Raw genomic sequence first — 115,343 nt, 5'->3', positions numbered from 1 at the left:
CGGGCACCGGGGAAACATCGGCGACGGCGCGCAGCACATCGAGGTACGGCAGGGCGGGCTTGACCATGACGAAGTCGGCGCCCTCATCGATATCAAGCTCGACCTCGAGGAGGGACTCGCGGAGGTTGGCGGGGTCTTGCTGGTACGTCCGGCGATCGCCCTCCAGGGAGGAACCGACCGCCTCGCGGAAGGGACCGTAGAAGGCGGAGGCGTACTTGGCCGAATACGCCATGATGGACACATCCTGGTGACCGGCATCATCCAGCGCCTCCCGGATGGCCAGGACCTGGCCGTCCATCATCCCCGACGGGGAGACGATGTGTGCCCCGGCGTCGGCCTGGGCCACCGCCATCTGTTGGTACCGGGTCAGCGTCGCATCATTATCGACGACCGTCCGTCCCCACCGGTCCTGCCCCACCACGCCGCAGTGCCCGTGGTCAGTGAATTCATCGAGGCAGGTGTCGGCCATGATGAGCAAGTCATCACCGAACTCCGCGCGCAGTTCGTGCAGGGCGCGGTTGAGGATGCCCTTCGGGTTCCAGGCCTGCGAACCATCCGCGTCTTTGTCGGCGTCGAGCGGGACTCCGAAGAGGTCCACGCAGCGCACCCCGACATCGAGCGCCTCATGGGCGGCAGCCTTCAAGGAATCAAAGGTGTGCTGTTGGACCCCCGGCATCGACGAGATCTCCCGCGGGGTGCCGAGCCCATCGGCGATGAACATCGGCAAGATGAGGTCGGCGGGGCGCAGGGTCGTCTCGGCGACGAACTCCCGCATCGCCGGATTGAGCCGTAAGCGACGCGGCCGACGGGCGGGAGTGGGGACGGGCAGTGAGGAAGAATGCTGGTCAGTCACAGCTAGGGCTTGACCTTTCCGGAAGGCGAGTACTTAGACCGCCATCATAGTGCCCGCCGCAAATCAGTCCTGCTCTACGGCCACCGGCTTGCGACGCGCCCGGCGCTTCTTCTTCGGCGGCGGCAGCTGGCCGGCGGCACGGAGGTTGGCCACGTGGTGGGCCAGGGCGTCGACCAGATCGGGGACCTCGGCGGTAGCGGGAACAACGTCAACGCGCAGACCCATCTCCTTGGCAGTGGCCTCCGTCATGGGACCGATGCAGGCGATGATGGTGCGCTGGTGCGGCTTTCCTGCAATACCCACGAGGTTTTTCACCGTGGAGGAAGAGGTGAAGCAGACGGCGTCGAAGCCACCGGACTTGATCATCTCGCGGATCTCCGCCGACGGCGGGGCGGCGCGGACGGTCCGGTAGGCGACGACATCGTCGACCTCCCAACCGGCCTCCACGAGGCCGTCGACAAGCACATCGGTGGCGATGTCAGCGCGCGGCAGCAACACCCGACCCACCGGGTCCAGCTCCTCAACATAGTCGGGGAACACCTCGACCAGCCCGGCGGCGTTCTGCTTCGTCGACGGCGGCAGCAGCTCCGGCGTCATCCCCAGCTCACGGATCGCCTCCGCGGTCTTCGAACCGACGGCGGCGAGATGCACACCAGCGAAGGAACGGGCATCGAGCCCGAACTCGTTGATCTTCTCCCACACCGCAGCGACCGCGTTGACCGAAGTGAACACGACCCACTGGTAGCGGCCCTCAACGATGCCCTTGATCGCCCGCTCCATCTGGGCGGGGTTGCGCGGCGGCTCGACCGAGATCGTGGGCACCGACTGCGGGATCGCGCCGTAGGAGGACAGCCGCGCGCTCATCGACGCCGCCTGCTCCTTCGTGCGCGGCACGAGGACACGCCAGCCGTACAGCGGGCGGTTCTCCCACCAGGAATACTTGGTGCGATCATCCACCCCCTTGCCCAACGTGACCACCAGCTGTCCGCCCAGCTCCACATCCAGGCGGCCCAAGGTAGCCAGCGTGGCATCATGGGTGCGCTGCAGGCGGGTCGTGCCGTTGACCGTGACGGACACTGGAGTGTCCGGGCTCATGCCCCGGGAAATGAACTCCGACGCAATCGTGGTCAGGTTCTCATCAGCGGCCTGCAGCACCAAAGGCTGCGGTGCGCTGGCCAGCTGATCCCAATCAACATTGTTTTCGGTGACATCGGTTTCCGTGTACGTCGACCCCAGCGCGATACCCGCGAAGGACGGCACCGTCGACGGCAAGGACATCCCCGGCACGACCTGAAACTCCAGGCCCAGACCAGCGACCGCGGCGATCTCCGCCATCGTCTGATCCCGGGTCAACGGGTTGCCCGTGACCAGGCGGATCACATCGCCCTTGTCCTCGGCGAGGGCATCCCGCAACTGCGCGGCCACCTCATCGGGGGTAGAGCCGACGGGCTCACGAATATCAGCAGCCGTGGGCTCAGCCGGGCGCGCCGGACGACGACGCGCACCGGCCTCCTTAGCTTCCGCGCAGATGCGCTCGTATTCCTTCTCCGCGGCATCCAGCTTCTCTTGGGGTACTGGCAGTCCGGCAGCCACGACTTCACGCACGCCTGGGAGGACGGCTGCATCTGTCACGGCGATGATCGCCGAAGAGAGCACCTCGCGGGCACGGATGGTGAGTAGATCGGGGTTGCCAGGGCCAGCGCCAACGAAGACGACCTTTCCCGGCTGGGAGGTCTGGGGAGCCATGCTCATACGGATCTTTTCTACAGTCGATGGTTACAATCACAACAGGTCAAGACACAAATGCGCGCCCTTCGCTGCAACCGCCGTTCCCATAAAGGGGGCCATATCGCATGCGGGGCGTCCACCGTGTGGTATCTACACCTTAAATTAACGAGGCCGGATTACGAAAACACCCGACCCCGCCCTCAGCGTGATGTTCAGAGGAATCGGCCAAGTTCGCGGGCATACTCCGGCGCCCGGGCGGTGGAGATGATGATGCGGCCAATGGTGCCCGACTCTAAATCAATGACCACGCCGGGGCCAGTTCCGTGGCACACCGACAGCACGCTGGCGCGGGTGCCGTAGCGGGTGACAAAGGTACCGGTGTCGGTGAGTCCCCTCAGGCGCGTGCCGGGGGAGCGTTTGTCCCGTTCCTGCGCGGCGGCGAAAGCCAGGGCATCGTCGACAACGCGCACCCCGGAGATGGCACGGGCGGGGACGGTGAGGTGGGAGCGGTGGGCGGCGATCTTTTCCCACCAATTGAGGGTGACGGTGACCTGACGCTCGTCGATCTTCAGTTCGGCCATAATCCGGTTGAGTTTACCTCGCCATGATCTCGGCGGCGCCTTCCTCGATGAGCAGGCGGGCGATCCGCTCCCCCAACTCCACGGGGTCAGTGCCCGTGGCACTGTGCTTGAGCTGGGCTGATCCGTCGAGGGCGAACACCCCGGCGGTCAACGTGATGGTGTCACCATCGAGGGTGGAATGTGCCGCGACAGGGGCGGTGCAACCGGCCTCCAGCCGGTTGAGGACGATGCGCTCGGCGATGGCGCAGGTGTACGCGGCGGCGTCGATAAGCGAATCGATGGCGCGGCGAGCCTCGGCGTCATCTGCACGGCACTCGATGGCCAGCGCCCCCTGGGCGGGGGCGGGCAGGATGACCTCGGGGGAAAAGACCTCGGTGGCGCGGAAGCCCTGCTCGACGCGGGACAGCCCGGCGTACGCGAGGACGACGGCATCGAGCTCGCCGGAAGTGACCTTGCCCATGCGGGTGTCGATGTTGCCTCGCAGGGGCAATATCTCCAGGTCAGGGCGGTGCGCGCGGAGCTGGGAGATGCGGCGCGGCGCGGAGGTGCCCACCTTCGCACCCTCCGGGAGGGTGGCGAGGGTGAGGCCATCGCGGGCGATGAGGGCCTCGCGGGCGTCGGCACGCACCGGAACGATGAGGTGGAATCGCTCATCCGGGGCCGTCGGCAAATCTTTGAAAGAATGCACCGCAATGTCGCACTCACCGGCCACCAGGGACTCGCGCAACGCCTGGGTGAACACGCCGACGCCAATGCGCTCGACCGGCGCCATGTTGACGTCACCCGCGGTGGTGACAATGTGAAGCTCGGCGTCAAAGCCGTTGGCGGCCAACGCATCGCGCACATGGCCGGACTGGGTCGTGGCCAATGTCGAGCCGCGCGTACCGATCTTCAAGGTCATTTCTGTTCCTTCTCGTTGATTCCAACCTTGCCTTCCGGCAGGTCAGCGACATCAATCGCCACCGACGGCCCCTCGGAGGCCAAACCAAACAGCTCCTGCAACGCCGACTCATAGGACACGACACCGGACTCGGCGGCCAACTTCTTCACCCGCACCGTCGGCTGGTGCAACAGCTTATCGACGACGCGACGCACCGTCCGCGTCACCTCCTCAAACTCCGGCACATCAATCGCCGGGGTCCGCGCCCGCAGGCGCTCCAACTCCGTGTCCACCAACTCCGAAGCGTGCTTGCGCAATGCGGCCACCGCCGGAACCACATCCCGAACCCGCTGCTCAGAGCTATAGGCATGCAGCTCCTCAGCGACTATCCCCAGCGCCTCCTGGTGCCCCGTCGCATGATCGCCGCGCCCCGACATCGTCTTATGCAACCGCTCGATGTTGACCAGGTGCACACCCTGCAGCTCCGCAGTGGCATCGTCGATATCACGCGGCATCGACAGATCAATGAGCGTGAGATTATCCACCCGATCGCGCGGAATATCCGCCGGGGTGATGGTGAAATCATCCGCCCCCGTAGCCGAGACGGCCAGGTCAACGCGGGAGAGCACGGCGGCACGGTCAGCGAAATCCACGACATCCGCCGGGACCCCCGCCTCCCGCGAATGCTCCGCGAGACGCTCCGCCCGCGAACGCGTCCGGTTAGCGATGATCAGCTTATCGACGCCCAGCTTCCCCAAGTGCGTAGCAGCCAACGAGGCCATCGCCCCAGCACCCAACACCAAAGCGGTGCGGCCCGCCAACTGCTCCGTCCCGAGATGCTCCAACGCCTCATCAACAGCAACGGAGACCATCGAGGCCCCCGCATCATCAATATCAGTCTCCGAATGCACCCGCTTACCGGTGTGCAACGCCGACTGCGCCAGCGAATGCAACGCCGGACCAACCGTGCCCTTCTCACTGGCCTCCTGATACGCCGTGCGCACCTGGCCAATAATCTGCTGCTCCCCCACCACCATGGAATCCAGGCCAGAGGCCACCACCATCATGTGCTCCGCGGCGGCATCGGCGTAGCGAACATAGAGGTATCCCCGCAGCGTATCGATATCCACATCCGAGATCTCATGCAGCACCTCCACCACATCTTGCACCCCGGAGTGGAAGGAATTGGTGACCGAATAAATCTCCAGCCGGTTACACGTGGAGACAATCATCGCCTCACTGAGCGCATCACAATTGACCAGCTTGGTGGTGGTATCTTCCCGTACCGTCTCGTCCATGCTCAGTCGCTCGAGCAACGCCACCGGCGCCGATCGGTGCGACATTCCCACGACGAGCACACTCACGTTTACCTTCACCGCTTTCGACCTGGATCACAATTTCATGCCCCGGGGCGTGGCTAGCGCGCGCACCTCGGGGCGGATCAAACAAAAGGATACCCCCGAGTGAAGAAAAGTCCGTATCCACCCCCGAGCTAGTGGGCCAACGCCGCAGCCAACTCCTCATCATCGACTTCCCAACAGGCAAATTCCTCCTCATCGATGACCACCACCGGCACCCGATCCCCAAACTCCACCGCCAGCTCACCATCATGGTCAACGTTGCGCACCACCAACCGCGCCCCCGCCGCCGCCACGATCGGCGCAATCTGCCGCTCCACCCGCGCGCACGAACCACACGCAGTCCGCACCATCAGCTCCACTACCTGCGCCACAGCCTGACTCCTTTTCTTGCCCAGCTTCTTGCCCAGCTTCTTGCCCAGCGCCACCGATGCAACGCGCCTACGATAGACACGATACAGAGCAGGCAACGCACCCAAAGGAAGGCACGAACACCGCCGTGACCCCGCCTAACAGCGAACCAGTATTCCCCGGTTCCCCGCGAGAATTCCTCGCCAGCTGGAGTGCCACCCGCGGCAACCTCCGCCGCTTCCTCGAAGAACGAGCCCTCCCACCCCTGGGCGAGGAACACCAGCGCGCCGCCGGCGAAGCCTCCGCTGCCGCCGCCGTGCAAGAAACCTTCGGCATCGAGCTCGACGCATTCTCCTCCGGCGTGGATTCCGTCTCGGGATCCATCGAAGCCGCTGGCGGTTTCCACATCAGCGTGCCCGACCCCGACATCCCCCAAGACATCGGCGCGGCCGCCTTTTTCGACGTCGACAACACCCTCATCCAGGGTTCCTCGCTCGTCGTCTTCGCCCTCGGCCTGGCACGCAAACGCTACTTCCGCCTCCGGGAAGTCCTGCCCATCGCGTGGAAGCAGATCAAGTTCCGCGTCACCGGCTCCGAAAATGCCAACGACGTCGCCGTGGGGCGCAACCAGGCCCTGGAATTTATCAAGGGCAAAAGCGTGGCCGAACTGGTCGAACTGTGCGAAGAGATCGTGGACAGCACCATGATCGACAAAGCGTGGCCCGGCACCCGGGACCTCGCGCAGATGCACCTCGCGGCCGGCCACCAGGTCTGGCTCGTCTCCGCCACCCCCGTTCAACTGGCGCAGATCCTGGCCAAACGCTTCGGATTCACCGGCGCGCTGGGCACCGTTGCAGAGGTCGTGGACGGGAAATTCACCGGCCGACTCGTCGGCGATATCCTCCACGGCCCCGGCAAAATGCACGCCGTCGCGGCCCTGGCCGCCATCGAACAACTCGACCTCGCGCGGTGCACGGCGTACTCCGACTCCATCAATGACGTCCCCATGCTGTCCATGGTGGGCACCGCCGTGGCGATCAATCCGGATTCCAAACTGCGCAAGGAAGCCGTCAAGCGCGGCTGGCAGGTGCGCGACTACCGTAACCTCCGCCGCGCCGTGCGCACTTTCGGCCTGCCCGCCCTGGCCACCGCCGCCTTCAGCCTGAGCAGCTGGCGGGTATTCCACGGGCGCAGGGCACCCAAGGACGCATAAGCGAAACCGCCTCCTGCTCTCCCCTGGTTCGGGGAAGCGGAAGGCGGTTTGCTGCGAGGCTTACTTGCCCAATTTACGACGCTGCACGCGGGTACGGCGCAGCATCTTGCGGTGCTTCTTCTTGGACATGCGCTTGCGGCGCTTCTTGATGACAGAACCCATGGGGTTTCCTCAATTCGGATTGATGTACGTACATGACCTACCGACTTTTCCACGGACCCCCTACGGGGATCGCAGCGACCGAGGTGCACGCTCAGCGCAAATAGATCGTCGGCACGAATGCGGTCCATCATACCGACAGGGTCTAGTTGGGCCAAAAACCTGGTGCCCCATGGGCGGTGTACCCGCTCCAAAACCCTCGTTCGCTAACAACTTCGCCGGATTTAGGTGTCGCGAGGACACGAAGTTGTTAGGCAAAGCGGGTTTCGCCAACCGAATCACCAACGGCACCCCACCCTCCGAGGAGAATCGGGTGCCGCTGACGATGGTGCGGGGATCTAGGTCTAACCAGCCTCGTAGTACGAGGAGTCCAGGTAGTCCTTGACCGCTTGCTCGTGCACGCGGAAGGAACGCCCGACGCGAACGGCGGGCAATTCACCGGAGTGAACGAGACGGTAGACAGTCATCTTCGATACGCGCATGATCTCCGCGACCTCGGCGACAGTCTGGAACGATCCCTTGTCTGCATTAGCCATATTTATCTAACCCTTCAAGCAGGTGGCGCGCTGCAGGCTTCCCCTCCCGCAGTTCGGTCACGCACGTGCTTGAACAAGCTTAGCGTGAATTGTGTGACTGTTGCGACTTAAGTGCCAGAAATTTCTTCGCCATCCCCCTACTGGGGATCATTCTTCGGGGCTCCCAGCTCAGCGGAGCGTTCGGCACACGCCTCGGTGGCGCGGAAGAATGCCCCGCGGATTCCAGATTCCTCCAGCTCACGAAGGGCAGCGACGGTGGTGCCCGCCGGGGAGGAGACGTTGGCTCGCAGGGTGGCGGGATCAACGCCGGATTCTGCCAGCATGATTCCCGCCCCGGCGGCGGTGGTGGTGACGAGCTTTTCGGCGACGTCCCTGGTGAGGCCGAGGGATACCCCGGCGTCGATAAGCGCTTCCGCAACGAGGAAGAAGTAGGCGGGCGAGGAGCCCGCTACCGCCGTGACAGCGTCCATGTCGGATTCCGCCACGGGGACGACCTCGCCGACGGTGCCCAGCAGGCGGGTGACCTCGGCCAGCTGCTCGTCGGTGACGAAGCGGCCGGGGGCGACGGCGTTCATGCCACGGCCGACGAGCATGGGGGTGTTGGGCATAACGCGGACGATGGGGGTACCGGCGACGGCGGCATCTTCCATGGCGGCAATCGGGATGCCCGCGGCCATGGAGACGAGGACGGTGGTGTCATCGTTGTCTTCGAGCGAGTCGGAGATTTCTCCGATGAGTGCGGTGATGCCTTTGGGTTTGACGCAGAGGAAGACGACGGAGGCGCCTTCGACTGCTTGGCGGTTGTCGGTGAGATCGCGCACTCCGTACGTGTCGCGGAGTTCCGCGCCTCGCTGCGGACGTCGATTGGTCACCGTGATGGACTGCGGGTCGGCCCCGGCATTGATGAGGCCGGAGATCAGGGCCTCGCCGATTTTGCCGCCGCCTAGGACTGCGAGATTGCTCATGGCTTCCACCCTGCCACAACCGAGCTCCAGGTCCCCATGCTGGACCGGAGTGAGCGACCGGAAACCACTAAGGGAAACCAGGGTTTGGAACTTAATTGTTTCTCAGCTCTATATTCGTTAACGGTTAGTTTGGCCCATCATCGCCCGTCATCGCATACAGGAACCTTCCAGAAACCCGGCTCTTCTTTGCGAAATCTGCCACCCTCCCTCCCAGAGCATTCCAGCCTTTTTACAACTTGAGTTTCCATACTCAATCTCATCGATCACTACAAAAGCGCGTGAACTCTCTTTGAAAGGAAACCCTATTCCATGTCTTCCCCCGCGATGATGATCCTCGTCGATCTGGCTGCCATCTTGATTCTTGTCTTTGCTATTTACTTTCCCCGCCACCGCCGCAGTGACTTGGCGGTCGCGTTCTTAGGCGTCAATATTGGCGTCCTGGCGGTCTCCCAAATCTTGGCCACGTCCTCGGTGGGCGCGGGCCTGGGCCTCGGACTGTTCGGTGTGCTGTCGATCATCCGGCTGCGCTCCTCCGAGATCAGCCAGCGTGAGGTCGCTTATTATTTCGCTTCCCTCGCCATTGGTTTGATCTCCGGTTTGGCCACGGTGTCCATGCTGAGCACGACGATGATCGGGTTGATCATCGCCGTCATCGCCCTCGCGGATACCTCCCTGGTGTCCAAGCGTGGCGTGCAGCGGCAACAGATCCAGCTCGATCGGGCCATTGCGCATGAGCCAGAGCTCCGCGCTGAGGTGGAAAACCTCATCGGCCAGCAGGTATTGACGTTGAGTGTGCTCAAGCTGGACCTGGTCAACGACCTCACCCTCGTCGAGGTTGGTCTGCAGCCCCGCCCGGCCGGGCACACTGAGCCAGCTCCGGCGCCGGTGGAAAACCCGCTGCGGGAGGCCATCGATGCCTAGTTTCTACGCCGACCTCGCACCCATCTCCCTTGATGAGTTGGTGGCGGAGGCCGAGATGCTCACCCGGGTTGATCGCAAATACGTCCTCCATCGGCGCGATCTCGACACCGCCCTCGGCGGTCTCGATCCTCACACGAGGGTATTGCGTATCGACGCCCGCGTCCCCCAGCCCTATCGCTCCACCTACTTCGACACCCCGGACCTGCGCAGCTTCTACGTGGCCGCCCACCCGCGGCGTCGCAAGTTCAAGATCCGCACCCGCACCTATCTCGCCTCCCGAACTTCTTTTCTCGAGGTCAAGGCAGTGGGTGCCCGCGGGATCACCGTCAAGGAGCGCATTCCCTACGACTATGACGACGCGATGCACGCCCGTCTCAGCGAGGGAACGTCCAACTGGCTCGAAGAGCGCTTGCGGGCTGCCGGCCAGCCGCCCGGCACCGGAGCCCAGCTCGCGCCGGTGATGTGGGGCAGCTACCACCGCACCACCTTGCTCATGGCGGATGGGTCGGGTCGCGCGACCGTGGATACGGACCTGGATTGGGCGTCCCACGACAGCTACCTCGAACGCCCCGACATGGTCGTCGTTGAAACCAAGTCGGGTTCCCGCCCCTCCGAGGTCGATCGATTGCTGTGGGCCTCCGGGCACCGTCCCGCGAAGATATCCAAGTTCGGCACGGGAATGTCCGCACTTCATCATCACCTTCCCCGGAATCGGTGGAACCGCGTTCTTAACGAGTTCTTTTCCTAAATACTTCTAGAAAGCAGAATCTTCCATGAACACCGTCAAACCCGTCCTCACCGCTGCCGTCTTAGGCCTGAGCCTCTCGCTCGCCGCCTGCTCCACCGGCACGGGAGGAAGCAGCACCACCGGCGCAACCGCCACCAGCGCGGCGACGGCCGCCAGTTCCTTCAGCACCGTCAATCCCCCGACGGCGACGCAGGCCCTGTCCGAGAACCACGACGCCTCCACCTACGACGAGTGGAACGCTGATGACGCCCAGGACGTCACGGGTAGTGATGTCCGCATCACCGCCGGTGGCGTGTACCAGCTCACCGGCGCCTATGACTCAGTGACTATTGATGCCCCCGATGCCCAGGTCGTCCTCCTTCTCAACGACACCACGATCGCTCAGGGCATCACCGCGAGCCAGGCCGATGATGTGGCCATCGACTCCACCGGGACGAACACCGTCAACGGCTCCATTGATATCGCCGCCGACCTCACGCTGTCTGGCCCCGGCACCCTCAACGTCACTGCCAGCGAGGAGGGTGCAGACGGCATTACCGCCAAGGATGACCTCGTCGTCCTCTCCGGTACCTACGTGGTCAACGCCAGCGATGATGGCATCCAGGGCAACGATGCGCTGGTGATCAAGGGTGGCACCCTCGCCGTCGAATCGGGTGGTGATGGCCTCAAGTCCGACAAGGACGACGATGCCACCAAGGGCTACGTCGAGATCCAGGGCGGCAGCCTCACGGTGACGTCTCAGGGTGACGCCATCGACGCCTCCACTGACCTCATTGTCAGCGGCGGTGACCTCACGCTGACGGCGGGTGGCGGGGCGTCGGCAGGCAAGACCGACACCTCCGCCAAGGGGTTGAAGGCGGGCACCTATGTCATCGTCGAAGGTGGCACCACCACCATCGATACCGGCGATGACGCTGTCCATTCGAAGGGTGCCGTGCGCCTGAGCGGCGGCGAGATCACAGCGAAGACTGGCGACGATGGCGTCCACGCCGAGGTCGCCGCCGTCCTCGACGGCAGCAACCTCACCATCACCGAGTCCAACGAGGGCATCGAAGGCGGGCTGGTCACCATTTCCGCCGGCGCCATCAATGTCACGTCTGACGACGATGGCATCAACGGGTCCGGCTCCACCACCGCGGAGGCGGGGCTTGCCGCCACCTCGGAGGAGTCCACGTCCACCACCCAGAACAATCGGCAGCCCATGGGTAGCACCGGGGAACAGGTGACCATCACGGGCGGTGACCTCACCGTCAATGCCGGTGGCGATGGTCTCGATTCCAACGGCGACCTCCACATCAGCGGCGGCACGACCACCGTGTGGGGCCCCACGGACGATGGAAACGGCTCGCTGGATACGGACGGCGAATTCACCCTCACGGGTGGCGAGCTCATCGCAGTCGGCTCCAACGGCATGCCCGTCAACCCCACCTCCACCGACGGACAGGGCTGGATCGCTGCCACCGCGAGCGGCCAGGCCGGAGATCTCATCACCGTCAAGGACTCCTCCGGCGCCACCATCGCCTCCTTCACCGCGGTGAAGGACTTCGGATTGGTCCAATACTCCAGCGCCGCGATCACCAATGGTGAGCAGTACACCGTCACCGTCAACAGCACAGACACGGCTGTCACCGCTGGTCAAGGCGTAACAGGTGGAGGTCCCGGCGGCATGGGCGGCGGCATGATGCGCAATGGCGGTCAGCGCCCGGCGATGCCCGGCACCCCACCGGCCACCTCGTAGAACGCAAAAAACTGCTCCCCCAGGTCACTGGAGGAGCAGTTTTTGCGTGGAACTTACAACATGACGACGAGCAGCGGGCCGAAGGTCATCACGAGACCCACCACGGCCGCCAGGAACATCGACAGCCCATCGTTCGACGTCCGCAGGGCCTTGACCACGCCCACCATGACGCCGGTCACGACGACGGCCAGGGCGGCAACGATCGGGCGGCTGAGGTTCTCCCACAGCAGCTCAAAGCCCTTGAACACGACGACGCCGAGCACGACACCAATGATCGTCATGAGGATGATTCCGGTCAGGGAGGTCTTCTCCTCGACCTCGGCTTCCTCTACGATCTCCAGCTCGGCCTCAGGTTCCGGGGCCTCAAGCGCCGGAATCTCGCCGGTGGCGGCCTCTTCTTCTTCCTGCTTATCGACGTCCGCGTCCTCATCGTCCGCATCAATCTTCTGGAAGATGACAGTCTGATCGGTCGCCGGGGTCGGAACCTGCGGTTCCTCCACCACGACCTCTTCGGTGACGACAACATCCGGCTCAGGTGTTGGCTCAGCCTCTGGCGGATCGATCGGCACGGACGAGTGCTTGGACTCGGCCGGCTTCTCCTTGACCGCGGGGATAGAACCGGTCAGTTCAGCGACCGAAATGCCACCATCTTCGAGGCTCCGGCGCCGACGACGACGTGGTACATCGGTCGTGGGACCCTCATTGGCCGCGCGCGCAAGCAGCTCGGCGACGGTCAGTTGTTTGTCGCTCATGGTCACATCCTATCCTGGTCAGCCGAAGATCCCAGGTCTTCCTGGGTGAGTCCCTTATCTATTCGACGTAAGATAACGCCTTCCCGCAGAGCCCACGGACAGATCTCAATCTTCTCCAGCCCGAGGGCACGCATGCTGGCCTCCGCGACCAGCGCACCCGCGACAATCTGGTGCGATCGGTCCGAGCTGATGCCTTCCAACTCGGCGCGATCAGCGGCGGTCATGCGGGAAATGAAGGCGATGAGCTGGCGTAAACCAGGTGCCGTGAGAGTGCGCTTGACGTAAGGTCCCTCCGCACTGGGGGCCGCACCCGTGAGGCGGGCCAACGTGCGGAAGGTCTTGGAAGTACCCACCGCGACGCCGGCAGTGCCGTAGACGCGAATCTGCCGGGCGGGATCAACCAGCTCGGCATCAATGTAATCGCGCAGGAGGTTGATCCTCTTGCGCTCCGGCGGATCCGTATCAAACCACTGGTGAGTCAATCGCCCCGCACCCAAGTCCAGGGAAATGGCCACATCAGGGGTCTCATCAGAGCCGGTGGACAGCTCGAGAGAACCGCCGCCGATGTCGAGGTTGGTGATGCGACCGGCCGACCACCCGTACCAGCGGCGCACCGCCAGGAAGGTTAAACGCGCCTCGTCCTCGCCGGATAAAACCTCCAGCCGGACGCCGGTTTCCTTCTCCACGTGGTCGAGCACCTCGTCGGAGTTGGACGCGGAACGCACCGCCGACGTCGCAAAAGGCATGATCTCTTTGCACCCGAGGGTGCTCGCCAGATCCGCCGCCTCACCGACCGCTTTGGTCAGTTTGCGTAGGCCTTTGTCATCGATGGCCCCATCGCTGTCGATGAGCTCCACGAGCCGTAGCGTCGTCTTCCAGTCACTCATGGGGGTAGGGTGACCGCCATTGCGGGCATCCACTGCCACGAGGTGGACAGTGTTGCTGCCCACATCCAATACACCTAGTCGCACAACTATCAGGGTAGACGGTATAGCGTGTTCAAGTGTGAACCGCCTGCGCCCGACCCAGGTTTTTCTGGGATTTCCTGAAGCCTCTCCCGCCGGCCGCCAAATCTTAAGCGGCCGCGAAGTGGCGCCCGATTTCCCTCGCGAATGGTTTGAGTTTTACAACCCCGACGACCCCCACCACATCTTTCAGATCGATCTGACGTGGCTGGAGTCTCGCTGGGCATGCCAGTTCGGCACCGAGCTCTGCCCCGGGATCGATGCCTCCCAACCGGATGTGGGCTGCTGCGTCCACGGCGCCTACCTCGCCGATGAAACGGACCGGGACCAGCTGTACAACGCTGTCGCGGAGATGCCGGCTCACTATTGGCAGAATCGTCCCGCCGGGGTGGATACCTTCCTCGCTGAGGCTGACCCCGTGCAGCTGGAGCCGTGGTTGGTGTGGGATGAGCTCGATGATGACAACGGTGAGCCCGAACCGGCCCTCAAAACCAAGGTGGTAGACGGGGCATGCTTGTTTGCCAACCGTCAAGGGTGGCCGACTGGCGCTGGATGCGCCATCCACCAGTGGGCGATGGCGGAGGGGCGTGACCTGACCGTCGAAAAGCCAGAAGTCTGTTGGCAGGTTCCCCTGCACCGGGATGAAGCCTACGAGGATCGCACCGACGGCGTCGAGGTGTTGCGCACCGTCATCGGTGAATACCACCGTCGGACGTGGGGAAGCGGCGGCGAGGACTTCGATTGGTACTGCACCGAGGACGCCTCATGCCACACCAGCCCGGTGCCGATGTGGCAGTCCTACGAGCAAGAGTTGGTGGCTCTCATGGGCCGACCGTCTTATGACCTGTTGGCACAGCATTGCCAACGCCGCGCCGATGCCGGGTTCGCCTCCGCCCCTCATCCCAGTAGTGAGGCGTGATGAGGCACTCTCATGCCACGATGCTGAAAGTTTCGTGGCGATCAGCTGTCACCTACCGGGGGCGCATGGTGCTGACCTTCATCTCCGTGGTGCTGGGCACGGCCTTCATCTCAGGATCACTCCTGCTCACCAACGCTATGGAGCGTTCCTTTGATGCGATTGTCGACGCCGGTGTCGACGGGGTGGACATCGGACTAGTCGGCAGTTCCACCTCTCCGGACGGCGTGCCCTTCCACGTCATCTCTGAGATCGAGTCCTGGCCCGAGGTGCGAGCCGTGAACGTCGTGGGCGATGGGCCCGGCCCACCCGGAGGCATCCGCGCCGCGGGCAATTCCGGAATCATCGTCATTCCACCCAACGGCACCCCCTTGCAGGCGGGTTCCTCGGGTGCCCACCCCGCGGCCGTCTACCCCACAGAAGAGGTCGTCGGCCCCAGCCCCCAACTCATCGCCGGTCAGCTACCCCGCACGGACAACGAGGTCCTGCTCAATTCCTCCGCCGCCGAACGCGCACACATCCGCGTCGGAGATCGCCTCCAAGTGATCACTCCCACCGACCACCTGCACGTCAGAGTATCCGGGGTGTTCGAATCCTCCCGCGACACCGCCGGATGGATCAGCGTCATGTTCCAAGCTGACCGCTACCTGCAGCTGTTCACCGAATTCGATCACGCATCACAGATGGTCATTGCGACCCAGCCGGGCGTTGATCCCATGGTCGTGCGCAACCGTATCGGGCTGACCTGGCGAGACCTCACTCCCCTACTGCCGGAACAAATCGTGGAAAACATCAGCGGCCCCGTCCTGCAGCAGATGGAGTTCGTCCGCTACGTACTTGTCATCTTCGGCGCCGTGGCTCTGCTCGTCGGAGCGTTCAACATCACCAACACCTTCGCGATGGTGGTCGGTCAGCGCACGCGCGAGTTCGCCCTCCTGCGTTCCATCGGCGTATCCACCGCCCAAGTGGCCTTCTCCGTTCTCACCGAGGCCTTCCTCGTCGGGCTCATCGGATCATTGGTGGGGATCGCGGCAGCCTTCGCCATCGTTGCCGGCATCTTGGCCGCCTTCAATTATGTCGGCGGGGAGCTCGCCTCGATTGACTTCATTTGGACGAACGAGGCGATCGCGCTGCCCCTCGCCTTCGGCGTCATCATCACGATGGCCTCGGCGCTGGCCCCCGCACGCCGGGCCGGGATGCTGCCTCCCGTCCAGGCCTTCGACCTTTCCGACGCCCGCCGTTCCCCAGCACCGCGCCTTCGCCTCATCCTCGCCGGGGTCCTCATGGCCCTCGGCTGCGTGGTGGTGGCAGCCTCCGCCATGGTCAATTCCATCAACGGAGTTGCCACGGAGGTGGAACAACGACTGGTCCTCACCGGCATCGGTATCGTCTTGGTGTTCCTCGCCCTGGCGCTCATGGGCCCCACCCTCGTGGTAGCCGCCGGCCAAACTCTCGGACGCGCGTTGACCGCGCCCTTGGGGGCCATCGGCACCTTGGCGCGACGCAATGCCGTGCGCAATCCTCGACGCTCCGCGTCCTCAGCTCTGGCGCTGGCACTAGGAGTCGGGCTCGTCGCCTGCGTGGGCACCATCGGCGCGACGACGCGAGCAAGCGTATTCGGAATGCTCGAATCCAATGTCACGGTGCCAGTGGTCCTCGACAGCCTCGGCGGAAACAACTTCTCCACCCAGGCGGGCAGTTCGAGCCTGGGGCTACCGGAGCAAACCATGTCGAGGGTGATGGCCACCCGCGGAGTCGCTCAAGCCGCCACCCTCATGTCCGCCCCACTGCGCGCCGACACCTGGGACAACCTCACCACCACCATCGTCGACGATGACTTCTCCCAGTACATTCAACTCGGCGTTGTCGAGGGCTCGATGGACCCCGATCTCAAGGGCGTGGCCATCTCCGCGGAATATGCTTCCCAATCCAAAAAGGGGGTCGGAAACTACATCAAACTGAATTCCTACCAAGGGGACACGTCCACCCAGATTTACGTTCCGATCACCGCCGTCTACACCGACTACTCCACCTTGGGCCATATCGCGGTCAGCCTGCCGGCCGCACTGAGGGTGATGGATAACCTGCCATCCGTCGTTCACCGTCAGGCGATCTTCGTCGCCAGTGACAAATCCGTATCTGATTCCCAGTTGCTAAACAACCTGATGGCCTCCACCTCGTCCCTGTTGGTGGTCCAGGTCAAGTCCAAAGACGAGTACGGCAACACGCTGGGAACCCAAATCAACCAGCTCCTGCTGATCATCTACGCGCTGCTAGCGCTGGCGGTGGTCATCGCCACCCTAGGAATCATCAACACGCTGCTGCTATCGGTGGCAGAACGCACCCGCGAGCTCGGCATGCTGCGGGCGGTGGGTCTGCAGCGTCACCAGCTGAGGCAGATCATTCAGATCGAATCCCTCATCATCTCGATCCACGGTGCTGCCGTGGGCATCGTCCTCGGCACCGCAGCCGGATGGTCAGCGGTCCGAGTTCTGGGCACCAAGGGAATGGCGAATCCCGAAATCCCGTGGGTGCAGATCATGATCATGGTGGCGGCGTCGGTGATGGTCGGCGTCATCGCCGCCCTCATCCCCGCCATCAAAGCCTCCCGCACACCACCGCTGGAAGCAATCGAACGCTAGGCCTCGAACTTGTACCCCAGGCCACGGACAGTGACCAGGTGCTGGGGGCGGGAGGGCTCCTCTTCGATCTTGGAGCGCAGGCGTTTGACATGGACGTCGAGCGTCTTGGTGTCACCGACGTAATCGGCCCCCCAGATCCGATCGATGAGCTGCCCACGGGTGAGCACCCGGCCCGCGTTGCGCAGCAGGTATTCGAGCAGGTCGAACTCCTTGAGCGGCATGGGGACCGGCTCGCCAGCGACGGTAACGGTGTGGCGTTGAACATCCATGCGGACGCGCCCGCCTTCGAGGATCCGCTCCTCGAGCTCGTCGAAGCCGCCATTGTCTGTGTCCGTACCGCGGCGCAGCACGGCGCGGATCCGGGCGATGAGCTCGCGGGAAGAATAAGGCTTGGTCACGTAGTCGTCGGCGCCGAGTTCCAGCCCGACAACCTTGTCGATCTCGGAGTCCCGCGCCGTGACCATGATGACCGGCACAGACGACGACGTGCGCAGCTGCTTGCATACGTCGGTTCCTGACATGCCGGGAAGCATAAGGTCGAGGAGAACGATGTCGATGTCGTTTTTGTCGAACTCCACCAAAGCCGTCGGACCATCACCAGCGGTGATGACGTCGAATCCCTCCTTGCGCAGGAGAAAAGCCAAGGGATCGGCGAGCGATTCCTCATCTTCGACAATGAGAATGGTCGTCGTCATGTTGCTTTGTCCTTTCGACGTGTGGCCACCCGCGACACCGCCTGGCGAAGCGGGCCGTTGGCCGCCGGATTCTCTTCTTCCCCGACTTCGGCCGGCACGTCCGGGGAAGCATCAGGGTGGTAGATCGGCAGTTCGAGGGTGAAGGTGGAGCCGGTACCGGGCCGGGACCATAGTTTGATGTTACCGCTGTGGTTAGCGACGACGTGCTTGACGATGGCCAAACCCAGCCCCGTCCCCCCGGTGGAACGTGAACGCGCCTTATCCACCCGGAAGAAACGTTCAAACACGCGCTTTTGATCTTCCGGGGACATGCCGATTCCTCGGTCGGTGACCCGGATGAGCACGACATCATCGCTGGTGACCTTTTGAGACACGGACACCGGAACCGAATGCGGTGAGTAGTTAATAGCGTTAGAAATGAGATTAGACACGGCGGTGACCAGCAGGGACTTGTCGCCGAGCACAAGGACGCCGGAGTCTGCGCCCTTAGTCAACGTGATGTCCGCGGTATCCGCGGCGACCTGGTTGCGGGCGAAGGCCTCCGCGACGACATCGTCGATGAGGACCGGCTCCATCTCCGGCAGGGCCTCGGCCCCCTGCAGCTTGGACAGGGAAATCAGCTCATTGATCATGTCCGCCATGCGGTGGGCCTCGCGGTGCAAGCGGGTACCGAAATACTCCACCTGCTCTTGGTCGTCGACGGCCTCCATGAGGGCCTCGGCCAGCAAAGCCATGCCTCCGACGGGGGTTTTCAGCTCGTGGGAGACGTTCGCGACGAAGTCGCGGCGGGCGGATTCCATCCGCACGTTTTCGCTCTCGTCGCTGCCGTAGACGATAACGAAGCGATCGTCGACAAGCGTGAGGGGCTTGATGAGCGCCCGGACGGAGGATACCCGGTTGCCGGTGCGCCGCTTCGGCACGGAAATGTCGAGGTTGCGGGGCTCCTTGTCGGAGTAAACCTCCTCCGCGACCCGCCACACGGTGGCGTTGACGGTGCGATCATGGACGAGATTCATCTCGTGCGCGCGGGCATTGGAAAGGATAACCTCTCCCCCGCGGTCGAGGACCGCCAGACCCGTCGGCGAACCCTGAATAGCCAGGTGAAGAACCTGACTGACGGTGGTGACCTGATTGTCCTCGAGCGTCGCCGAAGAACGATAGCGCTGCAGGCGCTTGCGACCCCAGATCAAGACCGGAAGGGCGACGCCGGTGACGGCGACGCCCAACAGGAATGCGAGAACAGCGGACACGCGCTAGTGGCTACTTACCACCCTGTGCCGCAACTGCTGCAGCACCGGCCGCAGCGGCCTCGGGATCAAGGTAGGTACCACCGGGGTTGAGGACCGTGCCATCGGCGGAGAGTTCGTAGACCAGCGGAATACCGGTGGGGATATTCAGCGCCGCGATGTCCTCGTCGGAGATGTTGTCCAGGTGCTTGACCAGCGCGCGCAGCGAGTTGCCGTGGGCGGCGATGAGGACGGTCTCGCCCGCCTTCACCCGCGGGAGGATCTCCTCGGTGTAGTACGGGATGAAACGATCGACGACGTCCTTGAGGCACTCGGTGCGCGGCACGGCCGGCAGGTCTGCGTAGCGCACGTCCTGGGACTGCGAGTACTCAGAGTCATCGGCCAGCTCCGGCGGCGGAGTGTCGTAGGAACGGCGCCAGGACATGAACTGCTCCTCGCCGTACTTGTCCTTGGTCTCGGCCTTGTTCAGGCCCTGCAGGGCGCCATAATGGCGCTCGTTGAGACGCCAGTCGCGGACGACGGGAATCCAGTGGCGATCAGCGTGATCGAGGGCGATGTTCGCCGTGCGGATCGCACGACGCAACAGCGAGGTGTACAGCACGTCCGGCAGCAGGCCCGCTTCCTTGAGGAGCTCGCCGCCGCGCTTGGCTTCATCCTCTCCCTTGGTGGTCAGGTCGACATCGACCCAGCCGGTGAATTGGTTGGACTCGTTCCACTGGCTCTGGCCGTGGCGTAGGAGAATCAGCTTTCCGTTACTCATGTCCCCTAATATGCCACTTTTGGGGCCGTAGCGCTGGTGGAAGAGATACAGCGCACGAGTTTTCTCGGGGAGTTACGCTCCGGCGTGGCCGGCAGCCGCGACGTTGAGTGGCGTAAGAGTTTTGGGGCCGTTGCGTTGGCTGCCAGAAGAGATCCAGGCCAGATGGGTCACGCTGCGGGAATGTGGTGACGGGGATTGATGGCTATTTATGATCCACATCACTCCACAATCCCGCAGACATGATACGTTCGAATTGCCGTCGATTGTTAGTCACAACTAAGCAAACTAACCAGGGGTGCATTATGAGCTTCCGAAGCCGGGTGGCCACGCTGGCAGTGGCCACAGCTATAGCAGTGGTGGTTCCTGTCGGGACCCCCACTCACGCCCGAAGTGCCGATTTCTCCAGCTCAGGCCCAGCCAAGCAGGCAACGCAGGAAGACCCGCCGGAGTTTCTCGACGACGACCGCGGGATTGCCCAGAGCGAGGAACTGATCGCCCCGACCACCGATGAAGACCCTCATGAGGCCACTGACCCTGAAGTCGTAGGAGGCGAGTTGGCCGAACCTGTGTACGTCGTGCGGCTCCGCCCAGCTACCCCTGGAGAGTCTTGGGGTGTTCACTCTCACTCTGGCGACATCCTTCAGGATCCGTACGCATGCATTTACAGCCGGTTCAGAACGTGTGACTATTTCAGGTTCATTACTGATTACTGTCAGACAACCCGGCTGCCGGCGTGTGAACGTGTCGCCGGCACCCAGACCGCACTGATTCGCTATGAATACGGGATGAACAGTACAAACAGCCGGAAATTGGCACAAAGTTACGCCCTTCCCCTAAAGGAGACAGGCACTCCACCACCGGCAACGGAGTCCTACACCTATACGCCTTACGCAAACAGTTATTCACAGTTAGGCCAGGACAGTACAACCAGCGTCTCCCTCGAAAACGCGGTTAACGAGCACGCGCCTTTGGGGCAAAATTTCCTGGTGGTGCCCCGGGCTGCGGTGGGGCTGCAGGTACCAGTGTGTCTTTGAGGGTCCGGTCCAGCCCGGGAGGGGAGCCGCAGCTAATTGGAGGCGTTGCCAACCTCCGGTGCAGTAGGGCATGGACTAACGCAAGACTAAACTGTGTGAATCCGAAGATTGCTCCGACCTTGACATATTCACGTGCCGAGTATCCGTTCATTGCACACAACATCAGTTCCGCGCTGGCGTCCGGAGCACCCAGCATGCTCACGCGGGTCACTGGTGGTGAGATCACAGCGAACCGGGATGCGGTGTGTCGAGGTGCGGCGCGTAGGCAGTTGGAGGCAGAGCAGCCGAAGCCCGCCGACATGGATCGGCCCTCGTGCGATGAGTATCCGTTCGCTTCCTCTATAGAAGGCGGCGCAGGCGCCCACACCATGTGGGTTCCGCAAAAGGAGAATGACCAACAAGGGCTAAAGATGAGTGCTTTTTATCGCAACAATCAGGTCCAGTCCGGTGATAACTATGTCGTGGAGGTGATTCCCTGATGGCATCAGTAACAAGTGGGCCCATTCAGTTGGTCGATGGAATGGGTTTTGACATCATGAACTATCCAACGAACTGGGACACGTTGGAGTATGACGGCCCGGAGTGGGGGCCTGATTCGCTGTACGAAAAGGATGGGGAGGGTTTCCCAATTATTGCACCTAGGTCTCTCCCTCTTCTGGAGGCGGGCGTCAGCATCGTCAGGGTTGTCCTCCCGACCACTGATGAAGCGGCAGGTCTGACGTTGTCGATCCTGGATGCACCGCCACCAACACTGCAGCCACAGGAGCATCTGAACTGGGCTGAGGTGTCGGTGGAGTATCTCGAGGGCACCGGTGCTGAGGTGACAGTGGACATGAGGTACTTCGACATCACGTACGAGCCGAAAGTCAGGAACTGGCGGCTGCCAACTGGTGTGTGGCGGGTCCGAGGGTCGGTTGTCTTTGACGAGACACAGCTTCGAGATGGGATTGCCGGTACCCATCCGGAGTCGGTCTGGGTGACGGATTTTCCGACGTCGGGCCGTTCGTGGCAGTCGTTGCCATGTCAGCTCCATCTGGAGTTTTGGCGTGAAGATGAGTTGCGCCCGCCGGAGTTTCTTGAGTACGTGGTCAAATGACAAGGAGATGGAACATGCGTGCAAGGGAGGGTCTGAACCCCGTGTCAACTTTCCAGGGTTCAGGACCGGCAACCATGAGTGGTTTTTATCGCAACAATCAGATCCAGTCCGGTGATAACTATGTCGTGGAGGTGATTCCCTGATGGCATCAGTAACAAGTGGGCCCATTCAGTTGGTAGATGCAATGAGGTTTGACATCATGAACTATCCCACGAACTGGGACACACTGGAGTATGACGGACCAGAGTGGGGGCCTGATTCGCTGTATGAAACAGACGCTAACGGTGCGCCAATTCTCCCCCCTCGCTCCATCCCCCTCCTGGAGGCGGGCGTCAGCATCATCAGGGTTGCCACTCCGACCACTGATGAAGCGGCAGGTTTGACGTTGTCAATCCTGGATGCACCGCCACCACCACTGCAGCCACAGGAGCATCTGAACTGGGCTGAGGTGTCGGTGGAGTATCTCGAGGGCACCGGGGCTGAGGTGACAGTGGAGATGGGGTACTTCGACATCACGTACGAGCCGAAAATCAGGGACTGGCGGCTGCCAACTGGTGTGTGGCGGGTCCGAGGCTCGGTTGTCTTTGACAAAACACAGCTTCGGGATGGGATTGTCGGTACCCATCCAGAGTCGGTCGGGGTGACGGAATTTCCGACGTCGGGCCGTTCGTGGCAGTCGTTGCCATGTCAGCTCCACCTAGAGTTTTGGCGTGAAGATGAGCTGAGGCCGCCGGAGTTTCTTGAGTACGTAATCAAATGACAAGGAGATGTGAACATGCACGCAAGGATGATCTGTACACATTCCGGTCTATGACAAGGAAACGATGCAGGTCGTGGACTCTTTCACGCTACGGGGATGACACGGGCGACTGCTCCCCGACTGCGCTACTGAGCTGAGGCGTGTCGTGGCTGGCAGTCGGAGATCTCCACGGTGACGGCTTCTGCATAGACGGCCGCCAACTGAGACGCCGTGGATGCCCACGAAAAATTCGCGGCGTGGGCGACGGCTTCCTCGGCCATCCGCATCCGGGTGTCATCATCGTCGAGGAGCGCCGCGAGGGCATCGGCCCACTCTTCTGTCCCGTGGCCGTCGACAAGCACTCCGGTCTCGCCCTCCGCGACGGCGATGGGCAGGCCGCCGACGCGGGCGGCGACCACCGGGGTGCCGCAGGCCTGTGCCTCCATGGCGACGAGGCCGAAGGACTCGTTGTAGCTGGGGACCGCGACGATGTCCGCCGCTTGGTAGATGGTCACCAGCTCTGAGGGCGGGCGCGGTTCGAGGAAGCGGATGCGGCGAGCGACCCCGAGGTCGCGCGCCAGGTCAGCGTAGATCTCGGTGCTTGCCGACGCCCCCGAGGCACCACCACAGATGATGACGCGCAGGTTGCGTTCGGGGTTGCGGTTCATCAACTCCGCGGCCGCCCGGATGAGCACCTGGGGGCCTTTGAACTGCTGCAAACGCCCAACGAAGGCGATGACCTGTGCGTGGAGGGGGATGCCCAGTTGGCGGCGGGACAGCTCAGTGTTGCGTTCGGTTCCCGGGGTGAAAAGATCCGTGTCAGTCCCGGGCGGGACAACAACGACTCGCTCGCGGTTGGCGTCATAGTGGCCGACGAGGTCATTGGTCTCCTCGTGGGTATTCACCACCAGGAAGTCAGCGTTATCCACCAGCTGCTGCTCACAGATGCGGCGGGCCTCCGACTCCGGGGAATCATCCTCGCTCCGGTGGGCATTTTTCACGGCGGCCAGGGTGTGTGAGGTGTGCACGAACGGAACCTCCCACAGATCGGCAAGAAGCCAGCCGACCTGGCCCGATAACCAGTAGTGGGAATGGATGAGGTCGTAGTCGACGGGGTGACACTTCTTGAATTGGACGATGCCGCCCGCGAACGCCGCCAGCTGGGTGGGCAGGGCCTCTTTTGCTAGGCCGTCATAAGGGCCCGCGACGACGTTGATGACGCGAAGGCCCGGCGCGACCTCGACGATTTCCCCCTGGCTCGGGCGGGTCGCTCGGGTGAAGATGTCCACCTCAACGCCCTGGCGCGAAAGCTGGAGGGCCGTGTTGAGGACGTAGACGTTCATGCCCCCGGCGTCGCCCACTCCGGGCTGCTGCAGCGGGGAGGTGTGCATGGAGATCATGGCAACTCGCATGGTTTTCATAGTAGAGGCCGAACCGGGTGGGCAGGGTACTCGTTATACTGGTTTTCACCTCATAACCAATTGAAGGGAACTTTTCTATGTCGGCATACGAGGACAAGGCTTGGCTTAAGTACTACGACGAGTGGACACCCCACTCGCTGGAGTACGACGACACCACCCTGCTGGATGTCTACGACAACAATCTCGCGCTCAACGCAGACAAGTCAGCCACCTGGTTCTTCGGCCGCAGCCAGACATACGGGGAGCTTGACCGCCAGGTCCGCCGCGCTGCCGCTGGCCTGCGCGCCTTCGGTGTTCGCCCCGGCGACCGGGTGGCCATCATCCTGCCGAACTGCCCGCAGCACATCGCCGCTTTCTATGCGGTGCTCAAGCTGGGCGCGACCGTCGTGGAGCACAATCCGCTCTACACCTCTCACGAGTTGCAGGCGCCGTTCGCTGACCACGGCGCTCGCGTTGCTATCGCTTGGGACAAGGCCGCTCCGACGCTGGAGAAGCTGCGTGGCACCACCGCTTTGGAAACCATCATCTCCGTCAACATGGTGGAGGCGATGCCCAAGTTCAAGCAGTTGGCGCTCAGCCTTCCGCTGAAGAGGATCCGCGAGTCGCGGGACGCGCTGACCGCGCCCGCACCGAACACGGTGCCGTGGGAAGCCCTCATCGGTTCGGCCATTGGCGGCGACGGGGAGGACATTGTCTCCGATCCGAGCGTGACCAAGGATACGACCGCCCTCATTCTCTACACCTCTGGAACCACGGGCACCCCGAAGGGCGCTCAGCTGTCCCACGGCAACCTCTTTGCCAACTGTCTCCAGGGCAAGAACTGGGTGCCGGGCCTCGGCGAGCAGGATGAGCGCATGCTCGCAGCCCTGCCGATGTTCCACGCCTACGGCCTCACCATGGTGGGCACCCTCGCGTTCTACGTCGGCGGCGAAATGGTGCTGCTGCCGGCCCCGAAGATCCCGCTGATCATGGACGTGATGAAAAAGCACACCCCGACCTGGGTGCCGGGTGTGCCGACGCTCTACGAGAAAATCGTCGAGGCCGCCGAAGCCGAGGACATCAGCATCACCGGCGTCCGCAACTCCTTCTGTGGTGCCGCGACCCTGCCGGTATCCACGGTGGAGAAGTGGGAGCGCCTCACCGGCGGCCTGCTCGTTGAGGGCTACGGCCTCACGGAGACCTCCCCGATCATCGTCGGTAACCCGATGAATAAGAACCGCCGTCCGGGCTACGTGGGTATCCCCTTCCCGGACACGGAGATCCGGGTGGCCAACCCCGACAATCTCGATGAGACTCAGCCTGATGGCACCGAGGGCGAAATCCTGGTCAAGGGCCCGCAGGTGTTCTCCGGCTACCTCAACCAGCCCGAAGCCACGGAAGCCAGCTTCCACGACGGGTGGTACCGCACCGGTGATGTGGGAGTGATGGAGGAAGACGGCTTCATCCGCCTCGTGGCCCGCATCAAGGAAGTCATCATCACCGGCGGCTTCAACGTCTATCCCATCGAGGTCGAAGAGGCTATGCGCGAGCACCCCGACATCGTCGACCTGGCTGTCGTTGGGCGCCCCCGCCCCGATGGCTCCGAGGATGTCGTTGCGTGTGTCACCCTCAGCGAGGGTGCCGCCTTGGACCCGGAGGGCCTCAAGGACTTCGCCCGCGAGCGTCTCACCCGCTACAAGGTTCCGCGCACCTTCTATCACTTCGAAGATCTCGCCCGCGATCAGCTGGGCAAGATTCGCCGCCGCGAGGTGCAGCAGGATTTGCTGAAGCTGCTCGACCGCTAACTCGCGCTACCCACCCCAACCCCACTGCCTGCACTATTCGGCAGTGGGGTTGTCGCGTTGCGCGAAGACCTCCCGGGCGACGAAGGTGGCGTTGAGGGCGCGGGGAAAGCCGGCGTAGACCGCTGAGTGAAGGAGCGCCTCGATGATCTCTTCGCGGCTGATACCGACATTGAGGGCAGCCCCAATGTGGACTCGCAGCTGGGGTTCGCATCCACCGAGGGCACTTAACGCACCCAGGGTGACGAGTTGGCGGCTGCGGGGATCGAGGCCCGGGCGGTCGTAGATGTCCCCGAAGGCGAATGCTGCGATGTGGTGGCCGAGGGCAGGACTAATGTCGGCTAGTGAATCGATGACGGCGTCGCCCTGGTGGCCGTCGATGCGGGAGAGCACGTCGAGGCCCTTCCGGCGGCGGACCAGGTTGTCGGCGGAGTCGATGTCGTGCTGCGATGTGCTCATGGTTGGGGGCCTTCCTCATAGGTGGCGAGTTTGTATTCCGTGGCGGCCAGGGCGAGCTGGAGCTGGGCAATGTGTGAACGAAGGGTGTCTCGGTGGTGGTGCAACAGCTCGACGCGGTCGGGGATGGTGTCCGCGCCGGCATCGACCAGCTCGACGTAGCGCGTGAGATCCCGGATGCTCATGCCCGAGGTGCGCATCCGGGTGAGAAACACAAGGCGCCGGACGGTGGTGGCGTCGAAGCGGCGGTGCCCGGCGCGATCCCGCGGGATGGCAACGAGGCCCACTCGTTCGTAGTAGCGCAGCGTGTGGGCGCTGACGCCGAGATGATCGGCGGTCTCCGCAATGCTCCAGTCCGCCGACCCATCGGGGCGCGTTAGCTCCTTAAGTGCCTCGACGTTGACGCCTCCCGGCGGGTCGATGGCCAGCCGGAGGGCATTGTCCAGGGCCTGCTTGCTACTCATGGCCCCCACGGTAGGGGTGTGAGCGCACTCGAAGGCAAGCAGAAGGAACGACCTCACCCCCACGGTCCAGTGGCAGGAATCACACTCCGTAGATCCCGCAGGTTAGGCCTCCAAATCTAACTACCCTTCCGCCCCGGATGTAGACCAGGAACCAACGCGGGCGTAGGTTACTAACTCGTAAGTTACGGATAGGTAACTAATCCCCACGAGAGGTCCACCTACATGTCTTTGACACCCCTGCTGTCCCTGCGCCACCCCGCGGTCTTGTTCGCGGGCCAGGGTTCCAACTGGCAACTCGCCCTCAGCCACGCGCACTACGAAGGGCGCCTCACCAGCCTCCTGCTCAGTGCCCGCGCCCTGACCGGACCCGTTGCCCGGCAGATCGCCTCCACCGTGCCCGGCGCCTTCGCCCGGCTCGAAGAACTGGCACAGCACCTGGCAACCTCGGACACCCCGCCCGAGCCGAGTGAACTCGACGCCTACCCCGCGGTATCCATCCCGGGCATCGTGCTGGGCCAGATCATCGCCCTGGACCAGCTCAAAGAACTGGGGCTCGACCTCGATCAGGTGGAGCTCGTGGGCCATTCGCAGGGCAGCCTCGGTGTTGCCGCCGCCCGCCACCCCGAGCACGCGCTGGCCTTCGCCCTGTTGCTGGGCACGGCCGCCAGCCAGGAGGTGGGCTCCAGTGACCATCGCCCGCGCATGCTGAGTGTGCGGGGGGTAGACCGCGCGATCGTCGATAAGCATGCAGCCGGCGCCGAGCTGGCCGTGACCAATGGCCCACGCCACTTCGTCCTCACCGGGACGCCCGAGCAGCTGGCTGCGGCCCGGCGCGACATTAGCGCCGCCGTCGATGAGGCCAATGCCAGCCTTCAAGCCCGGGAGCGCGGCGGCGACGAGATCACCGCCCGCTTCGATGAGCTGCCCGTGGCCGGGTTCTTCCACCACTCCTCGATGCAGGCCGCCGCTGACCGCGCCGCCGCCTGGGCCAAGGAATGCGGACTCGACCTGGGCGACGTCACGCCGCAGGAGCTCGCCGACGCCATCCTCGTCGAGCCCCACGACTGGCCGGCCGAGATCACAGCCCTCCGCGCCAAGGGTGTCACTGAGGTCTTGAGCCTCGACCGATCCCTGTCCACCATCACCGCCAAGCTGCTAGCCGGCTCCGGCATCGCCATCGTGCCCGCCACGTCCCCGGCCGAGCGCGACCTCCTGGGCACCCCCGGTGCGACGCTGCCCACTGCGGCCAACTACGCCGACTTCGCTCCCCGCCTCATCACCTTGCCCACCGGCGAGACCGTCACGCAGACGCGCTTTTCCACCCTCACCGGCTTGTCCCCGATCATGCTCGGCGGCATGACCCCCACCACCGTCGACCCAAGCATCGTCGCCGCGGCCGCCAACGCCGGCTTCTGGGCCGAAATGGGCGGCGGCGGCCAGTACTCGGAGGAGGTGTTCACCCGCAACAAGGATGGGCTGGTTGAGCAGCTCGAGCCGGGCCGTTCCGCGCAGTTCAACTCCATGTTCTTCGACCGCTACATGTGGAACCTGCAATTCGGCGTCACCCGCATCGTGTCCAAGGCCCGCGCCGCCGGTGCGGCCATCAACGGCGTCACCGTCTCCGCCGGTATCCCGGAGGTGGAGGAGGCCACCGAACTCATCGCACAGCTCCACGACGATGGCTTCCCCTACGTCTCCTTCAAGCCGGGCACGTCGAAGCAGATTCGCGATGCCCTGGCCATCGCCGATGCGAACCCCGACACCGACATCATCATCCAGGTCGAAGACGGCCACTCCGGCGGCCACCACTCCTGGGTCGACCTCGGCGACATGCTCGTGGACACCTACGCGGAGGTCCGCCAGCGCCCCAACGCCTACCTCGCCGTCGGCGGCGGTATCCACTCCCCCGAGCGCGCCACCGAATACCTCACCGGTTCCTGGGCGCACCGCTACGGCTTGCCGTCCATGCCGGTGGACGCGGTCATCCTCGGCACGGTTGCCATGGCCACCAAGGAAGCGACGACAACCCCGCAGGTCAAACAGCTCCTGGTCAACACTCCCGGCATCAGCCCGGAGGAAAACAAGGGGTGGGTCGGCCGCCTCCAATGCGCCGGTGGCGTCACCTCCGGGCAGTCGCATCTGCTCGCCGACATGCACGAGGTGGATAATGATTTCGCCGCTGCCTCGCGCCTCATCACCTCCCTCGACATCGAGGAGTACGCCGAGCACCGCGACGAGCTCATCGCGGCGTTGAACAAGACCTCTAAGCCGTACTTCGGCGACGTGGATACGATGACGTACGCCCAGTGGCTCCAGCGCTTCGTCGACCTGGCCTTCCCGTGGAAGGACCCGACGTGGCCGGATCGTTTCCTCGATCTGCTGCACCGCGTCGAGGCCCGCCTGCACCCAGTCGATCACGGCCAGATCCCCACGTTGTTCGACAGCGTTGACGATTGCGAGGACGCCCAGGCGTGCGTGGACCAGCTGGTGGACGCATACCCGCAGGCAGTGGACCTGGTTGTCACCCCGCGTGACGCCGCCTGGTTCGTCGGCCTCAACCGCAAGCACCACAAGCCCATGCCGTGGGTCACCGCCATTGATGGCGATCTGAAAACCTGGTTCGGCCTCGATTCCCTGTGGCAGGCCCAGGATGAGCGCTACCCGGCGCAGGCCGTCCGCGTCATCCCCGGCCCCGTCTCCGTCGCCGGTATCAACCGCGTCGACGAGCCCGTCGCTGAGCTGTTGGCCCGCTTCGAGGCGGACTGCACCACGTCGCTAATCGACGCCGCCGTCACCCCCACCGCCCGCTTCTCCCGCTTGGCGGAAGCAGCGGACGCCGCGGAGTTCCTCCGCGCCGCCCCCACCATCCAGTGGCACGGCCACCTCATCGACAACCCCGCCCACGTGCTGCCCGACGCCGCCACCGAGCTCGTCGACACCGATGAGGGCTGGGTCATCCGTGTCCATTCCGATTCTTATTGGGATGAGTTGCCCGCCGAGCAGCGCCCCTTCTACGTCGAGCACGTCGACATCCCCATCGACCTGCCTTCGTCCACTTCCACCGGCGCGAGCCCCATCGTCTCCGATGAACGCCTCCCCAAGGCTGTGTTTGACCTGCTCGCCGGCGTGGCCGGCATCGGCTCCACCTCGGAGACCGGCGATGAGATCACCGAACTCCCCGTCGCCGATGCCGATGGCACCATTCATTACTCCTTCACCCTGCCCGCCAGCCTGCTGCCCGCGCACTCCGCGGTCAGTGGCGCCGCGCTGGGCTCCGTCGCGGCGGGCACCCCGGACGCGCTCGTCGGCCCCTGCTGGCCGGCCATCTACGCCGCCCTGGGAACCGGCCGCCTGTCCGATGGCTACCCCGTCATCGAAGGCCTGCTCAACGCCGTCCACCTCGATCACGTCATTGACCTGCGCGTCCCGCTGGAGGAGCTAGCCAACGGCCGCCGCATCGACGTCGAATCCCGCTGCGCCTCCATCGCGGAATCGGTCTCCGGGCGCATCGTCACCGTGGAACTCACCCTCTACTCCGAGGGCGAGATCGTGGCCACCCAGATGCAGCGATTCGCCATCCGCGGCCGCGCCAACGGCACCGTTATGCCCGTGCCGGCGCCCGAGTGGGGTGGCGGGAAATCCGCCACTAAGGTCGAGGCCACCGCCCGCTCCTTCGTCGACCGCGCCATCGTCCACGCCCCATCGGACATGACCCCCTTCGCGCTGGTCTCGGGCGACTACAACCCGATCCACACCTCTACCAACGCCGCCGGGCTCGTCGGCCTGGAGGCCCCACTGGTTCACGGCATGTGGCTCTCGGCCACCGCCCAGCACCTCGCGGGCCGCCACGGCCGCGTCGTCGGCTGGACCTACTCCATGTTCGGCATGGTCCAACTCAACGACGCCGTGGAAATCACCGTCGAGCGCGTCGGCCGCAAGGGCATCCACCGCGCCCTCGAGGTCACCTGCCGGATCGACGGCGAGGTGGTCTCCCGCGGCCAGGCCCTCCTGGCCCAGCCCCGCACCGCCTACGTCTATCCCGGCCAGGGCATCCAAGCCGCCGGCATGGGTCGTGGTGACCGTGACTCCTCCCCCGCCGCCCGCGAGGTCTGGCGTCGCGCCGATCAGCACACCCGCGCCACCCTGGGCTTCTCCATCCGCCACATCGTCGATGACAATCCCACGGCACTGAACGTGCGTGGGACGACCTTCCGCCACCCGAAGGGCGTGCTCAACCTCACGCAATTCACTCAGGTCGCCCTCGCCGTCGTCGCTTACGCGCAGACCGAGCGCCTGCGGGAGAACAACGCCATCGGCTCCGATTCGATGTACGCCGGCCACTCGCTCGGCGAGTACACCGCCCTGGCTTCCCTGGCCAACATCTTCGCCCTGGAAGACGTCATCGATATCGTCTACTCGCGTGGCTCCGCCATGCACGGCCTCGTCCCCCGCGACGAGGCGGGTCGGTCCAACTACGGCATGGGCGCGCTGCGTCCCAACATGATCGGCGTCGCCGCCGAGGACGTGGAGGATTACCTCGCCGGGGTCGCCCCGGAGACCGGCGAATACCTCGAGATCGTCAACTACAACATCGCTGGCCAGCAATACTCCATCGCCGGCACCATCAAGGGCCTGGCGGCGCTGTCCGAGCACGCCAACTCGATCACTCCCCGCGCCTATGTCACGGTGCCGGGCATCGATGTTCCCTTCCACTCGCGGGTCCTGCGCCCGGGCGTCCCGGCGTTTGCCGCCAAGCTCGACGAGTTGCTGCCCACCACCGTCGATCTGGACGCGCTCATCGGCCGCTACGTGCCCAACCTCGTCGCCCGGCCCTTCGAGCTGACGCAATCCTTCGTCGACTCCATTCTCGAAGTCGTCCCCTCCGAGCGCCTGCAGGGCATCGACGTGGCCACTGCGGATGAGCAGCAGCTCGCCCGCGACCTGCTCATCGAGCTGCTCAGCTGGCAGTTCGCCTCCCCGGTGCGCTGGATCGAGACCCAGGCCCTGCTCATCAGCGAGGTCGAGCAGATCATCGAGGTCGGCCTCGCCGCCTCCCCCACGTTGAGCAACCTGGCCTCCCGCACGATGGACATCCTGGGCACTCATCGCCCGGTGTTCAACGTGGAACGCGACCAAGATGCCGTCATGCTCAATGACGTGCAGCAGCCCCCGGCGGTGGAAGAAGTCGCCGAGGAAACTGTGGAGGCTGCGGCATCTGCCCCAGTGGAGAGCGCACCTGAGCGGGCACCAGCCCCGGCCCCTGTGGCCAGCGGCGGCAGCGGCCAGGACGCCCCCAACCTGCCATTCAGCGCGGGCGAGGCCATCATGGTCCTCTTCGCCTTCCAGAACAAGATCCGCCCGGATCAGATCAACGGCACCGACACCGTCGAGGAGCTGACCAACGGCGTGTCCTCGCGCCGCAACCAGCTGCTCATGGACATGTCCGCCGAGCTGGGCGTGCCCGCCATTGATGGTGCGGCCGACGCCGATGTGACCACCCTGCGCGATCGGGTGCGCACCGCGGCCCCCGGCTACGCCCCCTTCGGTTCGGTCCTGGGCGAGGCCGTCACGGCCCGCCTGCGCCAGCTCACCGGTGCTTCCGGCTACAAGCCTGCCCACGTCGCCGAGCGCGTCACCGGCACCTGGGGTCTGCCCGCCGGGTGGGTCGGCCACGTCGAGGCGGAAATCCTCCTCGGCTCCCGCGAGGGCGACTCCGTTCGCGGCGGCTCCCTCTCCACCATCCCCACCTCCGCGTCGTCGAAGGCCGAGGTTGATGCGCTTATCGACGCCGCCGTTGCGGCCGTCGCCGCCGCCCACGGCGTCTCCGTGTCCCTGACCTCCGGTGGCTCCGGTGGAGGCGCTGGCTCCGTCGTCGACTCCGCGGCGCTCAACGCTTACGCCGACTCGGTGACCGGCCCCGACGGCATCCTCGTCGCATTGGCCCGCACGACGCTCACCCAGCTGGGCATCGTCGATGAGGTCGCCGAGGTGGCCGTCTCTGACACCACCCTCCTCGACACCGTCGAAGCCGAACTCGGCGCCGGCTGGCTCAAGACCGTCACCCCCACCTTCGACGCCACCCGCGCCGTGCTTTTCGACGACCGCTGGGCATCCGCCCGCGAGGACCTCGCCCGGGTCGCCCTGGGCGAAGTAACCCTCACCCCCGCCGACTTCGCGGGCACCGGTGAGGTCATCGCGGAGCAGGCCACCTGGTGGGCCGCCAACGGCGGCACCGACCCGGCGCTGCTGCAAGAGATTGCTACCGCGGCCGTCGATAAGCCGCAACAGCGCTACCTCGGCGAAGTTGCCCTGGTCACCGGCGCGGCGCCGGGGTCCATCGCCGCCGCCCTCGTCGAGGGCCTGCTGGCCGGTGGTGCGACCGTCATCATGACGGCCTCGAACGTCAGCCAAGCGCGCAAGGAATTCGCCCGCCAGCTCTTCGCAGGCCACGCCTCCGTGGATGCGGCACTGTGGTTGGTGCCCGCCAACCTGTCCAGCTACCGCGACGTTGATGCGCTCATCGAGTGGATCGGCAGCGAGCAGCGCGAATCAGTGGGCAACGAAGTGAAGATCCTCAAGCCGGCGCTCACGCCGACCCTGGCGTTCCCCTTCGCCGCCCCGAGCGTTTCCGGTTCCTTGGCCGACGCGGGCGCGGCCGCCGAGAACCAAACCCGCCTGCTGCTGTGGAGCCTGGAGCGCACCATCGCCGGGCTCTCCCAGCTGGCGCAGAACGATCCGGCGTTCCCGGATACCCGCTGCCACGTCGTCCTCCCCGGTTCCCCCAACCGCGGCATGTTCGGCGGCGACGGAGCCTACGGCGAGGTCAAGGCTGCCCTCGACGCCATCCTGGCCAAGTGGTCCGCCGAGGCTGGCTGGCCGGAGGGTGTCACCCTCGCCCAGGCGAAGATTGGCTGGGTCTCTGGCACCTCGCTCATGGGTGGCAATGACGTCCTCGTCCCCGCCGCCGAGAAGGCCGGTATCCACGTGTGGTCCCCGGAGGAGATCTCCTCCGAGCTGCTTCACCTCGCTTCCCCCGAGGTGAAAGCGCAGGCCGCGCAGGCCCCCGTCGAGGCGGACCTCACCGGCGGGCTCGGTTCCTCCGCCGTCTCCATGTCCGCGCTGGCGGACGCCGCCCGTGCCGATGCCGAAGCCGCAGTTCTAGGCACCGATGCCGCTGAAGACACCACCATCAACGCCCTGCCCAACGCCGCGCATCCCACCCAACCCGGCGATGTCACTGTTGGCGAGGTGACCCGCGATCTCGAAGACATGATCGTCATGGTCGGCCTCGGCGAGGTTTCCTCCTGGGGCTCGGGCCGCACCCGCGCCCAGGCCGAATACGGCATCCAGCGTGACGGCAGCGTCGATCTCACCGCCGCCGGAGTCCTGGAGTTGGCCTGGATGACCGGCCTCATTTCCTGGGCCGAGGATCCCCGCCCGGGCTGGTACGACGCCTCCGGCGCCGAGGTCCCCGAGGACGAGGTCTACGAACGCTTCCGCGACGAGGTTATCGCCCGCTCCGGCATCCGCCGCTTGAGCGACAAGTACTTCCTCACCGACGGCGGTTCCATCGACGTCACCGAGGTCTTCCTGGACAAGGACATCACCTTCACCGTCCCCTCCGAGGCCGAAGCCCGCGACATCGAAAGCGCCGATCCCGACAAGACGCGCGTCGCGCTTATCGACGGCGAGTGGACCATCACCCGCGTCAAGGGTGCCACCGCACGTGTCCCCCGCAAGGCCACCCTCACCCGCTCCGTCGCTGGCCAGATGCCAGAAGGCTTCGACCCGGCACGCTGGGGCATCCCCGCCTCCATGATCGAGGGCCTCGACCGCATCGCAGTGTGGAACCTCGTCACCGCTGTCGACGCGTTCATCTCCGCCGGGTTCACCCCCGCCGAGCTGCTGCGCGCCGTCCACCCCGGTGATGTTGCTTCGACCCAGGGCACCGGCATCGGCGGCATGGAATCCCTCCACAAGGTGTTCGTGTCCCGGTTCCTCGGGCAAGAGCGCCCCTCCGACATCCTGCAGGAGGCACTGCCCAACGTCGTGGCCGCGCACGTCATGCAGTCGCTGGTGGGTGGCTACGGCTCGATGATCCACCCGGTCGCCGCCTGCGCCACCGCAGCCGTTTCCATTGAGGAAGGCGTGGACAAGATCGCGCTTGGCAAGGCCGACTTCGTGGTCGCCGGCGGTATTGACGATGTCCAGGTCGAATCGCTCACCGGCTTCGGCGACATGAACGCCACCGCCGAGACCGCCGCCATGACGGCGAAGGGGATCAGCGACCGCTTCATCTCCCGCGCCAACGACCGCCGACGCGGCGGCTTCCTCGAGGCCGAGGGCGGTGGCACCGTGCTGCTGGCCCGCGCCTCCGTCGCCGCGGAACTGGGCCTGCCGGTCCTCGCCGTGGTGGCGCACGCCGCCTCCTATGGCGATGGCGCCCACACGTCGATCCCGGCGCCGGGCCTGGGAGCCTTGGGCGCCGCGCGTGGCCGGGAGAACTCCCGCCTGGCTCGCTCGCTTCGCTCCTTGGGTCTCACCCCCGACGACGTGCGCGTGGTGTCCAAGCACGACACCTCCACCAACGCCAACGATCCGAACGAATCGGAGCTGCATTCCCGCCTGTGGGAGGCCGTGGGCCGCACGGACGGCAACCCGCTGTTCGTCGTCTCGCAGAAATCCCTCACCGGTCACGCGAAGGCCGGAGCGGCACTGTTCCAAATGGGTGGCCTGGTGGACATCCTGCGCACCGGTACCCTACCGGCCAATGCAGCGTTGGACTGCGTCGATCCGCTCATCGCCCCGAAGGCCCGCCCGCTGGTGTGGTTGCGCTCGCCACTGGCCCTGGGTGAGGGTGCCGTCAAGGCTGGCGTGCTCACCTCACTCGGCTTCGGCCATGTCGGTGCCGTCGTGGTGCTCGCTCACCCGGCCGTCTTCGAGGCCGCCCTGGCCCGCTCCGGGGGCGATGTCACTGCGTGGCGGGAGCGGGCCACCAACCGCCTGCGCTCCGGCGCGCAGCACTTCGAGGCTGGCATGATCGGCCGCGCGGAGCTGTTTACTCAGGTCGAGGGACGACGTCTCCCGGCCGTGGGCGACCACGAGGCCGAGATCGCCCTGCTCCTCAATGAGGATGCTCGTCTGGGTGAGGACGGGGTGTACCCGAAGGCTTAGCAGCCCGCCCTCGCCATGGCCTCGCGGATCACCGAGGCAGACGCCGCCAGTCGCGTCTGTTCCTCAGCGGTGATCCGCGGGGCCAGACGTGTGTGCACGCCACCGGCACCGATGACACACGGCAGGGACAGGGCGACATCGGTAAGCCCGTACTGGCCCGTGAGGGGCAGGCTGACGGGGTAGACACTGCGTTCGTCGAGAAGCACCGTGCGGGCCAGGAGGACCGCCGACTGGGCAACACCCGCATTCGTCCAGCCCTTGGCGTTGAAGACCTCATAGGCGGCGGAGACGACAGCACTGGCCAGCTCTTCCAGCTCATAGGGTTCGCCCAGGCCAAGCTCCTCCAGGGGCATGCCCGAGACATTGATCTGGCTGAGCGCCGGGACCGCCGAGAGACCGTGTTCACCGAGCATGACCCCGGTGACGGAGCTGGGATCGATGCCGTGCCGGTCGCCGATGAGCCGACGCATGCGAGCCGAATCAAGCATCGTGCCGGTGCCAAAGACCCGGCCATCCGGGAAGCCGAATTCCGTCGCCGCGATGTAGGCGAGGGTATCCACCGGATTGGTGATGATGATGACCACCGGCTCCGTGGTTACCGCCGCGATATCCCCCATGACCTGGCGGATGACCTGAGAATTGTGCTCAGTGAGCAAGGTGCGATCGGGCGGGCCGTCCGGGCTATCGGGATCCGGGATGATGGAGGGCCCGGCGGCAATGATGATGACATCCGCGCCCGCACAATCGGCATAGCTGCCGGCATGAATGTGGGTGTTGGTGCGACTGGGCAGCGCCGTCGCGTGGTGCTGGTCCAACGCCTCACCGTGCGCTACGCCCTCATCGAGATCGATGACGGCGATGTCACGGAAGAGTCCAGAGGCGGCGGCGTCGGCCACAACGTAGCTGCCCACGTGCCCGGCGCCGATGACAACAAGTGAATTCCCCATGCGGGCCAGTCTATGGCGAGTCGATGGAGACCCCAACCCACACCGGCTCGGGCACCAACGCAACACCAAAGGTCTCCTGGACGCCATCACGGACCTGGCGAGCCAGCGCCACCAGGTCCGCCGTCGTGGCCGAACCACGGTTGGTCAGCGCGAGGGTGTGCTTGGTGGACAGCCGCACCGGCGCCCCCTCGCCGGGGAAGCCCTTGGCAAAGCCCGCGCGATCGATGAGCCACGCCGCCGACAGCTTCACCTTGGTCGTTCTGGGCCCCGCCGGGAAGCGCGGCATACGCTCGGCATCTTCATCCCCGCGCAGCTGACGCACTCGTGCTTGCACCTCATCGGCCAGGGCGACGGGAACGATGGGGTTGGTAAAGAAAGATCCCGCCGACCACGTGTCATGGTCCGCCGGGTCGATGACCATGCCCTTCCCACGCCGGAGCTGAAGCACCGCCGCGCGGACATCAGCGACCGGGCGGCGTTCGCCGGCCTCCGTGACACCCAGGCGACGCGCGAGCTCCCCATAACGCAGCGGACCCGACAGCCCATCGGTGGACAGCTGCAGCTCAATGGCCAAGACGATCGCCCGGTTGCTGAACTTGAGATTGGAATAGCGGTAGTCCAACTCCAACGAGGAGGCGGGCACCCACGCCATCTCCCCCGTGGAGCGTTCGAGGAGGAGGACCTGCACCAGGACATCAGAAATCTCCGCCCCATAGGCGCCAACGTTTTGCACCGGGGTCGCACCCGCAGACCCGGGGATTCCCGAGAGGCATTCGATACCACCGAAGCCCGCCTCCACGGAGGCCACGACGACGTCATCCCACACCGCCCCCGCCCCGGCGCGCAGCACGCCCTCAGTGGTGAGGGAAATCTCCCGGTTCTCCACCACCACGGCCACCAGATCCAGATCGCCATCGGCGACGACCAGGTTGGACCCTCCGCCGACGATGAGGAAATCAATCCCGCGGGCGTCGAGAAGCATGACGACCTCCGCGACAGCGGAGTCGGTGCCACATCGCACCGTCAACCGCGGACGGCCACCCAAGTGAAGGGAGGTCAGGTCGGCGAAGGTCGCGTCCTCGTCGATGGCGACGCTGTCAATTGCCTGGAGATGCTCGTACAGGTCCGGGGTGCTTGATGGGTCAGTCACGTGTTTAACGGTAGTCTGTTATCCATGGCATCCCGCAGTGAGAACACCGTAACCATCAATCAGCCGGCCGAAAAGGTCCACGCCGCGCTGACCAACGCCGATTACTGGGCTTACATCGCCGAGAACCTCTCCCCCGAGCCGGGCGAGGTCAACGAGTTCACCACCACCGAGGGTGGCGCCGTGGCAACCCTGTTTGAGGTCCTGCCGCTGGATATCCTCCCCGAGGCCGTCCGCGCCATGATTTCGCAGGCGCTCAAGGTCAAGCGAGTCGTCACCGTCGGCCCACTCACCGATGGTGCCGCGCACATCACCTACGTCGCTGACGTCAAGGGCACCCCGGTGGATTTCAAGGGCGACATCAACCTGACCGGCGATGATTCGACCACCACCCTCGCCTACGCCAACGAGGTTTCCGTCAACATCCCGTTCATGGGCCCCGCCATCGAGCCGAAGGTGGGCGAAGCCCTGGGCGAGCTCTTCACCAACGAAGGTGAGCTCACCAACACCTGGATCGCCGAGAACGCTTAACGCGCCTCGCTTGCATCAGCCATGGCCGATCATGCCCACAACCTCCGTGCGGAGTCCGGGTCTGGTCGGCCTTTTGGTGTTATTACCCGCGGCACCACCGGATTCAACCGGCTGCGGCGCTCTGATCGCTGGTTGATCCACCACCCACAGGTGCGAGCCTTGCTCCAGGGGGAAGATAGACCTTTGGCGGTGGATGTCGGGTACGGGGCCTCCCACGCCACCACCGTCGAGTGGGCAAGCCGACTGCGCACGGTCAACCCCGGCGTGGAGGTGGTCGGCCTCGAGATCGACCCGGCTCGGGTCCTGCCCCCGCGCGACGGGGTCCGATTCGAGCTCGGCGGCTTCGAGCTCGCCGGATACCAGCCCCACCTCGTTCGGGCGTTCAACGTGCTACGCCAATACGACGTCGACCAAGTTGAGGTGGCGTGGGCCAGCGTTCAAGAGCGCCTCGCCCCCGGTGGACTCTTCCTCGAAGGCACCTGCGACGAACTGGGGCGACGGGCAACGTGGATCCTCCTCGATGCGAGCGGCCCGCAGAGCCTCACCCTGGCCTGGGATCCCGATGACGTGGAGCTGCCCTCGGATGTGGCGGAACGCCTGCCCAAGGCGCTTATCCACCGCAACGTCCCCGGAGAGAAGATCCATGCCCTGCTCGCCGCCGCCGATAGCGCGTGGGTGCGCAGCGCCGGCTGGGAGCCCTATGGCCCGCGGGTGCGGTGGCGCCAGGCCCGCGATCTCCTCATCCAGGAGGGCTGGCCGCTGCAGCCCATTCGCCGGAATATCCGTGACAATCTGCTCACAGTCCCCTGGGAGCTGGTTGCTCCCGACTCCTAGGTGAGGAACACTAGTGGGCATGCCTCGTTCCTCTGGTTCTTCGCTCGTATGGAAATTCCTCGTCGGAATCCTCGTCGCCATCCTCGTTGTGCTGCTGGTGGCGGAGTTCGGTCTGCGCTGGTTCATCGGTAATCAGCTCCGGGATGGTTTCCGGGAGGACGCCCAGGCCAACGGCGTCGCCGTGACCGAGGATCCCTCGATCTCCTTCGGCGCCACCCCGCTGGTCTTCTCCGTCCTGACCGGCAACGTGAAGTCCGTGGACATTGATACCCCCTCCACCCTGGAGATCCTTCACCAGGACGCACTGCCTGAGATCAAGGGCCAGCCCGCCGCCCACCTGTCCCTGACGGATCTGTCCATCTCCGACCCGAACAACCCGGTCGCGGCGAGCCTGCGTGCCGTCTCGGAGGTGCCGGATGATTACCTGCTGGCCACCGTGCAGATCTCCATGGCCGAGCAGATGGATTCCGGTGATACCAACGTGGGCGCCCAGCTCATGCAGCAGCTGATCAAGGTCACCGACATCACGTCCAACCCGAGCGAAAACACTATCGACGTCGAGTTCACCGACGGGGCTGCCCAGCTCCGGCTCCGCCCAGTCCCCCAGGACGGCGCCCTCTCCTTCGAGGCCATGGGGGCGACCCTATTCGGCTTCGATTTGCCCGAGCAGGTGACCACGATGATCACCGATTCCCTCAAGCAGAGCCTGTCCGAAGCCACCTCCGAGGGCATGCGCCTCGACAACGTTGAGGTGCTCGACAACGCCGTTCGCCTCACCCTCACGGGCAACAATGTCCGGCTCAGCGAGGTCTCCAGCGGGACCATCTCAGGCCTCTAGGACGACCCCGAGGTCAGCGATCGCGACTCGGTCGGCGCCGCGTTCCAGCGCGCCGAGCACCTCGTCGAGGTTGTGCAGGCCCGCCACCGTCAGCCGGACCCCCGGCTGACCACCAAGCGGTGGGTTCTCGGTCCCCTCATCGGGCCACCAGCCACTTTGCGTAACCACTCGATCGGCCCCCGCCACAGCGGCAGCCTGCACGATTGAGTGGATTGCCTGCTCATCCCGCAGGCCCGTTTCAACGACGATGCCCAACTGCACCGGCGGGGGAACCGCCTCACGCACAGCAACGAACTCAGCCAACAAGGTATTGAGATCGCTCACCCCAATATCGGGGCTCACCCACACCTCCGTCGCTCCTTGGGCGACGGCGAGGCGAGCTTCTGCGGCTTTGACCAAACTATGGTGACGGCCGGTGGGAAAGCCCACGACGGCCGCAACCGTGAGGTCGCCGACATCCCCCACTGCCGACAGATGGGACGGGGCGACCACCACCCCGGCGAGCCCGCTCTCGCGGGCGGCGACGACGCCGCGCCGGACGGCGGCGGTGTCCATCGCGACGTCGACAAGCAGAAGAAAGGCGTGGCCGCGAAGCCACGCCACATCATCTTGCCTCACAGCTCTACCAGCCGCCAGCGCCACTGATGAGGCGCCGCATGTGCGGCAGGACGTCAAACCAGAACACGCCAATGGCGACGATTCCGACCCACGACAAGAACGGCACTCCAGTGGCCACCACGAGGGCGGAGGCGATGAGGATACCGACCCAGATCAACTTCGATTGACGGTCCGCCGCGGCGTACGCGTCATCGCGCGTCGTACCGGCAAAGATGGCGCCGACCAAGCCAGATAGCGCGATAGCGAGGAAGAGCACTCGCTCGACGATGTTGTAGCCGAGGATCAGAGTTTGAGAAATGTCCATGAGAAGGGGTTAAACATCCTTGTGATCGGTAGGGGTGTCAATGACCTCGCCGTCAATCATAGGCGGTGCCTTCTCCTCGGCTGACTCCGCTGGCTCGGCCGGTGCTTCTGGTGCTGCCGTCTTCGCCCGACCAATGAGGTCATCCAAGCGCGAACGCAAATCATCGAGGATCGACTCCTCATCAGCGCTGGCATCGCGGCGGGAACGAGCCTGAGCCACCGCGTCATCGAAGCTCTCCTTCACCGACGCCACGGCGGTACCAAAGGCAGCCTTGGCATCCGTCACAGCAGCAGAATCCTTCGTCTCCTCCGCGACCCGACGGGTGGACGCAGCCACATCGCGCAGGATCTCCTCGGCGCGGCCGGCGAAGGTGGCGGTCACCTTCTTGTAATCCTCCGTGCTCGACGCCGCCGACAGACCCTCCCGGGCCTCCTGGGACGCTGCCTTGAAACGACCAACCGAGCTTTCGGCGTCATCCACCGGGCTGTGCTCCGCGTGGGCCCCAGCGTCCAGATCAGCATTCTCGCGGTCCTGCTTAAAATGATCGGCGAAATCGGTCACCACGTCGCCGAGGCGCGAACCCGCCGTGACCCACGCCTGGAAAGGCTCGCGCAGGTTATCGAGCAGCGAATTATTCTTGTCGTCCGGGGTAGTCATATCGGTGCGGCCTCCTGAAGTGGCGCTGATTTTCTCGGTTTAAGCTCCGAAGAGCAGGTGATTCACAGTGTAAATAAGAAGTCCGGCGAGTGCACCGACGATCGTGCCGTTGAGGCGAATGAACTGCAGATCCTTGCCAACCATGAGCTCAATCTTGTCGCTCGCTTCCTCGGCATCCCAGCGCTGGATGGTCTCCGAAATGATGGCGGTGACTTCCCCCGCGTAGTTATCGGCGAGGAATGCCGCTCCCCCGGTGATGCGGCGATCGAGGCTGGCGCGCAGGGCGGGGTCCGTCCGAATGTTCGTCCCCCACGTCAAAGACAGCTCCTCCACCTTCGTGCGCAGGAGGGAATGCTCATCCTCCGCCGCCTCAATAAGAGAAGCGCTTGTCGACGCCCAGATGGTCGCCGCCGCGTCCCGCAGCGGCGTCGAGCCCAACAGATCCTGCTTCATGCCTTCCACCCGCGCGATCATCGCCGGGTCGTGCTGCAGATCATCGGCCAAATCGCCGAGGAAGCGGCGGATGGACTGCCGGGCCTCATGCTCAGGATCGTTGGCCACCGCGGTGGTAAAGGCGACGATCTCCTTGTACACCCGCGCGCCGACGAGGTCTTTGGCAAACTTCGGCGCCCAGGTGGGCATCCGCTCATCGATGAGCGTGACCACGGTGTCCTCCATCCCGAGCACCTTCTTATGCGCCCACGACACCACCTCCTGGACCACCGGCTCCGTCCGCCCATCCTCGACCAAATCGGCCAGCAAACGCCCTGCCGGCGGTCCCCATTCCGGATCGGTGAGCCGATCGATGAGCTGCGACTGGATGAGCGCCTCCGCATCCTTCGGATCCATCGCCCGCAACGCGTTAGCAGTGAGCTTGCCTGCCTCCCGCGAGACTTTCCGGGCGTTGTCTTCCTCAGAGAGCCACTCGCCGATCCGCTCCGGGATATTCGCCGAACGAACCTTCTCCGTGATGAGCTCCGCATTGAGGAAGTTCTCCCCCACAAACTCCGAAAGAGTATCGCCCAGCTGGTCCTTCTTGCGCTTGATAATCGCCGTGTGCGGGATCGGGATACCCAGCGGGTAACGGAACAAGGCCGTCACGGCGAACCAGTCCGCCAAGCCGCCGATCATCCCGGCCTCAGCGGCAGCCCGGACGTAGCCCACCCACACCGGTGCGCCCTCAGGCCGGCTCTGCCACCAGCTGCACGCGAGGAAAATAATGGCAGCAACGACCAGCAGGCCGGTAACAAAAATCTTGTGATTACGCAGCGTCCGGCGGCGCTCCGCCTCAACCTCAGGGCTGGGTCCCGGCACCTGGCCAGAGAGGACCTGCGTAGCGGGGCTGGTGGTGTGTGTAGCCATGGTTTCCATTATGAATCCCCCAGCCCGCTGGCCGTCCGGCGGGCCCACTCGAACGGCCGGACACGATCATTGGTCATCACAGCAGCTCGATCGCGTAGGGCACGAGGCTGAGCGAACTGATGAGGACTATAAGGCTGACGAGGATAATGATGAGATTTCTACGCACGCCGCCAGCCTACGTGTGAGTTGCGCGGAATCGAGCGAACCCGCCTCACTGCACGATCATGGTGCAGGGGCGGGTTCGGGGTCGAGAGACGTCAGCGACGAATGCTAAGTACTGCTAGTTACTGCTAGTTGCGGCGACCAGTGGTGCTGCGGTACTCGCGGTAGTAGCGACGACCACGGTGGATCAAGAAAGCGCCACCAACTACGCACGCTGCGGCGACGGCCACGCCAATCCACAGGTACATGGTGAGGTTGTAATCCGCCACGGCCACGCCTTCCGGCCAGAGGTAGGTTGCGGCAACCCAGATGATGATGCCGAAACCAGCCAGGGACGTGAGCAGCAGGCCCATTCCCAGCCAGGTGGAGGTGCGCTCCAACGAGGAGTGCGCCGCGCCCAGAGATACTGGGTCGTAGCCCTCGATGTAGGAATCCTGGATCTTGGGAGAGTAGTTGGGGAAACTCTCGGAAGCCTGGTCAGCAACTGCGAAGTTGTTTGATGACATTGCTTTACTCGCTTTCGTCTCTCGAAACTCGTTTTCCAACGAGCTTAGTCGTCCTTGCCGCGGAGAGCGGCACGAGCGCGCTCCTTGGTGATGGCAGCAACAGCGGTCAGGGGGACACCAGCCGGGCAGACATCTGCACACTCACCGTAGAGGGAGCAGTGTCCGAAGTTGGTCTCCAGCTCGTCGACCATCTTGCGGGCGCGGCGGCCACGCTCTTCCTTGCCCAGGGGCATGAGGGAGAGGTGGACCAGCTTGGCACCGGTGAACAAGTGCGCAGCACCATTCGGGCAGGCAGCGACGCACGCGCCACAACCAATGCAGGCAGCATGGTCGAGGGCGAACTCGGCGGTCTGATGGTTCTGGTGCAGGGTGTCTGCATCCGGTGCGGTACCGGCGTTGATGGAGACGTAGCCACCCTTTTCCATCACGCGATCCAGGGCGGAACGGTCAACGACCATGTCCTTGATCACCGGGAAGGCGGCGGAACGCATCGGCTCCAGCTTGATCACATCGCCGTCGTGGAACTCAGTGAGGCGCTGCTGGCAAGCAGGGGTGTTCTGCATCGGGCCATGGGGACGGCCATTGACGGTGAGACCACAGGTGCCACAGATGCCTTCGCGGCAGTCCGAGGCGAACATGTAGGGGTCTTTGTTCTCATCGATCAGTCGGTTGTTGACATGGTCGAGCAGTTCCAGGATCGACATCTGAGCCACTGCATCCGGGACCTCGACGGTCTCGAAGGCACCCTCGTGAGTCGGTCCGGCCTGACGCCAGATCTCAAGTGTCAGCTTCATTACTTGTAGTTCCTTGTCTGCAGCGGGATCGATTCGAAGTAGAGGGGGTCAGCGTGGCGAATGAACTTGCCCTCACCGGCCGGCTCCCATGCAGAGACGAAGCACCAGTTTGCGTCGTCGCGCTCTGCCTCGCCGTCCTCAGAAAGGTGATCATCACGGAAGTGAGCACCACAGGACTCATCGCGGTCGAGGGCATCGACGCACATGAGCTCGCCGAGGTCGATGTAGTCAGCAACGCGGGCTGCGTACTCGAGAGCCTGGTTCATGTAGTCCTGCCCGCCCGGCACCTGGACGTTAGCCCAGAAGTCAGCGCGCAGCTCACGGATCCGGACGATGGCATCCTGCAGGTCCGGAACGTTACGGGACACACCACAAGCGAAGTACAGGATCTCGCCGAGAATGCGGTGGTAGTGATCCGGGCCGTGGGGGTCCTCGCCCTTGATGTTCATGAGGCGATCGATGCGAGCCTGTGCACGATCAACGGCCTCAGCGGCCTCCGGGGAGTCCGCCGGCAGAACATCCTGGCCGAGGTAATTGGCCAAGTAGTTCGGGATGGTGAACGGCAGGGTGAACCAGCCGTCAACGGACGCAGACAGCAGCGAGTTGGCTCCCAGGCGGTTAGCGCCGTGGTAGGTCCAGGAGGCCTCACCGGCACAGAACAGGCCGGGGATGGAGGTCATCTCGTTGAAGTCGGTCCACAGACCACCCATGGTGAAGTGGCAGGTCGGGGCGATACGCATCGGGCTGGAGTAGGGGTCCTCGCCGATGGCCTCTTCGTACATCTTGAAGAGGTTGGAGTAACGCTCACGGATGGTGTCCTGGCCGAGGCGCTCCATGGCGTCACGGAAGTCCAGGTACGCCGAGTTGTGCAGCGGGCCCACGCCGAGACCGGCGTTGATCTGCTGGGAAATGGCGCGGGAAGCCACGTCGCGGGGGACGAGGTTACCGAATGCCGGGTAGCGGCGCTCCAGGAAGTAGTCGCGCTCCTCTTCCGGAATGGTGTTCGGGTCGCGGTCGTCCTTGGGCTCCTTGGGGGACCAAATACGGCCGTCGTTGCGCAGCGACTCGGACATGAGGATGGTCTTCGACTGCCAGGTCGCGTTGACCGGAAGACCGGTCGGGTGGAACTGGATGAAGGCCGGGGAGGCGAAGTAGGCGCCGAGCTCGTAGGCGCGCATGAGGGCGCCCGCGTTCGAGTTCTTGGCCAGCGTGGACATGTGGTAGACGTTGCCGTAACCACCGGTGGCCAGGATGACGGCGTGGCCGGTGAAGGGGGTGATCTCACCGGTAATGAGGTTACGGGTGACAATGCCCTCGCAGCGCTTCTCGCCATCACGCTCGGTGACGATGAGGTCGACCACGTCAGCGTGGGTGAAGATCTCCACGTTGCCGAGGCCAATCTGGCGGGTCAGAGCGGAGGCGGTGGACAGCTGCAGCTGCTGGCCCGTTTGTCCACGGGTGTAGTAGGTGCGGGAGACCTGGACACCACCGAAGGAACGGGTGGCCAGGGTGCCGCCGTACTCGCGAGCGAAGGGAGCGCCGATGGCGTTCATGTGGTCGATGACGCGGACGGACTCGACGGCCAGGCGCCAACAATCGGACTCGCGGCAACGGTAGTCGCCGCCCTTGACGGTGTCCTTGACGTGGCGGTACGCGCCGTCGTTGTCGACCTTCTTGCCGCGGGCGGAGTTGACGCCACCCTGGGCGGCGATGGAGTGCGCACGACGCGGGGCGTCGTGGTAGGTGAAGACCTTGACGTTGTAGCCCAGTTCGCCGAGGGCAGCTGCTGCTGCGCCACCGGAGAGGCCGGTACCGACGACGAGGACTTCAAACTTGCGGCGGTTGAGCGGAGAGACCAGGTTCATGTGGTCCTTCTGCCAATCCCACATGTCCTTGGTGGGCACGCCGACGGGTTCTGCGTTGTCGAGGACGCGACCGGGGACAACACCGTCAACAACGGAGGTCGGGTGCTGGAACTCGGGGCGAGGAGCAGTCTCGATATGGTTCATGTTTTAGATTCCCTTCCGGACTTAACCGAGCCAGCCAAGTGCAATGGACAACGGCATCGAGATGTTGCCGATCATGACAATCGCCGGAACCAGGTAGGCAATGACGAGCATGATCTGACGTGTGCGCTTGCCTGTGATGCCCAGGTCAGACACGGCGAGGTAGATGCCGTGGGACAGGTGCAGGAACAGGACAACCATGGCGAGGATGTAGAAGAGCGCGACGGGCCAGCGGCTAAAGCTGGCGATGAGGTTCGCGTAGATCTCGCCGTGGGCGAAGGTATCCGGGGCGGCGGGTGCCACACCCATGGTCAGGTCCAAGACGTGGAAGATCACGAAGAGGAGCAAGACGATGCCGGTGACCAGCATGGTGCGGGTGGAGAAGGAGTTGATGCCACCCATGAGGTTGGTGCGGGCGAACTTGCCGCGAGAGGTGCGAGAACGGCCGTGCAAAGCAAACGCGCCATGAACGTGCAGAACCAACGAGACGAGCAGCACGATGCGGAAGATCCACAGGATCGTCTCTTGCGGGAAGATCGGGGCGCCCATGGTACGGAGGAAATGTCCGTACTCATCGATGGCGGGAACGCCGCCGTGATCGGGCATGTAGATCTTCAAGTTACCGACCATGTGAACAAGGACGTAGAGTCCGAAGATCAGGCCAGTGATGGCCATTACGAGCTTGATGGCCCAGCTCGGGTAGGACGGCCGCTCGCGCAGCGGCTTCTCTGTAATCTTGCCGTGGACGATTGCGTCCCGGTCTGCGTTTTTAACAGTCATGGCACCTCCAGTGTCGCTCATACTTTACGGCTTCACCCCCGGTGGGAACCACTTTTGGGCATTCGGATTCGCGCTCGACGCCCGTTCGACGCGCCGCAAGTGCAAACATTTAGGCAAGGGTGCCCTTAGTGCAGAAAAGTGAATATTGCCCCTGCCACCACGCTTACAGGCACAATGTGCGGAAAAGGCAACTTTCGGCCCTGCCTGTGAAGTTGATCACGCACCACACCCCGTGCACATCCCCCTACCCCGTAAGGTGTCAAACTTTCGGCGAGGTACCACAGGCGCCCAGGTGAACACCCCCACCAACGCAAGCTTTGCGGACTGCGGAATGTTTTCCACACAAAGTTTGCAGATTAGCCATTTAGTGAAGCACATCACGCTACTATGACCTCCATGGGAAAGACCTACGTGGGATCGCGGCTCCGCCAGCTGCGACGTGAACGGGACCTCAGCCAGGCCTCACTGGCGTCGACTCTCGGCCTATCTGCCAGCTATGTCAACCAGATCGAGCATGATGTTCGACCTCTGACCGTCCCCGTGCTCTTGCGCATCACGGAGGCCTTCGGCGTTGACGCAACGTTTTTCTCCCGCGACGACGATTCCCGGCTGCTCGCCGAGATCCAGGACGTCGTCCTGGACAAGGAGCTGTGCCCCAATCCCGTCGAGCTTCAAGAGTTATCAGAGTTGGTCTATAACCACCCGGCCATCGCCCGCACGATGGTTGATATGCACCGCCGTTACCGCAACGTCCGCGATAAATTGTCCATCGCCACAGACACGCGCCGAAACGTTCCGCTGGTGGATAGCAGTCCGAATGCGCAGGCCCTGTCGATGCCCCACGACGAGGTGCGTGACTTTTTCTATGCCCGCCAGAATTACTTGGACGCCCTAGATACGTCCGCCGAGGGCATTGCCGCCAGCCTGGGGGTGGAGCGCTTTGATATTCGCGGCACCGAGGAAGCCATCGCCGAGCGGCTGCGCGACAAGCATGGCATCGAGATCACGACGTCCGGCGAGTTAGGCGGCATGCTCCACCGCCTCAACCGGGACACCGGGCACCTTGAGCTGGCTAGCCGTCTCAACACCGGCCAGCGTGCCTTCCGCCTCGGCATGGAGCTGGCCTATCTGGAAACCAGCGATGAGATCGAATCCCTCGTCGCCGAAGAGCGTTTCACCTCGGAGGCGTCGACCAACCTCGCCCGCAGGGGTGTGGCCAGTTACGTCGCCGCCGCCATCTTGCTGCCGTATCAAACCATCCACAACGAAGCCGAACGCTCGGGCTATGACGTGGACTACCTGTGCCAGGTGTTCGGAGTGGGGTACGAGACCGTCGCCAGTCGTCTCTCTACGTTGCAGCGACCGAACCTGCGCGGCATCCCCTTCACGTTCGTGCGCGTCGATCGGGCCGGCAACATGTCCAAGCGCCAGTCAGCCACCGGCTTTCACCTGGCCAATTCCGGCGGCACGTGCCCGCTGTGGAACATCTACGAAACGTTTACCAACCCGGGCAGCATTCTGCGGCAATTAGCGCAGATGCCCGATGGCCGAAACTATCTTTGGATTGCCCGCACCGTTCGCCATCACCGCGGGCGCTTCGGCGATACCGGCAAGCTCTTCGCCATCGGCCTGGGCTGCGAAGCCCGTCACGCGGATCGGACGGTCTATGCCGAGGGGCTCGAGCTCGACGATCTCTCCGGTGCCACCCCCATCGGCGCTGGTTGCCGCGTGTGCCCCCGTGGGAATTGTGCTCAGCGCGCGTTCCCGCCGATCCATGAAGAGATCACTATCGACGCCCACCGGTCCTCCGTCGCGCCCTACAACTAGCCGCAGCGCAACAAAAACAAAAAAGGTGGGACCCCGTTGGGGTCCCACCTTTTTGGCTGTGGCGTGAAGGCTACAGGTTGATCATGTGCCCCTGGATGCCTTCGACGGCTTCCTTCATGGCTTCCGACAGGGTCGGGTGGGTGTGCACGTTGCGGCCGACTTCCTCAGCGGTGAGGTCGAAGCGCTGCGCCAGGGTGAGCTCCGGCAGCAACTCGGACACTCCGGCGCCAACCATGTGGGCACCAAGGAGCTCGCCGAACTCGGCATCAGCGACAACCTTGACAAATCCGGCGGTCTCGGCGAGGCCCTGGGCCTTGCCGTTGGCGGAGAACGGGAAGGTAGCCACCTTGATCTCGCGGTCAGCGAACTTCTCGCGAGCCTGTGCCTCGGTGTACCCGAAGGAAGCAACCTGCGGGTTACAGAAGGTGGCACGCGGCATCATCATGTAATCGCCGAGTTCCATGGTCTCCGCGCCAGCGATGACCTCGGCGGCGACGACTCCCTGAGCTTCAGCGACGTGAGCCAACTGCAGCTTCGCGGTGACGTCACCGATGGCGTAAATGTTCTTGACGTTGGTGCGCATCTCATCATCGATGGCAATGGCGCCACGCTCAGTGAGTTCGACGCCGGTGTTCTCCAGCCCGAAGCCCTCGACGCGCGGGGCGAAACCGATGGAGACGAGCACGCGGTCGACGGCGAGGGTGTCGGACTTGGAGCCGTCCTTGGACTCAACATCCACCTCAACGACGTCGCCGTTGTCACGCACGGCGGTGGTCTTGTAGCCGGTCAACAGCTTGACGCCAAGCTTCTTGTACTGCTTAGCAATCTCCTTGGACACGTCAGCGTCCTCGTTCGGCAGGACGCGGTCCATGAACTCAACGATGGTGATGTCCACGCCGTAGTTGGCGAGAACGTACGCGAATTCCATGCCGATAGCACCGGCGCCGACGATAACCATGGAGTCCGGCAGGTTCTCATCGAGGATCTGCTCCTCATAAGAGACAACGTTGCCGCCGATTTCTACCCCCGGAAGGGAGCGGACGACGGAGCCGGTGGCGATGATGCAGTCATCGAACGTGAGGGTCTTGCCGGCATCTTTGCCGTCGCTGATCTCGATGGTGTTGGCGTCAACGAAGGATCCCAGACCGTCGATCTCGTCGATCTTGTTCTTCTTCATCAGGTAGTGGACACCCTTGACGATGCCCGCGGACACCTGGCGGGAGCGCTTGTGCGCCACGCCGAAGTCGAATGACACCTCACCGGTCATGCCAAAGGTCTTGGCCTCATGGTTAAAGATGTGGGCTACCTCGGCATTCTTGAGCAATGCCTTGGAGGGGATGCAGCCAACGTTTAGGCAGACACCTCCCCAATACTGCTTTTCTACAACAGCAACCTTTTTCCCGAGCTGAGAGGCGCGGATGGCGGCAACGTAGCCACCGGGGCCCGCACCGAGGACAACAACGTCATAATGTTCAGTCACGAAACCTAGGATACGTGCTCGCCATCTTTGTGTCACCGCTTGCCTGGGGAATGTCGTGAGGGGTGAGACGGGGCGATAACGACAGGCCGACAACACGGGCACAGAAAAGTGCCTCGTCCCTTATCCCACGTGGGGGAAGGGACGAGGCACTCGGCCGACCGGCGGCGTCTAGATCAGGCCGAGGGTGAGCGCTGCGTTGGAGGATGCGGAAGAGCCCATGTGCGCGGCCTGGCCAAGCACGGTGTTGATGGCCACGATGATCTGCTCGATGATGGCGTTGAAGTTCATGAAGTCTTCTTTCTCTACGGTTTTTGTCTACGGTGTCGTTGGTTTATCCAGAAACGTCCACCCCTCCGAAAAGGGGATCCATTGAGATTCAACGAACCAACCCGGGAATTCGTTACGGGACGAGACTGGAAATATTATGACACATAAATCCCTTGTGCACCACCAGTAACTTGGGTAACTTTAATGGAGACCGCCTTCTCAACCGCCGAGGCACGGGCCGCTCGATCACCCCCACTATTCGGCGACATCTTTATCTATCCGTTAACATCACCGGCAGTCACTACGATGAAACACAATGAGTGCACCACCCTCCCCTGTGGAGTTCGCGCCCAGTCAGCCTCCCTCGCCTTTACCCGGCGAGCAGCGGGGATCGAATACGAACTAGGAAATGAACCGTATGAAGCTTCTTAGCCGGATCGCCGCCCCGCTCGCGGCCCTGTCCATCGCCGCCACTGCGTTCACCGCACCCGTTGCCCTCGCCTCCGAGGTCACCCCGGCCCAGATTGCCGGCGACGCCCAGTTGAGCACCATCAAGGAAATGTCTCAGGCTGAGATGGATGCCAGCGATCGCAAGTGGATCCAGCGCACGAAGGACAACCCCCGCATCCAGAAGCTCAACGTGTTCTCCCCGTCGATGGGCCGTGACATCCCCGTGGCGGTCATCACCGCTAAGGACGGCTCCCAGGGCGCTCCGACCATCTACCTGCTCAACGGCGCTGGCGGCGCTGAGCAGAACATGGACTGGATCACCTCCGGCAAGGCTGCGGAGTTCTATGAGGACAAGAACGTCAACGTTGTCATCCCCATGCAGGGCGCGTTCACGTACTACCTCGACTGGCATGACCCCAACGCTGGCACCAAGTACGTGTCCGGTCCGCAGAAGTGGGAAACCTTCCTCACCAAGGAGCTGCCGGGCCCGATCGAGTCCCGTCTCGGTTCTAACAACAAGCGCGGCATCGGCGGATTCTCCATGTCCGCTACCTCTTCGCTGCTGCTCCCGCAGAAGGTCCCCGGCTTCTACGATGTCGCTGGCTCTTTCTCCGGTTGCGCGGCTACCTCTACCTTCTTGCCGTACCAGTACGGCAAGGTCACGGTGAACCGCGGTGGCGTCGAGCCGGAGACCGTCTGGGGCCCGATGGGTGGCGCCTACAACCGCGAGAACGATGCCCTGGTCAACGCTGAGAAGCTGCGCGGCACCGAGCTCTACATCTCCAATGCATCCGGTTTCGCAGGCGAGAAGGACCTGCCGGGCTACTACATCGAGCAGGGCGCTGACCCGGCCATCGCTTCCGCGGGTTCCTTGACCCTCATTGCTGAAGGTGGCGTCATCGAGGCCGCTACCAACCAGTGCACCCACGACCTCAAGGCCAAGCTGGATCGCGCTGGCATTCCGGCGGACTACAACCTGCGCGCTACCGGCACCCACTCCTGGAACTACTGGATCGAGGACATGGAGCAGTCCTGGCCCACTTACGCTCGCGCATTGGGCGTCTAAGTACACACATCACGCTTAAGCAGGCGCTGACCACCCCGCACGGTGGTCAGCGCCTTCTGTGTTTTTTCGTTTTTTCCACGACTTAAGCTCCAGTTACGATGAGTACTCTCCCCTCGCTTTTCTTCCAGTGGGCAGCCGAATAACCACCAAGAAATGAACTGCTATGACACTTCTTAGCCGGATCGCCGCTCCCCTCGCGGCCTTGTCCATCGCCGCCACCGCGTTCACCGCACCCGTTGCCCTCGCCGCCGAGGTCACCCCGGCTCAGATCGCCGGTGATGCTCACTTGGCGCGCATCGCGGAGACCGCTCCGCCCGTTGCCGAAACTGATCCGAATTGGCGGGCCAAGGTTTAACAGATTTCCGCCGAGAACCCAAGGGTGAAGGAGGTTCAGGCCTACTCGCCGTCGATGGATCGGGACATCCCAATGGTGGTGATCAAGGCTGCGGTGCACAACGCTCCGACCCTGTACCTCCTCAATGGTGCCGGCGGCGGCGAGCAGTCCAACACGGACTGGATCACCCAGACGTCTGTCGTCGATTTTTACTTGGACAAGGGCATCAACGTTGTCATCCCGATGGCGGGCGCGTTTTCGTACTACACGGATTGGGTGGATCAGGACCTCAATACTCGCTACCTCAAGGGCCCACAGAAGTGGGAGACGTTCCTGACCAAGGAGCTCCCGGGACCGCTCGAGTCTTACTTGGGCGCCAATGACAAGCGGGCGATCGCCGGAATGTCCATGTCGGCCACCACTTCGCTGCTGTTCGCTCAGCACAACCAAGGCTTCTACGACGCGGTCGGTTCCTTCTCCGGTTGTGCTGCCACCTCAACTCCGATCCCGTGGGCATACCTGCAGGTGACGGTTAACCGCGGCGGGGCCACGCCGGAGCAGATGTGGGGCCCGATGGGCGGGGAGTACAACCGCTACAACGATGCGTTGGTCAACGCCGATAAGCTGCGCGGCACCGAGCTGTACGTCTCTAACGGCTCCGGGTTTGCTGGCGCCAGGGACATGCCGGGCTACTACATCGAGAAGGGCGCGGACCCGCTGGTCGCGTCGATCGGCGCTACTCGCCTGCAGGTGGAAGGCGGGGCGATCGAGGCCGCGACCAACCAGTGCACCCATGATCTCAAGGCGAAGCTGGACCGCGCTGGCATTCCCGCTCACTTCCAGTTCAATAACGTCGGCACCCACTCGTGGAGTTACTGGGAAGCTGACCTGGAGAACTCCTGGCCCACCTTCGCGCGAGGCTTGGGAGTCTAGTGGCGTCTAATATCGGACGGTAATGGATACCTACCTTGAGGACATTGATTCCCCCGAGGCCCTGACCTGGGCGAGGGACTGGTCGGCGGTGACGGAGGCGGGCGTCGATAAGCAGCCTGAACGCCGCGCCTTGCAGCAACGCATCAAGGCGGCGCTGGACGTCGACGAACGCATTCCTTATGTCGTGCGGCGCGGGCCGCATCTTTATAACTTCTGGCGCGACGCCGCGCATCAGCGCGGAGTGTGGCGGCGCACGACGTTGGACTCCTTCCTCACGGTTTCCCCGGAATGGGAGGTGCTTATCGACGTCGACGCGCTCGCGCGCGCAGAAGGTGAAAGCTGGGTGTGGAAAGGTGCGCACGTGCGCACCCCGGACTACGACCGTGCCCTCGTGCGGCTCTCGCGCGGCGGGGCGGATGCCTCGGAGGTACGCGAATTCGACCTGCTCACCGGGGAGTTTGTCACCGACACGCCCTTCTACCTGCCCGAAGCCAAGTCCGATCTCAGCTGGATCGACCGGAACACGCTGCTCGTGGGCACGGACACGGGCGAAGGCTCGCTGACCGCTTCGGGCTACCCCGCGCAGGTGCGGGTGTGGCACCGCGGCGAAGACATCGCCGATGCCCCCGTCTACACCTCCGGCCGCGTCGAGGACGTGGCGGTGGGCGCATGGGCGGACACGACCCCCGGGTTTGAACGCATCATCGTCTCCCGCGCACTGGACTTCTATCGCTCGCGCCAATGCGTGGCGCAGGGGCTCGACCCCAGTTCGCCACTGCAGGTGCTGGAAATTCCGGAGGACTGTGAGGCGATCATCCGCCAGCAGTGGCTTTTCCTCTCCCCGCGCACGACCTTCGCGGGCATCCCCGCCGGTGGCCTCGGCGTCATCGCGTTGGATGAGTTCCTCGACGGAAAGCGCACCATCACGGTCGTTTTTGAACCGACGGAGCATATCTCCCTTCAGGGCACCTCTTTTACCGCCAACTACCTGATCCTCTCCTTGCTCGACGATGTGACCACGAGGGTGGAGGTGCGTCCGCTGAGCGATCCGCTGGCGGCCGGCTGGCCCATCGCCCTCCCCGATCTGGTCACCGCCTCAGTGGTAGCCACCAGCCCGCATGACGGCGACGAGGTGTGGCTCACCACCTCGTCCTTCACCGAACCCGATACCCTGTACCGGCTTGACCTTGCAGAGGGCGCCACCCCGGAAGCCGTTCGCCACCTGCCGGCACTGTTCGATGCCACCGGGTTGGAGACCCGCCAGCATTGGGTGACCTCCGCCGATGGCACCCGTCTTCCCTACTTCATCACCGGAGACTTCTCCGTCGGACCTCGCCCCACCCTCGTCGGCGGCTACGGCGGCTTCGAGGTGTCCCTCACCCCGGGATACTCGGCTGTGCGCGGCATCGCGTGGTTGGAGCAGGGTTTCTTCTTCGTCCAGCCCAATCTGCGCGGCGGTGGGGAGTTCGGGCCGAACTGGCACACCCAGGTGGTAAAAACCAACCGGCATAAGGTGTGGGAAGACCACCACGCGGTTCTACGCGATTTGGTGGAACGGGGCTACGCCACGCCCGAGCTCATCGGGATTCGGGGTGGTTCCAATGGTGGCCTGCTCACCGCCGGGGCGCTCGTGCAGTATCCGCAGGCGCTCGGTGCTGCCGTCATCCAGGTGCCACTGACGGACATGGTGCGTTATCACACCTGGTCAGCGGGTGCTTCCTGGATGGCCGAGTACGGCGATCCGGACATCCCGGAGGAACGGGCCGCCATCGACAGCTGGTCTCCACTGCACAATGTCTCCGACACACCGCCCTACCCGCCGGCCCTGGTCACCACGTCAACCCGGGACGATCGAGTGCATCCCGCTCACGCCCGGCTCTTCGCCCAGGCGCTGAAGGAAGCCGGGCAGCCGGTGGACTACTTCGAAAACACCGAGGGCGGGCACGCCGGAGCCTCGGACAACGAGCAGGTTGCTCGCGTCGAATCGCTCATTTACACGTGGCTTATCCAGCGGCTTGTCCCGCGCTTGAGCGACGCTGACGCACCCGAGGGGTAGCATCGTTGGACGATGATCTTGCATAGGCTGCGCACCACTCCGATCCCCGGTACCCGCGACGATTACACAGGGGTCGACTTCAACCTCGGCTACCACGTCCGGGCCTATCACCTGGAGCTGAACTACCGGGTGGGGCCGAATAACCTCAGCGGCGTGGCCACGTTGCGGTTGGACAATTGGAAGCCGCTGCCGTCGATGACGCTGGACCTCGCCCCCAGCATGCGGGTGAGCAAAGTGACGGCCCAGGGCAGTGCGGGCCGGACGGTGCAGGTGCAGCGCTTCCGTCAGGCGGGCGGGAAGCTCCGCCTCACCTTCCGCGATGAGATCCCGGTGGATTCCGAGTTTTCCCTCACCATCCGCTACGCCGGCACGCCCCGCCCGATCCGCACGGCGTGGGGTGGGCTCGGCTGGGAGGAACTCACCAACGGTGCCCTCGTGGCCTCACAGCCTTGTGGCGCCCCCAGCTGGTTCCCCTGCGATGACACCCCGGACGAGAAGGCTCGCTACGAGTTGTCGATGACCACGGATAGCCCTTACGCGGTCGTGGCCAATGGAACCCTCACGGGCAAGCAGACCTCGGGTTCTCGCACGACCTGGACGTACCGCATCGACGAGCCGATGGCTACCTACCTGGCCACCGTGCAGATCGGCGAGTACGTTTCGCTGGCGCTGCGGGAGGACCCGACGCGCCCGGCAGTGACGGCGTGGGTACCTGCGCCGTTGCGCGCGCAGGCCGCGGAGGAGCTCCGCGATCAGTCCGCCATGCTCGACCTGTACACGGACCTGTTTGGCCCCTATCCTTTCGACGCGTACACGGTCGTGGTCTGCGAGGACGATCTGGAAATCCCCGTCGAGGCCCAGGGGCTGTCCATCTTCGGCGCCAACCACATCGCCGGGGATCACGCGTGGGAGCGTCTCATCGCGCACGAGCTATCGCACCAATGGTTTGGCAATTCCTTGGGGTTGGCGCAATGGAATGACATCTGGCTCAACGAGGGTTTTGCCTGCTACGCGGAGTGGTTGTGGTTCGAGCATTCCGCCGGCCGCCCGGCCGCCGATTCCGCCCGGGAGCACTACGACATAATCAAGGCCCTGCCTCAGGACATTCTGCTTTCCAATCCCGGTACCCGGGACATGTTCGACGATCGGGTGTACAAGCGCGGGGCCCTCACGGTCCACGCGTTGCGGGTCTTGCTTGGCGACGTCCCCTTCTTCCGCATGCTCCGCCGCTACGTCGCGGCGGGCCGCCACTCCGTCGTGGAGCCTATCGACCTCAAGCGGGAAGTACTGGCCGAGGCACGGGAACTGGGGATCGCGGACTCGGCCGTGGAAGAGCTCTGGGCCTCCTGGCTCAACCAGCGAGAATTGCCCGAGTTCCCCGGATGAGGGCACTGAGCCTGGCAACAGTCTTCGCGGCGCTGTCCGGATTCATCGTCATCTACGTCGCCTCCTGGGCACTGGGGGATACTGAACAGTTAGCCGCCTTCCAGGCTTTTTGGGGGTTGTTTTTCGCCGCCACCGGCTTCCTCGACGGGCTCATGCAGGAAACCACCCGGGCGGTCGCCGGGGCGCGAAGTTCGACCCGGCGCGGCAATGGGCGCCCCTGGACGTTGGGCCTCATCATCGGCTCGGCGACCCTCGTGGTGGCCCTCATCGTCGGTGCCCTATGGATGCCCACGCTCATGCGCGGGAACGTGGATACGCCCATGGCTACTGCCTTCCTCGCCTTCGGTTTGTTTACCTACGCCTTCCAATCGGTGCTCTCCGGAGTGCTGTCAGGTCTCAACCTGTGGAAGCAGTACGCCGGCCTGGTCGCGCTCGATTCTGGCGTGCGCCTGCTGCTCGCCTTGGCGGCGTGGCAAGCGGGGTGGGGCATCGAGGCCTTCGTGCTCATCACCGTCATCGGTGCGTTGAGCTGGCTCATCGTTCTCGGCCTGTCGCCGACGGTGCGGGCGAAGCTCGCCAGCCCCGTCGACGTGGACACCTCCCTGCTGGCCCGTCGCGTGGGCTCCGCCATGCTCGCCTCCGGGGCCTCGGCGGCATTGATCACGGGCTTCCCCGTGTTCGTCCAATCCACCTCGGCCCCCGACGCCGGGACCGTGGCCACGGTGGCCGGCATCATCAACGCCGTGACGTTTACCCGCGCCCCCATTCTCGTGCCGTTGCAGCGATTCCAATCCGCGCTCATCGTCCGGTTTGTTGAGCAGCGTGATCGTCTCTTCAGCGCGCTGGTCACGCCGATCCTCGGGGTGCTAGCCCTGGGTCTGGTTGGCGCGGGACTGGCGTGGCTCATCGGCCCGTGGATCTTGGATAATTTCTTCCCCGCAGGGCTGTGGGTACCGGGTCCGATTCTGGCCACGTTGACGCTGGCGTCGGCGTTTACTGGCTCGCTCATCGTCACCGGCACGGCGACGCTCGCGCAGGAAAAACACCGCGCCTACGTCGCCGGATGGGTGACCTCCTCGGTGGTGTCCTTCGGCATCCTCTGGCTCGCCCCGCTCTCACTTGAGGCCGGGGTGTGCACGGCCCTCATCCTCGGCCCGGTGGCCGGTGGGCTCGTCCACCTCACGGCACTGCGGGGTGGGGGTTCCCGGATCACACCTACCCCATCAACACCTCCTGCCGCCTCGTAGTGGCAACGTATAGTGGTCAACCATGAGGACACTGCTGGTCACCGGGGGCGCCGGGTTTATCGGATCGAATTTCGTGCGCATGACGGCGCAGCGCTACCCCGCTGATCACATCATTGTTCTGGATAAGCTGACCTACGCCGGCAACCGTGCCAGCCTGGCTGGCCTCGACCCCACCCGGGTGGAGTTTGTAGTCGGTGATATTTCAGATGCCCCGCTCGTCGATTCCCTCGTCGAGCGCAGCGACATCGTGGTCCACTTCGCCGCCGAATCGCACAACGACAATTCGCTGCGGGATCCGCGCCCCTTTGTTGATACCAACCTCGTGGGCACGTTTACGATCCTGGAGGCGGTGCGCCGACACGGCACGCGCCTGCACCACATCTCCACCGACGAGGTCTTCGGCGATCTGGCACTCGATGACCCGCAGCGTTTCACCGAGTCCACCCCCTACAACCCGTCGAGCCCCTATTCGGCGACCAAGGCTGGCTCTGATCACTTGGTGCGCGCGTGGATCCGTTCCTTCGGCCTCAACGCCACCATCTCCAATTGCTCCAATAATTACGGCCCCTACCAGCACATTGAGAAGTTCATTCCCCGCCAGATCACCAATATCCTCTCCGGCCGCACGCCTAAGCTCTACGGCACGGGCGAGCAGGTGCGGGACTGGATTCACGTTGATGACCATAATGCCGCCGTCCACCTCATCCTCGAGCGCGGCCGGAGGGGCGAGACGTACAACATCGGCGCCGACAATGACCATGTGAACAACAAGCAGGTCATTTCGTTGATCTGTGAACTCATGGACGCGCCGGGCTTCGAGCACGTGGCTGACCGGCCTGGCCATGACCAGCGCTACGCCATGGATTCCACCAAGCTGCGCCGCGAGCTCGGGTGGGCGCCGCGCTACACCGACACGGACACCGGCATGCGGGAAGGCCTGCTCCACACCATCAGCTGGTACCGCGATCATGAAGAGTGGTGGCGGCCCGCGAAGGAGCAGATCGAAGCCGGTTACGCGGAGAGGGGACAGTAGATGCGGGTTCATCACACGCCCATCGAGGGGCTGCTCATCATCGACCTCGACGTCCGAGGCGATAACCGCGGCTGGTTCAAGGAGAACTGGCAGCGGGAGAAGATGCTCGCCGCCGGGCTGCCTGATTTCCGGCCGGTCCAGAGCAACGTCTCTTTCAACGCCAAGCGTGGCGTCACCCGCGGTCTGCACGCCGAGCCCTGGGACAAGCTGGTCTCGGTGGCCACGGGCCGCGTCCACGGCGCTTGGTGCGATCTGCGCGAAGGGTCACCGACGTATGGCCAGACCCACGAGGTCGAGATCAACCCCGCGACGGGTGTGTTCGTGCCCCGCGGCGTGGCCAACGGCTTCCAGGCTCTCGAGGATGCCACGACCTACATTTACCTGGTCAACGACCATTGGTCACCGCAGGGCAACTACGCCAACGTCAACCTCAACCTCATCAAGTGGCCCCTGGAGCCGACGGAGATCTCCGGTAAGGACCGAAGCCACCCTTCGCTTATCGACGCCTCCCCCCTCCCGCCCCGCCGCGTCCTCGTCACCGGGGCCGACGGGCAGGTCGGCCGCGCCCTGCGGCGCGTCCTCCCCAACGCGCAGTTCTGCACGCGGGAAGAACTCGACATCACCAATCCCCCGGAGCGGCCGTGGCGGCAGTACTCCGCGATCATTAACGCCGCCGCCTACACCGACGTGGACCGGGCCGAAACCGACCGAGCCCGCGCCTGGCAGGTCAACGCCGAAGGCCCCATGAAGCTGGCGCGCATCGCCGCCGACAACAACCTCACCCTCGTGCACCTGTCCTCCGATTACGTCTTCGACGGAGAAACCACCCGGCCCTACCTCGAAACCGATCCGCTCAGCCCGCTCGGGGTCTACGGGCAGTCCAAGGCCGCCGGTGACCTCGCCGTAGCCACCTGCCCGCGCCACTACATCGTCCGCACCGGCTGGGTCGTCGGCGAAGGCACCAACTTCGTGGACACCATGGCGCAGCTCGCCGCTAAGGGCGTCGAACCCCACGTGGTCAACGACCAACGCGGGCGCCCCACCTTCACCGACGATCTCGCCCACGGCATCGCCCACCTCCTGGCCACCACACCTGCGTACGGGACCTATAACCTCAGCAACTCCGGCGACGAGATCGCCTGGGACGAGCTCGCTCGCGAGACTTTCGCCCTCCTCGGCCACGACCCGGGTGCCGTGCACCCGGTGAGCACGACCCAGTACTTTGAGGGACGACCGCATGCCCCGCGGCCGTCGATAAGCACTCTCGATCTGACGAAGATCGAAGCAACGGGATTTGCTCCCCGCCCGTGGCGCGACGGCCTGGCACGATATCTGTCATGAAGGGCATCATCTTGGCCGGCGGATCCGGGACGCGGCTCGCACCGATCACCCAGGGCATCAGCAAACAGCTCATGCCGATCTATGACAAGCCCATGATCTACTACCCGCTGTCCACCCTCATGCAGGCGGGCATCCGGGAAATCCTCGTCATCACCACACCCGACGACCAACCCAGCTTCCAACGGCTGCTTGGCGACGGCTCCCAATGGGGCATCATGCTCGACTACGCCGTCCAACCCGCCCCCGAAGGCCTGGCACAAGCCTTCCTCATCGGCGCCGACTTCATCGGCAACGACGACGTCGCCCTCGTCCTCGGCGACAACATCTTCGAGGGCTACCAATTCACCAGCAGTCTCCCACAATGCCGCAACCCCCACGGCGGCATCGTCTTCGCCTACGAAGTCTCCGACCCAGAACGCTACGGCGTCGTCGAATTCGACACCGCCGGGCACGCCCTCTCCATCGAAGAAAAACCAGCCGACCCGAAATCCAACTACGCCGTCGTCGGCCTCTACTTCTACGACAACCGCGTCATCGACATCGCCCGCCACATCCAACCCAGCGAACGCGGCGAACTAGAAATCACCGCCGTCAACGACGCCTACCTCAACCTCGGCGAACTCCACGTCCAACGCCTCCAACGAGGCGACGTCTGGCTCGACACCGGCACCGTCGACTCCATGAGCGAAGCCTCCTCATACATCGAAGTCATCCAAAAACGCACCGGCACCATCATCGGCTCCCCCGAAGTCGCCGCCTACCGCGAAGGCTTCATCAACGCCACCGCCCTCGAAGCCCTGGCCCAACCATTGCTGAAGTCGGGATACGGGGAGTACCTGCTCAATGTCGCGCACGACGGCTAGGATCTGACAGCATGCCCGAAGTCTCCGTACTCCTTTCCGTCTACCGCGGCAGCAGCCCGGTGGAGTTGGCAGCCGCGCTAGACAGCCTGTGGGCCCAGACGCGCCCCGCCGACGAAGTAGTCATGGTCGAGGACGGACCACTGACAGCTGACCTCAACGAGGTTCTTGATTCCCACGGCGCCGCCCACCCTGAGCTGCGGCGCGTCCGCTTGTCCACCAACAGCGGGCTGGGCAAAGCCCTCCAGGCCGGCCTCAACACCCTCACCAGCACCTACGTGGCACGTCTCGATACCGATGACATCGCCGCACCCGAACGCCTGGACGTTCAATTGGCCTGGTTGTCGGAGCATCCCGATGTCGCCGTCCTGGGAACAGCAATGCGTGAGTTCGACGACGACGCCTGGCACTCCACGGGTGACCTCGCGGCTGCCGCCACCAAGACCCGCGCACTTCCCGAAACCCACGACGCCATCGCCCGCTATGCCCTCCTCAACTCCCCGGTCAACCACCCCTCCGTGATGATGAAGGTGGCCGACGTAAAGTCCGCTGGCGGCTACCGCGACGTCCACCACATGGAGGACTACGACCTCTGGGCCCGGCTACTCGCCTCCGGCGCTCGCTTCCACAATCTCACCGAACCGCTCACCTACTTCCGCACCTCCGCCGCCCAATTTGAGCGCCGCACCGGCAAAGGAATGTTCGCCGCCGAGAAGCAGATGCAGGACAATCTGGTCCGCTACGGCCTGATCTCCCGGCCGCGCGCAGTGCTCAACTTGATCGTCCGCACGGCCTACCGACTCCTACCAACGGCGCTGCTCACGAGGGTATATTCCCGTCTCTTCCACCGCTAGATTTCCCAACTCGCCAGATCCTTGCCCCGGCGGTCGGGAAATCTGCGGTAGAGTCTCGGAATTGTGGAGCAATTTCAAGACACCTGGCTAATCATCCCGTGCTACAACGAGGGCACCGTGATTCAGGATGTCATCGAGAACGCGCGGAAGACGTTTCCCAACATCGTCGCCGTGAACGACGGCTCCCCCGATGATTCCGCCGAAAAGATCAAGGCGGGCGGCGCTCACCTGGTCAATCACCCGGTGAACCTAGGCCAAGGCGCCGCCATTCAGACCGGCATCGAGTATGCGCGCAAGCAACCGGGGGCGAAGTACTTTGTCACCTTCGACGCCGACGGCCAACACCAGGTCAAGGACGTGGTCCGCATGGTGGAGCGCCTTCGCACCGAACCGCTGGACATCGTCGTGGGCACCCGCTTCGGTCGCCCTCGCGCGGCGGACGATCAGGTGCCGTTGATCAAGCGCCTCGTGCTCAAGACCGTGGTCATGCTCTCCCCGACCACTCGTCGCCTCGGGCTGTCGGATGCGCACAACGGCCTGCGCGCCTTCAACAAGAAGGTCGCTGATGAGATGAACATCCGGATGAACGGCATGTCTCATGCGTCCGAAATCGTCTCGATGATCTCCGATAAACACTGGCGCGTGGCCGAGGAGCCCGTCGATATTCTCTACACCGAATACTCGATGAGCAAGGGCCAATCCCTCATCAACGGCGTGAACATTTTGGCCGACGGCATGCTTTCCAGGAGGCTTTAAGTGTTCTCGACTTTCATTCAAGTCCTGCTTCTGTGTGCCACCGTGGCACTGGGATTCTATTTCCTCACCAACCGCCGCAAAGCCCGCGCCAAGGCCGGCGTGAAGATCGGCTTCATCTTCTTCATCGTCGCCGCCGTGTGGGCCGTCCTGCGACCGGATGATCTCACCGTGATCGCCAATTGGATCGGCGTGGATCGCGGCACTGACCTGCTGCTATACGTCCTGGTCATCGCGTTTATGTTCACCACGTTGTCCACGTGGATCCGCTTCCGCGAGCAGGAACTACGCTACGCGCGCCTCGCCCGCGCGGTGGCACTGCAAAACTCGGTGCCCCCAGTCGCGCAGGACGAAGCCTCAGCCACCTCTTAGTGGGTACGGAAGTACTCCACTGTCTGAGCGACACCATCCGCAATCGGGGTGAGGGGCTCCCAACCCAACACCTCCTGGGCACGCGCAAAGGACAGTGCTGAACGCGGCACATCGCCGAGGCGAGCCGGAGCGAACTCCGGGTTGTCTTCCGCCCCCGCCGCCTGCGCCACGAGCGAATGCAGCTCACGGTCAGAGGTTTCCACCGAGGTGCCGATATTGAAGCGCATCCCCGAGCCCTTCTCCCCCGACGCGAGGTAGAAGGCCCGCACGACATCGCCAACGAAGACGTAATCGCGGGTGTTGTTGCCGCCGCCGAACACGCGGGTCGGCTCACCAGCGAGGAGCCGCTGCGAGAAGATCGCCACCACGCCGGCCTCACCGTGGGGATCCTGCCGCGGACCATAAACGTTGGCGGGCGCGATGTGCGAGCAATCAAGGTCATAAAGGTGACGGAACGTATTGAGGTAGATTTCCCCAGCCACCTTGCTCGCCGCGTACGGGGAATGCGGATCCACCGGCACCGACTCATCGACCGGGAACTGATCCGGCGTGCCGTAAATCGAACCGCCCGAAGAGGTGTGGACCACCTTGCGCACCCCGTGACGGCGCGCGGCTTCAGCCAGCCGAATCGTGGCGAGGATATTCGTCTGCGCATCATGCAGCGGATCCGCAACGGACTCCCGCACATCGATCTGGGCCGCGAGGTGGAAAATCACCTCGGGCTGATGCTTCTCGACGACCGCGTCAAAGTCCACATCCAGCAAATCAGCTTCCAGGAAGGTGAGATGCCCGGTCGCTTGCGCTTCCTCCAGGTTGGCGAGCTTGCCGTGGGAGAGATTATCGATGACCACCACGTCGTGGCCCTCCCGAATGAGCAGATCAACCAGGTGGGATCCGATGAAGCCGGCGCCGCCGGTGACAAGAGTGTTCATATCCTCACCCTAACAGCGCGTCCGATCCGGGGACGTGGTTCCGGTCGCGATCAGGGCGTCGCGATCACGGTGCGGGGTGCCAAAATTCTCTAGAATGCGAAATGCGATTTCCCGCGACCTGCGGAAACGCTAGATACTACTATTCATTCTAGAGAATTTTGGCACCCCAACCCACGCATCTCGTGTTTAGTGGCCCCGGCGGATCCACTCTTCGAGGTGCGGGGCCTCCGCGCCGACGGTGGTGTGGTCGCCGTGGCCGGTGCGCACGATCGTCTCGGGCGGTAGGTCAAGCACGGAGCGCTGCAGTGACTCGATGATGGTGTCAAAGGAGGAGTAGCTGCGACCCGTTGCCCCTGGCCCGCCCTGGAAGAGGGTGTCTCCGGAGAAGAGTTCGCCGGCCTCGGGGAGGTAGAGGCAGCACGATCCTGGGGAATGGCCTGGGGTGTTGAGCACCTGGATGTCGGTGCCCGCAATGTGGAAGACCTGGCCGTCGTGCATGGTTTCCGGTTCGAGGGTGGGGTGGGTGTCCTGCCACAGCATGAGATCGCCGGGGTGGAGGAGGATGGGGGCGTCGAGAAGCTCGGAGAGCTCGGGTGCCACAGTGATGTGATCGTTGTGCCCGTGGGTGCACAGGATGCCCTTGACCTTGCGCCCGCCGACCGCATCGATGATGGGGGCGGCGTCGTGCGCGGCGTCGATAATATAGACCTCGGAGTCGTCGCCGACGAGCCAGATGTTGTTGTCCACCTGCCACTCGCCGCCATCAAGGGCGAAGGTGCCGGTGGTTTCCACGTGATCAATGCGCAGGGTGCTCATTAGAGGACCACCACCGATCGCAGGACATCGCCGGCTTTCATGGTGGCGAAAGCCTCCTCGACGTCATTGAGGCCGACCTTTTCGGAGACGAACTTGCCCAGCGGAAAGCGGCCCTGGAGGTGAAGGTCGACGTAGGTGGGGAAATCACGTTCGGGCAAGCAATCGCCGTACCAGGCGGGGCGCAGGGAGCCGCCACGGCCGTAGAAGTCGATGGCGGGGACATCGATACGCGAGGTGAGGTTGGGGACGCCGACCATGACCATGCGACCGGCATGGTCGCGGGAGTAGAACGCTTGCTGCCAGGTGGGCATGATGCCGACGGCGTCGATAGTCACATCGGCGCCGAAGCCGCCGGTGAGTTCGCGGACCTTGGCCACGACTCCGTTGTTCTCACCCTCGCCGCTGTACTCGGAGGAATTGATCGTATCGGTGGCGCCGAATTCTTTCGCCAGTTCCAGCTTGCGGGGATCGATGTCCACGCCGATGATCGTCGTCGCACCGGCCAGCTTCGCGCCCGCGATGGCCGCCATGCCGACTCCGCCGAGGCCGAAGACCGCGACTGATTCGCCACGCTGGATATCGGCAGTATTCACGGCTGCGCCCAAGCCGGCCATGATGCCGCACCCGAGCAGGCCCGCCGCGGCCGGATCTTCCTCCGGGTTGACCTTGGTGCACTGCCCCTCGTGGACGAGGGTTTTCTCCGCGAACGCCCCGATACCCAGCGCCGGGCTGAGTTCAGTGCCATCGGTCAGCGTCATCTTCTTCGACGCGTTGTGGGTGTTAAAGCAGTACTTCGGCTCGCCCTTGCGGCACGCCCGGCACTCGCCGCACACCGCACGCCAGTTGAGGATGACAAAGTCCCCCGGCTGCACGTGGGTGACCTGATCGCCGACCTCTTCGACGACGCCCGCGGCCTCGTGGCCCAGCAGGAACGGGAACTCGTCGGCGATATCGCCATCCCGATAGGCCAGGTCCGTGTGGCAGACGCCGCACGCCTGAATGGCGACGACAACATCATGCGGACCCGGATCGGGGATAACAATCTCGGTTGTCTCTACCGGTGCGCCCTTGGTGCGGGCGATAATCCCGGTAACAGTGGTGCTCATCTCGATCAGCTCCTTGCGTGGGGTGGATTTAGTTAAGTCCCCAGGGTACTGATCGAGCCGCCGTGTGGGCCCGAGTCTAGGACGCCGCGATGACGTCGGCGACCTTCTCATGCCCGGCGGACGTCATGTGGATGGGCATGTTGCCGGGGCCCGCATGGAAGTCGATGAGACCGGCCCAGGTGCGCTGACCGTCGGGGGCGCACATGCTATTTCCCCAGGTGTGCGGCTTCATATCAATGAACTGAGTGCCCGTGGCGCGCGCCAAGTCGGACTGCATACCCTGGGCGAGGTTCTCCCAGCGGGAGACCTGCGGGGCCGGAGTGCGGTCGTGGATGTTGGCACCAACATGGACCAGGCAGACGTTCCCGCCATCCGTGATGGCGGAGTAGCCGACGATCTGGATGCGAGCATTGGGGGCAGCGGACTTGATGCGCTGGATCTGCGGGGCCATGGCGTCGACGAAGCGAGCGCGAATGACCTCATCGGCCTGGCCGGAGTTGTTGTACGTGTCATTGAAGCCAGTGGTGACGATCACGCGGGCAGTCGCCGGGGTCAGCGCGCCCGTGTCCAGGGCGCGATCGACCTGGCGGGAGAACTGCGGGCCATTGGAAATCGACGTGGTGCCGGCGCAGGAGTAGTCCCAGGCCGGGAGCCCGAGCTTGTACCCGGCGCGGATGCCGTAGTTGTTGGCCGAGGTCGGGCATTCTCCGGCGCTGGACCCGGGAGCGTCCGAGGAGCCGGAGCTGAGGCTGCCGACTCGGTTGGCCAAATACTGCGGCGTCGGGGTATCGGCGATGATCGAATCACCGAAAACGACCAGGTTACGCTGCTGTGCGTGGGACGCCGGGGCGAAGATCACTCCCGCGAGGAGGATCACGGCGGACCCTATGAGGGCGAAGCGGCGGGCGGCGGCGCCGGCGAGTCGGAACTGCATGCGAGGCATCCTTAGAGTCATCGAGATCAGGTAACTTACGTTACCGTAACGTATGTTAAGTCGTTGAATATGTAAGTAGCGTTACTTAGTACCTACAAACTAGCGTGGTGGGGAGCACATCTCCACCACAAAGGAGCACATTCCTCGTGTTTAGCCTCAGCCGCCTCCGCGAATCGGCCGCCACCGCCCGAGCCCTCGGCGAGTTCGTCCCCTCCGTCCTCCGGTCCGGAATCGTCAGCCTCCGCAGCGGCGCGGCGACGACGTTATCCACCCCGGCGGTCCTGGCCCGATACTGGTTCACCACCGCCCGCGAGGTCGAGCAAGGCCACATCACCGCCCCTCACCGCCTCGCGATTATTGACGATGACGGCGAGCTCACCTACCGCCAGCTCCGCGACAACTCTCAGTCCGTCGCCCGCCACCTCCTCAGCCTCGGGCTCGGCGAGATCCGCCTCGGCGTCATGGCCCGCAACGGCCGCGGCATCGTCTACCCGCTCGCCGCAAAAGGCTACGCCGGCGCCGCGATTTACCTCCTCAACGTCGGTTCCTCCCCCGAGCAACTCTCGGGTTGCCTGGAGGAAAATGACATCAATGTCCTCGTCATCGACGAGGAGTTCCTCGGCCGCCTCAACACCTCGCTTATCGACGCCCGCGGGATCCACATCATCATCGCCCACCACACCGACCCGTCCCCGGCCTACCCCAGCCTCGCCGACATCGTCGCCCGACCCTGGGACACCTCCGACATCACCCTGCCTACCTTCCCGAAGCACGGGCCGATCGTCCTCATGTCGTCTGGCACCTCCGGCATCCCCAAAGGTGTCATCCGCCCCGAACCACGCCTGCCCCTCGTCCTGGCCGGCATCTTGAAGAAGGTCCCCTGGCGCGCCGACATCCGCCTCCAACTCCACGCCTCGATCTTCCACACCTGGGGCTGGGGCGCCCTCAACATCGCCCTCGCCGCCCGCGGAACAATAGTCACCCACCGGATTTTCGACCCCGCCCAAGTGCTGCGCGACATCGACACCTACCAGCTCGAGGCCATGGTCACCTCCCCCGTCTTCCTCAAACAAATCCTCGAAGTCGACGACAACGCCCGCTACGACACCTCCCACCTCGAATTCATCGTCTCCTCCGGCCACGCCCTCACCCCCCACCTCGTCGAGGAAACCATCGAGCGCTTCGGCCCCATCCTCTGCAACGTCTACGGCTCCACCGAATTGACGTTGGCTTCCGTCGCCTCCGCTGAAGAAATCGCCGCCGACCCCACCACCTCCGGCGAAATAGCCACCGGCACGACTCTGAAAATCCTCGACGACCACGGCAATGAAGTCCCCACCGGCACCCCAGGCCGCATCTACCTCCGCAACTCCACCACTCTCGTCGGCTACTCCAACCCCACCATCCCCCTCGACCACGCCCAAGGCCTCATCAGCATCGGCGACCTCGGCTACCTCGACGACACCGGCCACCTCCGCGTCCTCGGCCGCGCCGACGACATGATCATCGTCGGCGGCGAAAACGTCTACCCCCGCTCCGTCGACAACGTCCTCGACGCCCTCCCCGGCATCGCCGACGTCTACTCCGGCGGAGTCCCCGACGACAACACCTTCCAACGCATCGCCGTCTGGATCGTCCGCGACGACAACGCGCACGGCGCCGCCCTCACCGACGACGCCATCCGCGCCCACGTCCGCGACAACCTCGCCGAGCACTCCATCCCCCGAGACGTCCACTTCATGGACGAGCTCCCCCGCAACGAGACGGGCAAGGTTGTGCCGCGTCTACTGCCCCAGTAATCGCATCACTGACAGACGAAACAGTACGAACAGGCTGGGTGAACAGACAGCGGAACAAACCTAGGCAGGAGCGCGCTTACCTTGAAGACGGCGTCGAGTCTCCGCGTCAATCCTCGTGGGCCAATAAGCCTCAACTTGGCCGGATGCGGTGGTCTTCCTAGCCTGCGACTCCCACGCAGCAGAGACCGGCTGACCCTCCATGCGCATGTTGCCGACGACCTCGTCGACTACTTGCCCGCGAAGACAAGCGACTTGCTCAGCCTCGGACAAGCGGCGCCAAGCAGCGATGCGGTCCAGAACCTCCCTCGGCATCGACATCATCTCCCTCATCAAATTCCTCTAAGTGACGGCGATTTTACCCACTTGAGTCCACATGCGAATGATCGCGACCGGAACTCCACTCTGAGGCCTTGGCGACAGCGAAAGCCGAGTTCACTTCCGCGAAGTCGCGAACAGGGTCCGGAGCCACAAACTGGACGACTGGGTCTGCTGCACGATCAGGTGACAGTGGTTAGTCACGCAGCCTGATCGGCTGGTGTGGTCATGATTGTCTCGAACTCGATCGGGGTCAAGCGGCCTAGGCGGTCCTGTCTGCGGCGTCGGTGGTAGGTCCTCTCGATCCAGGTAACGATGGCGATCCGGAGCTCTTCTCGGCTGGCCCATGCGCGGCGGTCGAGGACGTTCTTCTGCAGGAGTGCGAAGAAGCTCTCCATGGCTGCGTTGTCCCCGCACGCACCGACGCGGCCCATGGATCCGGTCATGTCGTGAATGCCCAGAGCGCGCACGAATTTCCGGCTACGGAACTGAGACCCGCGGTCGGTGTGGACCACGCAGCCGGCCACGTCGCCGCGGCGGGCGACCGCGTTGTTGAGGGCAGCCACGGCTAGGCGGGACTTCATCCGCGAATCGATCGAGTACCCCACGATCCGGTTGGAGTAGACATCCTTGAACGCACAGAGGTAGAGCTTGCCCTCATTGGTCCAGTGCTCGGTGATATCGCCGATCCACAATTCGTTCGCGCCATCGGCCTTGAACTCGTGCCGGGTTCTGCCCTCCTCATCGGTGACGGCGCAGAGGTCATCGTGGACCGGTGGACCGGGCTTCTTACCGTTCTTGCCGCGTTTCTTCCCGAACACCGACCACCAGCGGTTGTCTGAGCAGATCCGCCACGCAGTGCGCGCTGCCATCGGTTGACCGAGATCGCGGGCCTCATCCACCAAATAGCGGTAGCCGAACTCGGGATCATCCCGGTGGGCGTCGAACAAGGCATTGGCACGGTAAGCCTCATTCAGCTCTGCATCGGTGATCGGGTCCGCCAGCCACCGGTAGTAGGGCTGGCGAGCAAGATTGAGCACCCGACACGTCACCGTGACGGGGACACCGTCCACGGCCAACTCACGAACGAGCGGGTACATCATTTTCCCGGCAGATTGGCCTGCGAGAGATACGCCGCGGCACGGCGGAGGACCTCGTTCTCCTGCTCCAAGAGACGGATCCTCTTCTTGGCGTCGCGCAGTTCAGCCGACTGAACCTGAGTCGAGCCCAACACTTCACCGTCCTCGAGGTCAGCCTTCTTCAGCCACGAGTACAGGGTAGTGAAGTGGACCCCGAAGTCCTTGGCGATCTGGGAGAGCTCGACACCGGGCTCACGATTCCGTGCGACACGGACAACGTCATCGCGGAACTCTTTGGGATAGGGCTTGGTCACGGTGTACATCCTTCCAGCCCAACCATCTGATTAGGCTGCTCGGTTGTCACCTGATCGTGCAGCAGACCCACTAGACCGCCAAAACATGTAGCAAACGCGAGCCCTCGCTATTGACCTGCACTCCCCTAGCCCGCTGTCTTCAGAATCGTAGAGGTCACCCCGTAGGTAACTCCACATCGCCGAAATCCCCGCCTTGAGCGGGGTACCGTGCTGCTGTGGGTTAAGTGACAAATGAGTTAAATCTGACCGCGGGGTGGTCGGCACTGGGTTGCCGGTGGGCGGGTTCAACGACCTAGCCATCCTTTTCGGATACCCATAGAGTTCGTGTGGGTGGGTTCGATTCCGGTGCCGTAGATGGGGCCGGGCGTCCGTTTTCCTAGCTGGCGCCAAGCCGGAGCTGGGGCCGGAGCCTACAGGTTTTCCCTTGATCTTAGGATCACTCGCTGCGTGGCCCGAACGACGAACCCAAAACCCGCACTTCCTAACAACTTCGGGGTCAATCACCCTTCCAAACCTGCCAAGTTGTTAGGAAGTGCGGCTTTCGTCGGCGCAACGGGGCAGCATGCAAGGCGGGACCCCTCTTTCGTTCACAGCAGTCACGACGAAACCCCAGGCAGAACCATGTTCTGCCTGGGGTTTTGTGGAGCCGCCTGCGAGAATCGAACTCGCGACCTTTTCATTACGAGTGAAATGCTCTACCGACTGAGCTAAGGCGGCGCGGTGGCGCGCAAGCGTCACCGAGGAGTTAGCTTAGCGCACGCCGTGGATGGGAAAAAATCGCTGCTCAGGAGACTTGGCAGGCTTGGCGGATGCGGCCGATCATGCCGTCGAAGGCGATGACGGGGGTGACGTTGGTGTGGATGTGATCTCGGCAGGCGGCGATGGCGTCCATGCAGGCGACGAGGCCGGTGTCGCTGACTTGGCTGGCGATGTCGCGGGCGAGGGGTTCGAAGTCGGGGTGGGTGAGGGGGACGTCGGCTTCGGTGCGGATCATGAGGGCGTCGCGGTAGAGGCCGGTGAGGTCGACGAGGGCGAGGTCGAGGGGGTCGCGGATGCGGCGGGTTTTGCGGGCTTTTTGTTTCTTTTCTAGGTCTTTGATCATGGAGGCGGAGCCGTCCAGGGCGCGCTGGGTGCCTTTGCCGCGTCCGCCTTTGCCGAGGGCGCGTTCGAGTTCGGCGAGTTCGAGGGCGTTTTCCTCGTCGAGTTCTTCTTTCACCTGTTTTTCCACGGCTCGGATGAATTGGAGGGAGGCTTTGAAGGCTTCGTCGTGGTGGAAGATCAGTTCGGAGAGGTTGAGGATGCTGGCGCGGCGCTTTTGGTTGTTGGGGTCGGTGACGAGGCGGCGGGCGCGGCCGATGTGTCGGAGGGAGGTGACGGCGGCGAGGTGGGCGTCGTCAAGCGATGCACCGGTGTCTGTGGTGAGGATCCGGACGATTTCGTCCACCGAGGGGAACGGGATGTAGAGGTGGCGGCAGCGGGACCGCAGTGTTGGGGAGAAGTCGTGGGGGTCGATGGAGGGGGCGCACATGAGGATGACGGTGTGCTCTGGTGGTTCCTCGACGGTTTTGAGGAGGGCGTCGGCGGCGGGCTCGGAGAGGCGGTCGGCGTCTTCGATGATGATGATGCGCCATGGGGAGGTTGTGGGCATGCGGGCGGCTTCTTGGCGGACGCGGCGCATGGATTCGATGCTGATGGATAGTTCGGTGGGGACGATGTGGACGACGTCGGTGTGGGCGTCGGCGAACACGTCGCGGCAGGCTTGGCAGCGGCCGCACCCGAGTTCTGTGGGGTCGGTGCACACGAGTGCGGCGGCGAAGGCGACGGCGGCGTTGGAGCGTCCGGAACCGGGCGGGCCGGTGATCACCCAGGAATGCGCCATCGCGTGCCCCAGGTCCGCTACGTCGCCGCGGGCCTTGCTCCGGGCAGCGGCGGCGGCCTGAAGGACGGTGTTGCGAACGCCCGGAGTATCGGCGAGGCGGTCAGCGACGGAGGAGGGAGAACTAGTCACGCGCACCAGCCTATTCACCCTGACAACGCGGTGCCCGCGTCGGAGTCGCTGGCGGGTTAGAGTTAGAAACCATGAGTCGACTGTTACGAGCCATCAAGTGGCTGTGGGGGACCTCGTGGCCCCTGTACGCCACGCTGGTCTTGGCCTCGAACGTTCTCGGCGCCCTGGCGATCATGTTGTTTATTCGCTTCCTCATCCCCATGCCAGAGGTGCACAACTTCACACATAAAGTCCCGTACATCGAGGCCATTGGTCTGGCTTACCTGGTGTTCGCGGTGGTGGTGGGGATGGCTGCCACGTTGGTGTTGTTTCGGCCGGTTTTGGATTGGCAGCGCCACCCCGAGGCGCATGATCCGAATATGGTTCGTAACCTCGTCATGCGCATCCCTGGGTATCAGGCGCTGGTGTGCGCGGTGGTGTGGGGAATTGGCATCGCTATTGCGGTGGCGGTCGCTGCGAGTTCGAGTGGGCGGTTGGCGCTGGTCATTGGCGTGGCAACGGTGCTGGCTGGCATGGTTGTCGTCCTGCTCACTTACCTTGAAGCGGAGCGTCTCGTTCGCCCCATTGCCGCCGAGGCTCTTGCGCGTCGTTTTGAGGATTCCACGTTGGAGCCGCCGATCACGCAGCGCCTGCGTCTGACGTGGATCATGACCACGGCGGTGCCGGTCGTGGGCATCCTCTTGCTGGCCCTCGCGCAGCGGGCTGAGTTTTTCATGGGTAACGCCGGCGAGCTCATCCCGGCGATCGTGGCGCTGTCGTTGACGGCTTTGGTTACTGGTTTCGTCGGCACGACGTTTGCCATCATGAGTGTCGTTGACCCGATTCTGGAGTTGCAGGAGGCCATCAATCGGGTGCGCCGCGGTGATACCAATGCCGAGGTGGATATCTATGACGGTTCGGAGATGGGTGTCCTCCAGGCCGGCTTCAATGAGATGATGCGTGGGCTCAAGGAACGCCAGCGTGTGCGGGATATTTTTGGCCGCTACGTGGGCACGGAGGTTGCTAAGCGGGCGTTGGAGGAGCGCCCCACCCTCGGCGGTGAGGACCGCAAGGTCGCGGTGCTGTTTATCGATGTCATCGGTTCCACCACCTTCGCCGTCAATCACTCGCCGGAAGAAGTCGTCGGCGAGCTGAATAAGTTCTTCGAGCACGTGGTGGAGGTGGTGCACCGCAACAAGGGCATCATCAATAAGTTCCAGGGCGACGCCGCCCTCGCGGTCTTCGGCGCTCCTCTCCAGCTTGCCGACGCCACGTCGCACGCCCTCACTGCAGCCCGCGAACTACGCCAGGAGCTCAAGGGAATGACCCTGCAGGCGGGCATTGGCGTTGCGGCCGGGCACGTCGTCGCCGGTCACATTGGCGGTTCCGATCGCTTTGAATACACCGTTATTGGAGACGCCGTGAACACCGCCGCCCGCCTCACCGAGCTGGCCAAGGAAACCGATGGGCGGGTGCTCACCAATGCCACGACCCTGCGCGGCGCCAACGAGGCTGAGCAGGCCCGCTGGACGATCATGAAGTCGGTGGAGCTGCGGGGGCGCAGGGAAATGACTCAGCTGGCCCGGCCGATCCGCGCGACCATGGCGGACCGTTCCTAGTTGGTTTGGTCGCGGGTGAGGCCGTCGATGACCAACAGGTGGCCGATGATTTGCCCGGCGCGCATGGCAGCGTCCACGGCCCGATGTCTGGCCGAATCCCCCGTGAGCAAGGTTTCCCGTAGTAGGGCGATCCCCTCCGCGCCGAGCAGCAGGTTCGCGCCGTGCCCGAGCCCCTTCGCTGGGGTGCTGCCATCCTGCAGGGCCGGATCGTCGGCAAGCGTGGAGGTCGCGCACACGAAAGCTCCGGCGATAACGGCAGGTGCGATGAGTTCCTTCTTCCGCCAGCTTGCTAGCCCGACGCCGACGGTCCACGCCGCGGCACGCAGCCCACTTCGGCTTATCGACGTCCGCGCCCCTCGCCCATGGAGTTCCACCGCGTAGGCCGCGTGGTTCGCGGCAATACCGCACAGTCCCCACACCGGCGTCCGGGTTGGCGGTACGAGCTTCGCTCTATCCCCAACCAAGCCGCCGGCCAGGCCGGCCAGCAACATCGGCGATGATCCATGGCGAAGCACCGAAGCGGCGAGGGCGGGCATCACCGTCTGCGTGACCGCTCGATCGACCCGGCGCCATCCCAGCAACTTCGAGATCACAGCGAGCTTGCCAGCCCCGAGGTAGGCCAGGCGTTCCGGTTCCTCGGTCGCAGCCAGGAGGGAGGCGAGGAGAGCATCTGCACCCGCGCGGGTGTGGCTGACCAAGTAGTTCACGGACATGGTGTCCAGGATAGACCCTCGACAAGCAGCTTCTGGGCGAGGACGTAGGTGGCGGCGATGGCAACGTCTACTCCCCTCCCCACTGTGGCATCAGGGAGATGGAGTTCTGCGCGGGCAAAGATGAGAGCATCCGACAGCAGGAAGAGATTCGCCCCGAGGGCCACTCCCCTGCCCCGCAGAACCGGGTCAGCGGCCAGCGCCGACGTGGCGGCGACCATGCCGCCGTAGCTCAGCACCAGGGGGAGGCGGTCACGGCCGAACCAGGCAATCGCCGCCAACGGCACGGCGCGCAACGCGACCGCAGCGGGCTGCGGGCGGGCGCCGCGGCGCCACAACAAAGCTTGGTAGGCGCCGTGGTTGACGGCGAAGGTGGCTGCGGCGGGAGCGAGGCGGACGTCGCTAAGCAACAGGACATCACCAACCCAACTGCCGAGCAGGCCCACCGACACCAGCGGACGCTCCCGGCGCGGGAAGCGCCGGACAACATCCGCCGCCAGCAGCGGCACGACCAGCGGCTTGGCTACCCGCTGGAGCGCGGGCGCGGCGATCGCGCGGGCGAGAACGTAGCCTGCGCTGGCCGCCCCAAACGCATCCCGGAAGGACACGTTACTTCTTCCGGGAACCCGCCTTGACCACGCGCTTCGTGGTCTTTTTCACCGTCTTCTTGGCGGCCTTCTTCGTCGCCTTCTTGCGGGCCGGCGCCCCACCGTCGGCGGCCTCCTTCGCACGGCGCTCCGAGAGGAGCTCGTTGGCGCGGGAATCCGTGATCGTCTCGGGGGAATCGCCCTTACGCAGCGAAGCGTTGGTGGTGCCATCGGTGACGTAAGGGCCGAAGCGGCCTTCCTTGACGGACATGGGCTTGCCGGAGACGTCATTGTCGCCGAGTTCCTTGAGCGGCGGCTTCGCGGCGGCGCGGCCCCGGCGCTTGGGCTCGGAGTAGATGCGGCGGGCCTCGTCGAGGGTGACGGTGAAGATCTGCTCCTCGTTGGCCAACGAGCGGGAATCCGTGCCCTTTTTCAGGTACGGGCCGTAGCGGCCGTTTTGGGCGGTGATGACCTCGTTGTCGGCGGGGTCGACGCCGACCTCGCGCGGCAGCGACAGCAGCTTGAGGGCATCGTCGAGGGTGACGGAGGCGGGCTCCATCGTTTCGAACAGCGAGGCCGTGCCAGGCTTGAGGTTCTCCTCCACGAGGGCGTTGATGCGCTTGACCTTCTGCGCTGCGGCCGTCTTGGTGTCCCAATTTTTGGCTCGCTTGCCCTCGGCGGCGCGTTCGGCATCCTCGGCGGCGCGCTCCTGGGCGACGACCTCTTCGGCGGCAGCCTCGGCGCGCACGCGCTCGTCGTCACGCATGACCTCAGTGACGTACGGGCCGTACCGGCCCTCCTTGACCACAATCATTCGGTCCGTGGCCGGGTTCAGGCCCAGCTCACGGCCGCCCTGCGGGGTGGCGAAGAGCTTCTCTGCCAACTCGAGGGTGAGCTCATCCGGCGTGGTGGTCTCGGGGAGGTTGGCGCGCTGGTACTCCGGCTCGCCGTCCTTTTCGCCGACGACGCGCTCGATGTAGGGCCCGTAGCGGCCAACGCGGACGTAGACGGGACGGTCTTCCGTGTCGTCGAATAGGCGCAGGGAGTTCACCGAGCGAGCGTCGATATGCTCCAGATTCTCGCCGACTAGGGCCTTGAGGCCGCCATGGCGGGCAATCGTTTCCGCCATGTTGTCGGAGGCCTCGGCGTTGCCGAAGTAGAAGCCGGTCAGCCACTGGGTGCGATCCTCTTCACCCGCGGCAATGTCGTCGAGCTCGTCTTCCATCGAGGAGGTGAAATCGTAGTCGACGAGCGGAGTGAAGTTGTTCTCCAGCAGCCCGACCACGGCGAAGGCAACCCAGCTGGGCACGAGCGCATTGCCGCGCGGGTGGACGTAGCCGCGATCCTGGATCGTCTTGATGATCGACGCGTACGTCGACGGACGACCAATCCCGAGTTCCTCCATCTTCTTGACCAAGCTGGCCTCGGTGTATCGGGCCGGCGGGTTGGTTGAGTGACCATCGGCGGTGATCTCCGTCGCGGTCAGCGGGTCGCCCTTGGTGAGGTTGGGCAGGCGCTTTTCCGCATTATCTGCCACATCTCGGCCGTCCGCGAGGCGCGAGGTCTCCACGTAGGCGCGGAGGAAACCGGGGAAGGTGATGGTGCGGCCAGTGGCGGAAAACTCGGTCTCCTGCCCTGTCGTGGCCGTACCAGCGATGGTCACCTTCAGCGAGGTTCCCTTCGCGTCCGACATCTGCGAGGCCACCGTGCGCTGCCAGATCAGCTCGTAGAGCTTGAACTCCTCTGCATCGAGGCTGCCGTGCAGCTCACCGGGGGTGGCAAACCGCTCACCGGCGGGGCGGATCGCCTCGTGCGCCTCCTGCGAGTTCTTAGACTTCCGGTCGTAGCGGCGCGGCGAGTCGGCCACAAAAGCATCGCCGTAGAGTTCCTTGGCCTGCTGGCGCGCAGCCGACAAACCCTGCTCCGACAGCGACGTCGAATCTGTACGCATATAGGTGATGTGGCCGTTTTCGTACAGGCGCTGCGCAATGCGCATCGTCCGATCCGAGGTGTAGTGCAGCTTGCGGCCAGCCTCCTGCTGCAGCGTCGACGTCATAAACGGCGCGTACGGCCGGCGCGTGTACGGCTTCTCCTCCACGGAAGAGACCTGCATCTGCACGCCCTGAAGGGCATCCACCAAGGCGTCTGCCTGTTGCTTATCGACGACCAGCACCTCACCCTTGAGCCGCCCCCGATCATCGAAGTCACGTCCCTGCGCCACGCGCCGGCCATCAATGGCCGACAGCTTCGCGGCGAAGTTGCGGGGGTTATTCGGGTCGGCGTCAGTGTTGCCGGTATCCAGCTGGGCCGTTAAGTCCCAGTAGTCCGCGGAGATGAACGCCATGCGCTCTCGCTCCCGCTCCACGATGACGCGGGTAGCCACCGACTGCACGCGGCCCGCTGACAATCGCGGCATGACCTTCTTCCACAGCACCGGAGACACCTCGTAGCCATACAGGCGGTCGAGGATGCGGCGGGTCTCCTGCGCATCCACCAGGTTCTCATCGAGCTCACGAGTGTTCTCCGCCGCGGCGAGAATCGCCGGCTTGGTGATCTCGTTGAAGACCATGCGACGCACCGGCACCTTCGGCTTCAACACCTCGAGCAGGTGCCAAGCAATCGCCTCGCCCTCACGGTCGGGGTCTGTGGCCAGCAACAACTCGTCGCAGCCCTTGAGCTTGGTCTTGAGATCCGCGACCTTCTTCTTCTTGTCAGGGCTGACCACGTACAACGGCGCAAAGCCATGCTCCGTGTCCACTCCCAGGCGCGCCCACGGTTCCTTCTTGTACTTCGCGGGCACGTCAGCCGCACCCCGCGGCAGGTCGCGAATGTGACCCACCGAAGCCTCGACAATGTAGTCGTTGCCTAAGTAGGGCTGGATCTTTCGGGCCTTGGTTGCCGACTCCACAATGACCAGAGTCTTCTTCCCTGATCCCTTCGCTTCTGCCACGGGAGTTGTTCCCTCTCAACTAGATGAGACAATGCATGGTCTACGGCATTTGCCGTCCTAGGACAACACCGTACACAGTATTTAATGGCCCTACTGTGGTCAGGTCGAAACAACGTGCCAACACGCGCCTCCCCCGTTGACCTACACTCACTAAAATGACCGAGCACATCATCCACTGGGTAGAGACTCTCATGACCATGCCGGTCTTCTACCCGGTCCTCGGACTGCTCGTGTTTATCGACGCCCTCGTCCCCCTCGTCCCCAGCGAATCCATCATCATCCTCTCCGGTTCCTGGGCCGGCAGCCGCGGCGTCCCAGACCTCGGAATCATCATCCCAGTCGCCATCGCCAGCGCCATCATCGGCGACAACCTCTGCTACTTCCTGGGCACCCGCCTCATCGTCTTCGTCGAACGCACCCCCGCCGACTCCGTCCGCGGCAAAGCCATCGCCTGGGTCCGACGCAACATCCGCCGCCGCGCCGCCACCACCATCATCGTCGCCCGCTTCATCCCCTGGGCCCGCTGGACCACCACAATCATGCTCGGATCCGTCCGCTACCCCTGGCGCTGGTTCTTCCTCTACGACACCATCGGCGTCATCATCTGGGCCGTCCAAGCCTCCCTCCTCGGCTACCTCGGCGGCCGGATCTTCCAACACATGCCCCTGTTGGGCGTAGTCACCGGCATCACCCTAGGAACCGTCGTCGGCCTATCCATCCAGTTCGCACAGAAGCGAATCATGGAGTGGAGGGACAAGCGGGCAGGGGCCGGTGTGTCAGAGTGAGGGCGACTGCAGAAGGTAAAACTCTAAGGAACCATCCTCGACGAGCTTTTCCAGATACTCCGGGGAATTAAAGCAGATTGTCCCCCTGCTGAGATCCACATCGACAGCGACAAACCACTCACCCGTCACCCAACAAGCGGTTGCTCCGCTATCCGGAAAAAAGATCTCTTCAGACGTTTCCCCGACACAGCGGCCGGAAAAATAGCGGAAACCACGCTCGGAGATACGAACCAGACTTTCCTCTCTGGGAATCGGCCCGGCACCGTCATTGCCGTACATAAGGTAGTCCGCGTAGCAGATACCCGCCTCTGGCAGGCCAAATACTTGCCGCAGCGGCCACCACTGAGCCAGGTCGAGCATCCCGTAGTAGGGCTCCGAGAATCGGTCGGTGAGTGTCTCAATTGACTGTTCATCGTCGACGCCGATCGCACTCCAGAAACTCACTCCCAGCGTGAAGTCATTGCCAAGTTCCTCCGCAATATCCTTCCACCGAAGTGTTTCATCGCCATTGCGCACGCTGGGAGGTAGGCAGAGCTGAGCCACGTAAGAGAAATGCGATTTAAGAAAACCTAGGTACTCTTCATCATCCAAGCTGTAGGGAAGAGCCGCTGGGACGAGCAGCTCGACACTCCGCGAAAAATCCCACTGCGGTTCCTTAGCAGGTTCCATGTCACTCATTCGATTCTCCCAACTGGCCTAGCCTGATGCTACCTGCCGGTACGCGCACCCCGTGCCGCTCCGGCAGGACCCGAGAGGTTGATCTGAAGTGATCGCGAGGTCCTCCTCCCGACTTTTAGCCGGTTTTTCGCTGTGCTTCCTAGGGTGAACTGGGGAAATATCACCCGGGTAGGGTTCAGGTCGCGATCAGGACGTCGCGATGACCCCACAACGACGAAAATGGCCGCCCCTTCCCGCCGGGGCGGGGGTGGGACGACCATGTCGAACATCAGCTACGTGGCTGAGTTTCCTCTTTAGAGCTTTACCTCTTTGGAGCTGGTGATGCTAGAAGACTGATGGTTTAGAGCGGGCGAACAGCCTGAGCCTGCGGGCCCTTGGCGCCTTCACCGATCTCGAACTCGACCTGCTGGTTCTCCTCGAGGGTACGGAAGCCGTTGCCCTGGATCTCGGAGTAGTGGACGAAGACGTCGGCGGAGCCGTCGTCAGGAGCGATGAAGCCGAAGCCCTTTTCGGCGTTGAACCACTTCACAGTACCCTGTGCCATGTGTATAACCTTATTTCTTGATCTGGGGTGGTACGGACAACGGCATATGCCATCGTCCGGGTCGAAATCGAACCCCCGATTAACCACCAACTCCGAATGGAGAGGTAAATCCCGGGTGCTCGCGTCATAAATCCCTTGCGAGCACGTAAACGTAACGCACAGAAACCGCGACCATGGACTAGTGTGTCACGGATTGGTTGTTCGCGATAGTCTTATCGCGATTCTTCTCGGAATTTCCCGCTTGGCTCCCCACAGAGAGGGGGTAAATCACATGGTCGAAAGTCGCTCTGTGGGTGCCGAACTCTCAGCTACGATCGTCCGCCGCTTTCCCGCGTCGACGTGCACTTATGCCACCACTATTGGGGCTCGTCACGCGCGTCACGCGCAGTGGCCACTGTGGGTTCACCCCGATCTAAAAAATTTTTTGAATGAGTCGGAGATCACTGACCTTTATTCGCACCAGGCCGAGTGCGCGCAGCTGGCGTGGGAGGGACATGACGTCGTCGTGGCCACCGGTACCTCTTCGGGCAAGTCCTTGGGTTACCAACTCCCGATTCTCTCGGCGTTGGCGGAGGACCAGACGGCAACCGCCCTCTATCTCACCCCGACGAAGGCCCTGGGCTCCGATCAGCTGGCTGCGACGTCCCGCCTCACCAAGGCGATTGGCGAACTCCGATCCGTCCACCCCGCTCCTTATGACGGTGATACCCCCACCGAGGCTCGCGCTGGCATTCGCGATGCCACTCGCTTTGTGTTCACCAACCCCGACATGTTGCACGTGTCGATCTTGGCTCATCACCAGCGCTGGGCCCGGCTGCTGCGCCACTTGAAGTTCATCGTCATCGATGAGTGCCACACCTACCGTGGGGTCTTCGGTGCGAATGTCGCGCTCGTCATGCGCCGACTTCTGCGGATCGCGTCGCACTACGGAGCCCACCCCACGGTCATTTTGGCGTCCGCCACGGCAGCTGATCCCGCCGCGCATGCCGCTAACCTGTTAGGTCGCCCGGTCCGCGCGGTCACCGAGGATGGTGCGCCCACCGGTGAGCGGACGGTCATGCTGTGGGAGCCCGGGTTCATCGAGGGCATGGAGGGCGAAAACGGCGCCCCGGTTCGCCGAGCCGCCACCACTGAGTCGGCGGACATCATGGCCACCCTCGTCGCCGAAGGCGCCCGCACCCTGACGTTTGTTCGTTCGCGCCGTTCCGCAGAGCTTGTGGCGCTGCGCACCGCCGAGGACTTGTCCGGGATGGGTCGGGGAGACTTCGCCGCCCGCATTGCCGCATATCGGGCGGGCTATCTCGCGGAGGATCGTCGCCGGTTGGAAAGGCAACTCGATAGCGGTGAGCTGTTGGGGGTGTCCACCACCAATGCCCTTGAGCTGGGCATTGACGTCGGCGGCCTTGACGCCGTCGTCACCGCCGGCTTCCCCGGCACAGTGGCGAGCTTTTGGCAGCAAGCCGGGCGCGCAGGGCGGCGTGGGCAGGGTTCCCTCGTCGTGCTCGTGGCGCGCGACGAGCCGATGGATACTTACCTCGTCCATCACCCCGATGCGCTCCTTGGCCGGCCGGTGGAAAACTCTGTGTTCAACCCGCACAACCCGTATGTGCTGCTGGGGCATGTGTATTGCGCGGCCGTCGAGAAGCCATTGACCGTGGAGGAGGTCGACGACCTCGGGGCACAGCGGGTCGTCGATGAGCTCACCGCTGCCGGGCTGCTGCGCCGACGCCCCCGAGGTTGGTTCGCCGTCCCCATCCTCGATGGGCCGCTCACCCCCGAGTCCGCGCATTCTTCGGTGAGCTTGCGCGGCGGTTCCGGCGAGGAAGTCATGATCGTCGATATGTCCGACGGTCGCCTGTTGGGCACGATCGATTCCGCCCGCGCTCCGGCCCAGGTTCACCCCGGCGCGGTGTATTTGCACCAGGGGGAGAGCTTCGTTATCGAGGACCTCGACCTGGAGAATTTCGTGGCGTTGGCCCGGCCGGAGCAGCCTGATTACACCACGATCGCCCGCACGGAAACCGATATTCGCATCCTCTCCCAGCCCGGCGAGGATGAGCTGGTCAACTACTCCCCCGGCCTGTGGGTGGCCAACGTCGAGGTGGAAGTCACCGACCGGGTGATCGGCTACATCACCAAGCTTCCCGATGGCACCACCGCCGACATTATCCCCCTTGACCTGCCGGAACAGAAGCTGCGCACCCGTGCTGTGTCGTACACCATTGACCCGCTGGCACTGGCCGCGATGGGGGTCACGGCGGGCGATACCCCAGGTACGCTCCACGCGGCCGAGCACGCGGCGATCGGTTTGCTTCCTTTGATCGCCACGTGTGATCGCTGGGACATCGGCGGAGTGTCCACCGCCATGCACGTGGATACCCAGTTGCCCACTGTTTTCGTTTATGACGGTCACCCCGGCGGGGCGGGCTTCGCCGATGAGGGCTTCGCCCGCTTCCCGGAATGGATCGAGGCCACGTTTGAGGCCGTGCGCTCGTGCACGTGCGAATCGGGCTGCCCCTCGTGCGTGCAGTCGCCGAAATGCGGCAATGGCAACAGCCCGCTGGACAAAGCCGGAGCGTTGCGCCTGCTCGGCGCCTTGGTCACGATGACCGCTACACCGGCCCCGCCGTCGAGCTAACCTCCCTTCCGCGCACCCGCGCTGTCACGGTGACATCGACTCCGTCGACGACACAACTGCTTATCGACGCCCCGTTGTCCCCCGCCACCGCACCCGCCACCAGGCAGGCGTCCTCCCCGCGGTAGGCGGCGAAGGCACCCGCCACCGCCGCCATGTCGGCGGCAACGCGCGCCTCATGGTGGGCGACGACGAGGGAGGCTGCGGCGATGACGACCCCGCAGAGGGTGACTAACGCGGCGGCGAAGCCGGCTGTCGCGACTGTCGCGTAACCCTCCTCGCCTGTCTTCATGGCTGTTCCACGGGAAACACCGCGACGTGAGTGCGGGTGCCAAAGACGGCTGGCACGCGTGCTGTGGCGGTCACCGTTGCCCCTGACTGACTGATCACGACCTCACCGCGCGGGGGAACGAAATCCACCCCGATGGCGTGCGAGCGGGCGGCCGCCCCGGCGACATCCACCGCGGCGACGTGGGCCGCCATGGTGGCGATCGCGCCCACGATGAGCCCGCACACCAGCACCACACTGGAGAGGGCGAGGGCGGCTTCGATGGTGACGGAGCCGCGGTCGTCGATAAGCATGGTTAGGGGGTGTTGGACAGGGCGTCGGTGATGATTTTCTCCAGGGCGTTGGCGACGCCACCGGAGCTGACCACCAGGTACAGGGCGGCGGCCAGCGCGGCGGCGCCGAGGCTGCCCATGGCATATTCGATCGTGCTCATTCCATCGTCATTGTTGAGTGCTTTGAAGGTCCGGTTGAGGTTCATGATTTCTTCTCCTAAAAGTTGATGAATTGGGTTCCCAAGCTGATGACCACGGGGGCCAGGCCCAGCAGCATAAAAGCAGGGAGGAAACACAGGGCAAGGGGCAGGGCGATGAGAACTCCGGCGCGCTCACCGCGGGCGGTGGCATCGTCGGCGGCTGCGGTGCGCAGTCCAGTGGCGATCCGCTCGCAGGCTTGGGCCATCGACGTTCCCGATTGGTGCGACATCCGGGCTAGCTCAGCGATGTCCCCCAAACCGGGTATGCCGATCACCTCGGCCCACGCTCGATCCGCCGGGACCCCGATGGAGAGCAGCGCGGCGGTCGTGCCCCACTGCTCGCGAGTTTTCTCATCCGTCACGACCTGGGCTACCGCTTGGGTGGCGGCGGCGGCGGATAGCCCGGCGCGCAAACAAGTGGCAAACAGGTCGATGTCGGAGGCGAGCGCGAGGCGATCAATGCCGGCGTTGCGGCGGGGACCATCGCGGGGATTCTTGCGCGTGTTCGGGCTCAGACGGGTACCGAGGGGCGGGGGCGGTATCAGTAGCGCCAGGCCGAGGAGGACGAGGTTCATGCCGCCGCACCTCGCAGGATCGTCCGGGACCACACAAAACCGGCGGCAGCCAGGCTGACGCCGGCCAGCAGCAACAGGCCACCGAGTCCGCCGCCGAAGAGGAAGCCCACGGGGTCAGCCCCCATCGCCGATCCCATGGCGATGCCCGCCAAGGGCAACGCGGTGAGAATGACGGCAGTGGCCTGGGGCCCTTGGAGGGTGGCGGTGGTGGCATTGCGATGGCGCACGCGGGTATCGATTCGCGCCTGAGCCTGTTCCACCAGAGGAGCTAGCGGCAGCCCATGGCGATCGGCCAACTGCCACAACGTGGCCAGGCCGTGCAGTTCGGGGAGGCGATCGTCGGCCGCGAGGACTCCCGCCCCGGATCCGCCCCGCGAGGCAAGCCCGGCGGCAGCGCGCAGCGTGTGAGACAGTTCCGCGGGAGCGGAGTCCCCCATCGCCTCGACGGATGTCGACATCGCCGCCGATACTTCCGCCCCAGCGCGCAGATGCCCCGCGAGGTGGCCCAGGTACGTCGCCGCAGCACCTTCCCGGCGCGTCATTGCCTTCCCTCGGCGCAAGTCCCGCACGGTCCACGCGATGGTCGCCGCCGTGATGATGGCGGCTACCGCCACGCTGAGTCGATCCAGGAGTACGACGGTGAACGCAGCGGTGGCCAGCGTGAGTCCGATGAGTGGGTGCAGCCGACGTTTCTCCGCCGCCACGAGGGAGACGAGGCGGCGCGCCGGGTGCGTGCCATTGATGGCTAGGGCGCAGGCGAGTAAGAGGAGGGCATTCATGGTGCTGGCCTCCCGGCTTCCCACACGGGGAGTGCGGTGACGGGCACACCCTGGAGGGTGCCGATCTGGTGTACGCGGCGCGTGCCGTCCGGCTCCCGCTTCATCACAATGACGTAGTCCACCGCGGCAGCCAGCTGGGAATGCAGTGCTGTCCGATCGAGCCCGCCGAGAGCTGCGAGAGCCTCCAACCTCGCGGGCACTTCCGCCAACGAGTTGGCGTGAACGGTGCCCGCCCCGCCGTCGTGTCCGGTGTTGAGGGCGGCCAGCAGGTCGACGACCTCTGCTCCTCGGATCTCCCCGACGACGATGCGGTCGGGACGCATGCGCAGGGCCTGGCGCAGCAGGTCGGCCATGGTGATCTCCCCCGTGCCCTCGATATTGCGGGAGCGAGACACCAGGTTGAGCACGTGCGGGTGGGGCGGTCGAAGCTCCGCGGTGTCCTCGATGCACACGATCCGCTCACGATGATCCACCTCGGCAAGCAGAGCGGACAGCATGGTGGTCTTGCCCGTGCCGGTGCCGCCCACGACGAGGAAGGAACGACGCTCCTCGATGATCTCGCGCAGGACGGCGGCAATCTCTGGGGTGAGAGTGCCTCGGTCGATGAGTTCTGCCACCGTGGTCTGCGCCGGGCGCAGCACCCGCAAACTCAAGCAGGGTGAGTTTTCCGCCGGTGGGGACAGCACAGCGTGGACGCGGATGATGCTGCCGTCGTCGCGGGCGAGCCGGCCGTCGACAAAAGGTTGCGCGTCATCGAGGCGGCGCCCGCAGGCCACCGCCAAGCGGGTGGCCAGCTGCCGCACCGCGGCGTTGTCCCCGAAGGTGACCTCCGCGGCTTCCAGGCCCAGCCCGCGATCGAAGAACACCTGGTCCGGGGAGTTCACCACGATATCCGTGACTCCCTCGATGAGCAGGAGTGGTTCCAGGGCACCGATGCCGGAGGAATCATGTCTTAATCGGCGCAGCAGGTCTAGTACGTCGCCATCCGAAATCACCCCTGCTTCCTGACGAATAATCTTGGCCAGTTCGCCAACATCCCCGGCTACCGCGGGTTGATCAGCGATGCGCCGGTGAACACTTTCCAGCACAGCCTCTGCGCGCGTCATCGTCTTAGAGTCCTGCCTCGATGAGCACGGCATCCGCAGCCACTGCCAGGGGCCGGGGCAGGTGGGTGGGAAGGCCGCTGAGCTCCACCGTGCGAGCCAACCGGCTGATCGTCCCAAGTTCCGCAATGACCTCGCAGCCAGTGAGCTTTTCCAAGTCTTCGGTACTCAACCCCGACCATGCTCGGTGGCGAGCCAGCAGCACCATGCTGGTCCGCGCGCGCTGCAATTGCTTAACCAGGCTGGCTGCCGCGGCCGCTGGGCGTACCTCAGCGGGAACGAGGAGCACCACCAGATCACAGGCCTCCAGGACCGCGGGGTCGGCTTCCGCAGGCAGGTCCAGGACCGTCACCCCGCTCCCTGAGCGCAAGCTTTCCACGACCGGGAGCACCACCTCGGTGTCCAAGGAGAAGGGGTCCGCGATGGTGGACCGGGCTGCAGAGAGGATGACAATCCCATCCGAGGTGGACGGCAGAGCGGCTCTCAGGTCCCCGGCTGATACTGCGCCCTCCCCCAGGCGCAGGTCGGGCCACCGTGCTCCCGGCTTTTCTTCCACTCCCATCAGGAGGTCGAGGCCACCGGAGGTGGGGCAGCCGTCAACGAGCGTGACGTCCCGGTCAGTTCGGCGAGCCCGCCTGGCTACTGCGGCGGCCAGAGTTGAGCTTCCCGCGCCGCCGGCAGAGCCCACCATGGCGATCACGGTCCCGGAGGCGTGTTCAGCCTGCGGCCTCACCCCGGCGCTCGAGGAGTCACGAGGCGAGGCCATGTGCCCCAATTCCCGCAGGAGCTCCGGCGCTTGGGCTGGCAGCAGAAAGGCGTGCTCGGCGTGGCAGGTCAGCGCTGCCTTCCAATCGATCGGTCCCGGGTCGGAGGCGAGGAAGTAGATCGATTCGCGGCGGGGAAGGCTGGCCAGGTGACCGGCGGTGACCGAGTCGACGAGGATGGCGCGCGCCCGGCCGTGCAGGCGGCTTAGTTCGCGGGGGTCGACGCTATCGACCAGCGGGTAGCCGGTGGCGGCGGCCACGTGGGTGGCTTCGGGGTGCAGGACCGGGTCACCGACGGCGACGAAGATGAGTTCCTTCATGGCACTCAGCTTGGTGTCTTTCCACGTAACCAACAATGGCCGTCACCTGGGCCTGTGGATAGGTGGTGAGTTCGGGGAAGCATCAACAACATTCCTGTGAACAAACCCGGCTGGAGGCATAGGGATGGCCCGCGCCTCGGGGGGGGGTGTGCGCGGGCCATCAGTAACCCGGCTCGGGGGGGTGTGCCGGGGCAGGCCACACGGTATATCGGGGCCTTGCACCACGAATTATTGCATATCTTCCTAGCGCTGACAACATCGACAAGCGAAATTCTTCGAAATATCTTTCGAGGGCATTTGAGCCTCGTCCCGCGACTACCCACTAGTCACATCAGTCACTTAAGTAATCAGCAGTTACACATGGCACTTACTTTTCACAGATTGGCACGCTAGACTCTGTGCTCATGACAGCACGGTCCTCCGCCCCGGAGCAGGCTTCCACGCACCGCGTGGCGGCCTTCTTTGACTTGGACAAGACCATCATCGCCACGTCCTCGGCCTTCGCCTTCGGGCGGGAGTTCATGCAAAACGGGCTCATCACCCCGGCGGAAGCCCTGCAAATGTCGCTGGCCAAGGCCACCTACATGGTCGCGGGTCAATCCAGCGAGCAGATGAACGTTACCCGTGACCAGCTGGCCTCCATGGTCGCCGGCTGGTCAGTGCAGCAGGTCAAGGACATCGCCCGCGAGACAATGCACAACGTGGTCACCCCGGCCATCTACGCCGAGGCCCGCGAGCTCATTACCTTCCATCAAAACGCCGGGCACGACGTGATTATTATCTCCGCTTCGGCCTCGCAGCTGGTGGAGCTCATCGCGGAGGAACTCGGCATCGACAAGGTGGTGTCCACCGAGCTGGAAGTCGCGGATGGCCACTTCACCGGTGAGATCCTCTTCTTCTGCAAGGGCGACGCCAAGGCGGAAGCCATCGCCAAACTCGCCGCGGACAACAACTACGACCTGCCCATCAGCTACGCCTACTCCGACTCGGCGACCGACATCCCCATGCTGCAGGCGGTGGGCAATCCGGTCGCCGTCAACCCCGACCGGGCGATGAAAAAGCACGCCTTGGAAAACGGGTGGGACATCCGCACCTTCAAGGATCCGGTGCCGCTGTTCCAAATGCCCTCGTCCAAGGAGATCAGCATCGGTGCAGGTGTGCTCGCCGCCGTCACCGCGGTGACCTTTGGCGGCTGGTGGTGGTCGCAGCGCAACCGCCGCGGCACGGCCTGAAAACAGCGTTAGGCGGCCCGCGCGATAGCCTCCGCTTCGGCGGCACCTGCCACCCACGCCTGTAAAACCACCTCGGCGAACTCTCTGCCGTAGCCGCCATCTGCGCTGGCCAGGTATTCCTCGCGGTGGCGGTTGAGGTACGTCTCGGGCACGGCCAACCCGCGGGGGTCGAAGCCATTAGACACGGCCGCCAATCGGGAGGCGGCTCGGGCAATGACCCCCGAACGGGTCCCAAAGGGGCGGTGGGCGAGGATTTCGCCGTGGACGATGACCGGGAGCAACGCCGCCCACGCGGTGTCTACCGAGACCAAGCGCGAGAGCCCCTGCAAGCGCGCTCCCGCCCGCGCATCAATCGGGTGGCCATCCCCGCCCGCCAGCACATCCATGCGCGCGAGGATCTGCAACGGAGCGCGGAGGAATGTCCGCGCCGAAGCGTCGAGGGAATCAGGAGCGAGCAGCGAGTACACGCTGATGGCCGCCCCGAGGCCACCGGTGGGGGAATCGCTGAGCCGGACCCCGGGGTCGTCGATAAGCGCGGACGTGCGCGCGCCGCGCAGCACGGACTCGGAACCGGTGAGGTCGGAACGCCTTAAAGAAACCGGCCGACGGTGGACCGCCGCGATCGCGGCAACCGCCGCGATCGCGACATCCGCCACCTTCCAATCATCCAGGAGGGGTTCTAGGGGGTCTGGCTCAGGCATATCAACTACGATAGCCCTCGTATGTCTGCGCATTCATGGCGAATCCGTGGCACCATTGGCTAAAAACGCATGCAACCGGAAGCAGGAAGGCACACCGTGAGCAACAAGGGACTTTTCACCGACGGACCCCAGGATTTCAACCCTCGGGTCGATTCTATTCCGCTGAGCGACGTCGACTCCACGCGCGCAGGGGAAGGATCCATCGGCGATTTGGTGTCTAATGCCACCGCCCAGATGTCGAGCCTTTTCCGCGCCGAGCTGGAGTTGGCGAAGACTGAGCTGGCCGGCGAGGCCAAGAAGGGCGCCCTCGGCGGCGGTTTGTTCACCGTGGCCGGCGCCATCGCGCTCTACGCCTCCTTCTTCTTTTTCTTCTTCCTCGCTGCACTCCTGAGCGTGTGGTTGGCGCCGTGGGCCGCGTTCCTCATTGTCTTCTTGTTCATGCTCGCGCTGGCCGCCGTGCTCGCGCTCGTGGGTTGGCGGAAGATTAAGAAGATCGGCCCGCCGAAGAAGACCATTGATTCGGTGGGCGAGCTGAAGAACTTGGTTCCCGGCCAGGCCACGAACAAGCTTGAGGCCAAGACCCGTGGAATGTACAGCTAGGTAGCTTCCACTTTTTTGCTCCGCCCATCCTCACTCGGAGAATGGGCGGTTTTTCTTTCTAGATGGAGGGCTCGCCCCGATGCTCACGTGGTCCAAGCGGTCGAAACAGGTCAAGCGCCAGCCGGTCTCCCCCTCGGTCGTCGAGCTGGAGGGACCATTCACGCACGAGTTGGTGCATACCCGCGGGCTGCGCCTGCATGCCGCCGTCGCCGGTGACCCTTCCCACCCACTGGTCGTGCTGCTGCACGGTTCCTTCGGCGGGTGGTTCGACTTCCGCGAGGTCATCGCCCCCCTGGCGGCGGCTGGGTTCCATGTCGCGGCTGTCGACGCCCGCGGGTACGGCATGTCCGACAAACCCCCGGCCACCGCGGCCGATGATCTCCGCACGGCCACGGGCGATATCGCCGGTCTCATCCAAGCCCTGGGGCACCAGGATGCGGCGGTCGTGGGCGCCGATACTGGCGGCACCGTCGCCTGGATGCTTGCCACCTCCTACCCGGAGCGGGTCCGGGCACTCGTCTCGGTGTGCGCTGCCCACCCGACGGATATGCGCCGCTCGGCGGCGGCGCGGCCGTGGAATTACCCGTGGATGATCGGCCGGAGCCTAGTCAGCCGCATCCCGGCGCTCGCGATGGTCGGCCCGCCGTGGATCATGGACCGGGTGTACCAGCGCAACCTCACATTCAACACTGCGGCCGAATATCACCACACCGAGGCATTCGCTGAGATCCTGCAGCTGCGGCAGCTGGCCTCCCGGATTGGCAACAGCCGCCCCGCGTTCATCCGCAACAATCGGCTGCTCCTCAGTGCGGTCCCGGCGCGCTCGCTGGGTGACAAGGTGGCGGCACCCACCATGCTCATCGAGCCGCCCCGGCGCGCATGGCGCCATCTCAGCGCCCGTTCCCGGGCCCGGGTGAGGGGGTTCGTCGAGGTCCGCGGGATGGAGGGGACGAAGAATCTCCCCCACATTGAGGCCCCGACGGCCTTCGCCGACATGGTAGCGACTTTCCTGCGCTCGACGGCCCCATCGCCCTAGCGCGCGATGCACTCCCCCGTGCCAACCTTGGTGGTCATTGACGCCACGTCGCCAGTCTGGCGCTGCACTTCGGCTGCGGTGAGGACGTAGCCGGTGTCGGTCTGGTCGACGCTGGCGCCGAAGACCAGGCCCAGCACGTCGCCGTTCTGATCGACCATGGGGCCGCCGGAGTTACCCTGCCGGATGGTGCCGCGCACGGTGTAGGCTTCCCGCTCCACGCGGCCCTCGGAGTAGATGTCCGGGCCGGCGATGGTGATGCGCTCGCGGATGCGGGCGGGGGCGGCCTCAAACGGCCCGGAGTCGGGGAAGCCCATGACCACGGCGTCGTCGCCCGAGGCGGCCGGCGAGCTGGCCCAGTCGAGCACGGGCAGGCCCAAGTCAGGCGAATAGAGGACGGCGATGTCGACCTCGGGGTTGTAGAAGACGACGTCGGCGTCTTTGACGCCGAGCACGGTGTCCAGCCGGACGGCGCCGGTACCGGCGACGACGTGGGCGTTGGTGATGACGTGGTCGGGGGACGCTACGAACCCGGAGCCCATGAGGCGACGTTTGCACGTGTCGGCGTCGCCAAGCACGTGGATGACGCCGGGACGGACGGCCTCCACCATGCGCGGGTTGCTGAGCTGGGAGCTGGGGGCTGGGACTTCCCGGGCGACGGGCTCATCGAAGGGGGCGAAGAGCGGCGGCAGCCCGGAATCATCGAGCATCGCGGAGACGCGCTTGGGCAGCTCGGCCAGGGCGGGCGGTGTGTAGCGATCGACCTGGGTGAGGATGTAGGAGTTGCGGATGCCCTGCCCCAGGGAGCCCGGCAGGGCGGTGGCCAGGGGAATCGACACCAGCCACACCACCAAGAGCGTGGCGGCGGCGGTGAAGGCGGAACCGACGAGCGAATCAATGGTCTGCGATGACTTCATCCGCATCTGCTCACGCACCCGCGAACCGAGGATCCCGCCGACGAGGCTGCCCACACCAACGAGCAGGACGATCGTGCCCAGGCCGAAGAGGAAACGCATCGCCACTGACTCGCTGAGCTGCATGACCAGCGGGGCGACGGCCGCGCCGATGATGAGGCCAGCGATGACGCCGATGGTGGAAAGCACCGACGCGAACGCACCTTGGCGCCATCCCCCGTAGAGCGCTTGGAGGATGGCAAGGACGATGAGTCCGTCGATGATGAAGGCGGCTGTCACGTGCGTCGGGGTGCTTTCTGCCGGTGATGGTGGCTGCAGCAAACTAATTGCTATCGGGGAAATCTTACTCCGGGGCCGTGCGACTCATTGTTGCGAGACTTCTCCAGCGTGGCGTGGAGGTCGAGCGTCCTGCCCCGATCCCACTCCTGTTCCCATCCCGATTCGTGGATCAGCGCTGAGAGCAGCCCCGCGGTGAAGCCCCACACCAGGTAGTCATTGACGGTGAATGCCGGACCGGTCCAGCCTGCCCAGCCGACGGTGAGGCGATTGGCGGGGTCGATGAGATCAGCCAGCGGGGTGAGGAAGACTTCGTCGGTTTCGGCGGGGCTGGTCACGCCCACTCGCCCGGGGGTGTGCCAATGCCCCAGCACCGGGTACACGGGATAGCCAGAGGCTTGAATGTGCACCGGGTCCAGCTCCGCGACGGGCGTCACGGAGGTGCGGTCGAGCCCGGTCTCTTCCCATGCCTCGCGCAGCGCCGCATCGACCGGGTTGATATCCGTGGGGTCCATCCGGCCGCCGGGGAAGGCGATCTGCCCGGAGTGCGAGCGCATCGTGGGGGATCGGTGGGTGAGCAGCACGGAGGCGTCGAAAGGCCGCTGGCGGCTGAACGTATCCGCCCCTTCGAGGAGGATGAGCACGGCGGCGCGTTGCCCATCGGCCCGGGTGCTGCCGCGCCCACGGACGTCCACGCCTTGGACGTCGGGGTGCCCATGCGCGTGCTCCACCCCCTTGATCAGCGGTTGCATCCACCGTGGGGCGTGTTCGGGCCTCAGGTCAATGTTGTGGCCGGGGAGGTCACTCATGGGGCGTTCTCCGCTTCCTGCACCGCCTGGTAGATCTGCTCCGCCGAGGTGAAGGTCCGGGGGAACATGGCGATCTGGTTGTCGCCGTCGAATACGACGGTAATGGGGATCACCCCGGGCAGCCCCAGGGTCCCGGCGAAGGTGTTGTCCGCGTCCTGGTAGCTGGGCAGGGAAATGCCCAGCTCGGTGAGGAGCGCCGCCCCGTTACCGGCGTTGGTGTCGGCGTGCACGCCCACGACGTTGTATTCCGGGTGCGCTTGCGCGAATTCCTCGAAGTAGGGCAGCTCTTCCCGGCAGGGGCCGCACCACCAGGCCCACACGTTGGCCACGGTTATCTGCTTATCGACGCCCGCGTCTCCCGCACCCTCTGCGCCCAGGCAGGGTAGCTCCACCCCGCCTACCCCGCCCGCGGGGCAGGCGGGGCGCGGTGGCACGGGTGCCGGGGTTGCTTCCGGGCTGGTGGCTTCCGCCACCGTGGTGGGCTCGGCCGGGGAGTTGACGGTCCGCAGCATTGCCCACGTCCCCGCGATGACGAGCCCGGCGGCGAGAATGACGCCGAGAACGACCCAGATCAGGTGCTTGGTTTTCATGAGAACTCTCCAAACGAGGGGCAGTCATGGGCAATGGTGCACACGCCGCATTCTGGCCGACGGGCGTGGCAGATCCGACGTCCCTGAAAAATGAGGCGGTGGGAGAACAGGGTCCATTGCTTCTTCTCAATCATCCCCGCCAGCGCGAACTCAATCTTCACCGGGTCGGTCTCCTCGGTGAGCTTGAGGCGCTTCACCAGGCGGGCGAAGTGGGTATCCACGGTTAACCCAGGCAAGTCGAAGGCGTTGCCGCGGACGACGTGGGCGGTTTTGCGGCCGACCCCGGGGAGAGTGAGCAGATCGTCGAGGGCCTTAGGCACGCGGCCGTCGAAACGCGCCACCAGCGTTTCCCCCATGCCGATGAGGTGTTGTGCCTTCGCCCGCTGGAAGCCCGTAGGGCGAATGATCTCTTCGATCTCGCCAGGATCGGCGGCGGCGTAGTGCGCGGCCGTCGGAAAGCGACGAAACAACTCAGGCGTGACCTGGTTGACCCGCACATCCGTGCACTGCGCCGACAAGATCGTCGCCACGGTCAACTCCAGCGGATTGCTAAAGTCCAACTCGGGGCCAGCATCGGGAAAAGTCTCCGCCAGGGTCCGATTGATCCGCCGCGCCCGGCGGGTCCGACCCAGCGCCGTTTCGCGCCCCAGCGAGGCCGGGTGGGTGCCTGGGCGGCGCGGGGTGGGCGGCGAAGAAGACATATCGGCCAGCTTAGTCACCGGCCGTGGAGACCCCACGTCCGGTGGCAAACACTCCATAAACGCGCGCTTACGTTGAAGAAAAGTTGTGACAAATTCCCCTATCTTCACACTCAAGTGACCAATTCCACGGTAGGGTGGTTTGGAACACATTGCGCCGAGAGTCACACATGGTCTTCGACGTCATTGGAGACTTATCAAGATTCTCATTGACACTCCCGGCGCACAATACGATTAGCACCGAGGAGCACATAGTGGAAGGTGTACAGGAGATCCTGTCGCGAGCCGGAATCTTCCAGGGGGTGGATCCCGTTGCCGTGAGCAACCTGATCCAGGACATGGAAACCGTTCGCTTTCCCCGCGGAACCATCATCTTTGAGGAAGGCGAGCCCGGCGACCGCCTTTATATCATCACCACCGGCAAGGTGAAGCTCGCCCGTCATGCTTCCGACGGCCGCGAGAACCTCCTCACCGTCATGGGCCCCTCCGACATGTTCGGCGAGCTGTCCATCTTCGATCCCGGCCCGCGCACCTCCTCCGCCGTGTGCGTCACCGAGGTCCAGGCCGCCACGATGAACTCGGAGATGCTCAAGCAGTGGGTCACCGATCACCCGGAGATCGCCCAGCAGCTCCTCCGCGTCCTCGCCCGCCGCCTGCGCCGCACCAACGCCTCCCTCGCTGACCTCATCTTCACTGACGTCCCGGGCCGCGTGGCCAAGACCCTTCTCCAGCTGGCCAACCGCTTCGGCTCGCAGGAAGGTGGCGCCCTGCGCGTCAACCACGACCTCACCCAGGAAGAGATCGCCCAGCTGGTCGGCGCCTCCCGGGAGACCGTGAACAAGGCCCTGGCCACCTTCGCCCACCGCGGGTGGATCCGCCTCGAAGGCAAGTCCGTCCTCATCGTGGACACCGAGCACCTGGCGCGCCGCGCCCGCTAGCTCCGCTACAGCAACAGAAAAAGCCCGCCTCCCTGATTGAAGAGAGGCGGGCTTTGTTGCGCGCTTTAGGCTTGCTGATCTTTCAGGTAACGCAGGGCAACGCGGGTGGACTGCTCCGCCGCGTGCCGCAGAACCGGATCGACGTCGTCATACATCTCATCGATCATCGTCTTCAAATCAACATCTTCGCCCAACCGGGCCTGGACGTCCTTGATCTGATCGATGCGGTGCTGGCGACGATCAATGTACTTGCGCGCGTAAGCCGAGAGATCCTTGCCCTCCGGGCCGTGACCCGGGAGAAGCATGACGTCCTTGCCGCGCTCCTCGAGCATGTGCAGCGTCTGCAGGTACTGCCCCAGATCGCCGTCCGTCTCCGAGATCATCGTGGTGTGGCGGCCAGCGATGGTATCGCCGGTGATGATCCCCTCCAAGTTCGACTCATGGGGGACGCCAGACCAGATGAAAAACGTCGCGGAATCGCTCGTGTGACCCGGGGAGTACACCACCTCGATCTGCGGGGTGACGCCGTCGACGGTCACCACCTCGCCGTCCACCAGCGGGGTCTGACCCGTGCTGCAATAGGACGGATCGAAAGCCCGCACCGGTGCGCCCGTGAGCTGGCGGAAGCGCTGAGCGCCATCAGCGTGATCGTAGTGCCGATGCGTGAGGAGGATCAGCGCGACCTCCGAGGCCTTCGCGCCGAGGACGTTGAGGTGGCCCTCGTCTTCCGGGCCGGGATCGATGACGATGCTGCGGGGATCGCCGGCAGCTCGGATAACCCAAGAATTTGTGCCCTCCAGGGCAGCGTAACCCGGGTTGGGACACAGGACGACAGCCACGGAATCGGTGACTGGTCGAAGCTGGCTATAGGCGGGATGCTCCATGGCCACCAGCTTAGCGCCCATTGCCGGTGCGGCCGAACCCAGCGAAGAAATTACTCAGCGACCTCAACAACAATTTCCACCTCAACCGGGGCGCCCAAGGGAAGTTCGGCAACGCCCACAGCGGAACGAGCATGTGCGCCGGCTTCACCGAAGACCTCCCCGATGAGAGTGGAGGCGCCGTTGACCACGCCCGGCTGACCGGTGAACCCCTCGGCGGAGGCGACAAACCCGACGATCTTGAGCACGCGGGTGACGTTATCGATGCCCACGAGAGCATCAACAGCCGCCAACGCATTCAACGCACACAGGCGGGCATAGCCCTGCGCATCGTCCGCAGTCACCGCACCACCGACTTTGCCGGTGGCGGGAAGCGCCCCCTCCACGAAGGGAAGCTGACCCGAGGTCCACACCTGATTACCAACACGGACAGCGGGAACATACGCGGCAACGGGGGCAGCCACCGCCGGGAGGGTGACGCCAAGTTCTGCCAAGCGATCAGACCAGCGATCAGTCGTAGCCATGGCTTAGTTCTTCTCCCGCTTCATGTACGCGACGACATTCTCCGGGTTCGGTCCCGGCACGACGGTGACGAGCTCCCAGCCATCTTCACCCCAAGAATCCAGGATCTGCTTGGTGGCGTGGGTAAGAAGCGGAACGGTGGCGTATTCCCAATTAGTCATGGGACCACAGTACCTGCCATAAACGGAGCCGCCAGCTCAGAGGCCGTCTATCTCCCCGCCCGCAGCGAGGAACTCCGCCCAGCTGTCAATGTGCGGATTCTTGCGAAGCAGGGCACGGCGCTGACGCTCAGTAAGGCCACCCCACACGCCGAACTCGACCTTGTTGTCCAGCGCATCCGCCCGACATTCAATGACCACGGGGCAGTGGCGGCAAATGACGGCCGCTTTGCGCTGCTCCGCCCCGCGCACGAAGAGGGCATCCGGATCGCCCGAGCGGCACTTAGCCTGCGTGATCCACTCTCCCCGCTCAAAACACAGGGATTCTTGATCCGCCGAAGCCTGGAGGAGGTCTCCGGAGGGTGAACCGCCGGTGATCGTTCCTACCATTGTGCGCTCCTTTCGAAGGGCCAGTTTTGCTCGAGACCCGATCAATGCTGTGCAAGTTAGTGTATTCACACGCTTTGCACGAAGTCGAATATGTCACACTTCTAGGGGGAATCAATAGTTCCCCCCTCCCCCATTGTCTGCGTAGGGTAAAGGACGTGTCTGTTTCAAAATCCCTGGCAAAGATGCTTGCCGCCACCGCCGCTGCCGGCGTGGCCGCCGCTCTCGCGCTCGCCCCCGTCGCGGGCATTTCGGGCATTGCTATCGCCCGAACGAATGAGACCATGCAATCCAATCTGGCCGACCTCACTGAGGGGGTGACACCCGGGGTCACCACCATCACTGACTCCACCGGGGCCCCCATGGCGTGGCTGTACCAGCAGCGCCGCTACCCCGTGCAGCCGGATCAGATCTCGCCGTACATGAAAGACGCCATCGTGTCGGTGGAAGATCACCGCTTTTACGAACACGACGGGGTGGATATTCAAGGTACCGCCCGCGCGTTGGTTACCAACGTGCTGGCCGGCGGAGTGGAACAGGGCGCCTCGACGCTTAACCAGCAGTATGTGAAGAATTACCTCCTGCTCGTCCACGCTGATGACGCAGACGCCCAGGCCGCGGCCGTCGAACAGTCCATCCCCCGCAAGCTGCGGGAAATGCGGATGGCGTCCGACTTGGATCGTCGCCTGAGCAAAGACGAGATCCTCACGAGCTATCTCAACCTCGTTCCCTTTGGCAATCACGCCTACGGCATCGAGGCAGCGGCGCAGACCTACTTCGGCATTTCGGCCGCGGAACTCAACATCCCCCAGTCGGCGTTGCTGGCCGGCATGGTGCAGTCCTCGGAAGGGCTCAATCCCTACACCAACCCAGACGGTGCGACGGCCCGCCGCAATACGGTCCTGCAGACGCTGGTCTCCAACGGACACTTATCGCAGGAGGACGCGGATGCTTATGCCGCGGAACCCCTCGGGGTACTCGAGTCTCCCGCGACGTTGCCCAATGGCTGCATCACGGCCGGCGATCGGGGATTCTTCTGCGATTATGCGCTCACTTACCTCGATTCCAAGGGGCTCAGCCGGGATCAGCTGCTCGCCGGTGGGTACACCATCACCACCACGCTTGACCCGGACGTCCAGGACGCCACCCACACGGCGGTTTCCAACAATGTCAACCCCATGACCACGGGTGTTGCTGAGGTCATGAACGTCGTGGAGCCGGGCGAGAACTCCCGCAACATCCTCGCCATGGCCTCGTCCCGCAACTACGGCCTCAACCTCGATGCCGGGGAGACCATGCTGCCGCAGCCGACGTCGATGGTGGGCAATGGCGCTGGCTCGGTGTTCAAGATTTTCACCGCCGCAGCTGCGATTGACCAGGGCATGGGCATTAACACCGTGTTGGATGTGCCCGCCCGCTATGAGGCGCGTGGCCTTGGAAGTGGCGGCGCCGCGAACTGCCCCGCGAACACCTATTGCGTGGAAAACTCCGGAACGTACAAGCCGCGGATGAGCCTCCAGGACGCCTTGGCTTATTCCCCCAACACCACCTTCATCAAGCTCATCGAGCAGGTGGGCGTGCCCGCGGTCGTGGACATGTCCGTGAAGATGGGCTTGCGCAGCTACGACGTCGCTGGCAGCTACGACGGCAACCAGTCCATCGCTCAGTTCTTTAAAGAGTCCAACCTCGGTTCCTACACCCTCGGCCCCACCGCCGTGAACCCCCTGGAGCTGTCCAACGTGGGCGCCACCATCGCCTCCTCGGGCCGTTGGTGCGAACCCAACCCCATTGCCAAGGTGACCGACAAGGACGGGCAAGAGATTTACCTCGACCGCCCCGACTGTGAAGATGCCGTCGACCCCGGGGTCGCCGATGCCCTCGCCGCCGCGATGTCCGCCGACTCGAAGATCGGCACCGGCTCCGGGGCCGCCAACGCCAACGGTTGGAGCTCCACCATCGCCGCGAAGACCGGCACCACGGAGTCCTACCAGTCCTCCGCCTTCCTCGGCTTCAACACCGGTTTCTCCGCCGCTCCTTACATCTACAACGATGGCACCTCGATCTCCCCGCTGTGCACCGGCCCGGTCCGCCAGTGTGGTTACGGCAACCTCTACGGCGGCAACGAGGCCGCCAATTCCTGGTTCCAGACCGCCAACCGCGTCCCCGCGGCGCTCAATTCCGGGCTTCCGGCGTACGACGCCAAGTTCAACAGCGGCACCACCTACTCCACGCTTGCCGACGCCGCCGGGCTCGACGAACAAAGCGCCCGCAGCATGCTGCAGCAGCGCGGCTACCAGGTCACCACCCGCACTGTCCCCGGCAATGGCACCCCGCGTGGGCGGGTCATCCAGGCAGTCCCGGAATCCGGTTTGCTTCGCGACGGTGGCACGGTGGTCCTGGAAATCTCCGATGGTGCCGCACCCCCACGTCCCACCAACGACGACGACCCCGCGGCTGGACTAGAGGGCATCCCGGGCATCACCGACGGAGACATCGAGCAGTTGCGTGAGCAGCTGCGCGACGCCTTCGGGATTTAGGTCAGTAGGCTCCGAATTCCCTGTCAGCGATTCCTCGGCAGGGAAACCAGGAGTAGATTTGCCAAGCATGCACGCACTCCTCGACCCGATCGCGCTCCTCGGGTCCACCGGCCCCTTCGGGCAGTTCATCCTCCCCGCCATGCTGATGATGGTGTTCATCGAATCGGGGCTGCTCTTCCCCTTCCTGCCCGGGGATTCTCTGCTGTTCACCGGCGGGCTCCTCGCCATGCAGCCGGATCATTTCGCCCCGCTGTGGCTCCTACTCCTGCTGGTGCCCATCGCCGCCATCGCTGGCGACCAAGTCGGATACTTCCTCGGCCACCGCTTCGCCCCGGCGATTGAGCGACGTCCCGATGGGCGCATCTTCAAGAGGGAATACCTCGACCGCACCCACGAGTTCTTTGCCAAGCACGGCCCCGTCACCGTCATCCTGTGCCGCTTCGTACCGATCGTTCGTACCTACGCCCCACTCGTCGCGGGCATGGCCCGGATGCGTTACCGCACCTTCATTAGCTACAACATCATCGGCGGCCTGCTGTGGGGCGCCGGAGTCGTGGCACTCGGCGCCCTGCTCGGCAACGTCGCCGTCGTCCGCGATCATCTCGAAGCAATCTTCCTCGGCATCATCGCGCTATCGTTGCTGCCCGCCGCCCTCGGAGCGCTGAAAGCGCGAATGGGGCGGGCGGCAATCTAGTTCGCCAGGCGGGCGCGCACAGCAGCGGACAACCTCTTGCCGTCCGCCTGCCCCGCCGCAGAGGCAGTGGCAACCTTCATGACCTGCCCCATCTGCTTCATGGACACCTCTTCCGAGGAAATGCCCTGCTCGACAGCGACCTGATTCACAGCGTCGTCGACAAGCTTTGTTACCGCCTCATCATCCAGCTGAGCCGGCTGGTAACCCTCCAGCACCATGACCTCGGCCAATTCGACCTCCGCCAGCTCTTCACGGCCATTAGTGGTGTAAATTTCGGCGGACTCCCGGCGCTTCTTGATCTCCCGGGCGACGACCTTGAGGATCTCCTCGTCCGTCACCTCGTGTTTAACTCCCGCCGTCTCCTCCGCCTGGATCGCAGCCAATAACATGCGGATCGCACTCGTACGACCCTTATCCTTGGCTTTCATCGACGTTTTCAGGTCTGCACGGATCTGATCTTTTAGCTCACTCATGATGACCACGGTACCTGCCGGGTAGGATATGACGGGTGAATCGACTTCTCAGGATCGCCATTGCCGGAATCGCCGCAGGGTTAGGCGTCGCCGCCTGGGGCAACGCCGAGTTGAAGAAGTTCGAACTCAAACAGATCACCGTGCCCCTGCTCGAACCCGGCACCCTCCGCGGGGCCGAAGAGTTCCGCATCCTCCACCTCTCGGACCTGCACATGATCCCCGGCCAAGACGAAAAGATCGCCTGGGTATCCGCCCTCGACAGCCTGCAGCCCGACTTAGTGGTCAACACCGGTGACAACCTTTCCGACGAGCACGCCGTCCCCGACGTCCTGCGCGCCCTCGGCCCGCTGCTCAACCGGCCCGGCATGTTCGTCTTTGGCACCAACGACTACTGGGCGCCCAGCCTGCCAAACCCCTTCAGCTACCTGTTTGGCACCCGCCGGGAACCCACCTACATCGACCTTCCGTGGCGCGACATGCGCGCCGCCTTCATCGAACGAGGATGGCGCGACGCAACCCACGAGCGCCTGGAATTCCAAGTCGGTCCCGTGCGCCTCGCCGCCGCCGGCGTCGACGATCCACACCACAACTTGGACGACTACTCCCTCATCGCCGGAGCCCCCAACGCCGATGCCGATCTCTCCCTCGCGTTGCTCCACGCACCCGAGCCCCGCGTTCTCTCCTCCTTTGAGGAAGACGGCTACCAGCTCTCCCTCTCCGGCCACACCCACGGCGGCCAGCTCTGCCTCCCCGGCAGCCGCGCCATCGTGACCAACTGCGGCATCGACCGCGAACGAGCTCAAGGCCTCCACAGTTTTGGAGACATGTTGATGCACGTCACCAACGGCCTGGGCACCTCAAAATTCGTGCCCTTCCGCATTTTTTGCCGCCCCTCCGCCACCCTCCTGCGGATCACCGAACGACCAGCCTGACACGCGTTTTGCTAGTTCCCCGCGAGGTCGGCTAAGGTATCTCAGGTACCCAACGGGTATGACACCGGGATATGGCGCAGCTTGGTAGCGCGCCTCGTTCGGGACGAGGAGGTCGCAGGTTCAAATCCTGTTATCCCGACCAACTACAGAGCACCCCCTTCAGCTGTTTATTCAGCGGGAGGGGGTGCTCTCGTTCTGCTGCCCGGCACCGAAAACACAATTCGAGTTCGCTGATCCGACGAGACCCATTCATCGAGTACCACCGTTCGGCTGCTCGATGAATGGGTCTACTCGAATTGTGCTTGTCAGGCCTTCCCCGCGCCGGTGGCAAACCTCGCGGGAAGCTCGGGCTCTCCCAGACCAAGCATGAGGCGATTGGCCCAGTTGAAAAAAGCTGCTGCGTTGATGATGTCCACGATCTCAGGGAGTTCGTATCCCGCGTCCCGCAATGCCTGCAGTTCAGGTTGACCAAAGGCGATCGGTGTCTGAGTCAGTGCGACCGCAGCCTTGCTGATGGCGTTCCACTGCGAAGATCCGAGGTCGGCATCGACTCCCTGGGAAAGGAGCCGCTCGACGTCGGCTTTCCGATCGGACTCGGCAATCGCGCGGGCGGAGTGAACCGACGCGCAGTACACGCATCCGTTGAGTCGCGAAGTCACCGTCGCCGCTAGTTCGCGCTCGGCGCGACCCACCCCGCCGTTGGTGTTGAAGAAGATATCGAGATCGGTCAGCGTGCGAGCCTTGAGCGCCGCGGGGTCGCGGGCAAGCAGCCGGAAGTAAGGCATGTTCGCTCGTTGGGGATCGATGAGTGCGTCAATCTGCTCGGTACTCAATTCCTCTTTGGGAACATCCGGGATCCATGCATGCCAGCCGAGGCTGTGGGAAACAAAGTGGGTGGTCGGCTCCACGTGCGGGGTCAGGACCGAGAATGCTCCACCATCGAGTGAGGCAGTCGGCGCGGACCCTTCGAGCGGGGCGGGGTCAGCTGTGGGCAGGACGGGCGAGTCCACCCCGGCGATTTCCCGGAGGCCGTGGACCACGCGCAGCTGGAATGCCAGGAAGCTGATCAGTTGGGCGAGGCTCACCACGGCGTCGGCACTGAATCCCGCGTGGGCTAATGCGGCGATCTGGGTGGGGTTGGCATCACGAGGGTGCAGAGTAAGCAGGTGGGCGAAGCCGAACGCTGCAGCCAAGCGCGGGTTGAGGCCGTGCGGAGCGAGATACCACGGCCCTTCCTGGTTTTCGTCCCGCAGGCCGGCCTCAGCGTAGACGCCATAGGGCCCGCGTGAGCTGGTTGTGGGCAAGAAGTTGGTCAAGGAATCCGCGTCGCCCTCGTCGCCGTAGAGATCGAGGTAAAAGGTGCGTGCCCGTTCGTCGCCGTGGAGGGAAGCGACGAAGGCGGCGACGGCCAAACGCTCAGCTAGCGGCAAGTCTGGAGAGTCGCCCTCGAGAAGAGCCTCGAACGAGAGTTGAGCGTTATCGCGAGCTTGAGCGCGTAGCTGTCGGACAGCAGTGATGCTGAGAGCTTCATCGGATTCGGGGTCGATTCCGGTGAGGTCGATAATGATGTCGTGGGTCATGAGTGGTCCAATCAGAGTCCGAGGTTGAGGGCGCCGGCGCGATACGAGCGGCCAGGGATGGCGTCGAGGAGAGTGCGGGTGAAGTCGTCCTGCGGGTGATCAAAGACCTCTGCGGTTGAACCCTCTTCAACGTGCCGGCCCGACTTCATGACGGTGACGGTGTCGGAGATTTGCCGGACCACGGCGAGGTCGTGGGAGATGAAGACGTAGGTGAGGTGGAGTTCGCGTTGCAGGTTGTCCAGGAGTTCCAAGATTTGGGCTTGCACGGTGACATCCAAGGCACTTACTGCTTCGTCGAATACCACCAGCTCAGGCTGCAGGATGAGGGCCCGGGCGATGGCTACACGTTGGCGCTGGCCTCCAGAAAGCTCCGCGGGGCGTCGAGAAGCAAGTGCTGGATCGAGTGCAACGAGATCCAGGTGCTCTGCCACTGCTGCGTCGATAGTGGCTTTCGACCTCGACCCGAAATTCTTGAGCGGCTCTGCGATGGACGCACCGACACTTTGTCGCGGATCGAGCGAGCTGAAGGGATTCTGGTACACCATCTGCACCACACGGCGCAGCTCACGGCGCTCCTTGGACGTGGCATTCTGGATTTCTTTGCCATCGATCGTGATGGTGCCCGCCGTGGGCCGGGTGAAAGCTGCAATCGCCCGGCCGGTGGTCGTTTTCCCTGACCCAGACTCCCCCACGATGGCATGCGTGCTGCCACGCACAACCTGGAAGGACATGTCTTCAACTGCCACGAACGTGTTGCTGCCTTGGCCAAATTCCTGGCGCAGGTTTTTCACCTCCAGCAGGATGTCCTCGCTCAACGGCGGCCGCTGACGAGGAGTCGCCGTACCGGTGGCCAGGGACGGGGCGTTGGCCAGCAAGCGCTGCGTGTAGGGATCATGCGGGTCGGTGAGCAACGACGCAGCCGGTCCGGATTCCTTCACCTGACCCCGTTGCATGACCACCACCTGATCGGCGCGATCTCCCGCCACAGCTAGATCGTGGGTGATAAAGAGGATTCCCAGGCCGATGTCACGGCGCATGTCATCGAGAAGATCGAGGATCGTTTTCTGGACAGTGACATCAAGCGCGCTGGTCGGTTCATCAGCAATGATGAGTTCGGGTTCGAGCGCGATGGCAGAGGCGATGAGCGCACGTTGCTTCATGCCTCCCGAAAGCTCATGCGGATATTGCCGAGCACGGCGGGCGGGGTCATCGATACCGACACGTTCGAGCAACTCGATCACCCGCGAATCCGACACCGGGCGGCCGTGGATACGCAGCCCTTCCGCGACGGACGCACCGATGGTCTTGACCGGGTTGAGTGAATTGTTCGGATCTTGAGGCACGAGGCCGATGCGTGTGCCACGAATGCTGCGCCACTGACGTTCACTGAGTCCGATGAGGGAACGGCCCGCTAGTGTGATCTCGCCAGATTCGATCTGGGCGTTACCCGGAAGAAGGCCCAAAGCAGCGTGGGCGGTCGTGGACTTTCCCGAACCAGACTCACCGACGATAGCGGTGACCTGCCCCGGCTCCACACTCAAGCTCACGCCTTGAGCGGCATAGACCGGGCCCTGGGACGTGGAGTAAGAAACATGGAGATCAGAGACCTGAAGAAGTGTCATGAGCTACTTCCCTTCTGTAGGACGGTGCTCAAACGGTTCGTGGAGACGACGACGGCGACGATGACCAATCCCGGTAAGACGGTGAGCCACCAGGACGTGGCCAGATAATCGCGAGCATCGGCGATGAGCAGTCCCCACTCCGGGGTCGGAGGTGGGGTGCCGTAGCCCAGGAAGCCGAGAATGGAGAGCTGGAGGATCGCATTGCCGAATTGCAGCGCAGCCAACGCCAGAACTGGCGTGAGGGAGTTGGGCAGAATGTGTCGGTACAACACCTGGAATTCCGTGGCTCCCGACCCATAGGCAGCTTCCACGTAGTCGCTGCCTGCCACGTTGAGGACCTGCGAACGGGCCAATCGGGCGAAGACAGCGACGGTAGAAATGCCCACGGCGATGGCGGCGTTGATGGTGCCAAATCCGAGGGTGATGATGATGGCCAAGCTCAACAGCAAAGCGGGCACGGCGAGGAGCACGTCGACGATGCGCATGAGAATGGTGTCCACCACGCCACCGCGGGCACCAGCGATCAGTCCAATGAGCGTGCCCAAGCTCAAGCCGACGGCCACGGCCACGAGCGCGCCGAGCAGGGAGTTGCGGGAGCCATAGACCACGCGGGTGTAGAGATCGCGACCAACGGAATCGGTGCCAAACCAGTGCTCAGCGCTTGGTGCGAGGAGGCCCTGATCGTTGCCGATGGTCGGGTCGCCGGAAGTAAAAAGGCCGGGGACTAAAGCCCAGGAAAACGCGACCACCAGGACAAGGAGGGAGATGATCGTGCCGGGTGATGTCCACGGGTTAGCGCGATGGACAGGTCGTTTGTTGTCGCGGTTTTCCCGGGTGAGCTTCTGCGACGCTACTAAGGGAGCTGGAGTACTCATCGGTTGGCCTTTCTGCGCAAACGGGGATCTAAGACCGGGTAGAGAAGGTCGACGATCAGGTTGATGAAGACGTAGACCGATGCCGAGATGACCACCACGGCCAACAGCACGGGGGTATCGCGATTGGCAACCGCCTGGACGGTCATCTGCCCGATCCCGGCGCGCCCGAAGACCGCCTCGGTCACCACTGCGCCGCCGACGAGTTCGCCGAAGAGCAGGCCCGCCACGGTGAGGGCGGGCAGGAGTGCATTGCGGAGGACGTTGCGGAAGAAGATCCAGGCTCGGCTAGCTCCGCGGGCGCGCACTGCGGTCACGAACGGCATCGTTGACACGTCGTCGATGCTGCGGATGAGCACCTGCGCGAGGGGCGCCGAGATGGGGATTGACAGGGTGATCGCCGGCAGGATGAGTTGCTGGACTGGGCTGGCCCCAATGACTGGCACTAAACCCAGCTGGAAGCTGAAGAATTGGATGAGGAAGATACCGATGAGGAAGCTGGGCAAGGACACACCCAGGGGCGGAAGACTGCGGGCGACATTGCTCAACCAGCTTCCCGGGGCCAGGGCAACAATGGTGGCCAGCGAACCAGCGATGAGCAGAGCCAGGACAAACGCAGCAGCGGCGAGCGCCAGTGTTCCCGGAAGCGCCTCGGCAATGAGCGTGCTCACTGCTGCGCCGGAGTTGACGGAGAAACCGAAGTTACCGGTCAAGAATCCTCCCAGCGCCACGAAGTACTGGACGATGGCGGGTTTGTCCGCGCCGTAGGAGGCCCGTATCTCGGCGATCTGTTCAGGGCTGAGGCCGAGTTCAGGGTTGTCGTAGCGGGCGCCAACGGCATCGCCGGGGAGCACGGCCAGGAGAATGTAGGCGAGGGTGAAGGTCGCCAGGAGCACGATGATGGCTTGCCCCAGGCGGTAGACAATGGTGCGGGTACTCACGGTTTCTCCTTCGCGTTCGCATCGGAATTGTCAGGGTGGATCCGCACGCCGTAGAAGCTGGGGCGCCCCACGGCCTCTGTGGTGAAGCCATGAACATAGGGCTGGATGCCGAAGACTTGGGGTTCCTCGAAAAGCGGTAGGACGTAGGCGTTGTCGGCGAGGTAGCGCTGTACTTCTGCCGAGGCTGCTGCGCGGTCTTCCTCCCGGGCCGAGGAGGAGACTGCTTCGAGGAGGCGTTCTAGTTCTGGGTCACCAATGCTGCCGTCGTCTCGATGGAAGTTGAGAAGGCTATTGCGGTTCGTGGAGTAGTACTGGCTCTTGATCACGTCATAGTCAGCGCGCCCGACCATGGTGTGCATGACTTGGATGGTGTCTTGGCTCAGGACTGCGGCGTTTTGGGCCGCTTGATCTCCAGGCTGGAGGGTCACCTCAATGCCGATGCGCTTGAGGTTTTCTTGAATTTTGGTGATGACGTCCTGGCTGCGCGGCTGCGGGAGGGAATGGTTGACGTTGAGGCTGAGCCGATGCCCGTCTTTGACGCGGATGCCATCGTCGCCGGGCGTCCAGCCGGCGGCGTCGAGAAGCTCGGTGGCACGCTGCGGATCGTAGATGTAGGCGGCGGAGGTATCGGTGTAGCCGAGCGCGGTGCTGGCCAGGGAGGATGTGGCCAGCGGGTAGGAATCGGAGAAGAGGGTGCGAATGATCTCTTCCCGGTCGACACCGGCGATGATGGCTTGGCGTACGCGGATGTCCTCCAAGAGCGGGTGACGGAATCGCAGGCTGAGGCCGTTGTTCACTCCGTTGGTCCCGGCGGAGAGGATGGTGATGCCGGAGTTTTCCAAGTGCCGTTCGACGGGGGCTTCGATCTGTCGGGCGATTTGAGCTTGGCCCGCGACGAGTGCCCCGGTGCGCACGGAGTCTTCACCAGCGAGGACGAAGTGGATCTGGTCGAGCCAGGGACGACCCTGTGTTTCCAGGGATTCAGGCGCCCAGTCATAGTCTTCGCGGGCGCTGAGCGTTAAGCCGCTACCGAGTGCTTCCTCGGTGATGACAAAGGGACCGGATCCGATGACGCCGGTGGCTTTACCCGGCCCGAAGCCCTCAATGGATTGAGCGAGGGAGCTATCCGCGAGCAACCCGGCGTTGAGGGTGGATACTGCCTGGGCAAACCCGGGCGAGGGGGCGCTGAAATGGAATCGGACGGTATCCGGCGACAGCACTTCCCCGTACTCGTAGTTGTTGATCTGCTCGGAGGCGGTGAGGCGGCGGTCTTGGTTTCCCAAGCCGTACAGGTCGAGGTTGGCCACGACATTTTCTGCGCTCACGGCAGTGCCGTCGGAGTAGGTGACGTCGGTGCGGATGCGGAAGGTGTATTCGGTGGCGTCGCTGTTGATCTCGGGAAGCTCAACCGCGATCCATGGGTGCAGTTCAAGTGTGTCGGGATCTTGGTAGAGCAGCCGGTCAGTGATGTTGTTGACCACGCCTCCGTTGGGATAGAAGCCGGCTGCCGGTGGGTAGAGCGTGGCAAAGGCTTGTGGTTCCAGGTAGGTCAGCGTGCGGGTTTCGGCGCTGACCTCGGCACTATCATTGGTGCTGCACGCGCTGAGCGACCACATTCCCGCGATGGCGATGAGGGCGGCGAGGCTGGCTGCTATTCGCCGTGGAATCATTGATTGCTCCTCGAGTGTTGTGGTGGTCTTGGGACTTGCCAGCCCGGGTTCGCTCGTGTGTCTGCAGCTTCTCAGGGTGACGTGGAACCAACTTATACCAAGAGGTATAGAATAGGTAGACCGAGTGGTACGTAACAGCCTTTACCCAGTTGAACGAGGAAAATAAACATGCCTGGACCCACAGCCGCCACCCCCCACCCCGCGACCATCGCTATCGTCGGTCTCGGCCCGCGCGGAGTGTCCCTCCTCGAGCGCATTGCCGCCGCCTCCCCCACCACTCCCCTCAACCTGGCCCTCATCGAACCGACCCAGGCCGGGGCCGGCGCGATCTGGCGCACCGACCAAACCCGCACGCTGTGCATGAATACCCTGGCCGATGCGGTGACCCTATTCACCGAGCCCGGCGCCACCGTCGGCCTGCCCGTGGTGGAAGGGCCAACCTTGTACGAGTGGATTCGCCTCATTCGCGGTGATCGCGACGGCGGCGGGGTGACCGTCGTGGATGGCAGCCCCGCCTCCCTGCCCGACGCCCCCATTCCCGATGCCCGAGCGAAGCTCTACGATTCCTTCCCGGCACCAGAATCCGTGGCCGCAGATTTCGCGGAAGAGATTGCCACGACCCGGCCCGAGTCCAATCCCTCGCGTGCCCTCTACGGGGCTTATCTGCGCTGGGCGTTCGAGCTCGCACTCTCGCGCCTGCCGGACCACGTCGAGGTACGCATCTATGAAGCGGCCCTCCGCACTGTCCACGACACCGGACACGGATCGGACCTCTTGGAGCTGGACAACGGTCAGCAGATCGACGCCCACGCCACGGTGCTCGCCACGGGCTGGACCCCGCCTGGCCCGAACGCGGAAGAGCAGCTCTTGGCCCAGCTGCCTGCTGGATTGCACTGGGTCGCACCGGCGAACCCGGTGGACCAGGATCTCTCCCACGTCCGGCCAGGTGAGGAGGCCATCGTCCGCGGTCTGGGCATGGGTTTCTTTGACGTCATGGCGATGCTGACCATCGATCGTGGCGGGCGTTTCCTCATCGATCCTGACGCGCGGTCGGGGCTGCGCTACGAACCATCTGGCCAGGAGCCTCACCTGGTGGCCACCTCGAGTCGCGGCTATCCCTTCTTCCCTAAGTCCGAGTATCACAGCCTCCCGCCAGCGCCGACTCTGCGCCGCCTCAAGCACGTCATCGCCCAGCTGAGTGATTCCACCGAATCCATCGACTTTGATCAGCAGGTGTGGCCCGCCATCTCCCGCGATGCCCACGAGGCCTACTACCGCACGCTCGACCGCACGGACCCCGGCTCGGTCACTGACTGGGCGGGTCTGCTCGCTGCCATCGACGCTGATCAGCCGGTGGATTCCTTCCTTCGTGATCCCCACGCGCAGTTCCGCCTGGGCGACTGGGAGGATCCGCTGGCGGGGGTCGAGGTCAGTTCCCGCGCGGACCTCACCGCGCTCATCGCCAACAAAATGGCCAGCGACCTGCGCGAAGCCGAGCTGGCCCGCGATTCCGCGATCAAGTCCGCACTCTGGGAGATCGGCGCCGCCCGGAAGCCCGCCTCCATCCTCGGCGCCGAGGGCCGCTATGTGGGCCGCGGGGCTGCCCGCCTGGCGGCGTTCGGTCAGATGGTTGGCTCGGGTCCTCCGGCGTTTCGCACCCGCGAGTTACTCACGCTTATCGACGCCGGGTTGGTCACCTTTGCGGGCCCCTCACCGCGCCTCGCCATCGGCGAGTCGTTCCGCCTCACCGCCCCCCTCCTCGATGAGGAGGTGACGTCGTCCACCCTCATCGATGCCTGGATGCACAGCCCGGATCTCCGTGCTGCGGAGGACCCACTGTTCCTCGGATTGAGGGATGCGGGCCGCGCCCGTAGCTTCGCCGGGGGTGCATCTCCCGAGGTGTCTGCGAGCAATGGTCGACTAGTGAACACAACGGGGGAGCTGGATCCGCGGGTTCACCTCGTCGGCATTCCCACGGGGTCACAGCTCCCGGATACGACCATCAGCCCGATGCCCGGCACCAATCCGCTCATGCTGCAGGAGACGGATAGAGTAGCCCGCTCGCTGTTGTCGCTGGTCTAGTTCTCCTCGTCTTCGACTCGAACAACCCCGGGTCGCATCCCCAGCGCTCCTAGCACCGCGGTACCGGCGAGCACTCCCAGCGAGAGCCAGAGTGCTTGCTGGGATCCGTCGTTGCCTAGCGAGGTGAGGCCGGAGGTAGCCCAGTTGACGGGGGTGAGGTTGGCCAGGATCTGCCACACGGTGGCTACCTCGGCGCTGGAGGCCGTCTTCCATACCCAGCCAACGAGGCCGATCTGCGCGAGGCCGAGCACGGCTGCGGTGATGGAGCCGGTGAGCGGGCCGAGCAGGCGGATCATGAGGTGGGTGAGCCCGGCGGAGGTGAGCACGCCGAGGGCGAGGATGACGGCAGCGAGAGCTCCGGCGGCGACGGTGAGGCCGGTCGACAGGATCGCCAACAGGATGACGCCGAGGGTGGTGAAGACGGCGGTGGCGGCGCCGAGGAGGATCCAGCGGTGGCGCGTGAAGCCCGCGACGGCGCCAGCGGCGGCCCCGCCAAGCAGCACGAGCGAGGCGATGAGCATGGCGTAGGTCGGGGTCAGTGCGCGGGTGGAACCCTCGGCGGAGGCGTCGCCCGTGGCCGGCGCAGCTTGCACCGCGGGCAGGGAACGCTGGATCGCACCAATCCGGTCCTGGGTCTGGCCAGCCATGTTATCGATCTTCACGGCACCTTCGCTCAGCGCATTAACGCCCTCGAGGGCGTCGTCCATGCCGCCTTGCGCCTGGGAGAGGCCGGCCGCAAGCTCCTGGGAGCCCTTCGTGGCGGAGTAGATGCCATCGTGGAAGGCGTAGCCGGGCACGCCGAGCTGGTTGGCAATCTCCCGGGAGCCGCTCTTGAGCTGGCTGAGCTGGTTCGAGGTGGTTTCATCCAGCTCGAAGACCTCGGCCTGGGAGCGCAGGGAGATCAGTTGATCGCGGGCGGCGATGACCTCGGGGTCGCGGCTGCCTTCCATCTTGGACAGCATCTGATCGATACCGGTGAGCAGTTGCCCGCGGAAAGCACCGAAACCGACGACCTGGTCCACGGCGATGCCCACCCCATCGGCGACCTGGATGGCGCCGGGGCCGAGCTGACCCAAGCCGGCCTGGAGCTCCACCATGCCTTGGGAGAGCTGTTGGGAACCGGTGACGGCCGCGCCGAATTGGTCTTCCACTCCGGCGGTACCTTCGCGCATCTTGCCCGTGCCTTCGACGAGTTCGCCGGTGCCTGCCACGAGGAAACCTGCCTGGCTGCCTGCTTCGCCGGCGGCTCGGCGGGCGTCGACAAGCTGGGAGGGATCGATGCCGGTGGGCGAACTTGCCACGGGAGCCCCGGCGGGCTCGGCATCGCTGCTCCAGGTCTTGGCGGGATCAAGCCCGGACAGTGCGGCAATCGCGGTGCCAATGATGAGGGGAAGCGCCACCAACAGGGCAACGAGCCAGGGGCGGACGCGGGAGACGGACAGGCGCATGTCTACAAAAGTAGTGGTCCTTGCCGGAGGAACCGTACAGGCGCACCGTCATAACCCCCTGGTAAAGTCATGTTGGTCAATCTGTGAATTCGGACAATCCCACCGATTAAAATTGAGCGTGATTCCCCCGTGACATTGATCCTTGTCATAGCGCTCGCGGCCCTGGCGGTCCTGTTGGCCCCAGTCGCGGTGCGCTTTTTAGACAGAAAGGCGGGGTGGCCGCTTGCCGCCCTGTTCATTGCCGGTGCCGTGGCCCTGGGCCGCGAATTGCCGCGCATCATTGATGGGGAGGTGCTGTATTTCTCCCATTCCTGGGTGCCCGACGTCGTGGCGCCGGGGATGGATGTCACCCTGTCCTTGCGCGGCGACGCTCTCGGTGTGTTTTTTGCCTTGTTGGCGTTGGTCATCGGCGCGGTTGTCTTTATTTATTCAGCCGCCTATCTGCCGAAGAAGCAGGGAAACACGAGTTTTTACACGCTCATGACGGCGTTTACGCTGTCGATTCTCATCCTGGTGCTGGCCGACGACGTCATTTTGTTGTTCCTGGCCTGGGAGCTCGTGTCGTTGGCGTCGTTCATGCTCATTGCCCGTTCGGGATCGGGCGGCGAGGCGGGCTCGGTCCGCACGTTGATCCTCACTTTCGTCGGCGGCCTGACGTTGCTGGTGGCCATGGCTATCGCGGCGACCCAGACGGGGACGACGCATCTGCACGGCATCCTCAGCAGCGATTTTTGGGCGGATAACCCCGGTGTCACCGCGGGTGTGGCCGTGTTGGTCGCGGTGTCTGCCTTCACCAAGTCGGCGCAGCTGCCCTTCCACTTCTGGCTGCCGGAGGCGATGGCGGCGGCCACGCCGGTGTCCGCGTTTCTGCATGCGGCGGCCGTGGTCAAGGCCGGTATTTACCTTCTGCTGCGCTTTTCCACGATCTTCCACGATGTCGCGGTGTGGAATTGGTTGCTCATCGTTGTCGGTATGACGACGGCGGTCGTGTCGGCGGCATTCGCGGTGCAAAAGACCGATTTGAAGCAGCTCACGGCCTATTCGACGGTGTCGCACCTCGGCTGGATTGTGGCCACGATCGGCGTCGGCACGCCCTTCGCCATCGCCGCCGCTGTCGTGCACACCCTCGCTCACGCGTTGTTCAAGTCGAGTTTGTTCATGCTCATCGGCGTCATCGATCACGAGGCTGGTTCGCGCGACATTCGCCGCCTGGGCAAGCTGTGGGACAAGATGCCGTTCACGTTCGGTTCGGTGGTCATTGGCGCGGCGTCGATGGCGGCGGTCCCGCCGCTGTTGGGGTTCGTGTCCAAGGAAGGCATGCTCACCGCGTTCCAGGATGCTCCGGCCTCGGGGCTGCTCCTCGCTGCGGCGGCGCTCGGCGCCGTCCTCACCTTCACGTATTCGGCGAAGATCGTCTTCGGCGCGTTCGTCGACGGGCCCCGCGACATGTCACACGTCCACGAGGCCCCAGTCGCCCTGTGGCTCCCCGCGGCCTTGCCGGGCCTCATGTCGTTGCCGTTGGTCTTCGTCCTGCCGCTTTTCGACGCCCCCGTTGACGCCATCGTCGGCGCCACCGGCGCCGACGTCCATTCCCACCTCGCCCTGTGGCACGGAATCAACACCCCGCTGCTCATCTCGGTGGGCGTGCTCATCGTTGGCACCGTGGGGATCATCGCCCGCAAGCGCATCTGGCCGGTATTTGAAGGCCGCGCCCTGTTCCCGCGCTCGGGCAACGAGTACCTCCGCGACATCGTCAAGGCCGCGACAGCGGCCGGGCGGGCGCTCGGGGCGATGGCGAATACGCACAACCCTTCCCGCCACCTCCTGCCGTTGGTGCTCAGCGTGATTGTGCTGGGAGGGGCGACCACATGGGCGTCGATAAGCACTGGTGGTGGCCTCGACGGTGTCGCATTGCTGCCACGCGCCGAAGGCCTGGACAACCCGTGGGACCTCATTCCGCTGGCGATCATCGCCCTGTCCGTGCTGGGCCTGATGATCACACGCAATCGCATTTCCGCGGCCGTACTACTCGGCACCGCGGGCGTGGGCATGAGCCTGCAGATGATGTTCCTCGGGGCGCCCGACGTCGCGCTGACGCAGCTGACGGTCGAGGCGCTGACGGTCATCGTCATCATGATGGTGCTGCGCTACCAGCCGGAGAAATTCCCGCCGGTGCGCTCTGGCACCAGGCAGATCGGGTCCATTGTCATCGCACTGCTCGCCGGGCTCACCGCCTTCCTCGGGGTGTACACGCTCATGGGCCGACGCGATCGTTCCGAGCTGGCCATGTGGTACCTCGAAGAGGCCCCGAAGATCACCGGCGGACAAAACGTCGTGGCCACAATCCTCGTGGAATTCCGTGCACTGGATACCCTCGGCGAGCTTTCCGTGCTGGGCATGGCGGCCGTGGTGATCGCCGCGGTAGTCCAATCGATGCCGCGCCACCCGTTCAAGGGCGGCACCCGACCGGCCCCGTTCGGACAATCGCAGCTCAACTCGATTCCCATGCGCAAGGTCATCGTGCTGGTCATTCCGATCCTCGCGGTGCTCTCGCTCCTGGTATTCATGCGTGGCCACCAGGACCCGGGCGGTGGCTTCGTCGCCGCGTTGATCATGGGCGCCGCGATCGGCCTGGCGTACCTGTCGAAGGGCCGCGACTCCATTGTCTTCCGCGAGTCCACCCCGATGTGGCTCACCGGCCTGGGCATCATCATCGCCCTCATCGCCGGCTTCATCGGCCTGT

101 protein-coding genes, 2 tRNA genes and 1 pseudogene (2 of these 104 cut by a window edge) are annotated in these 115,343 nt (G+C 64.2%); 40 read left to right on the top strand and 64 right to left on the bottom strand.

Features of this window, described 5'->3' with window-relative positions; all coding sequences use genetic code 11:
* From hemB to CTEST_RS01620, 6 genes are all read right to left on the bottom strand, one after another.
* Positions 1-829, bottom strand: partial view of a porphobilinogen synthase gene (hemB, locus tag CTEST_RS01645; RefSeq protein WP_260452726.1) — the 5' portion only. Its footprint begins 173 nt before the window's first position; only the first 829 of its 1,002 coding nucleotides appear in the window; the start codon lies at positions 827-829; the stop codon falls past the left edge of the window.
* An 87-nt stretch (positions 830-916) separates the two neighbouring features.
* Positions 917-2,605 carry a bifunctional uroporphyrinogen-III C-methyltransferase/uroporphyrinogen-III synthase gene (locus tag CTEST_RS01640; RefSeq protein WP_047252255.1) on the bottom strand — a complete coding sequence of 563 codons (1,689 nt, stop codon included), beginning with the start codon at positions 2,603-2,605 and terminating at the stop codon, positions 917-919.
* 188 nt (positions 2,606-2,793) lie between these two features.
* Positions 2,794-3,162: a hypothetical protein gene (locus CTEST_RS01635; RefSeq protein ID WP_047252254.1), complete on the bottom strand. Its 369-nt coding sequence runs from the start codon at positions 3,160-3,162 to the stop codon at positions 2,794-2,796.
* A gap of 13 nt (positions 3,163-3,175) precedes the next feature.
* Positions 3,176-4,063 (bottom strand): hydroxymethylbilane synthase, encoded by an 888-nt coding sequence (gene hemC, locus CTEST_RS01630; RefSeq protein WP_047252253.1) that lies wholly within the window; start codon positions 4,061-4,063, stop codon positions 3,176-3,178.
* On the bottom strand, positions 4,060-5,406 hold the full coding sequence (locus CTEST_RS01625) for a glutamyl-tRNA reductase (protein WP_047252252.1): 1,347 nt from the start codon (positions 5,404-5,406) through the stop codon (positions 4,060-4,062). Before CTEST_RS01625 ends, hemC begins: the two co-directional genes overlap by 4 nt.
* Positions 5,407-5,534: 128 nt before the next feature.
* The gene (locus tag CTEST_RS01620; RefSeq protein WP_047254144.1) at positions 5,535-5,753 is read right to left on the bottom strand and encodes a glutaredoxin family protein; all 219 of its coding nucleotides are present in this window, start codon (positions 5,751-5,753) and stop codon (positions 5,535-5,537) included.
* A gap of 146 nt (positions 5,754-5,899) precedes the next feature.
* On the opposite strand from CTEST_RS01620, the gene CTEST_RS01615 reads away from it, so the two are divergent.
* Positions 5,900-6,964, top strand: coding sequence for an HAD-IB family hydrolase (locus tag CTEST_RS01615; protein ID WP_236686115.1), 1,065 nt, complete (start codon positions 5,900-5,902; stop codon positions 6,962-6,964).
* A gap of 60 nt (positions 6,965-7,024) precedes the next feature.
* On the opposite strand, the gene CTEST_RS13220 is transcribed toward CTEST_RS01615, so the two are convergent.
* The 3 genes from CTEST_RS13220 to proC all read right to left on the bottom strand — a co-directional run bounded on the left by CTEST_RS13220 (position 7,025) and on the right by proC (position 8,624).
* Entirely contained in the window at positions 7,025-7,126 is a 102-nt protein-coding gene (locus CTEST_RS13220; RefSeq protein ID WP_003855542.1) for a 30S ribosomal protein bS22, read from the bottom strand.
* Positions 7,127-7,467: 341 nt separating this feature from the next.
* The gene (locus CTEST_RS01610) at positions 7,468-7,659 is read right to left on the bottom strand and encodes a helix-turn-helix domain-containing protein (RefSeq protein WP_047252250.1); all 192 of its coding nucleotides are present in this window, start codon (positions 7,657-7,659) and stop codon (positions 7,468-7,470) included.
* A 137-nt stretch (positions 7,660-7,796) separates the two neighbouring features.
* Positions 7,797-8,624 carry a pyrroline-5-carboxylate reductase gene (gene proC / locus CTEST_RS01605; RefSeq protein WP_047252249.1) on the bottom strand — a complete coding sequence of 276 codons (828 nt, stop codon included), beginning with the start codon at positions 8,622-8,624 and terminating at the stop codon, positions 7,797-7,799.
* Positions 8,625-8,933: 309 nt separating this feature from the next.
* Here proC and CTEST_RS01600 point away from each other — a divergent pair, with 309 nt between their 5' ends.
* The 3 genes from CTEST_RS01600 to CTEST_RS01590 are packed head-to-tail and all read left to right on the top strand — an operon-like array spanning position 8,934 to position 12,031.
* The gene (locus CTEST_RS01600; protein WP_236686114.1) at positions 8,934-9,545 is read left to right on the top strand and encodes a DUF4956 domain-containing protein; all 612 of its coding nucleotides are present in this window, start codon (positions 8,934-8,936) and stop codon (positions 9,543-9,545) included.
* Positions 9,538-10,293 carry a polyphosphate polymerase domain-containing protein gene (locus tag CTEST_RS01595; protein WP_047252248.1) on the top strand — a complete coding sequence of 252 codons (756 nt, stop codon included), beginning with the start codon at positions 9,538-9,540 and terminating at the stop codon, positions 10,291-10,293. The genes CTEST_RS01600 and CTEST_RS01595 overlap by 8 nt, the downstream gene beginning before the upstream one ends.
* 25 nt (positions 10,294-10,318) lie before the next feature.
* Positions 10,319-12,031 (top strand): carbohydrate-binding domain-containing protein, encoded by a 1,713-nt coding sequence (locus tag CTEST_RS01590; protein WP_047252247.1) that lies wholly within the window; start codon positions 10,319-10,321, stop codon positions 12,029-12,031.
* Positions 12,032-12,084: 53 nt separating this feature from the next.
* Here the strand turns inward: CTEST_RS01590 and CTEST_RS01585 are convergent, their stop codons facing one another.
* A complete protein-coding gene (locus CTEST_RS01585) occupies positions 12,085-12,783 on the bottom strand; it encodes a hypothetical protein (protein WP_047252246.1) in 699 nt (232 codons plus the stop codon).
* A gap of 2 nt (positions 12,784-12,785) precedes the next feature.
* Positions 12,786-13,754: a Ppx/GppA phosphatase family protein gene (locus tag CTEST_RS01580; protein ID WP_047252245.1), complete on the bottom strand. Its 969-nt coding sequence runs from the start codon at positions 13,752-13,754 to the stop codon at positions 12,786-12,788.
* Between the two features lie 34 nt (positions 13,755-13,788).
* On the opposite strand from CTEST_RS01580, the gene CTEST_RS01575 reads away from it, so the two are divergent.
* Positions 13,789-14,667 carry a hypothetical protein gene (locus CTEST_RS01575; RefSeq protein WP_047252244.1) on the top strand — a complete coding sequence of 293 codons (879 nt, stop codon included), beginning with the start codon at positions 13,789-13,791 and terminating at the stop codon, positions 14,665-14,667.
* 20 nt (positions 14,668-14,687) lie between these two features.
* Positions 14,688-17,306, top strand: a complete 2,619-nt coding sequence (locus CTEST_RS01570; RefSeq protein WP_330217650.1) for an ABC transporter permease — start codon at positions 14,688-14,690, stop codon at positions 17,304-17,306.
* Here the strand turns inward: CTEST_RS01570 and CTEST_RS01565 are convergent.
* From CTEST_RS01565 to CTEST_RS01555, 3 genes are read right to left on the bottom strand one after another with little or no spacing between them, the layout of a single operon-like run.
* Entirely contained in the window at positions 17,303-18,001 is a 699-nt protein-coding gene (locus CTEST_RS01565) for a response regulator transcription factor (RefSeq protein WP_047252243.1), read from the bottom strand. The genes CTEST_RS01570 and CTEST_RS01565 overlap by 4 nt on opposite strands.
* Positions 17,998-19,251 carry a sensor histidine kinase gene (locus tag CTEST_RS01560; protein ID WP_047252242.1) on the bottom strand — a complete coding sequence of 418 codons (1,254 nt, stop codon included), beginning with the start codon at positions 19,249-19,251 and terminating at the stop codon, positions 17,998-18,000. The genes CTEST_RS01565 and CTEST_RS01560 overlap by 4 nt, the downstream gene beginning before the upstream one ends.
* Before the next feature lie 10 nt (positions 19,252-19,261).
* Positions 19,262-20,008 (bottom strand): phosphoglyceromutase, encoded by a 747-nt coding sequence (locus CTEST_RS01555; RefSeq protein ID WP_047252241.1) that lies wholly within the window; start codon positions 20,006-20,008, stop codon positions 19,262-19,264.
* Positions 20,009-21,137: 1,129 nt separating this feature from the next.
* Between CTEST_RS01555 and CTEST_RS13215 the strand changes: the two genes are divergently transcribed.
* From CTEST_RS13215 to CTEST_RS01535, 3 genes are all read left to right on the top strand, one after another.
* Complete coding sequence (locus CTEST_RS13215) at positions 21,138-21,521, top strand: NucA/NucB deoxyribonuclease domain-containing protein (RefSeq protein ID WP_158408141.1); 384 nt, start codon at positions 21,138-21,140, stop codon at positions 21,519-21,521.
* On the top strand, positions 21,521-22,138 hold the full coding sequence (locus tag CTEST_RS01540; protein ID WP_047252238.1) for a hypothetical protein: 618 nt from the start codon (positions 21,521-21,523) through the stop codon (positions 22,136-22,138). Before CTEST_RS13215 ends, CTEST_RS01540 begins: the two co-directional genes overlap by 1 nt.
* A 142-nt stretch (positions 22,139-22,280) precedes the next feature.
* A complete protein-coding gene (locus CTEST_RS01535) occupies positions 22,281-22,898 on the top strand; it encodes a hypothetical protein (RefSeq protein WP_047252237.1) in 618 nt (205 codons plus the stop codon).
* Positions 22,899-23,023: 125 nt separating this feature from the next.
* Here the strand turns inward: CTEST_RS01535 and mshA are convergent, their stop codons facing one another.
* The gene (gene mshA, locus CTEST_RS01530) at positions 23,024-24,289 is read right to left on the bottom strand and encodes a D-inositol-3-phosphate glycosyltransferase (RefSeq protein WP_047252236.1); all 1,266 of its coding nucleotides are present in this window, start codon (positions 24,287-24,289) and stop codon (positions 23,024-23,026) included.
* A gap of 86 nt (positions 24,290-24,375) precedes the next feature.
* Between mshA and CTEST_RS01525 the strand changes: the two genes are divergently transcribed.
* The gene (locus CTEST_RS01525; protein ID WP_047252235.1) at positions 24,376-26,082 is read left to right on the top strand and encodes a long-chain-fatty-acid--CoA ligase; all 1,707 of its coding nucleotides are present in this window, start codon (positions 24,376-24,378) and stop codon (positions 26,080-26,082) included.
* Between the two features lie 33 nt (positions 26,083-26,115).
* Here CTEST_RS01525 and CTEST_RS01520 read toward each other — a convergent pair whose 3' ends face one another.
* Positions 26,116-26,538 (bottom strand): carboxymuconolactone decarboxylase family protein, encoded by a 423-nt coding sequence (locus CTEST_RS01520; protein WP_047252234.1) that lies wholly within the window; start codon positions 26,536-26,538, stop codon positions 26,116-26,118.
* Positions 26,535-26,999: a MerR family transcriptional regulator gene (locus tag CTEST_RS01515; protein WP_047252233.1), complete on the bottom strand. Its 465-nt coding sequence runs from the start codon at positions 26,997-26,999 to the stop codon at positions 26,535-26,537. Before CTEST_RS01515 ends, CTEST_RS01520 begins: the two co-directional genes overlap by 4 nt.
* Positions 27,000-27,221: 222 nt before the next feature.
* Between CTEST_RS01515 and CTEST_RS01510 the strand changes: the two genes are divergently transcribed.
* Entirely contained in the window at positions 27,222-36,173 is an 8,952-nt protein-coding gene (locus CTEST_RS01510) for a type I polyketide synthase (RefSeq protein WP_047252232.1), read from the top strand.
* Here CTEST_RS01510 and CTEST_RS01505 read toward each other — a convergent pair.
* Positions 36,170-37,120 (bottom strand): lactate/malate family dehydrogenase, encoded by a 951-nt coding sequence (locus CTEST_RS01505; RefSeq protein WP_047252231.1) that lies wholly within the window; start codon positions 37,118-37,120, stop codon positions 36,170-36,172. The genes CTEST_RS01510 and CTEST_RS01505 overlap by 4 nt on opposite strands.
* 10 nt (positions 37,121-37,130) lie before the next feature.
* A complete protein-coding gene (locus CTEST_RS01500) occupies positions 37,131-38,270 on the bottom strand; it encodes a UDP-N-acetylmuramate dehydrogenase (protein ID WP_083985387.1) in 1,140 nt (379 codons plus the stop codon).
* 24 nt (positions 38,271-38,294) lie between these two features.
* Between CTEST_RS01500 and CTEST_RS01495 the strand changes: the two genes are divergently transcribed.
* The 3 genes from CTEST_RS01495 to CTEST_RS01485 are packed head-to-tail and all read left to right on the top strand — an operon-like array spanning position 38,295 to position 40,470.
* Positions 38,295-38,798 (top strand): DUF2505 domain-containing protein, encoded by a 504-nt coding sequence (locus tag CTEST_RS01495; RefSeq protein ID WP_047252230.1) that lies wholly within the window; start codon positions 38,295-38,297, stop codon positions 38,796-38,798.
* A 21-nt stretch (positions 38,799-38,819) separates the two neighbouring features.
* Complete coding sequence (locus CTEST_RS01490; RefSeq protein WP_047252229.1) at positions 38,820-39,632, top strand: methyltransferase domain-containing protein; 813 nt, start codon at positions 38,820-38,822, stop codon at positions 39,630-39,632.
* 19 nt (positions 39,633-39,651) lie between these two features.
* Positions 39,652-40,470 (top strand): LmeA family phospholipid-binding protein, encoded by an 819-nt coding sequence (locus CTEST_RS01485; protein WP_052844408.1) that lies wholly within the window; start codon positions 39,652-39,654, stop codon positions 40,468-40,470.
* Here the strand turns inward: CTEST_RS01485 and CTEST_RS01480 are convergent.
* The 8 genes from CTEST_RS01480 to CTEST_RS01445 all read right to left on the bottom strand — a co-directional run bounded on the left by CTEST_RS01480 (position 40,459) and on the right by CTEST_RS01445 (position 47,659).
* Positions 40,459-41,088, bottom strand: coding sequence for a hypothetical protein (locus tag CTEST_RS01480; RefSeq protein ID WP_144413195.1), 630 nt, complete (start codon positions 41,086-41,088; stop codon positions 40,459-40,461). The two genes, CTEST_RS01485 and CTEST_RS01480, sit on opposite strands and share 12 nt — an antisense overlap.
* Positions 41,089-41,092: 4 nt before the next feature.
* Complete coding sequence (locus tag CTEST_RS01475) at positions 41,093-41,392, bottom strand: DUF2516 family protein (protein WP_047252227.1); 300 nt, start codon at positions 41,390-41,392, stop codon at positions 41,093-41,095.
* Positions 41,393-41,401: 9 nt separating this feature from the next.
* Complete coding sequence (locus CTEST_RS01470; RefSeq protein WP_047252226.1) at positions 41,402-42,049, bottom strand: CGLAU_01105 family protein; 648 nt, start codon at positions 42,047-42,049, stop codon at positions 41,402-41,404.
* Positions 42,050-42,088: 39 nt separating this feature from the next.
* A complete protein-coding gene (locus CTEST_RS01465; RefSeq protein WP_047252225.1) occupies positions 42,089-43,420 on the bottom strand; it encodes a DUF445 domain-containing protein in 1,332 nt (443 codons plus the stop codon).
* Positions 43,421-43,701: 281 nt separating this feature from the next.
* Positions 43,702-44,079, bottom strand: coding sequence for a hypothetical protein (locus tag CTEST_RS01460; protein WP_047252224.1), 378 nt, complete (start codon positions 44,077-44,079; stop codon positions 43,702-43,704).
* A 44-nt stretch (positions 44,080-44,123) separates the two neighbouring features.
* The gene (locus CTEST_RS01455) at positions 44,124-44,873 is read right to left on the bottom strand and encodes a succinate dehydrogenase/fumarate reductase iron-sulfur subunit (RefSeq protein WP_047252223.1); all 750 of its coding nucleotides are present in this window, start codon (positions 44,871-44,873) and stop codon (positions 44,124-44,126) included.
* Positions 44,873-46,882 (bottom strand): fumarate reductase/succinate dehydrogenase flavoprotein subunit, encoded by a 2,010-nt coding sequence (locus CTEST_RS01450; RefSeq protein WP_047252222.1) that lies wholly within the window; start codon positions 46,880-46,882, stop codon positions 44,873-44,875. The genes CTEST_RS01455 and CTEST_RS01450 overlap by 1 nt, the downstream gene beginning before the upstream one ends.
* A 21-nt stretch (positions 46,883-46,903) precedes the next feature.
* A complete protein-coding gene (locus CTEST_RS01445; protein ID WP_047252221.1) occupies positions 46,904-47,659 on the bottom strand; it encodes a succinate dehydrogenase cytochrome b subunit in 756 nt (251 codons plus the stop codon).
* Positions 47,660-48,055: 396 nt separating this feature from the next.
* Between CTEST_RS01445 and ramB the strand changes: the two genes are divergently transcribed.
* Positions 48,056-49,486: an acetate metabolism transcriptional regulator RamB gene (gene ramB / locus CTEST_RS01440; protein ID WP_047254139.1), complete on the top strand. Its 1,431-nt coding sequence runs from the start codon at positions 48,056-48,058 to the stop codon at positions 49,484-49,486.
* A gap of 70 nt (positions 49,487-49,556) precedes the next feature.
* On the opposite strand, the gene lpdA is transcribed toward ramB, so the two are convergent.
* Positions 49,557-50,966 carry a dihydrolipoyl dehydrogenase gene (gene lpdA, locus CTEST_RS01435; RefSeq protein WP_047252220.1) on the bottom strand — a complete coding sequence of 470 codons (1,410 nt, stop codon included), beginning with the start codon at positions 50,964-50,966 and terminating at the stop codon, positions 49,557-49,559.
* A 685-nt stretch (positions 50,967-51,651) separates the two neighbouring features.
* On the opposite strand from lpdA, the gene CTEST_RS01430 reads away from it, so the two are divergent.
* The 11 genes and pseudogenes from CTEST_RS01430 (at position 51,652) to CTEST_RS01380 (ending at position 63,918) form a co-directional block, all read left to right on the top strand.
* Positions 51,652-52,749, top strand: a complete 1,098-nt coding sequence (locus tag CTEST_RS01430; protein ID WP_047252219.1) for an alpha/beta hydrolase — start codon at positions 51,652-51,654, stop codon at positions 52,747-52,749.
* 163 nt (positions 52,750-52,912) lie between these two features.
* Positions 52,913-54,016, top strand: a pseudogene (locus CTEST_RS01425) (alpha/beta hydrolase).
* Between the two features lie 22 nt (positions 54,017-54,038).
* Positions 54,039-56,072, top strand: a complete 2,034-nt coding sequence (locus CTEST_RS01420) for a prolyl oligopeptidase family serine peptidase (protein WP_047252218.1) — start codon at positions 54,039-54,041, stop codon at positions 56,070-56,072.
* Between the two features lie 12 nt (positions 56,073-56,084).
* Positions 56,085-57,458 (top strand): M1 family metallopeptidase, encoded by a 1,374-nt coding sequence (locus CTEST_RS01415; protein ID WP_047252217.1) that lies wholly within the window; start codon positions 56,085-56,087, stop codon positions 57,456-57,458.
* Positions 57,455-58,705 carry a polysaccharide biosynthesis protein gene (locus tag CTEST_RS01410; RefSeq protein ID WP_047252216.1) on the top strand — a complete coding sequence of 417 codons (1,251 nt, stop codon included), beginning with the start codon at positions 57,455-57,457 and terminating at the stop codon, positions 58,703-58,705. Before CTEST_RS01415 ends, CTEST_RS01410 begins: the two co-directional genes overlap by 4 nt.
* Positions 58,706-58,727: 22 nt before the next feature.
* Positions 58,728-59,738, top strand: a complete 1,011-nt coding sequence (gene rfbB, locus CTEST_RS01405; protein ID WP_047252215.1) for a dTDP-glucose 4,6-dehydratase — start codon at positions 58,728-58,730, stop codon at positions 59,736-59,738.
* Positions 59,739-61,079 carry a dTDP-4-dehydrorhamnose reductase gene (rfbD, locus tag CTEST_RS01400; protein WP_047252214.1) on the top strand — a complete coding sequence of 447 codons (1,341 nt, stop codon included), beginning with the start codon at positions 59,739-59,741 and terminating at the stop codon, positions 61,077-61,079.
* Positions 61,076-61,942, top strand: a complete 867-nt coding sequence (gene rfbA, locus CTEST_RS01395) for a glucose-1-phosphate thymidylyltransferase RfbA (protein WP_047252213.1) — start codon at positions 61,076-61,078, stop codon at positions 61,940-61,942. The genes rfbD and rfbA overlap by 4 nt, the downstream gene beginning before the upstream one ends.
* Before the next feature lie 11 nt (positions 61,943-61,953).
* The gene (locus tag CTEST_RS01390; protein ID WP_047252212.1) at positions 61,954-62,793 is read left to right on the top strand and encodes a glycosyltransferase; all 840 of its coding nucleotides are present in this window, start codon (positions 61,954-61,956) and stop codon (positions 62,791-62,793) included.
* Between the two features lie 63 nt (positions 62,794-62,856).
* Positions 62,857-63,549: a glycosyltransferase family 2 protein gene (locus CTEST_RS01385; RefSeq protein ID WP_376701796.1), complete on the top strand. Its 693-nt coding sequence runs from the start codon at positions 62,857-62,859 to the stop codon at positions 63,547-63,549.
* The gene (locus tag CTEST_RS01380; RefSeq protein ID WP_083985386.1) at positions 63,550-63,918 is read left to right on the top strand and encodes a DUF2304 domain-containing protein; all 369 of its coding nucleotides are present in this window, start codon (positions 63,550-63,552) and stop codon (positions 63,916-63,918) included.
* Here CTEST_RS01380 and CTEST_RS01375 read toward each other — a convergent pair.
* The 4 genes from CTEST_RS01375 to CTEST_RS01360 all read right to left on the bottom strand — a co-directional run bounded on the left by CTEST_RS01375 (position 63,915) and on the right by CTEST_RS01360 (position 67,706).
* Positions 63,915-64,850, bottom strand: a complete 936-nt coding sequence (locus CTEST_RS01375; protein ID WP_047252210.1) for an NAD-dependent epimerase/dehydratase family protein — start codon at positions 64,848-64,850, stop codon at positions 63,915-63,917. The two genes, CTEST_RS01380 and CTEST_RS01375, sit on opposite strands and share 4 nt — an antisense overlap.
* 186 nt (positions 64,851-65,036) lie before the next feature.
* Positions 65,037-65,666 carry an MBL fold metallo-hydrolase gene (locus CTEST_RS01370; protein WP_047252209.1) on the bottom strand — a complete coding sequence of 210 codons (630 nt, stop codon included), beginning with the start codon at positions 65,664-65,666 and terminating at the stop codon, positions 65,037-65,039.
* A complete protein-coding gene (locus CTEST_RS01365) occupies positions 65,666-66,772 on the bottom strand; it encodes an S-(hydroxymethyl)mycothiol dehydrogenase (RefSeq protein WP_047252208.1) in 1,107 nt (368 codons plus the stop codon). Before CTEST_RS01365 ends, CTEST_RS01370 begins: the two co-directional genes overlap by 1 nt.
* A 76-nt stretch (positions 66,773-66,848) precedes the next feature.
* Positions 66,849-67,706, bottom strand: a complete 858-nt coding sequence (locus CTEST_RS01360; protein ID WP_047252207.1) for a GDSL-type esterase/lipase family protein — start codon at positions 67,704-67,706, stop codon at positions 66,849-66,851.
* 146 nt (positions 67,707-67,852) lie between these two features.
* On the opposite strand from CTEST_RS01360, the gene CTEST_RS01355 reads away from it, so the two are divergent.
* Entirely contained in the window at positions 67,853-69,505 is a 1,653-nt protein-coding gene (locus CTEST_RS01355) for an AMP-binding protein (protein ID WP_047252206.1), read from the top strand.
* A 60-nt stretch (positions 69,506-69,565) separates the two neighbouring features.
* Here CTEST_RS01355 and CTEST_RS01350 read toward each other — a convergent pair whose 3' ends face one another.
* The 4 genes from CTEST_RS01350 to CTEST_RS01330 form a co-directional block, all read right to left on the bottom strand.
* Positions 69,566-69,835, bottom strand: coding sequence for a hypothetical protein (locus CTEST_RS01350; RefSeq protein WP_047252205.1), 270 nt, complete (start codon positions 69,833-69,835; stop codon positions 69,566-69,568).
* Between the two features lie 185 nt (positions 69,836-70,020).
* Positions 70,021-71,213, bottom strand: a protein-coding gene (locus CTEST_RS01345; RefSeq protein ID WP_407919233.1) for an IS3 family transposase whose coding sequence is annotated in 2 segments (ribosomal slippage) — positions 70,021-70,926 and positions 70,929-71,213 — 1,191 coding nt in all. Because the reading frame shifts where the segments join, the coding sequence is not laid out codon by codon here.
* 641 nt (positions 71,214-71,854) lie between these two features.
* Positions 71,855-71,930 (bottom strand) — tRNA-Thr (locus tag CTEST_RS01335).
* Between the two features lie 67 nt (positions 71,931-71,997).
* The gene (locus CTEST_RS01330) at positions 71,998-73,221 is read right to left on the bottom strand and encodes a DNA polymerase III subunit delta' (protein ID WP_144413193.1); all 1,224 of its coding nucleotides are present in this window, start codon (positions 73,219-73,221) and stop codon (positions 71,998-72,000) included.
* 71 nt (positions 73,222-73,292) lie between these two features.
* Between CTEST_RS01330 and CTEST_RS01325 the strand changes: the two genes are divergently transcribed.
* Positions 73,293-74,819, top strand: a complete 1,527-nt coding sequence (locus CTEST_RS01325) for an adenylate/guanylate cyclase domain-containing protein (RefSeq protein WP_047252204.1) — start codon at positions 73,293-73,295, stop codon at positions 74,817-74,819.
* Here CTEST_RS01325 and CTEST_RS01320 read toward each other — a convergent pair.
* From CTEST_RS01320 to topA, 3 genes are read right to left on the bottom strand one after another with little or no spacing between them, the layout of a single operon-like run.
* Positions 74,816-75,532 carry a lysoplasmalogenase family protein gene (locus tag CTEST_RS01320; RefSeq protein WP_052844262.1) on the bottom strand — a complete coding sequence of 239 codons (717 nt, stop codon included), beginning with the start codon at positions 75,530-75,532 and terminating at the stop codon, positions 74,816-74,818. The two genes, CTEST_RS01325 and CTEST_RS01320, sit on opposite strands and share 4 nt — an antisense overlap.
* Complete coding sequence (locus tag CTEST_RS01315) at positions 75,523-76,137, bottom strand: lysoplasmalogenase family protein (protein WP_047252203.1); 615 nt, start codon at positions 76,135-76,137, stop codon at positions 75,523-75,525. Before CTEST_RS01315 ends, CTEST_RS01320 begins: the two co-directional genes overlap by 10 nt.
* Position 76,138: 1 nt before the next feature.
* Positions 76,139-79,066, bottom strand: a complete 2,928-nt coding sequence (topA, locus tag CTEST_RS01310; RefSeq protein WP_047252202.1) for a type I DNA topoisomerase — start codon at positions 79,064-79,066, stop codon at positions 76,139-76,141.
* Positions 79,067-79,221: 155 nt separating this feature from the next.
* On the opposite strand from topA, the gene CTEST_RS01305 reads away from it, so the two are divergent.
* On the top strand, positions 79,222-79,851 hold the full coding sequence (locus tag CTEST_RS01305; protein WP_047252201.1) for a DedA family protein: 630 nt from the start codon (positions 79,222-79,224) through the stop codon (positions 79,849-79,851).
* On the opposite strand, the gene CTEST_RS01300 is transcribed toward CTEST_RS01305, so the two are convergent.
* Together CTEST_RS01300 and CTEST_RS01295 are read right to left on the bottom strand one after the other, a co-directional pair.
* The gene (locus CTEST_RS01300; RefSeq protein WP_144413192.1) at positions 79,843-80,529 is read right to left on the bottom strand and encodes a hypothetical protein; all 687 of its coding nucleotides are present in this window, start codon (positions 80,527-80,529) and stop codon (positions 79,843-79,845) included. The two genes, CTEST_RS01305 and CTEST_RS01300, sit on opposite strands and share 9 nt — an antisense overlap.
* A 340-nt stretch (positions 80,530-80,869) precedes the next feature.
* Entirely contained in the window at positions 80,870-81,073 is a 204-nt protein-coding gene (locus CTEST_RS01295; RefSeq protein WP_047252199.1) for a cold-shock protein, read from the bottom strand.
* A 271-nt stretch (positions 81,074-81,344) separates the two neighbouring features.
* Here CTEST_RS01295 and CTEST_RS01290 point away from each other — a divergent pair, with 271 nt between their 5' ends.
* Positions 81,345-83,711 carry a DEAD/DEAH box helicase gene (locus CTEST_RS01290; RefSeq protein ID WP_047252198.1) on the top strand — a complete coding sequence of 789 codons (2,367 nt, stop codon included), beginning with the start codon at positions 81,345-81,347 and terminating at the stop codon, positions 83,709-83,711.
* Here the strand turns inward: CTEST_RS01290 and CTEST_RS01285 are convergent.
* The 7 genes from CTEST_RS01285 to ssd are packed head-to-tail and all read right to left on the bottom strand — an operon-like array spanning position 83,686 to position 88,010.
* On the bottom strand, positions 83,686-84,000 hold the full coding sequence (locus CTEST_RS01285) for an Rv3654c family TadE-like protein (protein WP_047252197.1): 315 nt from the start codon (positions 83,998-84,000) through the stop codon (positions 83,686-83,688). The two genes, CTEST_RS01290 and CTEST_RS01285, sit on opposite strands and share 26 nt — an antisense overlap.
* Complete coding sequence (locus tag CTEST_RS01280; protein ID WP_047252196.1) at positions 83,997-84,290, bottom strand: hypothetical protein; 294 nt, start codon at positions 84,288-84,290, stop codon at positions 83,997-83,999. Before CTEST_RS01280 ends, CTEST_RS01285 begins: the two co-directional genes overlap by 4 nt.
* Positions 84,291-84,292: 2 nt before the next feature.
* On the bottom strand, positions 84,293-84,475 hold the full coding sequence (locus CTEST_RS01275) for a DUF4244 domain-containing protein (RefSeq protein ID WP_047252195.1): 183 nt from the start codon (positions 84,473-84,475) through the stop codon (positions 84,293-84,295).
* 11 nt (positions 84,476-84,486) lie between these two features.
* Positions 84,487-85,044 (bottom strand): type II secretion system F family protein, encoded by a 558-nt coding sequence (locus tag CTEST_RS01270; RefSeq protein ID WP_047252194.1) that lies wholly within the window; start codon positions 85,042-85,044, stop codon positions 84,487-84,489.
* On the bottom strand, positions 85,041-85,823 hold the full coding sequence (locus CTEST_RS01265) for a type II secretion system F family protein (RefSeq protein ID WP_047252193.1): 783 nt from the start codon (positions 85,821-85,823) through the stop codon (positions 85,041-85,043). Before CTEST_RS01265 ends, CTEST_RS01270 begins: the two co-directional genes overlap by 4 nt.
* Entirely contained in the window at positions 85,820-86,929 is a 1,110-nt protein-coding gene (locus tag CTEST_RS01260) for a TadA family conjugal transfer-associated ATPase (protein WP_047252192.1), read from the bottom strand. The genes CTEST_RS01265 and CTEST_RS01260 overlap by 4 nt, the downstream gene beginning before the upstream one ends.
* A gap of 4 nt (positions 86,930-86,933) precedes the next feature.
* Positions 86,934-88,010: a septum site-determining protein Ssd gene (gene ssd, locus CTEST_RS01255; RefSeq protein WP_047254135.1), complete on the bottom strand. Its 1,077-nt coding sequence runs from the start codon at positions 88,008-88,010 to the stop codon at positions 86,934-86,936.
* A gap of 404 nt (positions 88,011-88,414) precedes the next feature.
* Between ssd and CTEST_RS01250 the strand changes: the two genes are divergently transcribed.
* Positions 88,415-89,242, top strand: coding sequence for an HAD family hydrolase (locus CTEST_RS01250; RefSeq protein WP_047254134.1), 828 nt, complete (start codon positions 88,415-88,417; stop codon positions 89,240-89,242).
* Between the two features lie 8 nt (positions 89,243-89,250).
* Here the strand turns inward: CTEST_RS01250 and CTEST_RS01245 are convergent, their stop codons facing one another.
* Positions 89,251-89,943, bottom strand: coding sequence for a hypothetical protein (locus CTEST_RS01245; protein WP_236686113.1), 693 nt, complete (start codon positions 89,941-89,943; stop codon positions 89,251-89,253).
* 69 nt (positions 89,944-90,012) lie between these two features.
* Here CTEST_RS01245 and CTEST_RS01240 point away from each other — a divergent pair, with 69 nt between their 5' ends.
* The gene (locus tag CTEST_RS01240) at positions 90,013-90,543 is read left to right on the top strand and encodes a phage holin family protein (protein WP_047252191.1); all 531 of its coding nucleotides are present in this window, start codon (positions 90,013-90,015) and stop codon (positions 90,541-90,543) included.
* 79 nt (positions 90,544-90,622) lie between these two features.
* On the top strand, positions 90,623-91,579 hold the full coding sequence (locus CTEST_RS01235) for an alpha/beta fold hydrolase (RefSeq protein WP_047252190.1): 957 nt from the start codon (positions 90,623-90,625) through the stop codon (positions 91,577-91,579).
* On the opposite strand, the gene CTEST_RS01230 is transcribed toward CTEST_RS01235, so the two are convergent.
* From CTEST_RS01230 to nth, 4 genes are read right to left on the bottom strand one after another with little or no spacing between them, the layout of a single operon-like run.
* A complete protein-coding gene (locus tag CTEST_RS01230) occupies positions 91,576-92,769 on the bottom strand; it encodes a MarP family serine protease (RefSeq protein WP_047252189.1) in 1,194 nt (397 codons plus the stop codon). The genes CTEST_RS01235 and CTEST_RS01230 overlap by 4 nt on opposite strands.
* A gap of 50 nt (positions 92,770-92,819) precedes the next feature.
* Positions 92,820-93,575, bottom strand: coding sequence for an NUDIX hydrolase (locus CTEST_RS01225; RefSeq protein WP_047252188.1), 756 nt, complete (start codon positions 93,573-93,575; stop codon positions 92,820-92,822).
* On the bottom strand, positions 93,572-94,165 hold the full coding sequence (locus CTEST_RS01220; RefSeq protein WP_047252187.1) for a redoxin domain-containing protein: 594 nt from the start codon (positions 94,163-94,165) through the stop codon (positions 93,572-93,574). The genes CTEST_RS01225 and CTEST_RS01220 overlap by 4 nt, the downstream gene beginning before the upstream one ends.
* Positions 94,162-94,866, bottom strand: coding sequence for an endonuclease III (nth, locus tag CTEST_RS01215; protein WP_083985653.1), 705 nt, complete (start codon positions 94,864-94,866; stop codon positions 94,162-94,164). Before nth ends, CTEST_RS01220 begins: the two co-directional genes overlap by 4 nt.
* A 251-nt stretch (positions 94,867-95,117) precedes the next feature.
* Between nth and glxR the strand changes: the two genes are divergently transcribed.
* Positions 95,118-95,801 (top strand): CRP-like cAMP-activated global transcriptional regulator GlxR, encoded by a 684-nt coding sequence (gene glxR / locus CTEST_RS01210; protein ID WP_047252186.1) that lies wholly within the window; start codon positions 95,118-95,120, stop codon positions 95,799-95,801.
* A 65-nt stretch (positions 95,802-95,866) separates the two neighbouring features.
* Here glxR and CTEST_RS01205 read toward each other — a convergent pair whose 3' ends face one another.
* The 4 genes from CTEST_RS01205 to CTEST_RS01195 are packed head-to-tail and all read right to left on the bottom strand — an operon-like array spanning position 95,867 to position 97,752.
* Positions 95,867-96,685 (bottom strand): MBL fold metallo-hydrolase, encoded by an 819-nt coding sequence (locus CTEST_RS01205; protein ID WP_083985651.1) that lies wholly within the window; start codon positions 96,683-96,685, stop codon positions 95,867-95,869.
* 50 nt (positions 96,686-96,735) lie between these two features.
* Positions 96,736-97,206, bottom strand: coding sequence for a RidA family protein (locus CTEST_RS01200; RefSeq protein ID WP_047252184.1), 471 nt, complete (start codon positions 97,204-97,206; stop codon positions 96,736-96,738).
* A 3-nt stretch (positions 97,207-97,209) separates the two neighbouring features.
* Positions 97,210-97,365, bottom strand: a complete 156-nt coding sequence (locus tag CTEST_RS13510) for a DUF4177 domain-containing protein (protein ID WP_144413191.1) — start codon at positions 97,363-97,365, stop codon at positions 97,210-97,212.
* A gap of 36 nt (positions 97,366-97,401) precedes the next feature.
* On the bottom strand, positions 97,402-97,752 hold the full coding sequence (locus tag CTEST_RS01195) for a WhiB family transcriptional regulator (protein ID WP_083985383.1): 351 nt from the start codon (positions 97,750-97,752) through the stop codon (positions 97,402-97,404).
* A 155-nt stretch (positions 97,753-97,907) separates the two neighbouring features.
* On the opposite strand from CTEST_RS01195, the gene CTEST_RS01190 reads away from it, so the two are divergent.
* Entirely contained in the window at positions 97,908-100,286 is a 2,379-nt protein-coding gene (locus tag CTEST_RS01190) for a transglycosylase domain-containing protein (protein WP_047252183.1), read from the top strand.
* Between the two features lie 67 nt (positions 100,287-100,353).
* Positions 100,354-100,980, top strand: coding sequence for a VTT domain-containing protein (locus CTEST_RS01185; protein ID WP_047252182.1), 627 nt, complete (start codon positions 100,354-100,356; stop codon positions 100,978-100,980).
* Here the strand turns inward: CTEST_RS01185 and CTEST_RS01180 are convergent.
* On the bottom strand, positions 100,977-101,453 hold the full coding sequence (locus CTEST_RS01180; protein WP_047254130.1) for a GatB/YqeY domain-containing protein: 477 nt from the start codon (positions 101,451-101,453) through the stop codon (positions 100,977-100,979). The two genes, CTEST_RS01185 and CTEST_RS01180, sit on opposite strands and share 4 nt — an antisense overlap.
* A 35-nt stretch (positions 101,454-101,488) precedes the next feature.
* Between CTEST_RS01180 and CTEST_RS01175 the strand changes: the two genes are divergently transcribed.
* Positions 101,489-102,385, top strand: a complete 897-nt coding sequence (locus CTEST_RS01175; protein ID WP_047252181.1) for a metallophosphoesterase — start codon at positions 101,489-101,491, stop codon at positions 102,383-102,385.
* A gap of 65 nt (positions 102,386-102,450) precedes the next feature.
* Positions 102,451-102,527 (top strand) — tRNA-Pro (locus tag CTEST_RS01170).
* Between the two features lie 163 nt (positions 102,528-102,690).
* On the opposite strand, the gene CTEST_RS01165 is transcribed toward CTEST_RS01170, so the two are convergent.
* The 5 genes from CTEST_RS01165 to CTEST_RS01145 are packed head-to-tail and all read right to left on the bottom strand — an operon-like array spanning position 102,691 to position 109,070.
* Positions 102,691-103,965 (bottom strand): alkylhydroperoxidase domain protein, encoded by a 1,275-nt coding sequence (locus CTEST_RS01165; RefSeq protein WP_083985382.1) that lies wholly within the window; start codon positions 103,963-103,965, stop codon positions 102,691-102,693.
* Between the two features lie 11 nt (positions 103,966-103,976).
* Positions 103,977-105,587, bottom strand: a complete 1,611-nt coding sequence (locus CTEST_RS01160) for a dipeptide ABC transporter ATP-binding protein (RefSeq protein ID WP_047252180.1) — start codon at positions 105,585-105,587, stop codon at positions 103,977-103,979.
* Positions 105,584-106,462, bottom strand: a complete 879-nt coding sequence (locus CTEST_RS01155; RefSeq protein ID WP_083985381.1) for an ABC transporter permease — start codon at positions 106,460-106,462, stop codon at positions 105,584-105,586. Before CTEST_RS01155 ends, CTEST_RS01160 begins: the two co-directional genes overlap by 4 nt.
* On the bottom strand, positions 106,459-107,400 hold the full coding sequence (locus tag CTEST_RS01150; protein WP_047252179.1) for an ABC transporter permease: 942 nt from the start codon (positions 107,398-107,400) through the stop codon (positions 106,459-106,461). Before CTEST_RS01150 ends, CTEST_RS01155 begins: the two co-directional genes overlap by 4 nt.
* Entirely contained in the window at positions 107,397-109,070 is a 1,674-nt protein-coding gene (locus CTEST_RS01145) for a TIGR04028 family ABC transporter substrate-binding protein (protein WP_083985380.1), read from the bottom strand. The genes CTEST_RS01150 and CTEST_RS01145 overlap by 4 nt, the downstream gene beginning before the upstream one ends.
* Before the next feature lie 168 nt (positions 109,071-109,238).
* On the opposite strand from CTEST_RS01145, the gene CTEST_RS01140 reads away from it, so the two are divergent.
* Complete coding sequence (locus tag CTEST_RS01140) at positions 109,239-111,152, top strand: FAD/NAD(P)-binding protein (protein WP_047252177.1); 1,914 nt, start codon at positions 109,239-109,241, stop codon at positions 111,150-111,152.
* Here the strand turns inward: CTEST_RS01140 and CTEST_RS01135 are convergent.
* The gene (locus CTEST_RS01135) at positions 111,149-112,600 is read right to left on the bottom strand and encodes a hypothetical protein (protein WP_047252176.1); all 1,452 of its coding nucleotides are present in this window, start codon (positions 112,598-112,600) and stop codon (positions 111,149-111,151) included. The two genes, CTEST_RS01140 and CTEST_RS01135, sit on opposite strands and share 4 nt — an antisense overlap.
* A 129-nt stretch (positions 112,601-112,729) precedes the next feature.
* Here CTEST_RS01135 and CTEST_RS01130 point away from each other — a divergent pair, with 129 nt between their 5' ends.
* On the top strand, positions 112,730-115,343 hold the 5' portion of the coding sequence (locus CTEST_RS01130; RefSeq protein WP_047252175.1) for a DUF4040 family protein. The gene runs 326 nt beyond the window's last position; 2,614 of the gene's 2,940 nt are visible here — the first part of the coding sequence; its start codon is at positions 112,730-112,732; its stop codon lies beyond the right edge, outside the window.

This window comes from Corynebacterium testudinoris, from assembly GCF_001021045.1.
Lineage (GTDB): Bacteria > Actinomycetota > Actinomycetes > Mycobacteriales > Mycobacteriaceae > Corynebacterium > Corynebacterium testudinoris.
The sequence above is the reverse complement of the archived record's forward strand: the minus strand, read 5'-3'. Positions and strand labels throughout refer to the sequence as shown.

Coding starts and splice junctions, on each gene's coding strand:
- CTEST_RS01640 (WP_047252255.1), bottom strand. CDS start 2,605: ATGAGCATGGCTCCCCAGACCTCCCAGCCGGGAAAGGTCGTCTTCGTT.
- CTEST_RS01635 (WP_047252254.1), bottom strand. CDS start 3,162: ATGGCCGAACTGAAGATCGACGAGCGTCAGGTCACCGTCACCCTCAAT.
- hemC (WP_047252253.1), bottom strand. CDS start 4,063: ATGACCTTGAAGATCGGTACGCGCGGCTCGACATTGGCCACGACCCAG.
- CTEST_RS01620 (WP_047254144.1), bottom strand. CDS start 5,753: ATGGTGCGGACTGCGTGTGGTTCGTGCGCGCGGGTGGAGCGGCAGATT.
- CTEST_RS13220 (WP_003855542.1), bottom strand. CDS start 7,126: ATGGGTTCTGTCATCAAGAAGCGCCGCAAGCGCATGTCCAAGAAGAAG.
- CTEST_RS01610 (WP_047252250.1), bottom strand. CDS start 7,659: ATGGCTAATGCAGACAAGGGATCGTTCCAGACTGTCGCCGAGGTCGCG.
- proC (WP_047252249.1), bottom strand. CDS start 8,624: ATGAGCAATCTCGCAGTCCTAGGCGGCGGCAAAATCGGCGAGGCCCTG.
- CTEST_RS01600 (WP_236686114.1), top strand. CDS start 8,934: ATGTCTTCCCCCGCGATGATGATCCTCGTCGATCTGGCTGCCATCTTG.
- CTEST_RS01595 (WP_047252248.1), top strand. CDS start 9,538: ATGCCTAGTTTCTACGCCGACCTCGCACCCATCTCCCTTGATGAGTTG.
- CTEST_RS01590 (WP_047252247.1), top strand. CDS start 10,319: ATGAACACCGTCAAACCCGTCCTCACCGCTGCCGTCTTAGGCCTGAGC.
- CTEST_RS01585 (WP_047252246.1), bottom strand. CDS start 12,783: ATGAGCGACAAACAACTGACCGTCGCCGAGCTGCTTGCGCGCGCGGCC.
- CTEST_RS01570 (WP_330217650.1), top strand. CDS start 14,688: ATGCTGAAAGTTTCGTGGCGATCAGCTGTCACCTACCGGGGGCGCATG.
- CTEST_RS01565 (WP_047252243.1), bottom strand. CDS start 18,001: ATGACGACGACCATTCTCATTGTCGAAGATGAGGAATCGCTCGCCGAT.
- CTEST_RS01555 (WP_047252241.1), bottom strand. CDS start 20,008: ATGAGTAACGGAAAGCTGATTCTCCTACGCCACGGCCAGAGCCAGTGG.
- CTEST_RS01540 (WP_047252238.1), top strand. CDS start 21,521: ATGGCATCAGTAACAAGTGGGCCCATTCAGTTGGTCGATGGAATGGGT.
- CTEST_RS01535 (WP_047252237.1), top strand. CDS start 22,281: ATGGCATCAGTAACAAGTGGGCCCATTCAGTTGGTAGATGCAATGAGG.
- mshA (WP_047252236.1), bottom strand. CDS start 24,289: ATGCGAGTTGCCATGATCTCCATGCACACCTCCCCGCTGCAGCAGCCC.
- CTEST_RS01525 (WP_047252235.1), top strand. CDS start 24,376: ATGTCGGCATACGAGGACAAGGCTTGGCTTAAGTACTACGACGAGTGG.
- CTEST_RS01520 (WP_047252234.1), bottom strand. CDS start 26,538: ATGAGCACATCGCAGCACGACATCGACTCCGCCGACAACCTGGTCCGC.
- CTEST_RS01515 (WP_047252233.1), bottom strand. CDS start 26,999: ATGAGTAGCAAGCAGGCCCTGGACAATGCCCTCCGGCTGGCCATCGAC.
- CTEST_RS01510 (WP_047252232.1), top strand. CDS start 27,222: ATGTCTTTGACACCCCTGCTGTCCCTGCGCCACCCCGCGGTCTTGTTC.
- CTEST_RS01505 (WP_047252231.1), bottom strand. CDS start 37,120: ATGGGGAATTCACTTGTTGTCATCGGCGCCGGGCACGTGGGCAGCTAC.
- CTEST_RS01495 (WP_047252230.1), top strand. CDS start 38,295: ATGGCATCCCGCAGTGAGAACACCGTAACCATCAATCAGCCGGCCGAA.
- CTEST_RS01490 (WP_047252229.1), top strand. CDS start 38,820: ATGGCCGATCATGCCCACAACCTCCGTGCGGAGTCCGGGTCTGGTCGG.
- CTEST_RS01485 (WP_052844408.1), top strand. CDS start 39,652: ATGCCTCGTTCCTCTGGTTCTTCGCTCGTATGGAAATTCCTCGTCGGA.
- CTEST_RS01475 (WP_047252227.1), bottom strand. CDS start 41,392: ATGGACATTTCTCAAACTCTGATCCTCGGCTACAACATCGTCGAGCGA.
- CTEST_RS01470 (WP_047252226.1), bottom strand. CDS start 42,049: ATGACTACCCCGGACGACAAGAATAATTCGCTGCTCGATAACCTGCGC.
- CTEST_RS01465 (WP_047252225.1), bottom strand. CDS start 43,420: ATGGAAACCATGGCTACACACACCACCAGCCCCGCTACGCAGGTCCTC.
- CTEST_RS01460 (WP_047252224.1), bottom strand. CDS start 44,079: ATGTCATCAAACAACTTCGCAGTTGCTGACCAGGCTTCCGAGAGTTTC.
- CTEST_RS01455 (WP_047252223.1), bottom strand. CDS start 44,873: ATGAAGCTGACACTTGAGATCTGGCGTCAGGCCGGACCGACTCACGAG.
- CTEST_RS01450 (WP_047252222.1), bottom strand. CDS start 46,882: ATGAACCATATCGAGACTGCTCCTCGCCCCGAGTTCCAGCACCCGACC.
- CTEST_RS01445 (WP_047252221.1), bottom strand. CDS start 47,659: ATGACTGTTAAAAACGCAGACCGGGACGCAATCGTCCACGGCAAGATT.
- ramB (WP_047254139.1), top strand. CDS start 48,056: ATGGGAAAGACCTACGTGGGATCGCGGCTCCGCCAGCTGCGACGTGAA.
- CTEST_RS01430 (WP_047252219.1), top strand. CDS start 51,652: ATGAAGCTTCTTAGCCGGATCGCCGCCCCGCTCGCGGCCCTGTCCATC.
- CTEST_RS01420 (WP_047252218.1), top strand. CDS start 54,039: ATGGATACCTACCTTGAGGACATTGATTCCCCCGAGGCCCTGACCTGG.
- CTEST_RS01415 (WP_047252217.1), top strand. CDS start 56,085: ATGATCTTGCATAGGCTGCGCACCACTCCGATCCCCGGTACCCGCGAC.
- CTEST_RS01410 (WP_047252216.1), top strand. CDS start 57,455: ATGAGGGCACTGAGCCTGGCAACAGTCTTCGCGGCGCTGTCCGGATTC.
- rfbB (WP_047252215.1), top strand. CDS start 58,728: ATGAGGACACTGCTGGTCACCGGGGGCGCCGGGTTTATCGGATCGAAT.
- rfbD (WP_047252214.1), top strand. CDS start 59,739: ATGCGGGTTCATCACACGCCCATCGAGGGGCTGCTCATCATCGACCTC.
- rfbA (WP_047252213.1), top strand. CDS start 61,076: ATGAAGGGCATCATCTTGGCCGGCGGATCCGGGACGCGGCTCGCACCG.
- CTEST_RS01390 (WP_047252212.1), top strand. CDS start 61,954: ATGCCCGAAGTCTCCGTACTCCTTTCCGTCTACCGCGGCAGCAGCCCG.
- CTEST_RS01375 (WP_047252210.1), bottom strand. CDS start 64,850: ATGAACACTCTTGTCACCGGCGGCGCCGGCTTCATCGGATCCCACCTG.
- CTEST_RS01370 (WP_047252209.1), bottom strand. CDS start 65,666: ATGAGCACCCTGCGCATTGATCACGTGGAAACCACCGGCACCTTCGCC.
- CTEST_RS01365 (WP_047252208.1), bottom strand. CDS start 66,772: ATGAGCACCACTGTTACCGGGATTATCGCCCGCACCAAGGGCGCACCG.
- CTEST_RS01360 (WP_047252207.1), bottom strand. CDS start 67,706: ATGCAGTTCCGACTCGCCGGCGCCGCCGCCCGCCGCTTCGCCCTCATA.
- CTEST_RS01350 (WP_047252205.1), bottom strand. CDS start 69,835: ATGAGGGAGATGATGTCGATGCCGAGGGAGGTTCTGGACCGCATCGCT.
- CTEST_RS01325 (WP_047252204.1), top strand. CDS start 73,293: ATGAGTCGACTGTTACGAGCCATCAAGTGGCTGTGGGGGACCTCGTGG.
- CTEST_RS01320 (WP_052844262.1), bottom strand. CDS start 75,532: ATGTCCGTGAACTACTTGGTCAGCCACACCCGCGCGGGTGCAGATGCT.
- CTEST_RS01305 (WP_047252201.1), top strand. CDS start 79,222: ATGACCGAGCACATCATCCACTGGGTAGAGACTCTCATGACCATGCCG.
- CTEST_RS01300 (WP_144413192.1), bottom strand. CDS start 80,529: ATGAGTGACATGGAACCTGCTAAGGAACCGCAGTGGGATTTTTCGCGG.
- CTEST_RS01295 (WP_047252199.1), bottom strand. CDS start 81,073: ATGGCACAGGGTACTGTGAAGTGGTTCAACGCCGAAAAGGGCTTCGGC.
- CTEST_RS01290 (WP_047252198.1), top strand. CDS start 81,345: ATGGTCGAAAGTCGCTCTGTGGGTGCCGAACTCTCAGCTACGATCGTC.
- CTEST_RS01285 (WP_047252197.1), bottom strand. CDS start 84,000: ATGAAGACAGGCGAGGAGGGTTACGCGACAGTCGCGACAGCCGGCTTC.
- CTEST_RS01280 (WP_047252196.1), bottom strand. CDS start 84,290: ATGCTTATCGACGACCGCGGCTCCGTCACCATCGAAGCCGCCCTCGCC.
- CTEST_RS01275 (WP_047252195.1), bottom strand. CDS start 84,475: ATGAACCTCAACCGGACCTTCAAAGCACTCAACAATGACGATGGAATG.
- CTEST_RS01270 (WP_047252194.1), bottom strand. CDS start 85,044: ATGAACCTCGTCCTCCTCGGCCTGGCGCTACTGATACCGCCCCCGCCC.
- CTEST_RS01265 (WP_047252193.1), bottom strand. CDS start 85,823: ATGAATGCCCTCCTCTTACTCGCCTGCGCCCTAGCCATCAATGGCACG.
- CTEST_RS01260 (WP_047252192.1), bottom strand. CDS start 86,929: ATGACGCGCGCAGAGGCTGTGCTGGAAAGTGTTCACCGGCGCATCGCT.
- ssd (WP_047254135.1), bottom strand. CDS start 88,010: ATGAAGGAACTCATCTTCGTCGCCGTCGGTGACCCGGTCCTGCACCCC.
- CTEST_RS01250 (WP_047254134.1), top strand. CDS start 88,415: ATGACAGCACGGTCCTCCGCCCCGGAGCAGGCTTCCACGCACCGCGTG.
- CTEST_RS01245 (WP_236686113.1), bottom strand. CDS start 89,943: ATGCCTGAGCCAGACCCCCTAGAACCCCTCCTGGATGATTGGAAGGTG.
- CTEST_RS01240 (WP_047252191.1), top strand. CDS start 90,013: ATGCAACCGGAAGCAGGAAGGCACACCGTGAGCAACAAGGGACTTTTC.
- CTEST_RS01235 (WP_047252190.1), top strand. CDS start 90,623: ATGCTCACGTGGTCCAAGCGGTCGAAACAGGTCAAGCGCCAGCCGGTC.
- CTEST_RS01225 (WP_047252188.1), bottom strand. CDS start 93,575: ATGAGTGACCTCCCCGGCCACAACATTGACCTGAGGCCCGAACACGCC.
- CTEST_RS01220 (WP_047252187.1), bottom strand. CDS start 94,165: ATGAAAACCAAGCACCTGATCTGGGTCGTTCTCGGCGTCATTCTCGCC.
- nth (WP_083985653.1), bottom strand. CDS start 94,866: ATGTCTTCTTCGCCGCCCACCCCGCGCCGCCCAGGCACCCACCCGGCC.
- CTEST_RS01205 (WP_083985651.1), bottom strand. CDS start 96,685: ATGGAGCATCCCGCCTATAGCCAGCTTCGACCAGTCACCGATTCCGTG.
- CTEST_RS01200 (WP_047252184.1), bottom strand. CDS start 97,206: ATGGCTACGACTGATCGCTGGTCTGATCGCTTGGCAGAACTTGGCGTC.
- CTEST_RS13510 (WP_144413191.1), bottom strand. CDS start 97,365: ATGACTAATTGGGAATACGCCACCGTTCCGCTTCTTACCCACGCCACC.
- CTEST_RS01195 (WP_083985383.1), bottom strand. CDS start 97,752: ATGGTAGGAACGATCACCGGCGGTTCACCCTCCGGAGACCTCCTCCAG.
- CTEST_RS01185 (WP_047252182.1), top strand. CDS start 100,354: ATGCACGCACTCCTCGACCCGATCGCGCTCCTCGGGTCCACCGGCCCC.
- CTEST_RS01180 (WP_047254130.1), bottom strand. CDS start 101,453: ATGAGTGAGCTAAAAGATCAGATCCGTGCAGACCTGAAAACGTCGATG.
- CTEST_RS01165 (WP_083985382.1), bottom strand. CDS start 103,965: ATGACCCACGACATCATTATCGACCTCACCGGAATCGACCCCGAATCC.
- CTEST_RS01160 (WP_047252180.1), bottom strand. CDS start 105,587: ATGACACTTCTTCAGGTCTCTGATCTCCATGTTTCTTACTCCACGTCC.
- CTEST_RS01155 (WP_083985381.1), bottom strand. CDS start 106,462: ATGAGTACTCCAGCTCCCTTAGTAGCGTCGCAGAAGCTCACCCGGGAA.
- CTEST_RS01145 (WP_083985380.1), bottom strand. CDS start 109,070: ATGATTCCACGGCGAATAGCAGCCAGCCTCGCCGCCCTCATCGCCATC.
- CTEST_RS01140 (WP_047252177.1), top strand. CDS start 109,239: ATGCCTGGACCCACAGCCGCCACCCCCCACCCCGCGACCATCGCTATC.
- CTEST_RS01135 (WP_047252176.1), bottom strand. CDS start 112,600: ATGCGCCTGTCCGTCTCCCGCGTCCGCCCCTGGCTCGTTGCCCTGTTG.